Annotated in this window: 77 protein-coding genes, 3 tRNA genes, 1 other RNA gene, 2 pseudogenes and 1 riboswitch (1 of these 84 only partly in view); of the genes and pseudogenes, 63 read left to right on the forward strand and 20 right to left on the reverse strand. The window is 43.8% G+C overall.

Features of this window, described 5'->3' with window-relative positions; all coding sequences use genetic code 11:
* The 4 genes from U2P91_RS03880 to U2P91_RS03895 all read left to right on the forward strand — a co-directional run.
* Positions 1–1180 carry the 3' portion of a saccharopine dehydrogenase family protein gene (locus U2P91_RS03880; protein ID WP_322519065.1) on the forward strand. Its footprint begins 20 nt before the window's first position, so 1180 of the gene's 1200 nt are visible here — the last part of the coding sequence; its start codon lies beyond the left edge, outside the window; its stop codon occupies positions 1178–1180.
* Positions 1181–1196: 16 nt separating this feature from the next.
* Positions 1197–2333: a carboxynorspermidine decarboxylase gene (nspC, locus tag U2P91_RS03885; protein ID WP_322519066.1), complete on the forward strand. Its 1137-nt coding sequence runs from the start codon at positions 1197–1199 to the stop codon at positions 2331–2333.
* Between the two features lie 113 nt (positions 2334–2446).
* On the forward strand, positions 2447–3022 hold the full coding sequence (locus tag U2P91_RS03890; protein ID WP_322519067.1) for a class I SAM-dependent methyltransferase: 576 nt from the start codon (positions 2447–2449) through the stop codon (positions 3020–3022).
* Between the two features lie 19 nt (positions 3023–3041).
* Entirely contained in the window at positions 3042–3431 is a 390-nt protein-coding gene (locus tag U2P91_RS03895; protein WP_322519068.1) for a PaaI family thioesterase, read from the forward strand.
* 62 nt (positions 3432–3493) lie between these two features.
* Here U2P91_RS03895 and U2P91_RS03900 read toward each other — a convergent pair whose 3' ends face one another.
* Positions 3494–3997 (reverse strand): hypothetical protein, encoded by a 504-nt coding sequence (locus U2P91_RS03900; RefSeq protein ID WP_322519069.1) that lies wholly within the window; start codon positions 3995–3997, stop codon positions 3494–3496.
* On the reverse strand, positions 3982–5055 hold the full coding sequence (locus U2P91_RS03905; protein ID WP_322519070.1) for an NAD-binding protein: 1074 nt from the start codon (positions 5053–5055) through the stop codon (positions 3982–3984). The genes U2P91_RS03900 and U2P91_RS03905 overlap by 16 nt, the downstream gene beginning before the upstream one ends.
* Positions 5056–5262: 207 nt before the next feature.
* On the opposite strand from U2P91_RS03905, the gene U2P91_RS03910 reads away from it, so the two are divergent.
* Positions 5263–5973: a flavodoxin family protein gene (locus tag U2P91_RS03910; protein ID WP_322519071.1), complete on the forward strand. Its 711-nt coding sequence runs from the start codon at positions 5263–5265 to the stop codon at positions 5971–5973.
* 2 nt (positions 5974–5975) lie between these two features.
* On the opposite strand, the gene U2P91_RS03915 is transcribed toward U2P91_RS03910, so the two are convergent.
* A complete protein-coding gene (locus U2P91_RS03915) occupies positions 5976–7337 on the reverse strand; it encodes a DUF6179 domain-containing protein (RefSeq protein ID WP_322519072.1) in 1362 nt (453 codons plus the stop codon).
* On the reverse strand, positions 7330–7827 hold the full coding sequence (locus U2P91_RS03920) for a DUF6323 family protein (protein ID WP_111888836.1): 498 nt from the start codon (positions 7825–7827) through the stop codon (positions 7330–7332). The genes U2P91_RS03915 and U2P91_RS03920 overlap by 8 nt, the downstream gene beginning before the upstream one ends.
* 365 nt (positions 7828–8192) lie before the next feature.
* On the opposite strand from U2P91_RS03920, the gene U2P91_RS03925 reads away from it, so the two are divergent.
* The 7 genes and pseudogenes from U2P91_RS03925 to U2P91_RS03955 all read left to right on the forward strand — a co-directional run bounded on the left by U2P91_RS03925 (position 8193) and on the right by U2P91_RS03955 (position 14649).
* Complete coding sequence (locus U2P91_RS03925; protein WP_322519073.1) at positions 8193–8591, forward strand: hypothetical protein; 399 nt, start codon at positions 8193–8195, stop codon at positions 8589–8591.
* Between the two features lie 85 nt (positions 8592–8676).
* Positions 8677–9672, forward strand: a pseudogene (gene kdpB, locus U2P91_RS03930) (potassium-transporting ATPase subunit KdpB); the annotation flags it as partial.
* A 10-nt stretch (positions 9673–9682) separates the two neighbouring features.
* Entirely contained in the window at positions 9683–10258 is a 576-nt protein-coding gene (kdpC, locus tag U2P91_RS03935; protein ID WP_416173378.1) for a potassium-transporting ATPase subunit KdpC, read from the forward strand.
* Positions 10259–10353: 95 nt separating this feature from the next.
* Positions 10354–11130 (forward strand): hypothetical protein, encoded by a 777-nt coding sequence (locus U2P91_RS03940; protein ID WP_322519074.1) that lies wholly within the window; start codon positions 10354–10356, stop codon positions 11128–11130.
* Complete coding sequence (locus U2P91_RS03945) at positions 11054–12340, forward strand: DUF4118 domain-containing protein (RefSeq protein ID WP_322519075.1); 1287 nt, start codon at positions 11054–11056, stop codon at positions 12338–12340. The genes U2P91_RS03940 and U2P91_RS03945 overlap by 77 nt, the downstream gene beginning before the upstream one ends.
* Positions 12334–12546, forward strand: a pseudogene (locus tag U2P91_RS03950) (winged helix-turn-helix domain-containing protein); the annotation flags it as partial. The gene U2P91_RS03945 and the pseudogene U2P91_RS03950, both read left to right, overlap by 7 nt.
* Positions 12547–12765: 219 nt before the next feature.
* Complete coding sequence (locus tag U2P91_RS03955) at positions 12766–14649, forward strand: diguanylate cyclase (RefSeq protein ID WP_322519076.1); 1884 nt, start codon at positions 12766–12768, stop codon at positions 14647–14649.
* Positions 14650–14684: 35 nt separating this feature from the next.
* On the opposite strand, the gene U2P91_RS03960 is transcribed toward U2P91_RS03955, so the two are convergent.
* Positions 14685–16181, reverse strand: coding sequence for an HD-GYP domain-containing protein (locus tag U2P91_RS03960; RefSeq protein ID WP_322519077.1), 1497 nt, complete (start codon positions 16179–16181; stop codon positions 14685–14687).
* Positions 16159–17328 carry an iron-containing alcohol dehydrogenase gene (locus U2P91_RS03965; RefSeq protein ID WP_322519078.1) on the reverse strand — a complete coding sequence of 390 codons (1170 nt, stop codon included), beginning with the start codon at positions 17326–17328 and terminating at the stop codon, positions 16159–16161. The genes U2P91_RS03960 and U2P91_RS03965 overlap by 23 nt, the downstream gene beginning before the upstream one ends.
* A gap of 227 nt (positions 17329–17555) precedes the next feature.
* On the opposite strand from U2P91_RS03965, the gene U2P91_RS03970 reads away from it, so the two are divergent.
* The 18 genes from U2P91_RS03970 (at position 17556) to U2P91_RS04055 (ending at position 40802) form a co-directional block, all read left to right on the forward strand.
* Positions 17556–19313: a GGDEF domain-containing protein gene (locus tag U2P91_RS03970; RefSeq protein ID WP_416173379.1), complete on the forward strand. Its 1758-nt coding sequence runs from the start codon at positions 17556–17558 to the stop codon at positions 19311–19313.
* A gap of 91 nt (positions 19314–19404) precedes the next feature.
* A complete protein-coding gene (locus tag U2P91_RS03975) occupies positions 19405–19704 on the forward strand; it encodes a cupin domain-containing protein (protein WP_322519080.1) in 300 nt (99 codons plus the stop codon).
* Positions 19705–19778: 74 nt separating this feature from the next.
* Positions 19779–20450: a CDGSH iron-sulfur domain-containing protein gene (locus tag U2P91_RS03980; protein ID WP_322519081.1), complete on the forward strand. Its 672-nt coding sequence runs from the start codon at positions 19779–19781 to the stop codon at positions 20448–20450.
* Between the two features lie 166 nt (positions 20451–20616).
* Positions 20617–23022: an HD domain-containing phosphohydrolase gene (locus tag U2P91_RS03985; RefSeq protein WP_322519082.1), complete on the forward strand. Its 2406-nt coding sequence runs from the start codon at positions 20617–20619 to the stop codon at positions 23020–23022.
* A 312-nt stretch (positions 23023–23334) separates the two neighbouring features.
* Positions 23335–24594 carry a UV DNA damage repair endonuclease UvsE gene (gene uvsE / locus U2P91_RS03990; RefSeq protein ID WP_322519083.1) on the forward strand — a complete coding sequence of 420 codons (1260 nt, stop codon included), beginning with the start codon at positions 23335–23337 and terminating at the stop codon, positions 24592–24594.
* Between the two features lie 67 nt (positions 24595–24661).
* Entirely contained in the window at positions 24662–25663 is a 1002-nt protein-coding gene (locus tag U2P91_RS03995; protein ID WP_322519084.1) for a sensor domain-containing diguanylate cyclase, read from the forward strand.
* A 42-nt stretch (positions 25664–25705) separates the two neighbouring features.
* Entirely contained in the window at positions 25706–27637 is a 1932-nt protein-coding gene (locus U2P91_RS04000) for an HD domain-containing protein (RefSeq protein ID WP_322519085.1), read from the forward strand.
* A gap of 50 nt (positions 27638–27687) precedes the next feature.
* Complete coding sequence (locus U2P91_RS04005) at positions 27688–28530, forward strand: CheR family methyltransferase (protein WP_322519086.1); 843 nt, start codon at positions 27688–27690, stop codon at positions 28528–28530.
* A gap of 15 nt (positions 28531–28545) precedes the next feature.
* Entirely contained in the window at positions 28546–31533 is a 2988-nt protein-coding gene (locus U2P91_RS04010; RefSeq protein WP_322519087.1) for a response regulator, read from the forward strand.
* Entirely contained in the window at positions 31523–33421 is a 1899-nt protein-coding gene (locus U2P91_RS04015; protein WP_322519088.1) for an HD domain-containing protein, read from the forward strand. Before U2P91_RS04010 ends, U2P91_RS04015 begins: the two co-directional genes overlap by 11 nt.
* Before the next feature lie 24 nt (positions 33422–33445).
* Positions 33446–34015, forward strand: coding sequence for a carbonic anhydrase (locus tag U2P91_RS04020; protein ID WP_322519089.1), 570 nt, complete (start codon positions 33446–33448; stop codon positions 34013–34015).
* Positions 34016–34081: 66 nt separating this feature from the next.
* Entirely contained in the window at positions 34082–35329 is a 1248-nt protein-coding gene (locus U2P91_RS04025; protein WP_322519090.1) for a serpin family protein, read from the forward strand.
* 235 nt (positions 35330–35564) lie between these two features.
* Entirely contained in the window at positions 35565–36395 is an 831-nt protein-coding gene (locus tag U2P91_RS04030; protein WP_111888857.1) for an undecaprenyl-diphosphate phosphatase, read from the forward strand.
* Between the two features lie 40 nt (positions 36396–36435).
* Positions 36436–37257, forward strand: a complete 822-nt coding sequence (locus U2P91_RS04035) for a nitroreductase family protein (RefSeq protein ID WP_322519091.1) — start codon at positions 36436–36438, stop codon at positions 37255–37257.
* 44 nt (positions 37258–37301) lie between these two features.
* Positions 37302–37922, forward strand: a complete 621-nt coding sequence (locus U2P91_RS04040; RefSeq protein ID WP_322519092.1) for an ABC transporter ATP-binding protein — start codon at positions 37302–37304, stop codon at positions 37920–37922.
* Positions 37922–38695, forward strand: a complete 774-nt coding sequence (locus tag U2P91_RS04045; RefSeq protein ID WP_111888860.1) for an ABC transporter permease — start codon at positions 37922–37924, stop codon at positions 38693–38695. The genes U2P91_RS04040 and U2P91_RS04045 overlap by 1 nt, the downstream gene beginning before the upstream one ends.
* A gap of 109 nt (positions 38696–38804) precedes the next feature.
* On the forward strand, positions 38805–40079 hold the full coding sequence (gene mtnK / locus U2P91_RS04050; RefSeq protein ID WP_322519093.1) for an S-methyl-5-thioribose kinase: 1275 nt from the start codon (positions 38805–38807) through the stop codon (positions 40077–40079).
* Positions 40080–40382: 303 nt separating this feature from the next.
* Positions 40383–40802: a hypothetical protein gene (locus U2P91_RS04055; protein WP_111888862.1), complete on the forward strand. Its 420-nt coding sequence runs from the start codon at positions 40383–40385 to the stop codon at positions 40800–40802.
* A gap of 37 nt (positions 40803–40839) precedes the next feature.
* Here U2P91_RS04055 and metA read toward each other — a convergent pair whose 3' ends face one another.
* Positions 40840–41760, reverse strand: coding sequence for a homoserine O-acetyltransferase MetA (gene metA, locus U2P91_RS04060; protein ID WP_322519094.1), 921 nt, complete (start codon positions 41758–41760; stop codon positions 40840–40842).
* Positions 41761–41786: 26 nt separating this feature from the next.
* On the reverse strand, positions 41787–43067 hold the full coding sequence (locus tag U2P91_RS04065) for an O-acetylhomoserine aminocarboxypropyltransferase/cysteine synthase (RefSeq protein ID WP_322519095.1): 1281 nt from the start codon (positions 43065–43067) through the stop codon (positions 41787–41789).
* Positions 43068–43657: 590 nt separating this feature from the next.
* Between U2P91_RS04065 and aroF the strand changes: the two genes are divergently transcribed.
* From aroF to ltrA, 5 genes are all read left to right on the forward strand, one after another.
* Positions 43658–44668 carry a 3-deoxy-7-phosphoheptulonate synthase gene (gene aroF, locus U2P91_RS04070; protein ID WP_322519096.1) on the forward strand — a complete coding sequence of 337 codons (1011 nt, stop codon included), beginning with the start codon at positions 43658–43660 and terminating at the stop codon, positions 44666–44668.
* Positions 44668–45561 carry a prephenate dehydrogenase gene (locus U2P91_RS04075; RefSeq protein WP_322519097.1) on the forward strand — a complete coding sequence of 298 codons (894 nt, stop codon included), beginning with the start codon at positions 44668–44670 and terminating at the stop codon, positions 45559–45561. Before aroF ends, U2P91_RS04075 begins: the two co-directional genes overlap by 1 nt.
* Positions 45562–45736: 175 nt before the next feature.
* Positions 45737–46348: an FUSC family protein gene (locus U2P91_RS04080; protein ID WP_322519098.1), complete on the forward strand. Its 612-nt coding sequence runs from the start codon at positions 45737–45739 to the stop codon at positions 46346–46348.
* A 504-nt stretch (positions 46349–46852) separates the two neighbouring features.
* Positions 46853–46984, forward strand: coding sequence for a hypothetical protein (locus U2P91_RS04085; protein WP_322519001.1), 132 nt, complete (start codon positions 46853–46855; stop codon positions 46982–46984).
* A 187-nt stretch (positions 46985–47171) separates the two neighbouring features.
* Positions 47172–48437 (forward strand): group II intron reverse transcriptase/maturase, encoded by a 1266-nt coding sequence (gene ltrA / locus U2P91_RS04090; RefSeq protein ID WP_322519002.1) that lies wholly within the window; start codon positions 47172–47174, stop codon positions 48435–48437.
* A gap of 116 nt (positions 48438–48553) precedes the next feature.
* Here the strand turns inward: ltrA and U2P91_RS04095 are convergent, their stop codons facing one another.
* Positions 48554–49285, reverse strand: coding sequence for an alpha-ribazole-5-phosphate synthase (locus U2P91_RS04095; RefSeq protein WP_111888868.1), 732 nt, complete (start codon positions 49283–49285; stop codon positions 48554–48556).
* A gap of 97 nt (positions 49286–49382) precedes the next feature.
* Entirely contained in the window at positions 49383–49916 is a 534-nt protein-coding gene (locus U2P91_RS04100; RefSeq protein WP_111888869.1) for an ECF transporter S component, read from the reverse strand.
* Between the two features lie 119 nt (positions 49917–50035).
* Positions 50036–50204: riboswitch (cobalamin riboswitch) on the reverse strand.
* A gap of 248 nt (positions 50205–50452) precedes the next feature.
* Here U2P91_RS04100 and U2P91_RS04105 point away from each other — a divergent pair.
* The 14 genes from U2P91_RS04105 to U2P91_RS04170 all read left to right on the forward strand — a co-directional run bounded on the left by U2P91_RS04105 (position 50453) and on the right by U2P91_RS04170 (position 62881).
* The gene (locus U2P91_RS04105) at positions 50453–51040 is read left to right on the forward strand and encodes an anthranilate synthase component II (RefSeq protein WP_162624528.1); all 588 of its coding nucleotides are present in this window, start codon (positions 50453–50455) and stop codon (positions 51038–51040) included.
* Positions 51034–52404, forward strand: a complete 1371-nt coding sequence (gene pabB / locus U2P91_RS04110; RefSeq protein ID WP_322519099.1) for an aminodeoxychorismate synthase component I — start codon at positions 51034–51036, stop codon at positions 52402–52404. The genes U2P91_RS04105 and pabB overlap by 7 nt, the downstream gene beginning before the upstream one ends.
* 23 nt (positions 52405–52427) lie before the next feature.
* Positions 52428–53240, forward strand: coding sequence for an aminotransferase class IV (locus U2P91_RS04115; protein WP_322519100.1), 813 nt, complete (start codon positions 52428–52430; stop codon positions 53238–53240).
* A 176-nt stretch (positions 53241–53416) separates the two neighbouring features.
* Positions 53417–53995: an HDIG domain-containing metalloprotein gene (locus U2P91_RS04120; protein WP_322519101.1), complete on the forward strand. Its 579-nt coding sequence runs from the start codon at positions 53417–53419 to the stop codon at positions 53993–53995.
* On the forward strand, positions 53958–55319 hold the full coding sequence (locus U2P91_RS04125; protein ID WP_322519102.1) for a CCA tRNA nucleotidyltransferase: 1362 nt from the start codon (positions 53958–53960) through the stop codon (positions 55317–55319). The genes U2P91_RS04120 and U2P91_RS04125 overlap by 38 nt, the downstream gene beginning before the upstream one ends.
* Positions 55313–56095 carry a TatD family hydrolase gene (locus U2P91_RS04130; protein WP_322519103.1) on the forward strand — a complete coding sequence of 261 codons (783 nt, stop codon included), beginning with the start codon at positions 55313–55315 and terminating at the stop codon, positions 56093–56095. Before U2P91_RS04125 ends, U2P91_RS04130 begins: the two co-directional genes overlap by 7 nt.
* Before the next feature lie 93 nt (positions 56096–56188).
* Positions 56189–56263 (forward strand) — tRNA-Gln (locus U2P91_RS04135).
* A 105-nt stretch (positions 56264–56368) separates the two neighbouring features.
* Positions 56369–56578 (forward strand): (Fe-S)-binding protein, encoded by a 210-nt coding sequence (locus tag U2P91_RS04140; protein ID WP_322519104.1) that lies wholly within the window; start codon positions 56369–56371, stop codon positions 56576–56578.
* Between the two features lie 175 nt (positions 56579–56753).
* A complete protein-coding gene (locus tag U2P91_RS04145) occupies positions 56754–57440 on the forward strand; it encodes a 4'-phosphopantetheinyl transferase family protein (protein ID WP_322519105.1) in 687 nt (228 codons plus the stop codon).
* Complete coding sequence (locus U2P91_RS04150) at positions 57425–58045, forward strand: chromate transporter (RefSeq protein ID WP_322519106.1); 621 nt, start codon at positions 57425–57427, stop codon at positions 58043–58045. Before U2P91_RS04145 ends, U2P91_RS04150 begins: the two co-directional genes overlap by 16 nt.
* Entirely contained in the window at positions 58045–58626 is a 582-nt protein-coding gene (locus U2P91_RS04155) for a chromate transporter (RefSeq protein WP_322519107.1), read from the forward strand. Before U2P91_RS04150 ends, U2P91_RS04155 begins: the two co-directional genes overlap by 1 nt.
* 203 nt (positions 58627–58829) lie before the next feature.
* Positions 58830–59738, forward strand: a complete 909-nt coding sequence (locus tag U2P91_RS04160; protein WP_322519108.1) for an FMN-binding protein — start codon at positions 58830–58832, stop codon at positions 59736–59738.
* Positions 59739–59989: 251 nt separating this feature from the next.
* Positions 59990–62215, forward strand: a complete 2226-nt coding sequence (locus U2P91_RS04165) for a glucose PTS transporter subunit IIA (protein WP_322519109.1) — start codon at positions 59990–59992, stop codon at positions 62213–62215.
* A 162-nt stretch (positions 62216–62377) separates the two neighbouring features.
* Entirely contained in the window at positions 62378–62881 is a 504-nt protein-coding gene (locus U2P91_RS04170; RefSeq protein WP_111888881.1) for a GNAT family N-acetyltransferase, read from the forward strand.
* 56 nt (positions 62882–62937) lie between these two features.
* Here the strand turns inward: U2P91_RS04170 and U2P91_RS04175 are convergent, their stop codons facing one another.
* The 7 genes from U2P91_RS04175 to U2P91_RS04205 all read right to left on the reverse strand — a co-directional run bounded on the left by U2P91_RS04175 (position 62938) and on the right by U2P91_RS04205 (position 70300).
* A complete protein-coding gene (locus U2P91_RS04175; protein ID WP_322519110.1) occupies positions 62938–63177 on the reverse strand; it encodes a 4Fe-4S binding protein in 240 nt (79 codons plus the stop codon).
* The gene (locus tag U2P91_RS04180; protein ID WP_322519111.1) at positions 63143–65143 is read right to left on the reverse strand and encodes an aldehyde ferredoxin oxidoreductase family protein; all 2001 of its coding nucleotides are present in this window, start codon (positions 65141–65143) and stop codon (positions 63143–63145) included. The genes U2P91_RS04175 and U2P91_RS04180 overlap by 35 nt, the downstream gene beginning before the upstream one ends.
* 12 nt (positions 65144–65155) lie before the next feature.
* Complete coding sequence (locus tag U2P91_RS04185; protein ID WP_322519112.1) at positions 65156–65389, reverse strand: MoaD/ThiS family protein; 234 nt, start codon at positions 65387–65389, stop codon at positions 65156–65158.
* Positions 65390–66625 carry an iron-containing alcohol dehydrogenase gene (locus tag U2P91_RS04190; RefSeq protein WP_322519113.1) on the reverse strand — a complete coding sequence of 412 codons (1236 nt, stop codon included), beginning with the start codon at positions 66623–66625 and terminating at the stop codon, positions 65390–65392.
* A gap of 70 nt (positions 66626–66695) precedes the next feature.
* Entirely contained in the window at positions 66696–67463 is a 768-nt protein-coding gene (locus U2P91_RS04195; RefSeq protein ID WP_322519114.1) for a tetratricopeptide repeat protein, read from the reverse strand.
* Positions 67464–67770: 307 nt separating this feature from the next.
* Positions 67771–68622 (reverse strand): 2-oxoacid:ferredoxin oxidoreductase subunit beta, encoded by an 852-nt coding sequence (locus U2P91_RS04200; RefSeq protein WP_322519115.1) that lies wholly within the window; start codon positions 68620–68622, stop codon positions 67771–67773.
* A gap of 1 nt (position 68623) precedes the next feature.
* Complete coding sequence (locus tag U2P91_RS04205; protein WP_322519116.1) at positions 68624–70300, reverse strand: 2-oxoacid:acceptor oxidoreductase subunit alpha; 1677 nt, start codon at positions 70298–70300, stop codon at positions 68624–68626.
* 142 nt (positions 70301–70442) lie between these two features.
* Between U2P91_RS04205 and ffs the strand changes: the two genes are divergently transcribed.
* Positions 70443–70708, forward strand: an RNA gene (gene ffs / locus U2P91_RS04210) — signal recognition particle sRNA large type.
* 223 nt (positions 70709–70931) lie between these two features.
* A complete protein-coding gene (locus tag U2P91_RS04215) occupies positions 70932–72071 on the forward strand; it encodes a 1-propanol dehydrogenase PduQ (RefSeq protein ID WP_322519117.1) in 1140 nt (379 codons plus the stop codon).
* Between the two features lie 136 nt (positions 72072–72207).
* Here U2P91_RS04215 and U2P91_RS04220 read toward each other — a convergent pair whose 3' ends face one another.
* Entirely contained in the window at positions 72208–72522 is a 315-nt protein-coding gene (locus tag U2P91_RS04220) for a DUF6951 family protein (protein ID WP_111888890.1), read from the reverse strand.
* A 93-nt stretch (positions 72523–72615) separates the two neighbouring features.
* Here U2P91_RS04220 and U2P91_RS04225 point away from each other — a divergent pair, with 93 nt between their 5' ends.
* The 7 genes from U2P91_RS04225 to amrA all read left to right on the forward strand — a co-directional run bounded on the left by U2P91_RS04225 (position 72616) and on the right by amrA (position 83968).
* Positions 72616–74769: an ATP-dependent helicase gene (locus U2P91_RS04225; protein WP_322519118.1), complete on the forward strand. Its 2154-nt coding sequence runs from the start codon at positions 72616–72618 to the stop codon at positions 74767–74769.
* A gap of 168 nt (positions 74770–74937) precedes the next feature.
* Positions 74938–75873: a LysR family transcriptional regulator gene (locus U2P91_RS04230; RefSeq protein ID WP_111888892.1), complete on the forward strand. Its 936-nt coding sequence runs from the start codon at positions 74938–74940 to the stop codon at positions 75871–75873.
* Positions 75874–76360: 487 nt separating this feature from the next.
* On the forward strand, positions 76361–79012 hold the full coding sequence (gene adhE / locus U2P91_RS04235; protein ID WP_322519119.1) for a bifunctional acetaldehyde-CoA/alcohol dehydrogenase: 2652 nt from the start codon (positions 76361–76363) through the stop codon (positions 79010–79012).
* Between the two features lie 426 nt (positions 79013–79438).
* The gene (locus tag U2P91_RS04240) at positions 79439–80707 is read left to right on the forward strand and encodes a phenylacetate--CoA ligase family protein (protein ID WP_416173380.1); all 1269 of its coding nucleotides are present in this window, start codon (positions 79439–79441) and stop codon (positions 80705–80707) included.
* A 133-nt stretch (positions 80708–80840) separates the two neighbouring features.
* Entirely contained in the window at positions 80841–81035 is a 195-nt protein-coding gene (locus tag U2P91_RS04245; protein ID WP_111888895.1) for a DUF6440 family protein, read from the forward strand.
* Positions 81036–81187: 152 nt separating this feature from the next.
* Positions 81188–82474 (forward strand): phosphopyruvate hydratase, encoded by a 1287-nt coding sequence (eno, locus tag U2P91_RS04250; protein ID WP_322519121.1) that lies wholly within the window; start codon positions 81188–81190, stop codon positions 82472–82474.
* A 60-nt stretch (positions 82475–82534) separates the two neighbouring features.
* Positions 82535–83968 carry an AmmeMemoRadiSam system protein A gene (gene amrA, locus U2P91_RS04255; protein WP_111888897.1) on the forward strand — a complete coding sequence of 478 codons (1434 nt, stop codon included), beginning with the start codon at positions 82535–82537 and terminating at the stop codon, positions 83966–83968.
* A gap of 27 nt (positions 83969–83995) precedes the next feature.
* On the opposite strand, the gene mutY is transcribed toward amrA, so the two are convergent.
* Complete coding sequence (gene mutY / locus U2P91_RS04260; protein WP_322519122.1) at positions 83996–85105, reverse strand: A/G-specific adenine glycosylase; 1110 nt, start codon at positions 85103–85105, stop codon at positions 83996–83998.
* 300 nt (positions 85106–85405) lie between these two features.
* On the opposite strand from mutY, the gene U2P91_RS04265 reads away from it, so the two are divergent.
* The 5 genes from U2P91_RS04265 to U2P91_RS04285 all read left to right on the forward strand — a co-directional run bounded on the left by U2P91_RS04265 (position 85406) and on the right by U2P91_RS04285 (position 89637).
* Entirely contained in the window at positions 85406–86482 is a 1077-nt protein-coding gene (locus U2P91_RS04265; RefSeq protein WP_322519123.1) for a G5 domain-containing protein, read from the forward strand.
* Positions 86483–86749: 267 nt separating this feature from the next.
* Positions 86750–87811 (forward strand): branched-chain amino acid aminotransferase, encoded by a 1062-nt coding sequence (locus tag U2P91_RS04270; RefSeq protein ID WP_111888900.1) that lies wholly within the window; start codon positions 86750–86752, stop codon positions 87809–87811.
* A gap of 73 nt (positions 87812–87884) precedes the next feature.
* Positions 87885–87973 (forward strand) — tRNA-Ser (locus U2P91_RS04275).
* 45 nt (positions 87974–88018) lie between these two features.
* Positions 88019–88110, forward strand: a tRNA-Ser gene (locus U2P91_RS04280).
* A 240-nt stretch (positions 88111–88350) separates the two neighbouring features.
* Entirely contained in the window at positions 88351–89637 is a 1287-nt protein-coding gene (locus U2P91_RS04285) for an ATP-binding protein (protein WP_322519124.1), read from the forward strand.
* A gap of 337 nt (positions 89638–89974) precedes the next feature.
* Here U2P91_RS04285 and U2P91_RS04290 read toward each other — a convergent pair.
* Positions 89975–91051, reverse strand: a 1077-nt coding sequence (locus U2P91_RS04290; protein ID WP_322519125.1) for a hypothetical protein, incomplete at its 5' end; no start/stop codon positions are given.

A 91051-nucleotide genomic window follows, 5' to 3' on the forward strand; every position in this document is an offset into this window, starting at 1 on the left:
CGGTTGCGGCGGTGTTGCCAGTGTGGCCATTCATAAATGCTGTCAAAACAGCGAGGTGTTTTCAGAAATCTGTATTGCCAGCCGGACCAAAAGCAAGTGCGATGCACTAAAAGCAAAACTTGATGGCGGAGCGACAAAAATCACCACTGCCCAGGTCAATGCTGATCACGTTGATGAGCTGATTGCGCTGATTGAAGAGGTAAAGCCCGACGTAGTATTAAATTTGGCTCTGCCTTATCAGGATTTGACTATTATGGATGCCTGTCTGGCCACCAAAACCCATTACGTCGATACGGCCAATTACGAGCCCGAAGATACCGCCAAATTTGAATATAAATGGCAGTGGGAATACCGGGAACGCTTTGAAAAAGCCGGGATTACGGCACTGCTGGGTAGCGGTTTTGACCCGGGCGTGACCGGTGTTTTCTCGGCCTATGCGATGAAACATCAATTTGATGAGATTAATTACATCGATATTCTCGATGCCAACGCCGGTGATCATGGCTACCCCTTTGCGACCAACTTCAATCCGGAAATTAATATTCGGGAAGTCACTGCCAACGGCAGCTATTGGGAAGAGGGACAGTGGATTGAAACCGAGCCGATGGAAATCAAGCGGGTTTATAATTTTCCCGAAATTGGACCTAAAGACATGTATCTGCTCCACCACGAGGAATTGGAATCACTGGGACAAAATATCAAGGGGATCAAACGGATTCGCTTCTTTATGACCTTTGGACAAAGCTATCTAACCCATCTCAAATGCCTGGAAAACGTCGGCATGACCGCCATAGAGCCGATTGAATTTGATGGCAAGATGATTGTACCGCTGCAGTTTTTAGCCGCCGTATTACCAGATCCTTCGACCCTGGGCCCGCGAACCAAAGGAAAAACCAATATCGGTTGCATCTTCCAGGGCAAAAAAGAGGGTAAGAATAAAACCTACTACCTTTACAATGTCTGTGATCACGAAGAATGCTACAAAGAGGTTGGTTCTCAGGCGATCTCTTATACGACCGGAGTACCAGCGATGATCGGTGCGATGTTGGTGATGACCGGCCAGTGGCAAAAACCCGGTGTTTACAATATTGAAGAGTTCGATCCCGATCCATTTATGGAAGCGTTAAACAAATGGGGATTGCCCTGGCAGGAAAGTTTTGCACCAGAGCTGGTTGATTAAGGATGGTCAAACACGGATGGAATTAAAGGACGCCTTCAAGGAGCTGCCCACCCCCTGCTATCTTGTCGATGAAAGCCTGCTGATTAAAAACTTAAAAATTCTCGACCAGGTTCAAAAAGCCACGGGTTGTAAGATTTTACTGGCTCAAAAAGCTTTTTCGATGTTTTCGCTTTACCCCCTGATCGGTCGCTACCTGGCCGGCACCACGGCCAGCGGACTCTTTGAAGCCCGCCTGGGTCATGAGGAAATGGGTGGTGAAACCCATGTCTTTGCCACCGCCTACCGGGAAGATGAGTTTGAGCAAATCACTAAACTCTGTGACCATATCGTTTTTAATTCCTTTAACCAGTGGCAAAAATACAAGGATGCTGCACTCGAAGCCGGCCGGGAATGCGGGATTCGGATCAATCCGGAATGCTCCACTCAGGATCACGCCATTTATGATCCCTGTTCACCGGGATCAAGGATGGGGGTAACCCGGGCCCAGTTTGTGCCGGAGCTGCTAGAAGGGATCAGTGGTCTGCATTTTCATACCTTGTGCGAACAGAATGCCGATGCCTTGGAACAAACCCTGAAAGCGGTTGAAGAACAGTTTGGCGAATTTCTCCCGCAGTTGAAATGGCTCAACTGCGGGGGTGGGCATCACATCACCCGGGATGACTATGATGTTGATAAACTGATTGCTACCATCAAGCGGATTCAGGAAACCTACGGGCTAAAGGTCTATCTGGAACCGGGCGAAGCAGTGGCTCTTAACACCGGGTTTCTGGTGACGACGGTGTTGGATTTAGTTGATAACGGGGTTCACAACGTTATCCTCGATACCTCCGCCGCCTGTCATATGCCGGATGTGCTGGAAATGCCCTACCGGCCAACTATTATTGGGGCCGCCTTGCCGGGTCAAAAACCCTTTACCTATCGACTGGGCGGACCGACCTGCCTGGCCGGGGATATTATCGGTGACTACGCCTTTGATCAGCCACTTAAAATTGGGGATCGACTGGTATTCTGTGACATGGCGATTTATTCGATGGTTAAAAATAACACCTTTAACGGTATGAATCTCCCCGCTATTGCCATATTTACCCAGGAAAAAACCATCCAGATGGTGAAACAGTTTGGATATATGGATTTTAAAAACCGATTGTCTTGAAAGACAGTCGGTTTTTTTAAGGAATTTAGCTATTATCCGGATGAGTCTTTATGGTATAATAGCTCAAATAAGAATTATTCTAGGATGATTAGATAGCGAACAGGAGAAACATGATGATACATAAATTTGACCAAAAAAATAAACAAAAGCTAGATAATGAGTGGCGTCGGGAAAACCTGCCACCGGTTGAAACATTGAAAAATTTAGGCCTTAAAGAAACCGATAGTTTTGCCGATATCGGCTGTGGAATTGGATATTTCACCATTCCGGCAGCAAAGATGATCGGCAACAACAATGCCTATGCACTGGATACCTCACCAGAAATGCTGGAGGAGCTTGAACTTCGCAGCAAAGCAGCGGGTATCAAAAATATTGAGATCGTAAAAACCCAGGATCTGGATCTGATGATTCCCGATGCGTCGGTCAGCTTTGGATTGATGGTCAATGTGATTCATGAAATAGTTGATAAAAACCAATTTCTGGAAGAAAGCAGCCGGATTATCAGACCCGGAGGAAAGCTGGCCATTGTTGATTGGGAAAAAGCAGAAACAAAAACGGGTCCTCCTATTGATCATCGGATTGGCAGTGATGAGGTGAAAACCATGCTAGCAGAGATTGGCTTTGAATGTCAGGAGATGATCAATATTGCCGAAACCTTCTATGGCCTGGTTTTTGTGAAAAATAATTAGAATAAACATGGGAGATCTGATGGAGAAAGAAATGATTGAGATTATAAAAAACGATCAGTTTGCCAAACTTGTTGGATTGGAACTGGTAAAGGTTGAACTGGGATATGCCGAAGTAAGAATGATGATCACAGAAAAGCATTTAAATGGGGTTGGCATCGTCCAGGGAGGCGCTCTCTTCACCCTGGCGGATTTTGCCTTTGCGGCGGCGGCAAACGCCGACGGTAAAGTGACCATCGGTATCAATGCCAATATCACCTATTCCAAACCAGCCAAGGGAAAAACGCTACTGGCCAAAGCCATGGAAACCTCTTCCAGCCGAAGCCTTTGCAACTATACTGTAGATATTTTTGATGAAGACAATGCAGTGTTGGTTGCAAAATTTAATGCGACCGGGTTTATTAAGAACTAAAGTGTTAGGATAAAGATTTAAAAAATAGAGCTTAAAAAGTATCGTAATTAAAAAGTGATGGGTTAGCCATCACTTTTTTTTATGACCTGATAATAGATCAGGCCAAAAATCGAAGCCAGAAATACCAGCACAAGCCCGATGACGATTTTTGGAAATGGTACGGTTTCAGTGGTGGCATAACCGGCTGTCACTATCGCAATGGAAGCACTATGAATATCGACATCGCCGCCATGTTCAACACAGGCCCGGTTAAACACGCCGGTAACCTGGAGCTGGTCGCCGATATGCTTATAATCCCCGAAAAATCTAATGCGTTGGGCATCGTTAAGAGGCATCCAGATGCCCATGGCATTACTGCCGTCATTGATATTGACCCAGGCATAATCACCCCTTTCCATCGCTTCGCCAATGGCTTCACCGATGACGGTGACGGTTTTACCGTCCATTGCTTCAGCATTTTCCACCAGTTGATTCAGCTCGATCACATCGGCGGCCAAGACCCCACCACTGAGACAGAAAAGCAGACCAACCGTAAGAATCGTCGTTTTTATTAGTTTGTCCAACATTTTTTTATGCCTCCAATGATGAAGCCGATGAGGGCGAAAACAGAAAGAAATTCCAGTCGGCCCAGATACATGGCAATAATATCGTAAATTTTCATAACTGCCGGCATGTCGGCGGTGGTGACACCAATGGATAAGCCTACATTTCCGGTAATGGAGGCGGATTCAAAGGCGGCACTGGCCAACGGATAGCCGCAAAAAGTTCCGATTAAGGTTCCCAGGGCAAAGGTGATCAGATAACAAATGACAATCAAGGCAGAGGCCTTCACCAGGCTATCCGCCAGAATTTGGTCCTTAATATGGTGGAAGCGAAAGACCTTGACATTGCGCTCGGAAGACAGTAAGCGCTTCACATCAGCAAGGATACTTTTAAAGAGGATGCCAATCCGTAATCCCTTAAAGCCGCCGGCGGTGGAACAGGCCGAGCCACCAATCAGCATTGCAATGATGAGAATCAGGATACCGAAGTCACCCCACTCCAGTGCGAATTGTCGGGCATAAACTGAACCAAACCCGGTGGTTGTATGGGCGGATAAAACATTGTAAACAACGCGCCGAAACATAACAACGGCATCGGCGTAAACACCAGTCCGGGACAGCCACAAGACAGCCATCGTACTGGCCAGAAACGTGGTGATAAAAAAGCTCTGAGTTTCGACATTTTTTTCTGAAATCTTCCGCTTTAGGATCTCCACCCCTAACTGGGTGGGACAAATGGTCTCAATGTCCAGCATGTCATAAATATATTTGCGACTGGGGTCCCCGACTCGGGCGATGATACGGGGCACGTTATAGATTTTTTTGGCAATCAGAGACACGGTAATGTTGAGATTGTCATCAGAAGTTACCGCCAAAATATAATCAGCTTGTTTAATTCCGGCCTTCAGTAAACGGTCGTTGTCATATTCAACACCTTTGAACCGGGAACCGTTAAAACCACTACCAAGGACACTTAATTTTTCGCCGTCATGGTCGATGACGGAAATGTCATGCCCGCCAATTGATAATTCTTTGGCCAAGGTACTGCCCAGCCTGCCGCAGCCAACAATAATGATATACATAATTTTCTCCTAAGATGAAACTGAGATGAAGGATAAATGGAGTAGTTATACGATTCTTTATCCTACAAAAAAATTAACACAGATTCTATAAAGTTTGTATAAAGATATTGATGTCTTATATAAATTTAATATTAAAGGGTAGACGTTGAAAAAAAAACGGTCATTCGTTATAATGAGGCAGAGGCGTTCGTTTGAGAGAGGAAAAAAATGAAGATAACAGTAATCAATGGAACCATGCGCCATGGTAGCACCTGGCATTGTAAGGATTTGCTACTTGAAAAGATTTCGCAATTAGAAGAAACCCAGGTCAGGGAGTTTTATCTGCCCAAAGACATGTCGGATTTTTGTATTGGTTGTTTTTCCTGCTTCTTAAAAGGGGAAGACAGCTGTCCTCATGCAGACCAGATCCGGCCCATTGTTGCGGCTTTGGAAGAGGCGGATCTGGTGATCTTAACCTCGTCGGTTTATGCACTGGATGTTACCGGTTCGTTAAAAGCCTTGCTGGATCACCTGTGTTTTATGTGGATCAGCCATCGCCCCAATCCGAAAATGTTTAATACAGTGGGGATCAGTTTTGCCACAACTGCCGGAGCAGGCCTTGCTCACACCACTAAAACGATGCAGAATAGTCTTAAATTCTGGGGGGTAAAAAAACGGTTTGTCAGCAAGCAGGGCGTCGCGGCGATGAAGCGGAACGATATATCCGAGAAAAAGCAGCATCAAATTGAAAGAGAGATGGTGCAATTGGCAAAAAAAACCACCACAGCGGTGGCTAATATTGAGCACAGTAGCGCCCCCTTATTTAGAAAAATTATGTTTAAGGTGATGAGGACAATGATGAAAAAGAAGGATTGGAACCCCACCGATCGCAATCATTGGGAAGCCAATGGCTGGTTAAGCGGGACCAAGCCCTTTTAAAATCAGACGACCTCGATGGTTGTTGTCATGCCAAGAATCTTGGCCAGCCGGTCCTGGGGCAGCGTGCGCAGATAAGCATCCAGATTTTTTTGCAGCCGGATTTCAGAAGGCGAATAATCAATGGCGTCAATGGTTGGGTGGAGGGGATGACGTTTGGTTAGTGCCGCCAGTTCAATGTCCTCCAGTAGATCAAAGACCATAGCCGCTTCAATGGGATCAAGTTCCCCGGCGATAAGCAGATCTTCCATATCAGCCAGGGTTTTAATATGCTCTTTAATAATAGCCAGCTTGTCATCAAAGAAGCGGCAGGATAAAAACTCCGTAACCAGTTCCCGATAGGTCGCATCATCCATTTTAATGCCCATATTGTAGTGAACAAGGGGTTTAATGGTGGGATTATAGCGGGGCACAAAAGTCTTGTTAAGCGAGTGAGTGGTGAGTCCCTTGTAAACAGAGGTGGTGATTTTGGGAATACTGGCGCTCAGGTATTTTTTAAGCGATCGATTGGTGATAAAAAGAGCCGTCATCACTTCCTGGGCAGCGGCTTTTAATTGCGCTTGTATTTGTGTCAGGCTCAGATTTTTTAGTTTATTCTCCAGAATGTTAAGATCAGTTGGGCTAAAATCCAATGGCAGTAGGGGAGCGTTTAGTAATTGACGACCTAAAGCATTTAAAAAAACCTGTTCACAGATATTATCAAGGAGATTTTGGTAGCCAATATCATAACCACTCATGACTTCGTGGATGATATTGGCATCAAAGTACGAACAAAACAAGTTTTCATAATACAGGCTCTCTAAATACTTGATGACAAACTCAACCCCGGCCAGATCCGTAACCGGATGGATCAGTTGATAGTCGATGTTGCTGGGGATTTCATGGGCATGAAAATTAATTTCATAGGTTTCGAAAAAGGGCGAAAAACCCTGGTCGATGGTGATCGTGTAGGCATGGTTCGGGGTTTTAAGCTTGGATTTGCAAACCCGATTATAAAAATAACGGGCCACGTTTACTTTTCGTTTTAGTACCAGTAAGCCATATTCGTAGAGCTTTTCAATGGGTTCATTTTCAATATCGACGAGAGCGGCGTCCACATCGGGTAATGATTTAAGGTAGATGCCGATGGTAAACAGATTAGAAGCCATGATTCCCTGGGCGATTTCAACCCGGACCGAGCTGCTTTCTCCCTTGGTGAAGCGCTCGGTACAGTCGGCCAGAAGTTTAAGACATTCCATTTGAACGCGCTCAGATTCTTTAGGGCTGAGGACACCCTTTAAATAGGCCTCCTGAAGCAGCGACTGAAAATAAAATTCGCCACTCAGCTTATCGGCATTAACTTTGGTCTGTTTTTTTAGATTATTCATCATCATCCTCGCTTTCCAATATTTTTTCAGTTTCATAAAGATCGTTGTAATCGGGGTCGAGTCCCAGGCGGATATTTTTAGCCATTCGCTCCAGTTCCCGAAATTTAAGCTGATCCAGTGATCCCTGACAAACCCCGTTAAAATACTTTTTCATATAACCGATAAGATCATCATCGTTCATTAAATCCAGGGTTTCATTCTTAAAATAATAAAATATCTCAACGAGGTCATTTAAAAACTCGGCATAGCGGTACTGGGAGAGATAGGGGGAATCGGCAAAGGTCAGAATAACTTTTTCGATGATTCCGCCGCCAAATTCAACCCGGCCAAAATTTTTAAGAGAATCGGATCGGGTTTCGACCAGTTCCAGCGCCTGTTCTTCGGATAACACCAGCGCATAGTCGGCAGTAATCTTATTGCATAACAGTATTTCCGAAACAGCCTGTTTTTCGATCAGAAAATTATCAAACAGCATCAGCTCAAACGACATATGGTTACCTCCCGGGCATAAAACAAAAGATTACCTATTGACAAAACTGCCAAGATATGGTATTATTTATTTGTAAAATGATAAAATGGATTATTTGCGTGTATGTTACTAATAATATCACGAAAAACTGAATAAATCAATGATCTTTAATACAAAACAGGTGTTGTTTAAGAAACAGCACCTGTTTTTTTGTCGTTCATCGCCTAAAAATAATCTCAGATGGCTGTTTCTTGCTGCCCTGATGGAACGGCGCCAATGTTCTTAATGTAATCTTTATCTTCTGATAGTAATTCGATATGCCAAATTAATTGCAAAATAAATATAATTAAATCACAAAGAATGTAAAAACTCAGGAGGAAAAGAAAATGGATAAAAAGATGGATCGAAAAAAAGCCTTTGAAGAATATATGGCTTCTGCAAAAAGGGATTTAAAAACCGGAGATTATTTTTTGGCCGAAGAAAAAATAAAAAAAGCGATGAATGAAAATCCCCACTCCCCAGCGGTACATAACCTATACGGAATTCTGGAAGAATTGTTGAAGGAAGAAAATTTAGCGCATAAGCATTATCGGGCCGCCATTGCTCTGGACCCCGCCTATAAACCGGCGATGCGGAATTTAGAAAGAATTTCTACCTTTGAAGAGCGGACCAGAAAAGGTCATATTGATTTTGGAGATGAACCAGAACAGCCCGAGGAAGACCTGTATATCATCGAATACGACCGAAACCATGTGGGTCATTTGCATAAAAAAAATAGGAAGTGAAAGAGATGAACGTCGTTTTAGTCCTTTCAGGGCTCATCGCACTGCTACTGCTTTTTTATTTGGTTTTTGTTTTATTTAAAGGTGAAGCATTGTGGTTTTGGCCAAGAAGCGGTTTGATCTGCGGGGGCGGGACATCAACGCCCTGGGCGCCAGCTTTGTGGCATTTACGGCCAAAACCAGAATGAGCGGCATCGATTTTCAGGGATATGAGATTCGCAAAGGGGCGGCTGAAGCCGTAAAAGCCTATGTTTTGGCTAACGGCGGTAGTTATCCGGAGGAATGCAGGTTGGTTGTCAACAAAGTGGCAAACGATGGGGGAACCCCGCTGGTGGTGGCCCAAAAAAATCAGGTATTGGGTGTGATCTACCTTAAGGATGTTGTCAAGAATGGGGTTAAAGAACGCTTTGAAGATTTGCGTAAAATGGGGATCAAAACCATCATGATTACCGGTGACAATCCCATGACGGCGGCGATTGCGGCCGAGGCGGGGGTGGACGATTTTCTGGCCGAAGCAACTCCGGAAGCTAAGTTGACACTGATCCGGGATTATCAGGCGAAGGGCCATCTGGTCGCGATGACCGGGGACGGAACCAATGATGCCCCGGCACTGGCTCAGGCCGATGTTGCGGTGGCCATGAATACCGGAACTCAGGCCGCTAAAGAAGCCGGAAATATGGTGGACCTGGATTCCAGCCCCACCAAACTGATTGATATAGTCCGAATCGGAAAACAGCTTTTGATGACCAGAGGCGCACTGACAACCTTCAGTGTCGCCAATGACGTGGCCAAATATTTTGCCATCATTCCGGTTTTGTTTTTCAGCATCTATCCGCAATTGGTGGGACTCAATATAATGGGACTGACCAGTGCTAAAAGTGCCATCCTGTCGGCGATAATCTATAATGCCCTGATTATTATTGCTTTGATTCCGCTGGCTTTAAAGGGGGTCAAGTATCGGGAAGTGTCGGCAGGAAAACTGTTGCAAAGAAATCTGCTGATTTATGGTTTAGACGGTTTACTGGCTCCGTTTGTGGCCATAAAATTACTGGACATGCTGTTAACTGTCCTGGGCTTGGTGTGAGGTGAAGACGATGAAAAAAAGCAGCAAAGAATCCATAGTGTCAAAATTACGGCCAGTATTGGTCAGCTTTTTGGTGTTGACTCTGATTTGTGGGGTGATTTATCCGGTTATTGTAACAAGTATTGCACAAATTGCATTTCCAAATCAGGCAAATGGTAGTATCATTACAGTAACACAAGAAAACGGTACATCAATTGATGTGGGTTCTGCCCTGATCGGCCAGGTCTTCACAGAACCCCAATATCTGATCGGCAGGCCCCAGGGAACATCTCAGTTATCGCCAGTTAGTGAAGAGCAAAGGGCGCTGATCGAGGAGCGGGTGGTCTGGTGGCAGGCCCTTGATCCCCAAAATACCGGAGCGATTCCCAGTGATCTGGTGACCGCATCGGGAAGCGGGGTCGATCCCAATATCTCGCCGGAAGCGGCAGAATATCAGGTAAAACGAATTGCCCAGGCACGGAATATGTCAGAAAAAGCGGTCCGGGAAGTAATCACCCGCTATACAACGGGAAAACTGCTGGGCCTCTGGGGAGAGCCAGGCGTCAACGTATTAAAGGTGAATCTGGCCCTGGATGGACGCATTTAGTAATGATATAGATAATTGAGAACGTGCCGTGAGCTTTGTGATCAATTTCGCAATTGTCTAAATAAAATAACGAGATGAAGGTGGGGGATTAAGCGGTGGATTTTAGTGATACCCGTCCGAATCCGGATGACATTTTAGAAGATCTGTTTATCAAAGAACAAAATAAAAAGGGGCGGCTGGAAATTTTTTTCGGATATGCGGCCGGGGTCGGAAAAACCTATGCGATGCTTGATGATGCCCAGGAGCAGATGCGATGCGGGGTTGATGTACTGGTCGGGTATGTGGAAGAACATACCCGACCGGAAACCATCCAGATTATGAGTGGATTGCCGACCCTGGCACCTAAAATAGTCGAATACCGAAAGATTAAGCTGAAGGAATTTGATTTGGATGCCGCCCTCAAGCGCAGGCCTGAATTAATTCTGGTGGATGAGTTGGCGCATACTAATGCTCCGGGAATGCGCAACAAAAAAAGATATCAGGATGTTGAAGAACTTCTCAATGCGGGGATCGATGTTTTTACCACGGTCAATGTACAGCATTTGGAGAGCCTGAACGATGTGGTCCAGAAGATCACCCAGATTGATGTGAAAGAAACCATTCCGGATGATATCTTCAATCAGGCTGATAAGATTCGCCTGATTGATATTGAACCCGATGAATTACTAAGGCGTTTTGAAAGCGGCAAAGTTTACCGGCCGGAACGCACCCAAAAAGCCTTGGAAAACTTTTTTACCCGGGAAAATCTCCGCTTGCTGCGGGAAATCGCGATGCGGCAAGCTGCCAATCGGATCAGTGCTGATTATTTCCAGAGTAACCGTCGGCTATCTTTACGGGATTCTGGGCTCCTGCCTGACGGTGCTGGTTTTTAATTTCTTTTTTACCATTCCTTATTATACTTTGCATGCCATCCAGGCGGGGTATCCCATTACCTTTGTGATTATGTTGTTGGTCGCACTGATTACCAGTGCCCTGACGGTCCGGATAAAAACCCAGGTCCGCCTGGCGGTAGAACGGGAACACCGCACGGAGGTACTCTATGAGATCAATAAAAAGTTACTAGCATCGCGAGATTTAGAAGAAACCATCGAGCTGATCAATACCTACATGGTTAAGATATTTGGTCGGTCAGCGATCTTTTACCGTCAGGACCCGGGAGATCATCACTCTGAGAACTTTCTCCAGTCACCATTGGATGGCGATGCTTCTTTTCTGATGTCAGAAAGTGAACGGGCGGTAGCACATTGGGTCTTTATGAATAAAAAATGTGCCGGAGCCGGAACGGATACCCTGATGGGGGCAAGGGCCTTCTATATGCCCATTGTCGCTCAAACAAAGGTATTGGGGGTTATCGGTTTGTCTTGTGTTAATGACATTCTTAACCAAAACAATCGGTTGTTTTTAAGAATGATTGCTTCACAAGTTGAGATGGCTCTGGAACGGCATTACCTTTCTGGTGAACAGCGACGGATGCTGATTGAATCTGAAAAGGAAAAAATGCGAAGCAATCTGCTCCGGGGGATCTCTCATGATCTGCGAACACCACTCACCGGAATATTAGGGGCGAGTTCGGCGATTCTGGAAAACAGCAGTACCATGGATCAGGAAACCCATGATACACTAATCGCCAACATCCGGGAGGATTCCCAGTGGCTGATTCGGATGGTAGAAAATCTGCTATCGGTTACAAGAATTAACGCGGGACCAATGAATGTGACCAAAACCCCAGAGGCGGTCGAAGAAATTGTAGCCGAGGCGATCAGTCGGATTCGCAAACGCTTTATCAATCGAAAAATTATTGTGAGAGTGCTGGAACAGCTGTTGATTGTCCCCATGGATGGCACTTTGATTGAGCAGGTGATGATCAACCTGCTTGAAAATGCGATAAAGTTTTCACCGGAGGACTCGGTCATTGCGGTTGAGGTGAAAAAAGTCGCGAACGAAGCGGTGTTTGAAGTAAGAGACCAGGGTAAAGGCATTAGTAACCAGGAATTGCCCTATCTTTTTGAGACCGCTGTACCCGATGGTAAGCGGAGTGCGGATTCGTCCCGCGGCATGGGGATTGGGCTGTCCATATTATGATGCTGTTATCAAAAAATGTCGGGAAAGTTCTGACCCATGATTATATTATCCGGGAGGTTTGGGGACCCTATACCAACGAGATTCAGGCTCTGCGGTTGAATATGGCCAACATTCGCAGAAAAATTGAAGAAAACCCGGCCGAACCCCAATATATTGTCACCCAGGTTGGCGTCGGCTATCGGATGGTAGAAGAGCTGGAAGGCTAAGAAAAATTGATAAATAAAATCTGCCAATTGAATTGCTTAAAAAGTTTTCAATTGGTTTTTTTATTTTCCAGGAATAAATAAACAGATCAACATTCGCATTTCTTGATTTTTATTAAATAGATTGACGATCAAGGCCTAAAAATGGCATACTAGAACTAATTGAAATCTGAAAATAAAATTGAGGTATTGTCTAATAAAGATGATTGAAGAAGGAAAACTATGGAAATAACAGCACTGAATATTGCAATTGCCCTGCTTATTCTTTTTTTGTTTGGTTTGGGGCTGTACTTGATTCTCAAAAAAGGCCGAAAAAGAAAAAAAGAGCGGGAAATTCGCCGTTTTAATGAGCTGGTTCAAACTTTCATCGAGTCTGAGGAGATACCGGTATCCCTGAAAGATGATGCGCTTAATTATATCTTTGTCAATTTGGCGATGGAAGACTTTTATGGGATCAGTTCAGAAGCAATCATCGGATTAGATGATTTTGAAATTCTGGACGATAAGATGGCCATGAAAGAAAGAAAAACCGATAAAAAAGTATTGGCGACAAAAACCTTTGTGACCGATGAAATGCTGTGGCGTGGTAAGATTTTTAAAACCACTAAATTTCCGGTTGATCTGCTTAATGGAAAGTTTGGTGTCGGAGCCTATATCCGCAGCGCATCAGAAAAGAACCGCGAGAAATATTTAAAAACCCTGATGTCAATCAGTGATGGGGTCATGATTGTGGATCCCATGGGTAAGATTGAGATGCTCAACAGCACCGCCGCAGAAATGACTGGCTGGACGGCCAGAGAAGCGATGGGAAAACACTATTCCCAGGTTTTTGTTCTGGAGGATGAAAAGAAGAGCGGTGTCGTTCCGGATCCGATTGAGGAAGCTTTTAGAGACAATACCATGAAAGAATTTGACAGCCAGGTGGTACTTGTTTCCAGAGATGGAAAGAAATATCACCTGGAAGATAGTATAGCCCCGATCAGTGATGATGAGGGGCAGATTGATGGGGCAATTGTTATTTTCAGAGACGTCACCGAAATAAAAGGAAAAAGGGACGCCATGGAGTATAACAGTTTCCATGATGCCCTAACCGGTTTGTATAACCGGCGGTTTTTTGAAGAAGAACTGATCCGTCTGGATACCGAAAGAAATCTACCATTATCCGTGATTATTGGTGATGTCGACAGTTTAAAACTGACAAACGATATTTTTGGTCATGAAGCCGGCGATGAACTGATTAAAAGGGTTTCTGAAATATTTAAAAAGGTTTGTCGGGCGGATGATATTATTGCCCGCTGGGGAGGAGATGAATTCGCCATCTTACTGCCACAAACCGAAAAGAAAGACGCTCAAAAACTCTCGGATCGGATTAGAGATAATTTCAGCAAGGAAAAAATTAAATCGATTCAGGGAAATGTATCCCTGGGCGTGGCAACCAAGTATCAACCGGAAGAGAATATTGAAGTCATTATTGCCAGTGCGGAAGACAATATGTATATGAAAAAAACCCTGAATCGGGGGAAAAAGAAGGAAGATGCCTTTAATCTTATTCTGGATAAGTTATATGGTGAATTGCCGGTTGAAGCTGAGCATGCCAGAAAGACCAGCGAAGTGTGTAAAAAAATTGCCCGCAAAATGAAGCTGCCTGAAGCTGAAATCAATAAGGTATCCAAGGCCGCTTACCTCCATGATATTGGTAAAGTGGCACTCGATAAAGAAGTGGCCAGCAAAAATGAATATGTGATTGACGAAACCTTTAAAGAAATGAAAATGCACCCGGTGGTAGGTTATCGGATTTTGAACGCCTTTGATCATACGATGGATCTGGCTAATGTTGTGTTGGGACATCATGAACGTTGGGATGGAACCGGGTATCCCCAGGGACTCAAGGGCAAAGAGATACCCAAACTCTCCCGGATTATTGCCGTCGGCGAACGTTTTGATGATATGACAACAGATACCGACTATCGGAGTGCGATAGGGAGCAATGAAGCCTTAGAAGAAATGAAACGCAATGTCGGCACCCATTACGATCCTGAAGTGGTCGAAGCCCTGGAAAAAGTGATAATTGAAGAAGCGGTTGCTACCGCCAGACTAAGCCGATAATATGGATAAAAAATAAAGGCCGCAGTAATTATTTGTTACTGCGGCCTTAAATGTTGTTCGATGACTTTGCAGAAAATTTTAACCATACCGGGATCAAACTGAGAGCCAGCGCAGGAAATGATTTCATTGATGGCTGTTTCGGGGGAGAGTGCTGCCCGGTAGGGACGGTCATTGGTCATGGCGTCATAAGAATCCACAATCGCTAATACCCTGCACTCAATGGGGATATCCTCACCGACGAGGCCTAAGGGATAGCCGCTACCATCCCATTTTTCCTGATGTTTTAAAATCAGGTGGGAAATTTCCTTCAATTCGGATGATTCGTTGGCAATCCGTTCACCGATGGCACAATGGGTTTTCATCACCTTCCATTCATCCGGGGTTAAAGCACCGGGCTTTTTTAGAATGCTATCGGGAATTCCGACCTTGCCGATGTCATGAAATTTAGTCAGTAACTGAATTCGGTCCATCACATTCTGCGGTAATCGCAGGGCCTGACCGATCAGGGTGGCCAGGGTATCCATTCGACTGGTATGACCTTCGGTGATATAATCTTTGGCTTCCAGGGCTTTCATCAGGGTTTTTACCAGATTGTTCCGGGTGCTGGATTCTTTTAGCAGTTTGTTTTGATACATATTATTGTCGGCTTCCTGAAAGAGAAAATTAGTATTGACCAGGCCGGAAGCGTGATGGGAATAGCCGTAGGAAAGGGAGATTTTAAAGGTTGCATCCGGCAACTCATTTAAACATTTTAAATGGCCATTCATCTTTTCAAGTGCCGCTTCGAGGGTCTCTGGTAGTTGATTTTTTACAATCACGGCAAATTCGTCGCCGCCCACCCGGGAAACAATTCCCATCGATTGAAAACATCGGCTGATGACCTGGCTGGCCGAGACAATGACCTGATCCCCCATTAAATGCCCGAGGGTATCATTGACAAACTTAAGTCCATCAATATCCAATAGTAAGATGGTTAATTTTTCGATGTTACGGTTGTTAATCTGGGCCAACTCGGTTTCGAAAAAGCGGCGGTTGGTAATGTGGGTCAGGGTGTCTTTCTCCGCCAGATCCCGGAGCTTTTTTTCCATATTCACCCGTTCGGTCATATCCCGAATCATGATCAGGACCTCATCAAAGGTTGAAATTTGAACCCGAACTTCAAAATAGTGAAGAGCGTTTTGAAAGGGCATGGAAAAATAATAATCAGACAAAACCCGGGTACACGAAACGACTTCGATAACTTGTTTGAGATCAGTCATTAGAATCTGGTTTCCCATGATCTCCACTAGCGCGTAGGAGCCAGTGTGCGAAGAAGGATTCAGCGGCGTAATCTGCCCCTGGTCATTGCTAATGAGTAAAATATCAGGAATTGTGGCAATTAATGCCTGTGTTCGGCTGTGAATCCGCTCCAGATCGACCAGTTTTGTTTGCAGCTGGGCGTAGTAGTTTTTCTTAAAGGAGTTCTCGCCCAGACCGATAATTGATTCTCGGGTAAGCTCTTTTTTATTCTTAGGTTTGTAAGACTCGTCCATAAATAATTCTCACCTCTTCTTTTGTCAAAATCCTGGGATTGGTTACCATACAGGGATCGTTTAAGGCATTTTCCACTAAATAGGCCACGGTGCTTTCTTTTAAATTTTCCACCTTAATATGGGTTGGAATAGTTAAGTTTTCCCGCATTGAAACGATCCGGTTAATAATCATCTCAAGCAGTAGCGTATCACTGACATTATCCACGGACAAGCCTAATTGTCTGGCAATGTCCCGATAGCGGTCGGGAACCGTTTCAAAATTAATACGGATGATATGCTCAAGCAAAATGCTGTTACACTCACCATGAGGTAAATCCAGAAGACCGCCCATCGAGTGGGACATCGCGTGGACGGCGCCGAGGCTGGCGTTGGAAAAAGCCAAACCAGCCTGGAGGGAACCAAGCATTAGCTCATACATGGTCTCGATGCTTCGCTGCGGCATTACTGATTTTTCAATGACCTGATTAATCAGACGGATGGATTCCAGCGCATGAACGTCGGTAAGGGCCGAATGGGTACTCGATACATAAGCTTCAATGGCGTGTGTCAGAGCGTCCATGGCAGTGCAGGCGGTTAAATAGCGGTCCATCGACATCAGCGGAATGGGGTCAATCAGGGCCAGATCGGGCACCACTTTTTTGCTGATAATGGCCCGTTTAATATGGGCGGCGCTATCCTTGATAATGGCAAACTGGGAAACATCTGCGGAAGAACCGGCAGTGGTGGGAATACCGATCAGCGGTGGCCCCGGCATCCTCACTTCGTCAACCCCTTCGTAGTCCAGAATATTGCCGCCATTTGAGGCCACAATGCTGATGCATTTAGCACAGTCGATCGCGCTGCCGCCGCCGATGGCGATAATCAAGTCACAGCCCAGTGATAAAAAAAGATCAGCGCCGCGCATCGCTTCATGATCTTTAGGATTGGGGGTTATGTCATCAAAAAAGAAGAGTTTTTTTACATGAGGACGGATCAGATCAATGGTGTCACGGAACCATTCAAAGTTCTGAAGCGCCTTATCGGTGACAATCATCGGTTTTTTAGCATTAAAATGAGAGATATAACGCCCAATCAACAATCGGGCGTCGACACCGATGATTATTTCCGGGATTACAAATTTCCTTAGTTCCAATAGGGCTTTAGGCATAATAATAACCTCTCATTCTGATGGAGTTGCAGTTACTTTAGTATAACAGCTGAGGTTCTATCTGTAAACATTTCTTAGTGGTGTTAACACGAGCAGCCAAAGGTGGGGGTATCTATACTTAAATACCCGAGTCCGGTAAAAATTAACGAAAAATTAACACGTTGCTAATATTAATAGCTGCCTCCCATGGATATAATTTGTGACATCAACTATGGGGAGGAATGTGTTTGGATATCAATCAGAATAAAGAAGAAGAGCGGTTGAGAGGGGAGCTCTTAGAAATACTCTACCAGAAAAAAATCACAACCGTTTTTCAACCCATCGTATCGTTGCTTGACGGAACCGTCCATGGCTATGAAGCCCTTAGCCGGGGACCAACCGATTCGCTGCTTCACACCCCGGACGTACTGTTTAAATGCGCCCAGAAGTTTAATAAACTTTGGGAGCTGGAATTTCTCTGTCGTTCAAAAGCCTTTGAGGCGGCCTTTAAAATAGAAAGTGAATTCAAACTTTTTTTAAATGTCAACCCCAATATCATGCAGGATGTCCAATTCAGAAAAGGGTTTACCAAGGAATATCTGGATAAATTTGCCATCGACCCCAAACGGATTATCTTTGAAATTACCGAGAGCGAAGCCATTAATCATCTTGCTGACTTTATTAAAACGATTGACAACTATAAGGAACAGGACTACCGGATTGCCATTGATGATGCCGGTGCTGGTTATTCGGGCCTTAACCTGATCTCGGATATTCATCCTAATTATATTAAGCTGGATATGAAACTGATCCGGGATATCGACAAAGACACAACCAAGCAATCTCTGGTAAGGTGCCTGAATGAGTTTTCAGAATATACAGAAACGGCACTGATTGCCGAGGGGATTGAGACAAAGGAAGAATTGCTGAAACTGATCGAAATTGGGGTTCAGTATGGCCAGGGGTACTTTATTCAAAGACCAAATGGAATTCTAAATTCAATCTCTAAGGATGTGGTTGAAATCGTGAGAGAAGAGAATGCCAATAAAAGAAAACTGCTCGACAATCGGGTACTTAATGACCGCATTGAGTCGATCTGTAAACTGGAGCAAACTATATCACCGGATATTCTCGTTTCACAGGTTCACGAAATGTTTAAGGAAAACGAAACCCTCTCCGGGTTTTGCGTGGTCAAAGATCTGCTTCCGATTGGGGTGATTACCCGAAACGCATTGTATAAGCGAATTAGTGGACAATACGGGTATATTCTTTATGCCAATAAACCGGTTAGCACGATCATGGATACGGATTTTATGCATGTGGATTACCTGGAGACCATTGACATCGTCGGAAAGGAGGCGATGCAGCGGGATTTTAATAAGATCTATGACTTTATTGTGGTGACCCGGAAAGATCAGTTTCAGGGAACAGTAACAGTCAAAGATTTGATGGAAAAACTCATCGAAATTGAGTTTGTTTATGCCAAGCATCTAAACCCCTTATCTGAACTTCCCGGCAATTTGATGATTGAACAGCAGCTGGAAAAGGCCCTTAAAGAAAAAGATAAAAGAACCATTCTCTATTTTGATCTGGATAATTTTAAAGCCTATAATGATCTTTATGGGTTTGAAAATGGGGACCGGGTATTAAAGGAGTTTGCCGAGATCTTAAAAACCCGGATTCCACCGGAACACTTCATTGGTCACATTGGTGGGGATGATTTTATTGCCATTGTGCCCAAAAAGAAAACCGAACAATTGTGCATCAGTGTCATTCACACGTTTAATGAAGCGGTGGTAAAATACTATAACAAAGAAGATATTGAGAAAGGTTATATCACCTCCAAGGACCGCAAAGATGTCGAGGAAAATTTTCCCTTTCTCTCGGTTTCCATTGCGGGGGTAGCCTGCGATCACAGTAAAACGGTTTTTGAACTGGCCGAAACAGCCGCCAAAATAAAAAAGAAATGCAAGAAAAAACAGGGCAGCAATTACCTGCTGAGTTAATTAAAAAAACGGATGCGCATGGCGCGTCTTTTTTTTGATGGAACTGTTTTTCGCGACAATTTTATGATATGATTTATAAGCGAGGTTTAAAATGAATATTTATAAACTCCCCGGGTTACCCAGTGACGATGAAGAGGTCGCCATTCTGGCGCAGAATGATCGGGTTCGGATTGAACGGATTATCAGTACTGGTCAGCAATCAAACTGGTACGATCAGGAAGAAACCGAATACGTGATTCTGCTTGAAGGCAGGGCCCAACTGTCATTTGGAGAAAATCAAACCATTACGCTTGAAAAAGGGGACACCCTGTTAATTCCACCGCACCAAAAGCATCGGGTTGTCTATACCTCAACCGATCCGCCCTGTATTTGGCTGTGTGTGTTTTATTAAGATTCGTAGTAATGGCAAAAACCATCAGCATTTAAAATAAATTTAATACCATCGGTTAAGCACGGAGAATAATAATGGAAAATAAAAGCATTAAAATTATAAAAAATGGCCCTTACGTAGTCACCGGGAGCATCAAACTGACGGAGAAGGTAATTACTTCCCAGGGAAAGGGGTATGTTTATACAGCAGGACGAAATCTTCCCCAGGCCCAAACCTATACCCTGTGTCGGTGCGGAAAGTCAAAAAATCCGCCTTTTTGTGATGGTGAACATTCAAAATGCGCGTTTCATGGCGAGGAGACGGCGTCGAAAGCTGCTTTTTTAGATCGGGCCGAGTTTCTTATCGGAGCAGATCTGGATATGAGAGATGACCACCGTTGCGCCTTTGCAAGATTCTGTCATCGAAATGATGGAACGGCCTGGGAACTGATCAAACAGTCGGATGATCCCAGACTCAAGGAGGAAGCCATTAAGGCTGCCAGTGAATGCCCGGCAGGTCGCCTGGTTGCATTCGAAAAAAATGGCACGGCCATCGAACCCGAATATGAACCGGAGATTGTGATTCTTCAGGATCCTGAGCGGGGGGTGAGTTGTGGTATCTTTGTCAAAGGAAGGATTCCTCTTCTATCAGCGGATGGCCACCCGTATGAAAGACAAAATCGGTTTGTTTTATGTCGCTGCGGCGAATCGGTTAACAAGCCTTTTTGTGATGCCACCCATGTACACATCAAATATCAGGATGGATAATCATTCCGGGATGGAGACATTAAAAAAGACATCATACCAGACAAAGGTTTCTTTAACCTTTGTCTGGTATGATGTCTTTTTAGCCAAAAATAATTAATTTGTCCTGGGATGGGTTGATCTGTGAGTGTGAAGAATTGACCCGTTGCGCTCTGGAATGAGGAAGTGTATGAATCTTCAAAACGTTTTGCTAAATACCATCGTCTTTTCGTTGCCAATTATTGCTGTCATTTATATTTTTGTGGGAATCAAACTCTTAAAACAAAAAGTGGATGGACAGTTTAATTATTTTTCCGCCCTGATGTTTGCTGCAGCAATTTATGCATTGGGCTATTTTCTTTCACTTAATTCTCAAACAATCGAAATGATGATTTTTGCCAGAAATTTTGCCAACCTGGGTGTGATTTTTATTCCAACATTTGGGATATTATTTGTTGCTCAATTTGTGAAAAAGAAAATACCGGGGAAGATTAAGTTTTTATTAGCTGCTGTATCTTGCTTTCTGTGGACCATTTATATCACCAATCCCCTTCATCAGTTGGCTTTTAACTGGGTGGAACTGATAAAGGTCAATGGTTTTTCGGTCGCCAGTACCTCAAAAAACATCGGTTATTATCTGATTTTGGGTTATTATACTATTTTTATCGTCTTTACAATGATGGCATTGATGATGGCAATCAAAAAATCAACCTCCCGAAACCTGATAAAAAGCTATCGCTTTGTCCTTTTGACCACTCAGATCTCCTGGCTTGCAGTGCTGGTGATTCTGATTGGCCTTGATAAATACGTTGACCCCACCCCCGTGGTGATTCTGGTGATTCTAGCCATGATCGGGGTGGATGAGGTTAAAAACGATCTGTTTGAGTTAGAAATAAATCGTTGGAAACAAACGTTTTGGAATCTTGGGGAGGTCGCATTTCTGATAAATTCCGACCGTGAGATTATTTGTATGAACTCCGTTGCTAGCCTTTTTTATGAGAAAAAAAAGGAAAATATCGCAGAAATCTTAGCGATTCTTGATCAGGGCGATCACAAACGAAAACCGGTAAAAATAAAAATCGGCAAGGATGACCGATGGCTCTATGTCAATAAGAACAATTTTGATACCAAGCGAAAACTGGTAAGCTATATGCTGGTCGATTTTACCGAACGGCACCAGACTGAACTTGCTTTAAAAGAAAGTGAAGAACGTCACCGCTTATTAATTACCCAAATGTCTCAGGGGTTGGCAGTGCATGAGGTGCTCTTTGATAAGTCCGGAAGTCCGGTTGATTTTTTATACCTTGATGCCAATGATAGTTATGAAAAGCTGGTAGGCTTGAAGCGCCAGGAAATCATCGGAAAAACAGCGCTGGAGATAAAACCGGAGATGGATAAAAAATGGATAAAAAAATTCGGTCAGGTGGCGATGACCGGCCAACCAATTACATTTGAACATTATGATAAATATGTGGATAAATATTTTGAAATGGTTGCCTATTCGCCCCGGTTTAAACAGTTTGCCGTGATTATCTCGGATGTTACCGATCGAATACAGGCGGAGAAAGAAATTCGTTACCTCAGTTATCATGATTATCTGACCAGCCTCTATAACCGGCGGTTTTATGAAGAAGAACTAAAACGGTTGGACATGCCAGAAAATTTACCAATCACCCTGATCATGGCAGATGTCAATGGACTAAAGCTGATTAATGATTCGTTTGGCCATGTCATGGGAGATGAGCTCTTAAAAAAGTCGGCCCGGTTGATAAAAGAAGCGATTCCTGAAAACAATATTGTCGCCAGGTTAGGAGGAGATGAATTTATCGTGATTCTGCCGCGGACCGATATTTTTCAGGCCGTTGATATCATCAATGATCTGAAAGCTAAAACCGCCAATCAAAAAATCGGTGCGTTTGAGATTTCCATTTCGTTTGGGTATGAAATCAAGGAAATGGAAGACCAGGATATCCAGGATATTTTTAAACGGGCAGAAGATGATATGTATCGGCATAAGCTTTATGAAAGTGCCAGCATCAAGAATAAAACCATTGAGCTGATTATGAATACCCTCTATGAAAAGAGCAGCCGCGAAATGCTTCATTCGAGGCGAGTAAGCGAACTCTGCAGATCGATTGCTGTTGAGATGAACCTCAGCAAGGATGCAGTCAATCTGATTGGCACAGCCGGTTTGATGCATGATATTGGAAAAATGGGAATTGATGAGAGGATATTGAATAAGCTTGGTCATCTGGACTTTGAGGAGTGGCAGGAAATGCAACGTCATCCGGAAATTGGCTATCGGATTCTGAGTTCTTCCAATGAATTTTCAGAAATGTCCAAGTATGTGTACCAACATCATGAACGCTGGGATGGGAAGGGTTATCCTAAAAAATTAAAGCGAGAGGAAATATCGATTCAGGCACGGATTATTGGGGTGGCAGACGCCTACGATGCAATGACTGGTGATCGAACGTATCGCAAAGGGCTAACCCTAACAGAAGCGGTCAGTGAGTTAAAAAGAAATGCCGGCACGCAGTTTGATCCGGCAGTGACACGCATCTTTGTGGAAAAAGTTCTGGGTGAGAACTTTTAAATAGACTGGTTTTAAGAAGTGTGAGTTAAGACAACTAAATTAATCCCGTCGATAATGGTAAGATAAGCTGAAGGAGTCTGGAATCAGGCTCTTTTTTGTGTAAAATTAACGCCGATATCATTGATTTTACACCCAATTCGCTTCATATTAAGATTCATTTCTGATATAATGAAAAAATCATTTACAATAGTATTATCAAACCGATTTTGCCTGCGCAACAGCAGGGCATGTTGGATCAGTTTTATGCTGCGGCTAAAAACTTTGGTGATCAGGTCATCTGTGAATAAATGGTCGATAGGAAAGAAGGTTGTTATGAGGATAGGATACGCATGTTTAACGGTGGGAGTACCCAATACTGAACTTAAAACGTGCTTGCTTAAAAATGTTACCGATGAAAAATTGACGGAGTTGATCAAGCATAATTTAAATGCACTGGAAAATATGATTGACTACAATATTAATAACCGGGTTGAATTATTTAGAATCAGTTCATCCCTGATCCCCTTTGGATCAAATCCGGTTAACCGGATCATCTGGTGGGAAGTATTTGAAAAGCAGTTAAAAAAGATCGCAAAGAAAATAGCCAAAAGCGGGATGCGGGTTTCCATGCATCCGGGACAATACACCGTTTTAAATTCACCCGATGAAAAGATCGTGTCTAACGCCATTGCCGACCTTAATTATCACGCCCGGATTATGGACAGCCTTGGGCTGGGGCCGGAGAATAAAATTATCCTCCACGTAGGTGGGGTTTATAATGATAAGAAACAGGCGATCAAACGATTTCTAAAAAATTATGATGGCTTGGATGAAACTGTCAAGAAACGACTGGTCATTGAAAATGATGATAAATCCTACACCATCAGTGATGTTGTAATCATTGGGAAAGCACTGGATATTCCGGTTGTCTTTGATAACCTCCATCATAAGGTGAATCCCTGTGATACAAATCAGCCGGACACGTATTGGATCGATATTTGTAAAACCACCTGGAAAAGTCAGGATGGCAATCAGAAGATTCATTATTCCCAACAAAATCCCGAAAAAAAAACCGGTTCCCACTCTAAAACAATAGCGATAACAGCGTTTATGGCGTTCTATGAAGCGATAAAGGACAGAGATCTGGACATCATGCTGGAAGTCAAAGATAAAAATCTGTCGGCCATAAAATGTATCAATTGCACAATCGGGGAAAAAGAAATAAATCAATTAGAACATGAGTGGAGCAAGTATAAATATGCCGTGCTGGAACGGTCCCCGCTTGACTATCTGGAGATTAGAAAACTACTTAATAACAAAGAGCGTTACCCCTGCATCGAGTTTTATAATCTTATTGAAACCTCTTTCCAGAAAGAAACGACGATTGGAAACTCCATTAACGTGGCCCAGCACATTTGGGGATATTTCAGAACCCTGGCATTGCCCAGTGAAAAGAAGTATTTTTTAAAATTGTTGGATCAATATGAGAAAGGGGAGGCTTCGATTAAAAAGGTAAAGAAAAATTTGTGGAAAATGACTGTTAAGTACGACCAGACCTACCTGTTGGACTCCTACTATTATGTAATTATTTGAAAAAATAAAGTGGATTGTTTTTAAGTAAGGCTTAAATAATAAATGAGAAAGTGGTGTAGGAAAGATTATGCTAACTGTCGAAATCAAAGAATTGGTTGTGTATCTAAGGAATATTGTATCGGAAGAAAAACCGGATGATGGTTTTTTAGAAAAATACGGAGATGATCCGGACTTTATTGAACTTGATAACGCAGCGCGGGAGATTCGAAACAACTGCAAAAAACACTTTGAAATGATCTTTGACTTGTTTCCTGACCCGACCATTATTACGACCATGGATGAGGGCAAGCTATTGACCTATAATCAGGCCTTTTTAAAGTTGATCAAGACCCGGGGAAAGACAATTTTTGATGAGTCGGTAAATATTTCTGATTTGTATTTCGAATTGGATAAGAGAGAGCAATTAGTTGCAGAATTAAAACGAACGGGTATCAGCGAAAATATGGAGATCATGGTTAAGGATGTAAATGATGAAATGTTTGTCGGCCTGGTTTCGGCTCAGGCGATTAACATCGAGGGGACACCTCATATTCTGAGTGTAATTCGGGATATTACCGAAATTAAACGTTTAGAAGCTGAAATTAAACAGTTATCAATCAAGGATAAATTGACTCAGGTGTTTAATCGTCCTAAACTTGATGCGTTTCTCCAATGCGAACTGGAACGTTCTGAACGGACCAGGGCCCCTTTTTCAATCGTCCTGGTGGATGTGGATTCGCTCAGACAGATTAATGATACCTATGGAAATCCGGTCGGAGATAAAGTACTGGTGGCAATTGCCGATATCCTGAAACAAAATATCCGGGTGACAGATGTTGTTGGCAGATGGAGTGGTGAAGAATTTCTGATTATTCTACCCGATACCGATAAAAAAGGGGCCGTAACCCTGGCGGAAAAGATTCGCACCATTGTTGAAAACACCAATTTTGAGACCGTTTTAAAGCTAACGTCGAGTTTTGGGGTATCAACCTATCGTCAGGACTTGTTGCCGGCAACCCTGATTTCCAGAGCCCATGTGGCCCGGAGTCGGGCCAAAGAAAAAGGCAAAAACCGAGTGGAGTGGCAATAATTAAAGCGTCGAAATTAAAAATTGAATTTCTTGAGGTGACAGGTGGATACGAGGCAATTAAAGATTTTAGTGATTGATGACAACCGGGATAATGTGATTGTCTTAAAAGCTCTGATACAGGATGCATTTCCGGAAGTCCGGGTTTTAGCGGCTTTTGGTGGCAAGGCGGGATTTGATATGGCGGCATCGGAAGATCCGGATGTTATTTTCATGGATATTATTATGCCGGAAATGGATGGCTTTGACGTCTGTCGACAATTAAAAGCCAGACCCGATCTGGCAGATATCCCGGTGGTTTTTGTGACGGCTTCCCGGGGCGATAAGGAACATCGAATTCTGGCGCTGGAATGCGGAGGGGAAGGGTTTTTATCCAAACCCTTTGATGAGCAGGAACTGATTTCTCAAATTAGGGCAATGGAAAAGATCAGACGGGCCAATCTTCGTAAACGTAACGAAAAAAAGCGGCTTGATAACCGGGTCAGAAAACAAAATGCGGCATTAAAGGCGGCCCATGCCCGAACGCTGAAACTCCTTAAATCGCTGGAAAAGGAAAATGAAGCCAGGAAAAAAAGCGAAAAAGCTCTGGTTGAAGCTCAAAAGTTGGCGCGTTTAGGGAGTTATGAGTATCACTTGAAAAGCGGGGAAATCGGTTATTCGGAGGAAGTTTTAAATATCTTCGGAATCCACTCAGAGGAGCAAATCAGGACAAAAGAACAGTTAATCAGGCTGGTTCATCCAGACGACATTCCTTCTGTACTGGAAAGTATTAAAAAGGTGATGTTAGAAAAATCCGCTGCCGATTTTGTCTTTCGGATCATCAGGCAAGATGGAGAGGAAAGTGTTGCAAATCTAAGGATGATCCCCCAATTTGATGAAAATAAAAATCATGTTGGCGTTTTTGGAACCATCCAGGACATTACCCGGATCAGAAAAACCGAGGAGGAGATCCGCTATCTGAGCTATCATGATTATCTGACCGGTCTGTTTAACCGACGCTTTTATGAAGAGGTGCTGGTCAAACTGGATATTGATGAAAACTATCCATTGACTCTGGTGATGGCCGATGTCAATGGCTTGAAAATGATCAATGATTCTTTTGGTCACGCGGTAGGCGATGAACTTCTGCAGAAGGCGTCCAATGTGATTAAAAGTGGTTGTCGTGACAAGGACGTAATTGCCAGATTGGGTGGCGATGAATTTGTTATTATTTTGACTAAAACTGACGCTGAAACAGCGGCTCTGGTGATTAAACGTTTGGAAACATTGGCGTCCAGAGAAAAAATAGGTGGCTTGAAACTTTCGATTGCTTTTGGTAGCAAAACAAAAACCAGAAAAGAAGAAAATATCCAGCAAGTGCTTAAAAATGCCGAGGATGATATGTATCGGCATAAACTTTACGAAAGTGCCAGCATGCGCAGCAAAACGATTGAACTGATTATGAACACCCTATATGAAAAAAGCAACCGGGAAATGATGCATTCTAACCGGGTGGGCCTCATTTGTGAAAAAATTGGCATGCGGATGAAACTGGATCAGGATGAAATTAATCAGATCCGAACAGCGGGACTGATTCATGATATTGGCAAAATGGGGATTGACGAAAAGATATTGAATAAGCCGGGAGCCCTTAACGCTGAAGAATGGAAAGAAATAAAACGGCACCCGGAAATTGGATACCGAATTCTCAGTTCAGTCAATGAATTTTCGGAAATGGCAAATTGTATTTTGGAACATCATGAGCGATGGGATGGAAATGGCTATCCCAAAGGTTTAAAGGGTGAAGAAATTTCGTTACAGGGAAGAATTGTGGCGGTAGCAGATTCCTTCGACGCCATGACCAGTGATCGAACCTATCGAAAAGGGCTGATTCATGAAGCCGCAATTGCAGAAATCAAACGCTGTGCCGGAACTCATTTTGATCCGCTGGTGGCAAAAATACTGGTTGAAGTGGTGCGTTTAGAGAAGTTCCGTTAGAGTCGTCGGCAAATCGTGGCAATAATCAGGATGAATAAGGGAGATAGGAAATGGAAACGCACACTGACGACTCTGTTTTTGAGATGATTCGGATTATGAAAGCAACGTATGCAAAAGATCTGAGCATCTATGAGGAGGCCTTTCTGGTAAAAACCTTAAAGCGGCGAATGGCGGGCATCAATGTTAACCAATCGGACTACCCTTTGTACCTACAGGAAAACGGTGATGAAGCGGAACGCTTAATGGCATCGTTTCAGATCACCTATAGTCAATTTTTCAGAAATTCTTTGACCTTTGCGGTGTTGGAGCAGCTGGTTTTACCCCAACTACTAAGCCGGAAACCTGAAAATGGCGAACTAAGGGTGTGGTCGGCCGGTTGTTCTACTGGTCAGGAAGCCTACTCCATCGCAATCCTACTGGAAGAGTTGATTCGTACCGCAAAAAAACCGATGCGGTTCCGAATTTTTGCTACCGATCTTTCCAGAGAAGCGATAAGCATTGCCAAAGCCGGGATTTATAATGAGGATGAAGTGTCAAATATTCGGATGAAACACTTAAAAAGTTATTTTATGAAAAGGGGCGAAGCCTATGGCGTTATACCCGGATTAAAAGATAAGATTGACTTTTCAGAGTACGATTTGCTGGATTCCCATTCCAGTAATCCACCGGATAGCATTTTTGGTGATTTTGATATTATTTTCTGCTGTAATCTTCTTTTTTATTATAAAACGGCGGTGAGACGATCGATTGTCGGGAAATTAAAGCGTTCTTTAGCCGAAGGAGGCTTTCTCATCACTGGTGAAGCAGAGTCGATTTTTATGGGAAAGGACGAGGACTTAAAGATGTTGTCTTCAAGTGTTCCTGTTTTTTGGAAATTACGGCATTTCAAATAGGTTCAGGGAGAGAAGATGAACATAAGAAATTTAAAGGTAAAAACACAGCTCATTATTGGTTTTTCAATCATTCTTTTTTTTGTTATATTATTGGGAATTTTAGGTTATGTTCAGACTAATGCCATTGTTAATCAGGCCGAGACCATGTATAATCATCCCTTTCATGTGACCAAAGCAATTGACCGACTAAACGCAGATATTCTAAACATGCGGGTGGGTGTCAGAGACTTAATTCTTGTTGATACTCAGGAAGATCGAGAAAGTACCATCGTATTGATGGAACAGCACGATGCCGATATCCAGTTACAGTTTGACGTGTTGCGCGAACTTTATTTAGGACCGCAGGAGGATGTCGATGAGGCATATAAGGCCTATATTAATTGGGAAACCGCCCGGGTGGAGATTGTCGAACAAGCGCTAGCGGGGGATTTAGAAACGGCAAAAAAGAAGTTGCTACCGGGGGAAAAGGTTGGCAATTATCGGGCAACACTCATTGAGAAAATGAAAGTTGTCGAGAATTTTGCAAATAACAAGGCGGATACCTTATATCAGGGTGCCATTGACTTATCAGATCGGATCATCATGCAATTAGTTTTGGTTGTCCTTATCATTGTTGTCTTTTCGGTGCTGGTTAGTTTTGTCATTCTTAGGATCATTCAGGAACCATTAAATGAGTTGACCCGGGTGACGGATGAATTTCATAATGGCAATCATAATGCTCGAAGCTGTTACGATCATCACAACGAATTTGGCATGTTATCGGAATCATTTAACACCCTTGCAGATGATATTCAAAAAAATATGGAGCTCAATGAAAAAGCAGCAAACTTTATTGAGGTTATGCTAGGTGAAGATGATGCCAGAAAATTCTTCAGAAAGACATTAAATATCCTTTCCCGATACACGGGTTCTCAGGTTGCAGCGGTTTATCTGCTAAATAGCGATAACCACCAGTTTGAATATTTTGAATCGATTGGCTTGGACCAAAAGGGCAGAGAAAAATTTAGTGGGGATACTCTGGAAGGTGAATTTGGTGCGTCGCTTGCCAGTGGCCATTACACCCATATTAAAGATATCCCGGAAGATTCACGCTTTGCTTTTTACACCGTCAGTGGAAAGTTTATTCCCCGGGAAATCATTACGATTCCGATTGTTTTTGGCAAGGAAGTTATTGCGGTGGTATCCCTGGCGGCGATTGGCAAATACAATCAAAAAGCGATTGGTTTTATTGAAAAAACCATCAGTACCATGAGTGCCCGGATTGAAGGAATTCTGGCTTACCGAACCATTAAAGAATTTTCACACAAGCTGGAGCAGCAAAACCGGGAACTGGATGCCCAGAAGAACGAAATGGAAGAGCAGTCGGTGGAACTGATCCATCAGAATATTGAACTGGAAATGCAGAAAAAAGAGCTCAATGAAGCCAATCAGCTTAAGACTAACTTTTTATCCAATATGAGCCACGAATTGCGGACACCCCTTAATTCAGTGATTGCCCTTTCGGGGATTTTAAATCGTCGCCTTAAAAATGAAATACCAGAAGAAGAGTACAGTTACCTGGAGGTCATTGAACGAAATGGTAAAAACCTCCTGGCTTTGATTAATGACATCTTGGATATTTCCCGGATCGAAGCCGGTCGGGAAGAAATTGAGATTACGACCTTTAATATAAATCAATTGATTAATGAGGTGGTGGAAATGCTGGTGCCCCAGGCCAGTGAGAAAAATGTGACGTGTCGAAGTGGTGTAAGCGACACTGCCGTTTATATCAATAGCGATCGCGATAAATGTCGTCATATTCTGGAAAATCTGGCCAGCAATGCGGTTAAGTTCACAGAAAAAGGTGAGGTATTGTTGGCCATGGGCCAGAACGGGGAGCACTTAGAAATTCGCGTCAGAGATACCGGTATCGGGATCGACGAAAATTATCTGCCCTTTATTTTTGATGAATTCAGACAGGCCGATGGCAGCACCTCGCGTAAATTTGGAGGAACTGGACTGGGACTGGCGATTGCTAAAAAATATGCTAACTTACTAGGTGGAACAATCAGCGTAAAAAGTGTCGAGAACCAGGGGTCGGAATTTATCCTTTCACTGCCTGTTCATTATTCGCCGGAAAACAAAGTAATTGAAGAAGAATTTAAAAAAGATCGAGCCAGGCTGCCACGAGAAATAGCGGTGCCGCAATTGTCAAGTAAAGTGTCAGCGAATTCAATGGCTAAAACCTTGCTGATTGTTGAAGACAGTGAACCGGCAGTTATTCAGATTAGAGATTTACTAGAAGATAGCGGGTATACCATTCAAGTGGCCAGCGATGCAAAAGAAGCTCTGAAAATTATGGAAGCGATTATTCCTGATGCCATCGTTCTGGATTTAATGATGCCTGAAATTGATGGGTTTGATTTGCTAAACACCATAAGAGCGTCGGAACCGACCGCCTATATTCCGGTATTGATACTCACGGCCAAGCATATCACCAAAGACGAGCTTAAATTTCTGACAAAAAATAATATTCACCAGTTAATTCAAAAAGGTGATGTCAACCGAGAAGAACTAAAAAAAGCTATCGCTTCGATGCTTTATCCGGAAACTGACGAAAAAAAGGTAAAGCAATTTGTGACGCGAACAAATAAGTTAAAACCATTGGTACTGGCGGTGGAAGATAATCCCGATAATATGATCACGGTAAAGGCGTTGCTAAGCGATCATTTCAGGGTGTTGGAGGCGACAGACGGTCCAACAAGCATCGCGTTGGCAAAACAATATCGGCCCGACTTGATTCTGATGGATATTGCCCTTCCGGGAATTGATGGTATCCAGGCATTTAAGACCATTCGATCGTCGCCGGGGCTGGAACATACGCCGGTTATTGCACTGACTGCCAGTGCCATGACTCAGGAAAGAGAAGGGATTTTAGCCCAGGGGTTTGATGCCTTTATTCCTAAACCGATCATTGAACGGGAGTTCTTAAAAGTCATTCAGGAGGTGCTTTATGGCAGATAAACGATCAAAATTTTTAGCAGTCGATGATAATCAGGACAATTTGATTACCCTGCGAGCACTGATTCGAGAAGCTTTTCCAGAGGCCCAGGTACTAACAGCCACTTCCGGTATGGAGGGGATTATGATTGCGGCACAAGAAGATCCGGATGTAATCTTACTGGATGTTGTCATGCCGGGGATGGATGGATTTGAGGTTTGTCAAAAACTAAAGGCTGAAAAAAGCACCAAGGAAATCCCGGTTGTTTTTGTAACGGCGGTAAAAGGCGATCGGGAGCATCGGATTCTGGCCCTTGAATCCGGGGCAGAAGCATTTTTAGCAAAACCGATTGATGAATCGGAACTTACAGCCCAAATCAGAGCGATGGTAAAAATTAAAACGGCCAATCGCCATAAGCAGGATGAACAAGGTCGGTTGGCACGGATGGTAGCGGAAAAAACCGCTGAATTAGAAAAAGCGCATTCTCAAACCATTGAACTGTTAGAAAGTCTCAAGCTCAGCGAAGAGAAAAATCGCCGGCTGATCACCCAAATGGAACAAGGCCTGATCGTCCATGAAGTTTTGCTTGACGAGGACGGGGAACCTGAGGATTGTAGGATTTTGTATGTGAATGAAAGCTTTGAGCGATTGACCAGTTTAAAGAGCCAGGACATTCTCGGGAAAACCCTGACTGAGATCATCCCGGAGTCAAAAGCGTTTATGGTTAGCAAATGTGCACAAGTGATAAAAACCGGCGCATCGGTCTGTTTTGAAAAGTATTTTCATCAGTTTAATAAGTATTTTGAAATGGTAGCCTATTGTCCCGAACCGCAACAGGTGGCCGTCATTATTTCTGATATTAGCAAACGGAAACAGACCGAAGAGCGAATCCGTTATTTAAGTGATCACGACTATCTCACCGGAGTCTTCAACCGCCGCTATTACGAAGAAGCATTAGTGACCATTGATACCGAAGATAACCTGCCGTTGAGTCTGGTTATTTCCGATGTGAACGGACTAAAGCTGGTGAACGAGTCCTTTGGACATGCGCTGGGTGATGAGCTCCTTAAAAAAGTTGCGGAGGTAATTTTAAATGAATGTCGGGATCAGGATGTGGTCGCCCGGCTCAGTGGGGATGAATTCATTATTCTGCTGCCAAAAACAGATCAGATCCAGACAGCCAGGATTGTCAAACGGATGCGAACCGCAGCCCGGCAGGAGTCGATTGGGGCCATAAAATTTTCCATTTCATTTGGATATGAAACGAAAACCGAAGCGAATAAAAATATCCAGGATGTGTTAAAAAATGCCGAAGACAATATGTATCGACATAAGCTATATGAAAGTGCCAGTATAAAGAATAAGACCATCGATTTAATTATGAATACCCTTTATGAAAAAAGCAGTCGGGAGATGTTGCACTCCAAAAGAGTGAGCGAAATCTGCGAAAAAATTGCTTTGAAAATGAATTTTGACCCGGATGATGTCAGCCAGGTAAAGACCGCCGGTTTAATCCACGATATCGGTAAAATGGGGATTGACGAGAAAATACTCAATAAGCCGGGGGGATTAGATCCAGATGAGTGGAAAAAAATTCAACGCCATCCGGAGATCGGCTATCGGATTTTAAGTTCCTCCAGTGAATTTTCAGAATTGGCAAGATATGTCCTGGAGCATCAGGAGCGGTGGGATGGAAAAGGCTACCCGAAACGGTTGGCAGGCGAGGAAATTTCTGTTCAGGCAAGAATCATTGGTGTAGCGGATGCCTTCGATGCGATGACCTGTGACCGGGCCTATCGAAAGGGACTCAGCGTGGAAGAAGCGGTGGCAGAAATAAGAAAATGCGCCGGGACTCAATTTGATCCGCAAGTGGCCAGTGTATTTATTGAAAAGGTGCTAACACAAAGCTAAGAATTTAAGAAAGAAGGTAAAACCTTGAAAAACAAGCAAGAAAATAAAATTGAAGCAGCAATACAGGCATTGATTAGTGGTAATAAGAAGTTTTTAGATGCAAAAGAAAGTGGTTATAGTCATCAGACGATTAAGACCGCACCGGCTAAAAATGGTCAGAACCCCTATGCTGTGGTTGTCACCTGTTCAGATTCCCGAGTTCCTCCTGAGCACATTTTTGCGGCCGGGATTGGCGAGCTCTTTGTCATTCGAACGGCGGGAAATGTGATCGGTGATTTTGAATTAGGGAGTATTGAATACGCCGTGGGACACTTGGGAACACCGGTGGTTTTAGTGTTGGGTCATAACCACTGCGGGGCCGTGGCAGCAGCGATGGAGGGGCATGGCACTGGGAACATTAAAAAAGTATTAGATGAAATAATGCCTGTCATTTCAGGCGAAAAAGATGTTGATAAGTGCGAGAATTTAAATATTGAACATAGTTTTTACCGGATCAGTGAAAGCGAAATGGTAAGGGATCTTATCCGTAAAGGAGAAGTAAAGCTTATTTCAGGAAAATATGATATCGAAACCGGCGGTGTTGAATTTTTTTAACTGACCGGCGATAAATAATAAGTGTTGCGATCGGACAAAATGGCATGAAGATGAAAGGGGATTAAAATGAAACGAAGACTGGCTGTTCTGGTGGGTGTTTTTGGTATGGCGGCGATATTATTCTTGGGTTCGGGTTGTAAAAAAGCAGTGATATCAAAGCCGGATACGGATGTGCTTAATTCTTTTGATACCTCAATGGTTGAAAAAACCAATGACTTTGGTTTTGCGCTTTATAAAAATCTAACTTCCAAAAATGAAAACAGCATGATTTCACCAGTGAGCATCTCCCTGGCATTGAATATGGCCTATAACGGTGCCGCCGGAGCAACCCGGGATGCCATGGCAGAGGTGCTAAATATTCAGGGAATTGATATTGAAAAGCTAAATAGCAACAATCGGGCCCTGATTTATTTTTTAACGGAGGCAGACCCCGAAGTGACCTTAAACGTTGCCAATTCCATCTGGATGACTGAGGATTTTGACTTTTCAGAAGTATTTTTGAAGACGGTCGGAAATGATTATCAGGCAGAGGCAAAAAAGCTGGATTTCTCAGATCCCAAGTCTGCCGATATAATTAATACATGGGTAAAAAGCCAAACCAAGGGGACCATCAATCAGATTGTCAGCCCGCCGATTGCCCCTGAAACCATCATGTTTTTGATAAATGCCGTTTATTTTAAGGGGGCCTGGACCAGCCCCTTTGAGAAGGAGTTGACAACGGATCAATCATTTAAACAGGCTGATGGACAGACTGTAACGGTGCCGACAATGTATCAGAGCGGTTCCTTTGACTATTTAAAAACATCTGATTTTCAGGCTTTACGGCTTCCCTATGGTGAAGAGCAGCAGATGGCGATGTTACTTTTTTTACCCAATGAAGAGTCGAGCCTCAGTGAATTTAAAAAGCAACTGAGTCAGGATAACTGGGCCCGTTGGAGCGGTCTTTTTGAAGAAAAAGAGGGTAGCCTGATGCTTCCGAAGTTCACTATGGAATATGAACAATCATTGAACCAGTCATTATCAGATCTGGGCATGGGAATCGCTTTTGAACCGGGGAAAGCAGATTTTTCGGGGATGGCGATAGAAGGCGCGGGGACCGACATTTTTATCAGTGACGTTAAGCATAAAACTTTTATTCAGGTCGATGAAACGGGTACTGAGGCGGCGGCCGTGACCTCGGTGGAAGTTGGCGTCACCAGTATGCCAACATATGACTTTGAACTTAACTTTGACCGACCCTTTTTCTATGCGATAACGGATAGTGAAACCGGCGCCATTGTCTTTATGGGATCGGTGTTTGATCCAAGCAACTAATTAAATGTCCGGGGCTGTTCGGACTGACAGCACCGGATGTTTTTTCTTTGACTTTTTTAAGATTGCGCTCTATTTATAAGGAATTGATAGGGAAATCCCATAAAAACATTGCCAATTTGCGGATAAAAAAGTAAACTTAGTGATGTGAGTTGATTAATTGTTTCACTGAAATGTAATCGCAATGATGCGTTCCCGAGACAAACGACTTAAAACGACAGACAAAAGAGAGGGAAAAATGGGATTTTTGGAAATTTTAAAAGCAATCTTTCTGGGGATTGTCGAAGGTATCACCGAGTGGCTACCGATTAGCAGTACCGGACATATGATATTGGTGGATGATTTTATAAAGCTAAATATGTCAGAGCCATTTATCGAAATGTTTTTGTATGTGATTCAATTAGGTGCAATTTTAGCGGTGGTTTATATCTATTGGCATAAGCTGGTGCCGATAACGTTTAAAAATAAAAAGATAATAATTAGAAAAAACACTGTTATTCTGTGGTCGAAAATTGCAGTGGCATGTATTCCTGGAGTTTTGGCCTACTTACTGCTGGATCGCCTGTTTGATACCTACTTTATGAATTCCATTACCGTTTCGGCGATGTTGGTTCTATACGGGGTTTTATTTATTGTCATTGAAAACTATCATAAAAAACGCAAGCCGGAAGTGGTCAAATTATCTGAGCTTAGTTATAAACAGGCCTTACAGATTGGCGCTTTTCAGGCCTTATCGATTGTACCGGGGACATCCCGTTCCGGAGTAACGATTCTTGGCGGGATAATTTTGGGAACATCCCGAACGGTGGCGGCAGAATTTACTTTTTTTATGGCCGTTCCGGTAATGTTTGGGATCAGCTTTTTAAAGCTGATTAAGTTCGGTTTTGCTTTTACCCTCTGGGAAGTGGTGATCCTATTAATCGGGATGATCGCTGCCTTTATCACTTCCGTCGTGGCAATTAAGTTCTTAATGACCTATATCAAAAAGCATGACTTCAAAATATTTGGCTGGTACCGTATTGTCTTGGGCGTGATCGTCTTACTGTATTTCTTTATCACCGGTAAGTAGGCTGATTTGAAATTTCACTTGATATTGAAAGGAAGATAGAATGATAAAAATCGATCAGGAAAAATGTGTTGGTTGTGGTGCATGTGTTGAGGATTGTTTCCCCAATGATATTGTTTTAAAAGAGGATAAGGCTGCGCCACTGAATCGAACATGCATAAAGTGCGGACACTGCATTGCCATCTGCCCGGTTGATGCGGTGAGTATCAGCGATTATGATATGGCAGAGGTTAAAGATTATCAGACCGACAGCTTTGATATCACACCGGATAACCTGCTGAATTATATTAAGTTCAGACGTTCGGTCCGTCAGTTTACAGATCAACCCATTGAGAAGGAAAAAATTGAGCAGATTATTGAAGCAGGACATTTTACCCCAACGGGTAGCAATAGTCAGAATGTTTCATATATTGTGGTTCAGGATGAGATACGGAAGCTGACCGGACTGGGACTTGAAGGGCTGAATAAACTGGGAAAAAATATTTTAGAGGATAAACAAAACAAAAATACATTATTTAAATATTATGCAAAACGCTGGATGAAAATGTATGAAGATTATTTGGCTGATCCCGAATTACCCACAAGCCTTTTTTTTAAAGCCAAGGGCTTGATTTTAGTGGTCTCTGAAACGCCTATAAATGCAGGATTAGCGGCCAACTCGATGGAATTGATGACTCATGCCCAGGGATTGGGAATGTTTTACAGTGGTTTCTTTGTGAGGGCAGCTTATGGCAATCCCAAAATCAAAGCCTTTTTGGGTATTGATGAAAGCAAAGAGGTGATTGCCTGTCTGGTTATGGGATATCCCGATGTTAAATACCAGAGAACAGTGCCCCGAAAAAAAGCGGAAGTGTCCTGGCGATAAGGCGATCAGCCTGATAGTAACACAGTTTAAACACGAGGTGAAAGATGGCTTATCTGGAATTCCGAAATATTCAGTTAAAATTCGATGAGCGGATGATTTTTTCCGGTTTTAATCTGGCCATCGAGCGCCATGAAAAAGTTCTTTTTTGTGCTCCCTCGGGCCGGGGGAAGACCAGTCTGGTAAAAATGCTGCTGGGATTTGTGGCACCTGATCGCGGCGAAATTTTAGTTGATGAGACCAAACTGACAGGTATAACGGTGAATCAGATTCGTAGCAAAATTTCCTACGTCAGTCAGGATGCCGATATTCCCAAGGGAATTGTCAGAGATGTGTTTGAAGAGGTATTTAAATTTGAGGCAAACCGTCATCTAAGTTATAATGTTGAGCGATTGCAAAATTACTGGCTTGATGCGATGTCCCTGCCTAAAGATACCCTCGAAAAAAATGTCGATACCCTTTCTGGCGGCGAACGGCAGCGGTTGGCTTTAATTTTAGGCATTCTTCTGGATCGGGATATCTGGATTTTGGATGAAATCACCACCGGCTTAGATCTGGAACTCAAGACAAAAATGGTGGACTTGGTACTCGGTTATGACAAAACCATTTTAGTGGTTTCCCACGATGATATTTATAAGAATCAGGGACTAAGGGAGGTAAGTTGGTAATGGGCGTTCAGGAAATCCCTTTTTACACCCCTCTATATCTGCTGATCTTTGTTTTACCGATGGCCATTATCAATTACAAACTGGGGATCGGGCTGAATAAACGGATTATATATTCCCTGTTTCGAATGACGATCCAACTGGTTCTGGTAGGTTTTTTTCTGCAGTACATCTTCTTATTTAACAACCTTTGGGTTAATTCGGCCTACGTTTTGTTTATGATCGGGGCGGCGGGCTTGTCCACCGTTAAAACCTGCGGATTGACCATCAAAAATCAGTTATTGCCGATTGTAATTGGGTTTGGCATTCCCAATCTGGTGATGATTCTCTTTATTAATCAATTTGTTATCGGTCTTTCAAATATTTTCGATGCCCAATATTATATTCCTCTGATGGGGATGCTCTTGGGCAATAGTTTAAGCGGAAACATCATTGGCATCAATACCTTTTACACCGGGTTAAGACAAAATGAACGGCAGTACCACTATCGGCTGGCTTTGTCCGCCAATCAGTGGGAATCCACCCTGCCCTGGTATAAAGAAGCCATCGTCGCCTGTATGAATCCGATTATTGCTTCCACCGAAACCATTGGTCTGGTCTCCTTGCCGGGTATGATGACCGGTCAGATTCTCGGCGGTTCGATGCCGATGACCGCCATCGTCTATCAGATTGTGATTATGGGTGCGATTCTGATCTCCCGATATTTCGGGATTCACTTCTCAATTTTACTAACCCGGAAGAAAGCCTTTGACGATTATGATCGCTTAAGCCTTTAGGTGAGCACAAAATATTCCCGTTAGTGAAATAATTAGTTCATTTATTTCTATCGCTCGTCGTGATAAAATAGTAAAATATTGAATCCGTTTAAAAATTGTGAGGTAGTAGATGTCCGATAAAGATTTAACACCCTGTACAGTCATTGAATATATAAAAGCATACACGGGTATTTTTCCGGCTGGTGCCAGACTTGAGGTTTATGAGGTTGGCGGCGGCGAGGACGACGGCGATGGCTTTGTCAACCATATTTATCGGGTCTGGGATGAAACTGGAAAGTCCGTCATTCTCAAACAGGCAAAACCCTACCTGAAGGCGTTCGGCGAAGGGGTTCCCCTGACCGCCAAACGCAACCAGCTTGAATCCGAAATCATCAAACTAAGAGCGGCCATTACCCCCGAGTATCTGCCCCAAATGTATCACCTCGATCCCGAGAATAATCTCTTTGTTTATGAGGATTGCGGACGGCTTAAGATTATGCGCTTTGAATTGATCAAGGGAAAGTCTTTCCCTAAATTTCCAGAACAGATGGGCGAATTCCTGGCTAAATCAAATTTTTATACTTCTGAGATTTACTTGGATCAAATTGATCATAAGGTTTTGGAATGCAAATTTATGAATCCCGAGATGCGGGTTATTATGGAAACCATTCTGTTTTTGCGGGAATCTTTTATTGAGGAAGGTGTAGTGGATCTGCCACCGGGAGATCCTAGCCATCTGGCCATGAGTGATTTACTCTGGGAAAAACGGGAGTTGCGGATTGAACTGCTTAAACTCCGGGGTATTTTTATGAAGAAAAGCGAATGTCTGGTTCATGGCGATCTGCACACCTCCAACATTATGATTGGTGACAACGAGATGAAAATCATCGATATGGAATACCCTTTTATGGGCCCATCCTCATCTGATACCGGCTATCTTCTGGGAAATCTGGTTTATGAATATATTGCCTGGTTCCACCATGAAGAAGGAACTAAAGCGTCCCGGAAAGCCTATCGTCAGGAAATGCTGGGGTATATAAAAGGCTTGATCACAGCATATCAGCGGGTTTATTGTGCATGCTGGGATCAGGATGCCAAGCCCATGTATCGGGAATATACCGAATATCGGGATGATTTGCTACGAACCTATATCAAAGAGGTTTGTGGTTTTACCGGTTGTCAGATTGTTAGTCGAGTGGGCGGAATTGTGCCCCTGCCGGATTTTGATGTGCTTAAAAATCCAGTTAGTCGGAACTGTGCCAGACGTCTGGCCCTGCTGATTGCTGATGCGCTGATTATGAAACGGGAAGAGATGGAATCGGCGGATGATATTATTTCGTTAATAGAAACCATAACCTATCGATATTTTGACGTGATGAAGGCGTTAAAAGATCGGGATAAATAAAACCGCAAAAACTCAAGTGATTTTCCACTTGAGTTTTTTGTTTGCAAAAGCTGACCACGGCATGTTTATTTTTTAAATAATGTGGTAAAATAATTACAAAAATAGGTTGGAATGTCTCTTTGAAAAAAAAGGAGGTTAAGCGAAATACGGGGATTTTATAAAGAGTGGCTAAGCCGCTGGAAAACTAAAATGAAATCGGTTGCAAACGCGACTGTCAGGTCATCGGGCAGAGACGGGGAATTTTGTGCTTAGCAGGATGTTTTAGCTGTTCGTGTAAAAATAATCATACAGGAGGAAAAAGTCATGAAAAAGAATAAATTAGCACCATCTCTATTGGCAATAACGATTATCTTGGTTTCAGTGCTTTTTATGGGGGCGAGTTGTAGTGCAACAACTGCCAAGGTTAGCAATGCTGTGATGACCACAAGCGTGGACGACAACTCCATGCCCACGGATACAGTCACTGAGTTTCCGGTCAATACCGATGTGTACGTGGCGGCAGAACTGCACAACGCACCGGATGATACCAATATCACTTTTATCTGGTTTTTTGAAGGGCAGGAAGTCGATTCCGTTACCATCAATAACGGCGACGTCAGCGATGCACCACTATGGGGGATTCTTCCGGCAGAACTGGTAACAAAACCAGGGTATTATGGGGTGGAGATTTATATTGATGACCGGGAAGATCCGGACACGAAAACAGAATTCACGGTTAAATAAAAAAAAGCGCAGGCCATCCTGCGCTTTTAAAATACCCTTAAAATGCGGCATCAGATAATTCAAACGGTGTTTCCTGATAAACGTAGTAATTCAGCCAGTTACTGAATAACAGGTTGGCATGGCCCCGCCAGCGCACGACCGGGGGTTTTGTGGGGTCATCATTGGGGTAATAGTTGATGGGGACATTAATCGGTTTACCCTGGGAAACATCCCGGTCATATTCACCCTTTAAGGTTTCCGGGTCATATTCACTATGTCCGGTAACAAAAATCTGGCGGCCGTTTTGAGCTGTGGCAATATAAACCCCGGCATCAATGGACGATGCCATGACCTCCAGATCTGGGTGGGCATCAATGAGTTCCCGGTGAATCCCAGTATGTCGGGAGTGGGGAACATAGAAGCTGTCATCAAAACCCCGGAAGAGTTTAACATAGCGGTGTTCCAGATGGTGTTCAAAAACGCCAAAGGCTTTTTGCGGTAATAAGTACTTTTGAATGCCATAGTGATAATAAAGTCCGGCCTGAGCGCCCCAGCAGATATGCAGGGTGGAAAAAACACTGGTTTTACTCCATTCCATAATTTCGGTGAGCTCATCCCAATAATCCACGGCTTCAAACGCCAGGGTTTCAATGGGGGCTCCAGTGATAATCAGTCCATCAAAACGCTGTTCCCGGATCTCCTCAAAGTAACAATAGAAAGAGCCTAAATGTTCGGAAGAGGTATTTTTGCTCGCATAGGTTTTGGTTTGCAGCAGGGTTACCTCGATTTGCAGCGGGGTGTTTCCCAATAACCGCAGGAGCTGGGTTTCGGTGGTGATTTTGGTGGGCATTAAATTAAGGATTACGATTTTAAGTGGGCGGATATCCTGATGACTGGCCCGGTCGGAATCCATCACAAAGATGTTTTCATCGGTTAAAATTTGACTGGCGGGCAGGTCGGTGGGTATTTTGATGGGCATATTTTTACCTCCGGGTAATAAAATTATCAGACTTTAGCCAAAGCCTGATCCAAATCAGCTAAAATATCGTCGCTATGTTCCGGCCCGATGGACAAACGGATCATGTCTTCGGTAACACCGGCAGCAATGAGATCGTCGCCGGAAAGCTGTTGATGGGTGGTGGTAGCCGGATGGATAACCAGGGACTTGGCATCGGCCACGTTGGCCAGATGTGTAAACAGGCTCAGGCTGTCAATGAATTTCCGGGCAGCTTCAATGCCGCCTTTGATCCCAAAGGTAAAAATAGAGCCGGGACCTTTTTTAAAGTACTCTTCGGAAAGATTCTTGTAGGGGTTATCAGGCAGTGAGGGGTAGTTAACCCAGGTAACTTTCGGATGGTCACTTAAAAACGCCACTACTTTTTGGGTGTTTTCCAGATGCCGATCCAGTCGCAGTGATAGGGTTTCCAGACCCTGTAAAAGCAGGAAGGCATTAAACGGACTGATGCAGGCGCCAGTATCCCGGAGTAGCTGAACCCGGGCTTTGACAATAAAGGCGGCAGCGCCGATGTCAGTCGCGTAGGTAATGCCGTGGTAGCTGGAGTCCGGGGTGGTAAATACCGGGAAGCGGCCGCTACCGGCCCAGTCAAAGGTGCCACCATCAACGATCAGGCCACCGATAGTAGTACCGTGACCGCCGATAAATTTGGTGGCCGAATAAACCACAATGTCCGCACCAAAATCCAGGGGTTTAAATAAATAAGGCGTGGCAAAGGTATTATCAACGATCAGCGGCAGACCATTATCATGGGCGATTTTGGCAACCGCCTTGACATCACAAATATTAATAGCCGGATTACCTAAGGACTCGATATAAATAGCCTTGGTATTTTCGTTAATGGCAGTTCGAAAACGCTCAGGATCATCCGGGTTAACAAAAGTGGTGTTAATGCCAAGCCGGGGCAGGGTGGCACTTAACAGATTGTAGGTGCCCCCGTAAAGGGTCGACGCGGCAACCAGTTCATCACCGGTACCGGCGATGTTTAGAATTGTTGCGGTAATGGCGGCCGATCCGGAAGCAAAAGCCAGAGCACCAACACCGCCTTCCAAAAGAGCCATTCGTTCTTCCAAAACATTAGTGGTGGGGTTCATGATCCGGGTATAAATATTACCGGGTTCTTCTAATCCAAAAAGGCGCTGGGCGTGTTCGCTATTATCAAAAACATATGAGGTCGTCTGATAAATGGGAACAGCCACCGCGTGAGTGGTAGGATCTGGGTTTTGCCCCCCATGTAGTTGAAGGGTTTCAAATTTTCGGGTATCTTTCATTGCTTTCTCCTTTGGATTTTTGGGATTCTATTGCAGTGAATTTTATTACATATCATTCCAGTAGGAATTATAAGCAATATAACACGAATCGTGAACCTTGTCAATACGTGAAATCAAAGAACAAAAAATTAACAGAAAATCAGAACTATTTATTTGACATTAGTAAAATTTAAGTCTATAATAAATCAAAATACACGTTGCAGTTTTTATGTTTAGTAGAAATTTGTTTTCTTATGTGTCCTGAGAGGAATATCATGGAAGAGTTAAGAAGAAACTTAAATGAATATTATTACGTTAACACCCAAAGTTATTGGTTCTTTAGCTTTGGTTATTTTGCGTACAATAAATTAAGTTCCTTTGAGAATCCATGAGAAATTTTTAGCGATACAGGTGTATTGAATAAAAGTTGATTTTTAGGAGACTTCTTAGGAAGTCTCCTTTTTTTTTCGCAAGACAAAAGCCAAGCGTCATGCTAGCAAATTGGTGGCTGTCTACGAATCACGGAAAATCAAGCGACCGATTTTCGGTGGTCTTCGGTGCACAGAAGATAAAAAGTGAGTGGTCAGTGAATAACAATAATGGAGGAAAAAATGATAGTAGTCGTTAAACCCAACACAAATGAAGAAGATATCAAGAGGTTAATCAAAATGATTGAAACACAGGGACTGAACATCCATTATTCAAAAGGTGTGGATCACACGATTCTGGGAATAGTAGGGGATACAACCTTGGCAGATGTGGAAAAAATCCGTTCGAATCGTATTGTTGAGAATGTCCTCAGAGTTCAGGAACCGTACAAAAAAGCCAATCGCTTATTCCATCCCGATGACACCATTATTAATGTTAAGGGCAGAAAAGTTGGCGAAGGCACTATTAGCATCATGGCTGGTCCGTGTTCAGTCGAAAGTGAGGAACAGGTTGTGGCGATTGCCAAAAGTGTAAAGGAATCTGGAGCCACCTTTCTGCGCGGTGGTGCTTTTAAACCACGATCTTCGCCTTACGCATTCCAGGGTTTAGGTTATGAAGGGCTGGAGTTATTAAAAATAGCCAGAAAAGAAACTGGACTTCCAATTGTCAGCGAACTGATGTCACTTGAACATCTGCCAGCTTTTGAAGATGTCGACATTATCCAGGTCGGGGCAAGAAACATGCAGAATTTTGATTTGCTCCGGGAATTGGGGAAAATTGACAAGCCTATTTTACTAAAACGGGGGATGTCATCAACCATGCAGGAATTTTTGATGTCGGCCGAATACATCATGAAAGAAGGAAACGATAAGGTGATCTTGTGCGAACGGGGGATTAGAACCTTTGAAACGGCCACCCGAAACACCTTGGATATTAGTTGTGTCCCGGTACTTAAACAAAAAAGCCACCTGCCCATTATTATTGATCCCAGCCATGCCACCGGGCTATCCTGGACCGTTGAAGCATTGACTAAGGCGGCCATTGCCGTTGGTGCCGATGGTGTGATGATTGAGGTCCACAATAATCCCGAAGAGGCCCTTTGCGATGGGGAACAATCCATTACCCCGGAACAATTCCATAAAATCATGATTACAGTTAAAAAATACGCCGAATTTGAGAATAAGGTGATCTAATGAAAAACCGAGAAGATTCCATCGTTGGCTTTATCGGCCTGGGTCTGATGGGCGGTGCACTGGCCATGGGACTCAGGAAACAAGGCCCCAAAGAAATTTGGGCTTATGATTTAAACCCGGCAGTGATTAAAACCGCCCGGACCCGGGGCGTGATCGATGAAGGCGTCTGGGATTCGGCGGGGCTTCAAAAAATGTTGCCCCGGTGTGATCTGGTCTTTATCTGTCTGACACCAATGGATACGCTGGCTTTTTTAGCGCTCTATATGGAAGATTTTAAACCGGGGGCGATTGTTACCGACATTATTGGAGTAAAAGAAGTGGTCTTTAAAAACCTGGGCAATCTGTTACGCAAAGACATTGACTATATTCCGGGACACCCCATGGCGGGAAGTGAAAAAGAGGGATTCGGCGGGGCTGATGATCGCATTTTTAAGAATCGTAATTATATTCTCACCCCCTTACCGACCAATCAACCAGAGAACATTGAGTTGATCAGGGATATCGTAACCGATTTGGGATTTAACCACATTGTTGAGACCACCACCGAAATACACGATCAAAAAATAGCCTTTACTTCCCAGCTTTGTCATGTGATTGCAGCGGCCCTGGTTGATTGCGAGGATGATCTCTCCATCACTGATTTTGAGGGCGGAAGCTTTGGTGATCTGACCCGGATTGCCATGATTAATGCCCCCATGTGGACGGAGCTGTTTATGTGCAACCGCAAAAACTTATTGGACCAGATTAAGAAATTTGAAACCAGTCTGGAAGCAATGAAAGAAATGATAAAGCAAGATGAAAAGGAAGAATTGATCGCACGGCTTAAATCAGTTCGCAAGAAACGCGTTGCCATGGGGGAAATCCGGGCGGCTAAAAACTTAAAAAATCTGTGAGTTTGCTTAAGAGATGCGGCGTGAAAACAGTTACATCAGCCTGAAAATGATTACGCTATTGACTTAATCTCATATGAGAGTATACTCTAGTTAAAGAAACATGTTATAACAAAACTTTTGCTGGGAACAAAATGTTGATAGTAAAAGTCAAAAAAATAATTGGAGTTAAAAAATCATGAAATTATGTAATCTGCCAGCCATTGGTATGAGAAACATAAAAACGGTGTTAGCAGTCTTTATCTGTGTGGTAGTATTTGCAATTATGGGACCGGAGTTCAATCCGCTCGTTGCTGCAATTGCGGCTGTGATTACGATGGGACCGAGCATTGAAAATTCGATTGAAACGGGCTGGAATCGGATATTGGGAACCCTCTTTGGAGGTGTAGCGGGAATGTTGGGTATTTTTATTGCTCGTTTAATCCCATATCAATACGCCTATGTTTTCATCATTCCGTTAGGAATTATGGGACTGATTTATCTGTGTAATACAATTAACAAGTCGGGTGCTATCGTTATTACCTGTGTGGTTTTTCTCATTTTAATGACCACCTATCCTCAGGATACGGGTACCTATATGCTGGCCCTTTTAAGACTTCTGGAAACGGTATTTGGTATCGTTGTGGCGTTTTTAATCAACCGCTTTATTAAATTGCCGGAATGTGATAAAAACCCGGATGAAAGCCAAACAGAGACGGAAAAAGAGTTGATCACGGTCGAAGAAAAACCGGACAGCGGTTATAAAAAATTTAAAGTGTCAAACCTGTTGTATATGATATTCAAACCCTAGATTTTACGTTTATTCTGGATTTTTGTGACGTCTAGATTAACTAAAATATAATTACCCCTCCCCTTAAAAAAGAGACCACCCTTAATACCAGGTGGTCTTTTTTTGTTTGCGAGGCATGTTGCCGAGCTAATGGTCTGAAAGAAGACCTGTCACCTGGCTAATTGGGAAGACAAGCTGTAAGCAAGGGCGTTTCCGGCGACGGAAGGGTCTGAAGGAAGCTGATGGCGGTTGTTGGAACGGAACGCAAGTGAACCAGTGTTGGTATATATGATGGATAACCTTTCAAAAAGTGGGAACGTCCGAAAATTAGCTGAGTCATATATATTTGGATGGTCGTTTTAACAGCAAGCGGAGTAACTTAACCTCGGAAGTACTGTATCTGAAGCTGTAGGTTTGTTCACAAGGGAAACCAAGGGACAAAAGGAAGGTGCAGTATGCAGATGAAGCCATAGTAGTGATGAACATCACGCCAATGAAAGCCAGTAATGGACTGGAGGAGAAAACGTGAAGGATGCTGTTTTTATAACGGTGACGGATCGGGGTCAAAAGTCCCGATCTGATGCGAAGGGCGGAAGAAATCTCAAAGATTACTTTGAAACATGGGAAGTAAGAGCGAAGGTGTTAAACGAAGGCTGAAAGGCCGGAAGGTCCGAAAGAATTGGCATAAAATACCATGCGAGTCCTTTTGACGACACAGATTTGAAGTAATTCGTGGAATAAAGATAAGATTGCCAGAGTGCTAGAAACGTCAAAGGAAACGAATGAAGAACAGATAGCTTAAACGGAGAGTGCCGGAAAAGTAAAGCAGGAATGGAGGTGGAACATGAAGAAATGGTACAGCCTGATCGATAAGATCTATCGAAAAGAAAATTTGGAGCTGGCCTTCAGAAAGGTCAAACGGAACCATGGAGCTCCCGGAATTGATGGAGAAACGGTTTTGGACTTTAATGAAGCACTGGAAACGAATATTGAGTTTCTTCATGAGAAGCTGAAAACCAACACCTATGAACCAGACCCGGTCAGACGGGTAGAAATTGAAAAGCCGGATGGCGGCATACGATTGTTGGGGGTACCGACCGTCAAAGACAGGGTCGTCCAACAAGCCATTGTGAATATCATTGAACCAATCTATGAACCAACCTTCCATCCATCCAGTTATGGATACCGCCCCAACCATTCCCCACAGCAAGCTGTTGCCAAGGCCGAACGCTTTATGAATCGGTACGAACTGACAGAAGTTGTGGATATGGATCTGAGCAAATGCTTTGACACCCTTGATCATGAGATTTTAATGCGGGCGGTGGCCGAACGCATCAGTGACGGAAAAGTTTTAGGGTTGCTCAGGAAGTTTCTGAAATCCGGGGTGATGCAGAGCGACCGATTCATCGAAACAGAAATCGGCAGTTGCCAGGGAGGCGTCATTTCACCGTTGCTCAGCAACATCTACCTCAATCAGTTTGACCAGAAAATGAAGGGCAAAGGCCTGCGGATCGTTCGATACGCAGATGATATCCTCATCTTTGCAAAAGACAAACAGACAGCCGGCAATTACAAAGCCTACGCAACTAAAGTTCTGGAAGAAGAATTGAAACTGAAGGTAAATGAGACGAAAACCAGGCTGACCAGTGTGAGAGAAGGCGTGACATTCCTGGGGTTCGTGATTTATGCGAAATATCTGGTGATCAATCCCAAACGGATCAAACGTTTTAAGGGCAAAATCAGAAACATAACCAGAAGAAATGCCGGAAGGCCACTTGAAAAAGTGATTAAAGAGCTTAATCCAGTGCTCCGGGGATGGTTGAATTATTATCGGATCGCCAACATAAAATCATTGATTACAGAGATGATGTCATGGATTCGGCGCAGGTTGCGAATGATAAAGATGAAGCAATGGAAAACATATAAAGCCATGCATAAGGAAATGAGAAAACAGGGGATCAAAGGTAGTGGTGAAAAGATGGCGGTGACGAAATGGAAGAATTCAAATGTCCATATCATCCACATGCTACTCCCGAATCAGTACTTTGAAGACTTGGGACTCATCGATTTAGGTCAATATAAAGTTGGATTACTGTCGAATTATTATTAATTCGATGAGAGATTTCAGGAGCCGTGTACGGCAAACGTAAGCACGGTTCTGTGAGAGCAAAGAAATCCGGACTAATTATCCGGATTTCTAGCTACTCGATATTTGCAAATATTTTGTTATCTGAAATAACCAATAATGGTCAGCTTATCCTTAAAGATGGCAGCCAGTCCGGATAGGGCTGAGGGCTTGATGCTGGCAATTACGGTGGTTGCCGGGCCGGAAGAATCCACTACATTCAGATCATTAGGTAATTGTTCAAATTGGAGCTGGTAAATATTGGCAAGCGTGTTGGCTTCGTATAAAATCCCTTTGGAACCGCAGGGAACGATCTCATTTACGGCAGGGTTCTTAACTAAGGTCTTGAGATCCTGATAATTGGCGATTTCCGGATCGCCATCGAGAATAAGGGCACTGACATATTTGGGTTTACCGATGCAGATCACCACATCTGCAGATACTGAGGGAGTGATTCGCAACCGATTGGCCATTCCGAGTACAAAAATGCCAAAACCGGTCATGCTGGTTTTGAAATTTTCTTCGGTCGAACCATTAATGGGCAGATCTCCGATACCGGCTCGTTCCAATTCTTCCCGAATACCTTTAATCAGAGCTTCGCCGGTGGGGTGCATTTCTCCGACGATGGTGTTGGAAAGACCGATGATCTGGGCGCCACAGGCCAGCAGTTCAAAAAGACATACCCGGGCAGCAAAAACAGAAATGTACTTGGTGGCAACACACAGTTCATCCCCGGGCTTTTCCCCGACGCCACCGCTACTGTCGCAGGCAGTGACCAGGAGGGAATCAGGAAGCTCAATGACGGATAGGTCACGATATTGATAAGTTTTCATACGGTCCTCCATTCGGGGGTTTTTATAATAACGTAAGTGCCATGTATTTTGTGAGTTACTTCGTCATTTAAGAATCAGGTTCTAGCGGAGCTTAAGTTTATGCCTGAGCCGAAGTTGCCGAAGATACCTGATTTTTAACCGATAGGGGTAATGCTTTAAAGACAAGGGCCGCAATCAGGGCATTGATTCCACCCACCAGAGCCAGGGGAAACATCATTGCAATTACTCCGGGCCAGGTTAACATGGGGATTAAAAGCGGCGAACAGAGTAAAAGTAGGATCGGGCCGTTGCAGATAGCGGCAACGATAACGTTGACGATCAGGGCGACGATTTCATTTGCGGCCTTTTTAACAAAAACATAAGTATACCAGGTGGCCACCATGATCAGCCCCATCCCCAGACCAATAGCAAGGTGAACGGGTAGGGTCATTGGGAATCCTGAGGTAAGCGCGGTTAAAAGATGACCGATAATAGCAATAATTGCGCCAGCCAGAGGTCCCATCAACAGGGTGCCCAAAAAGGCCGGCAGTGAATCGAAGGCAATCGTGCCAAAAACTTTTAACTGGGCTCCTACAAAAGAGAGGGCAATTAAAAGCGCCATAAAAACGAGTTGTCGCGTGTTGATTTTCATGTGATACTCCTTAATTTTATTATAAAGCATTTCTATGGCGATGAAAAGAAAATTTGGATAGGTCGATTTAATTAAATAAAAAAGTTCACATCTAATTTAGATGTGAACTTTACCGTCGTCCAAATGGAATCATTTCTGGCAGGTCTCCTGAGTCAGCTTCATCGCAGTTTGTCCCTTCCCGTGAGGTGGTCATGACTTGTGCTCGACTTTACAGTGGTGGGTCCCTACAGGATTTTAACCTGTTTCCCTATTCTCCTTTTTCAAGGCACCAAAAAAGCTTTATTTACTTGAGCAAATAATAGCACATCAGAGATCAATTTGTCAAATTGAAATTGTAAATAATTAAGGGAAAGAAAAAGTAAAGTAATCGTTAAAAGATGATCGCGTCGAGGGTAAATTCTAGCTTAAATCAACCGCGAAAAAAAAGCGGCGATAAAAAAATCGCGGCCAAATATTGCTGCTATAATTCATTGTATTGAATCCTTGGAGTATGGTACAATGCTTTACAAAATGACTAATACTAAGAGGTATAAAAATTGATTCTAATGATCGACAACTATGATTCTTTCACCTATAATTTGGTTCAGTATCTGGAAAAACTGAATGCAACGGTGATTGTAAAGAGAAATGATAAGATTACCCTGGACGAGATTGCCGCGATGGCACCGTCGATGATTGTCTTATCACCGGGGCCATGCACCCCCAACGAATCCGGGATCTGTCTGGATGTGGTGCACCGTTTTAAGGGTGAAATTCCGATCCTGGGTATTTGTCTGGGCCACCAGATCATCGGTCAGGCCTTTGGCTGTAAGATTAAAAAAGCTCTGGAACCGGTTCATGGCAAAGTCCATGCCATCTCCCATGACAATGCCGGCGTGTTTGATGGTCTTAATAATCCCCTGAAGGTGACGCGCTACCATTCTTTGGTGGTTGAAAATCAGGAAATACCGGATTTTTTTGAGATCACCGCCCGAACTGATCAAAATGAGATCATGGGTATGCGACATAAAGACTACCACATCGAAGGGGTTCAGTTTCATCCTGAAGCGATTCTTACCGAAATGGGGATGGAATTATTGGATAACTTTTATCAATCGACAAAAGAAAATGGTGTGCGATGTTAATACAAGAAATAAAAACCGACTTAAGCAGTTTTGAGTGCTATCTTTTGTTTAAAGATGAGCCCTATAGTTTCTTTTTAGACAGCGGCAGAGACCCGGACAGTCTGGGACGCTATTCATTTATCGGTGGGAACCCGTTTCTGGTCTTTAAAAGCAAAGCGGACGCCATTACCGTTAAAACCAAAACAGCGACGAAAACGCTTACGGGAGATCCTTTTGATGAACTGCAAAAGCTTTTAAAACAGTATAAAATGGATTATCCATCCCCGTTTCCTTTTTTAGGTGGGGCAGTGGGTTATTTTGGCTATGATCTCTGTCATCATCTGGAAGCATTTCCCCGCAGTGCCGTGGATGATGTGGGTATCCCCGATTGTTATATGGGTTTTTATGATGGGATAGTGATTATTGATCATAAAGAAGGTAAGACCTATGTGGCCGCCCTGGGAATCGAAGAAAATGAAGCGGATATCATCAGCCGGTTAGCCGCAAAATTTGTCGGCGATCCCAAAATTGCCATTCGTACAGACTTTAAAATTAATAAGAATGTTGAATTTCGGGGTAATTTCACCAAGCCGGAGTATATGAAGGCACTGGATGCAGTTCACGAATACATTTTAGCGGGAGATATTTACCAGACCAATCTGACTCAGCGCTTTAACGCTGATTTACAGCTTAGCCCACTGGAATTATACAGCGAACTCAGAAAAATTAACCCGGCTCCCTTTGCCAGTTACATTGATTTTGGAGAAGGACAGATTGTTTCCAGTTCCCCGGAGCGTTTTATTCTGGTTCAGGGTCGAAACATTGAAACCCGACCGATTAAAGGGACGATGCCCCGGGGCAAAACCGCTGCGGAAGATGCCGCTAATCGGGAGACTCTGGTTAACAGCGAAAAGGATAAAGCCGAACTGCTAATGATTGTCGATCTGGAGCGCAATGATCTGGGGAAAATTGCTAAAACCGGCACCGTTAAGGTTCCGGAATTGTTTAAGTTAGAAACTTATCAGACCGTTTTTCATCTGGTCTCAACCGTTACGGCCGAATTAAAGGATGACCTCGATGCCATCGATTGTGTCAAAGCCACTTTCCCCGGCGGTTCGATTACCGGGGCACCGAAGATCCGGGCGATGGAGATTATTGATGAACTGGAGCCCACCCAGCGAAACATTTATACCGGTTCGATCGGCTATATTGGTTTCAACGGGGATCTCGATCTTAATATTGTCATTCGGACGATTGTCTGCAAGGATGGGAAAGGTTATTTTCAGGTCGGCGGTGGAATCGTCTGGGATTCCGACAACCAGTCCGAATATCAAGAAACCTTCGACAAGGGCAGAGCTCTGATGGATGCACTGAAACGCTATTAATTAAACAGTTTAGGAGGAACCCAATGGACTACGCCAGTTATAACGGAGAAATTTCAAAAGAACCCCAGATTTCTCTGGATCAGGGCTTTCTTTATGGCTATGGGGTGTTTGAAACCATCAATGTAGCCCATGGAAAACCGGTTTTTTTCGCGGATCATATGGAGCGCTTTAAACAAAGTGCCCTGGTGATGGGCCTTAACTTGACCAGTCATCCCGATCAGATTAAGGCGGACTGTCTGAAGATCATAAAAAAAAATGAGATGAATCGGGGTGGGCTGCGGGTCACCCTCAGTAAGGGCTTAAAAGCAGACAACCTGCTAATCACCGCCCGGGAGAATCATTATGACCGCCAGATGTTTGCCCGGGGAGTAAAAATCTGTACCAATGATGCGGTACGCAATGAAACAGCCCGGCTGGTCACGATCAAGTCCAACAACTATCTGGAAAATCTGCTGATTTTAAATGAGGCCAAGGCCCGCGGTTTTTCCGAATCGATTTTTTATAACACCCGCGGTTATCTGGCCGAAGGCTGTATGACCAATCTCTTTTTGATTAAAAATAAAACCGTCTGTACCCCGGCAAGGGATTGCGGGCTGCTGGCCGGAATTATCAGAAACCGCGTAATCCAGTTGCTAAAAGCCAACCTCATCCCGATAGAAGAGGGTAATTATACCCGCGAGCAGTTGATCGATGCCGACGAGGTGTTTATCACCAACTCACTGATGGAAATCATGCCGGTGAATCAGGTCGATGAAGTGAACTATCGGATTGGGCCCGAAACCCTGAGCTATCGGATCGATGCACTATTTCAGCAAACCTGGGGATCAGGGTTTTAATAAGACGAGTTATTAAGAAACGAAAAGTTAAACACTCAGCCCTGCAACGGAAGTAAAAAAATCCGTGGCAGGGCTTTTTGTGAACGACAAAATCTTAATAATTTGAAACTGGCTTTGTCAGTAAATAGTAAACTGTGTTAAAATAAACGTAATTAAAAGAAGAACGAGGAGATAAAATGAACACACAATTAGATCGAGAAAAAGCATTGGCGTTATTGAAGGAATATAATGAAAGTGAATCTCTGGTTAATCACGGTTTGGCGGTGTCTGGAGTGATGGAGCATTTTGCCAAACTGGAAGGGGAAGATCCCGACTATTGGGGAATTGTCGGGCTGCTTCACGATCTGGATTATGAAAAATATCCGGATCAGCATTGTGTCAAGGTGGTCGAAATTCTGGAAGCCAACGATTATGAGAAAGCTTTTATCAACAGCGTGGTCAGCCATGGGTTTGGGATCTGTGCGGATGTGGAGCCGACTCATCAGATGGAAAAAATTCTCTATGCCACCGATGAACTGGCCGGACTGATCACCGCCTGTGCTTATATGCGGCCCTCCAAAAGTGTCAACGATCTGGAACTAAAATCAGTCAAAAAGAAATTCAAAACAGCCAGTTTTGCCGCCGGGGTCAATCGGGAGGTCGTCGCTAAAGGTGCGGAGATGGCCGGCTATTCGCTGGATGACTTGATGCAGGAAACGATTTTGGGAATGCGGGCCGTTGCCGACGACATCGGCCTGGGAAGTAATGAAGCTTAGTCTTCCGGTTCCGGTAGAAAAGGTCTTTAAAGGGCTGGAAAGCTGTGGATTCTGTGGATATCTGGTGGGCGGCTGTGTCCGGGATTATCTGCTTGATACCCCACCGACGGACTTTGATATGACCACTGACGCCACCCCGGATGAAATTATCTCTTGCTTTACCGGCCATCGGGTTTTAAAAACAGGCATTCGCCATGGTACTGTGACGATCATCCTTGATGGGATGGCCATCGAAATAACCACCCATCGGACCGAAGGCGATTATTCCGACAGCCGTCATCCGGATGCGGTGAAGTTCACCAAAAACCTGGCAGATGACCTGGCCAGGCGGGATTTTACCATCAATGCGATGGCCTATCATCCCCAAAAAGGTCTGATTGATCGCTATGGCGGAGCAGCGGACATCAAAAATAAAATCATCCGCGGAGTTGGTGATCCTCACAAAAGAATGGCCGAGGACGCCTTGCGCATGCTTCGAGGCCTGCGTTTTGCCGCGGTTTTGGGCTTTGACCTGGATGAGGAGACCCGTACCGCCATCCGGCAGAATTGTGGACAACTTGCCAATATTTCAGCAGAGCGGATTGCCGCTGAGCTGAATAAACTGATCTGTGGCAAAAACGCCAAAACGATCATCCTGGAAGAAACGACGGTGTTGGGGGTGGTGATCCCCGAGCTGCTGCCAGCTAAAAATTTTGATCAACAGAATCCGCACCACTGCTATGATGTGCTGACCCATACGGCGGTGGCAATGGAAACGCTGGCGCCGGTACCGCGGCTGCGGTGGGCGATGTTGTTTCACGACCTGGGGAAACCGCAGACCTTTACCCTGGACGCTGCCGGAGTGGGCCATTTTAAAGGCCACAGTAAGTGCTCTGAAGCGATCGCCCGGGAGCGCTTAACAGCCTTGCGGATGAGTAATGTAACCATTGATCAGGTCTGTGCGTTAGTGAAATACCACGGCACCATCATTGAAGAAGATAAAAAAAGTGTCAAGCGTTGGCTAAACCGTCTCTCAGAGCCATTGCTTCGGGATCTGATTGCGATTAAGCGGGGGGATAACCTGGCTAAGGCGTCAAAGCACCATGACCGGTTGGAGTCACTACAAAGACTGGAAGCGCTGCTTGATCAGGTGATTGCCGAAAAGGCCTGTTTTTCGCTAAAAGATCTGGCTGTCAACGGTCATGATCTAATGGGCCTGGGAATCAAAAACGGTGAGGAAATCGGCCGGATTCTCAACCTGCTGCTGGCTGGCGTCATCGATGAAGTCTATGAAAACGAAAAAGATAGTTTAATAAAAAAAGCAAAGGAGATGCGAACATGTTAATTGACAGCCATGCCCATATCGACGACCAAAAATTTAATGAGGACCGGGAAGCGGTACTAAAAAACGCCCAGGACGCCGGGGTTGAGCTTATTGTCAATCCCGGGGCCGACGAGGCTTCAAGTTTCCGGGCCGTAGCAATGAGTGAAAAATACCCGATGGTTTATGCTACGGTGGGGATTCACCCTCATGATGCCAAGGATTACATTACCTCAAAACACGATGCGCTGCTAAAAGAATGGGCAAAAAAGGAAAAGGTCGTGGCGATCGGTGAAATCGGTCTGGATTACCACTATGACTATTCCCCCCGGGATATCCAGCAGGAGGTGTTTATCCGCCAGTTGGTGATTGCCAAAGAAGTGAAGCTGCCAATTGTGATCCATAACCGGGAATCGATGGAAGACATGGTCAGGATTTTAAAGGAGTACTTTGCGCCAGCGTATGGCGGGATTATGCATAGCTATAGCGGTTCGGTGGAAATGGCTAAAATCTTTCTCGACATGGGTTTTTATTTGTCGATCTCCGGGCCGCTAACCTTTAGCAATGCCCGAAAACTGCCGGAAGTGGTTGCGATGATGCCCTTAGAGCGATTACTCATTGAAACGGATAGTCCGTATCTGACGCCCACACCTCATCGCGGCAAACGAAACGAGCCGGCCTATGTGCATTTCGTGGCCGCCGAAATTGCCCGGATCCGGGGGATCACAGTAGAAGAGGTGGGAGAGATCACCACCCAGAATGCAAAAAGAGTGTTTGGTATTGGTGAGAATATAAAGTAAAAATAAAATGCAAATCCTTTATTCATTTTCCTTGACAATCGTAATGAATTCAGATAAAATGTTTAGCGTACCTTCGGGACAGAAAATGAATAAAGGGGTATAGCCAAGCGGTAAGGCAATGGACTCTGACTCCATCATTCGCAGGTTCAAATCCTGCTACCTCTGCCAAAAGAAATTTAGCCTGCTCTTTAAGATCACTTAAAAAGCAGGTTTTGTTATATCTGTTAATATTGAGATGTCAATTAGCAACAAGTGAAAAAACAGGAGAAAACCATGAGAGATCAAAAAATTAGCGTTTTTGATATTTACGAATATTTGCCCCATACCAATTGTAAAAACTGCGGTGAAAATAACTGCATGGCCTTTGCCGAAAAATTATTGCAAGGGAAAAAAACCTTGGGTGGGTGCTCAGCAATCCGAGAAGTGATCTATGAAAAAAACCGCAGCGAGATTCAGGCATTAATGGATACGAATAGGGACTAAAGAGCAGATAGACAATGACCCATTGTTTGCCTGCTCTTATCTTTTTTAGTATAATGTAAAAAGGGTGTTTTAAAAAACACGTAAACGAAGTAAACTGATTAAAAGACGCCTGTTGTACGCCATAAATTGGCAAAGTATGAATCAGGTCAGCAATGGAGTCAGCAATGGAGAAAAAATGGAATCGACTATAACCCGAATTTTTATCGCGGATGTTCACATCTTGAATGATCCCCGTCGATTAGCAGTAGTGATCAAAGCGGTTTCAAAGCAGCGGCGAGAAAAGGCCGAACGGCTTAAAACACCAGATGCCAAAGCGCTTGCGGTGGGAGCTGAAATGCTGCTAAAAAAAGCGGTGGAGCAGGTCTATGGCATTTACGAACCGCTTGAGATAAAAGTCGGAGCAGATGGCAAACCACTGCTCACGGATTATCCGGAGATCTTTTTTAACCTGTCCCATTCCGGCCATTATGTGGTCTGCGGTCTGGGAGCCCGGCCAGTGGGGGTGGATATTCAAAAAATAGGGCGCCCGAATTTAAAACTGGCGCGACGTTTTTTTGCCCCATCAGAGGCGGACTGGCTCTTTTCGTTACCGGAAAAAAAACAGACACGGGCTTTTTATGATCTTTGGGCCCTTAAAGAAGCCTATATGAAGTACACTGGAAAGGGATTTAAACTGCCGATGCATGCGTTTCAGATTGACTGCCAGAAGGAAGAGTCAATCAATTCTGAGATGGCCATTCTTACAGACGAAAAAAGAATGCCGGTGGTGATTAAAAATTATCCTATTTTGGAAAACTATGTTTTATGGGCTGTTAGTGAACCCAGCGATTTTCAGGAAAAAATAGAATGGATCAGCTTATAGGGAGAGATGCTTTGAAAGAAAAGAATGATTACCAGGAAAAACTTTTAACCGTATTTATGACCTTTCTAAAAATCGGGTTATTTACTTTTGGGGGTGGCTATGCCATGATCCCGCTGATAGAATATGAAACCGTGGAACGGCATCACTGGATTGAAAGCGAGGATATCCTGGATATTTTTGCCATTGCTGAGGCAACCCCAGGGGTCATTGCCGTCAATACGGCGACCTTTGTGGGCTATAAGGTAGCAGGCTTTTGGGGTTCGCTGCTGGCCACCCTGGGGGTGGTGATTCCTTCACTGACGATTATCAGTCTCATTGCCCTGTTTTTCCAGGAGTTTCAAAGCCTGGAATGGGTCGGTTATGCCTTTCAGGGAATTCGGGCCGGGGTTATTGTTTTAATCCTGGGAGCTGTGGTTAAAATGGGTAAAAAGGGAGAATACACACCACTAACGGTGCTGATATTAATGCTGGCTTTTGGGCTGGCTTCATTTACCAACATCAATGTCATTTATCTATTGCTGGGCGGTGCTGTGACGGGGCTGGCTTATCAGATTTGGCTGAATAAAAAAAATTCAAACGGGGAAAATAGCGGGGAGGATAAATAATGTATCTGGATCTATTTATCACTTTTTTCAAAATCGGTTTATTCACCATTGGCGGCGGTTACGCCATGATACCGCTGATTCAGCAGGAAGTGGTGGCCCACGGGTGGTTGACCCTGTTGGAACTGACGGATTTTATTGCCGTGGCAGAGTCCACCCCCGGGCCCTTTGCGGTGAATATCGCGACCTTTGTGGGCATGGAAATGGGCGGGCTTCCGGGAGCTCTGATCACAACCACCGCTGTGGTTCTACCTTCGTTTATCATCATCCTTTTTATCGCTAAGGCATTTACTAATTTTCAGCAGAATAAATGGGTTCAGGGTGCTCTTTATGGGATGCGGCCAGTCGTGATTGGTTTGATTGCCGCGGCAGTTTGGCTGCTCATGTCCACCGGATTCATTGGTAAGGGGTCTGAGATCCACTCAATAGGTGATTTTTTTTCCGCCCTCCAATATCTGGAAATTATTATTTTTGTGATTGGCAGCTTTGTTTATTTCCGCTTTAAACTACATCCGATAAAACTAATACTGATCTCAGCCGGTCTGGGGATGGTGTTTTTCGGGGTATTGCCGATGTTTTATTAAGGAGTGGGATCTATTGTTTTTCAGTAGGTCTTATTTTTTTTTGAAAAAAAATTAATAAATTGATTTCTTTTTAGGAATCAGCTAAAGTAAAAATTAAACAGGTTACTTCGTCACATGATCATCACAAAAATGCGTTAAACTAATTTAAATGACACAAAGTTGTCATAATCATCAGTTATGATAAGGAAAAAGGAGGGATTGCGATGACTATTATCATTAACGTGTTAACTGCCTGGTTAAGTGTCATTTTTGCATTTTTACTTACGATCATCTATTTACTACGAATAATCAATAAGGGTAAAAGAAAAAATAAATTTATCGCCAGAATTAACCGAAATCTGAGAAATTCACATAAAACAATGGGAATCGCTTTTGTGATCTCGGCCTGTATTCATGGGTTCTTTTCCTCAGGAACCATTTTATCATTTAATTTTGGAACCCTGTGCATGCTGATGGGGGTGCTTTTGGGGTTAACCTATATGCTGAGAAAACTATTACCGGGAAAGTGTACCTGGATCAAACCCCATCGCTGGCTAACTGCGGTGTTGATTGTGTTCCTGGGTATCCACCTATGGGAAGTGGGCGGAATCATGGGTCCGGAGTTCTTTTTTAAATGTTCATTGAGGGAAGTGGAGACTTCGGTGGCAAAATTGTATGGAACCGAAACGGTATCGGCAACAGCCGCGAAGGATCAAACCGATCCCGTAACGGCGGAAAATGCCAGCACCGCCCCACCTGAAAGCTCATCAACGATGACGACGGATACAGCAGTAACCGATACGGTGCTAACCAAGGCCAATCTGTTTTTAGGCAGTGTTGATTTGAAGGATGGTACTTATACTGGCGTGGCAGAAGGTTACGGACCGGAGCTGACGGTGTGTGTGACAGTCGCTGAAAATGTGATTACTGATGTTTTAGTGGTCTCCCACAATGAAAATAATGTAAAGTATTATGGCAAGGCCATTGATGCAGTACCGGCAGCGATTGTTGCTGCGCAGACTCCGCTAGTTGATACGATTTCAGGAGCAACCTATACCTCAAACGGCATTATGCAGGCTGTTATCAATGCCTTGGAACCGGCGGTGATTTCCGGAACATTACCCAGTCTGTAAAATTCTGGTAACGATGCGGTATGATGGCCTTGACAAAAGGTGAAATCAGGATACCATTTTTAAATAGTTGAAAATATTTAAAAATGATGTGACTGAAACGATTAGACACCCAACCCTTTAAATTTGCCTGTGAGTTAAGTCTAAAGGGTCGGGTGTCTTTTTTGTAAAAAAACTTCTTAGATATTTTCAAAGAAATGGGGTAATACTATTATGAAGAATAAATAATTAAATAGAGAAAGAGGCGATTATTGATGAAAGATAAGATTTTTGGTGTTTTACAGCGGGTGGGACGTTCTTTTATGTTACCCATTGCTTTGCTGCCGGTGGCTGGACTTCTTTTAGGGATCGGTGGATCATTTACTAATGAGACCATGCTTGAATCCTACAATCTAATAGGGGTGATGGGCCCGGGAACCATTGTAAATGACATCTTAAGTATCATGCTTGCTGCCGGTAATATTATCTTTGCGAATCTGCCCATTATCTTTGCCATGGGTGTAGCCATTGGGATGGCTAAACAGGAAAAAGCGGTGGCAGCACTGGCTGGCGTAATTGGATTTTTCGTTATGCATGCGGTAATCGCTGCGCTTATTAAGATTACCGGAACCTATACACCGGAAACCTTGCTGATTGCCAATAATCTGGGGCAAATCGCTGCTGAGAGCAGCGGCAGTGCGTTTGTCCCGATTATAGCGAACAAGATGTTGCCAAGCGGTTCAATTTCCGATATTGTGGGAATAACATCTTTGCAAATGGGTGTATTTGGTGGGATTTTAGTGGGGCTGGTCACTTCGGCTCTACATAACCGGTTTTATAAGGTTGAGTTTCCGCCAGTGGTATCATTTTTCGGAGGGACACGTTTTGTACCCATTATTACGGCCATTGTCTTTTTATTTATTGGTGGGATCATGTTCTTTTTCTGGCCGTTTATTCAAAATGGCATTTATGCCATCGGTGGTTTGGTCATTGCATCCGGGTATTTCGGCACCTTCATCTATGGCTTTATCGAACGGGCATTAATTCCCTTTGGTCTGCATCATGTTTTTTATCTTCCTTTCTGGCAAACCGGATTGGGGGGATCAATGGTTGTGGATGGCGTTTTGGTCGAGGGAGCCCAAAACATTTTCTTTGCCCAATTGGCCAGTCCTGATGTCACCCACTTTTCAGTGGAAGCCACACGCTTCATGTCGGGGAAATTCCCGTTTATGATTTTTGGCTTACCTGGGGCTGCATTGGCCATGTATAAATGCGCCAAAACCAACAAACAAAAAGCGGTCGGTGGACTATTGATATCGGCGGCACTAACGGCGATGATCACGGGGATTACCGAACCGATTGAATTTACATTTTTATTTGTTGCACCATTTTTATATGTCATCCATAGTGTCTTTGCCGGCCTGTCCTATATGTTTATGCATATTTTGAATGTTGGGGTTGGGATGACCTTCTCAGGCGGGATTATCGATCTCGCTCTATTTGGTATTCTCCAGGGAAATGCCAAGACCAACTGGCTGTACATTGTTTTGGTGGGGGTTGGTTACGTTATTCTCTATTACTTTTTATTTAAGATTTTAATCAATAAATTTAATCTAAAAACGCCCGGTCGAGAAGAAGAAGACGAAGAAACGAAGCTCTATACCCGGGCAGATTATGAAAAAGGTAAAAATAAGGGTAACGATCAGAACGTGGAATCCAGTGATCCCGGATCGGCAATGATTGTCAACGGGTTAGGTGGGAAGTCAAACATCAGTGATCTGGATTCATGCGCAACCCGGCTTCGGGTGACGGTATTGGATGGGAAAAAGGTTGATGAAAGAATCCTGAAGCTTTCTGGAGCGCTGGGCGTTATCCAGCAAGGAAATGGAATTCAGGTTATTTATGGACCCAAGGTCACGGTGATTAAATCCAAGTTGGATGAGTATCTTGAGCGTTCAGAAAGTGATCAGGAAACGATGATCCCAGTGGTTGAAAAATTACCGGCCAAAGAAGAACTAACTGAAACGAAAGACAATAAAGCTAAACCCCTGGAAATTTTTGCAGCACCTGTTGATGGTGATTTGCAGAGTATTACCGAAGCACCGGATGAGGCCTTCAGCAACAAAATGGTGGGGGATGGGATTGTGATATTCCCCACGGGTGACACCATCAACGCCCCTTGCGATGCCGAGGTTACCATGGTGTTCCCAACCAACCATGCTATTGGGCTGACCAGTCTAAATGGTACCGAAATCCTTATTCATGTGGGGATTGATACGGTAAAACTGGACGGAAAGGGGTTTGAAGTTTTGGTGAAAACAGGCGATCAGGTTAAAAAAGGCGATCTCTTGATGAAGGTGGACATGAACTATCTTGCTGATCATGCTCCTTCAACCGCCATACCGATTGTTGTGACTAATTTAACTGAAGATCAAAAGATAAAAGTGATTAAGAGTGGTGCCATTAAAAGCAGTGAGGATGCCTTTGCCATTGAATCCTGAAACAGTTAAATCAACGGCTGCCAGCGAATATACGCGAAATAGTGGGCAGTCTATTACGAAATAAAGTCTGTCAATCTGTATGTTGCAGTCAGACCAAAGAACGGCATCCGCCAGGGATCTGGCCTGACATAACATAACTTATTCTACACAGGAGGAAGAAAGATGAAATTTGAATTAAGAGATTGGAAACTGGATGATGCAGAAAACTTAGTGCGCTATGCCAATAACCCCAAAGTTGCCTGCTTTTTAAGGAATGCTTTCCCATCACCCTACACATTGGACGATGCCCATATGTTCATTGACCAGTGTATGCACCGTGATCAGACAAAACAGTCGATCAAAGCCATTGTCATAGACAATGAGCCCATCGGTTCGGTGGGATTGATGCTTCAGGACGATGTCAGCTGTAAGACGGCCGAGATGGGGTACTGGCTGGGTGAACCATTCTGGGGAAAGGGGATTATGACAAAGGCAATAATCCAAACCTGCGAAAATGGATTCGCTAATTTTGATATTTTTAGAATTTATAGCAGACCCTTTGTGGATAATATTGGTTCCCGGAAGGCCCTTGAAAAGGCCGGCTTTAAGTTAGAAGGAATTTGCAAGAAGGCCATCTTCAAAAACGGAAAAATAACCGACTACTGTATGTATGCCTTGATTAAATGAAATAAAATGTAAAAAAAGATGCTGGATGATGTAAAATCAATCAGCATCTTTTTTAGTTACGTCATCCGGATCGCTTCTACCGGGCAGGCTTTGGCGCAGCGGGTGCAGCCGGTGCAGCGATAGTATTCATCGAGCACCGGGTAGGCTTTCTGGTAGCTGTCGATATCGGTTTTACGCAGGGCGATGCAGCTTAAGGGGCAATCACCGGAGCAGATACCGCAGGCCATACAACGCTCATAATCGAAGACGGGTTTTTTCTTATCAGCCATGGGTGAAGTCCTCCATTTCCAGATCACAGAAGCCCAGATCCTCTAGGGCAGTTTTGGTGGGGATACCGGTTTTTTTGTCCCAGCCCATAAATTGATAGTGAACACCCATCATCTCATCGATATCAAAATGTTTCCCTTTCAGGGGGCCAGCGGCTAAGGGCGGGTTGCCGCTGAGCCGTTCATTCATTTTAAAATCTCGGGGATTGATCCCTTCCCGGACATTAAAGGCCTGACGCAGGGTTTGCATCCGTAGACCGATGGTCATGTATTCGTTGGGGGTTTTCTGCCAGCCGGTGGCAGCGTTGAGGTAGTCAAAAATCTTAAAGTGATTCAGTCCGCTGACCAGGGCAAAAAAACAGCCGCCGGAGCCATCAAGAATCTGTTTGATACAGGCATTGAGCATTGATTTCAGGCCAACTTGAGTGGTCGCTTCATATTCATCGTTTTTATCTTCGCCTAGTTTTACTTTGGGGGCCCAGGTCACATCCTCCCAAATTCGCATGTAGGTGTAATAACTGCCGGCGCCAATGGTGTGGCGGCCGGGAGTTGGGTCGCAGCTATAGTGGATGCCGAGGATCGGATCCATCCGGGGGTCATGCATGCCCGGTTCCTGTCCACCGGCGTGGATCGCCAGGGGTGCGGATTCAATACCCAGGATTTCGCTGGCTTTTTTAACACCGTGTTGGAGAATGGCGCCAAAGCCAACTCCGGCAATCATTTGTTCAACCAGGGTGATGATAGCTGGGGCATTGCCCCAGGTGAGATCCAGTCCACCAGTAACTTCCTGACTTAACCAGCCTCTTTCGTAACATTCCATGGCAAAGGCGATGGTATTTCCCGCTGAAATACTGTCCATTCCGCCCCGGTTGAGGAGTTCGTTGATCATAAAAAGGGAATCCCGGTCCTGATTCAAAAGCAGTGAACCAAAGGCCGCCACAGTTTCGTACTCCGGTTTATGGGTATGGAGAAAACGGCCTTTTGAGATCCCACTGATATCACAGACCCCACCGCAACCAATCACGCAGGAATAACAGTGATACTTCTTTATTTCATGCTTTTGGATGTGGTCAGGATTCAGATGACGATACTTACGATAGGGAAAATCGGCCACCGAACCCTTCCAGTTTTTGACCGGGGTATCGCCCATGGTCATCCCCATGGTGTTGGTAAAGCCAGTGCCCCATTTTTTGATGATGGCCGTGGATAACATGCCATCGATGGGGATGGCCTTATCGGTAGCGACCATCGATTTTCCCATGATCGGCAAAATCGCCCCGGTGGCTATTGCGGGAAGATTGGAAGCCTTGACTTTTTTGGCATAATCCTGACTGATGGCTTTGATAGCCTCAGAGTCTTGGGAACGAATCATTTTTGAACCGGCCAAAACCACAGCTTTTAGTTTTTTTGATCCCATCACGGTGCCGACTCCAGATCGTGCGGCCATCCGGCCGCCGTCGTTGGAAATTCCAGCGATTAGCGACTGGTGCTCACCCGCCGGCCCGATGGTTGCGATCGCCAGCTTTTTGTTAGCAGTGATTTTCTGATTAATAGCGGCTTCGGTTGCCACCGTGTCCAGACCCCAGAGATCAGCGGCATCCAGGAGCTGTGGGCCGGTATTATCGATAAAGAGCATTTTGGGTGTTTGAGCCTGACCCTTAAAAAAGATGCCGTCATAACCGCTTTGCTTGATCGCCGGAGAAAAGGTACCGCCGCAATTGGCGTCACCGAAACCACCGGTGAGGGGTGATTTGCAGACGGCCAGCCAGCGTCCGGTCATAAAACTGCCGGTGCCGGTGAGGAGGCCGCTGATAAAACCGAGGATATTATCAGGCCCCAGGGGATCGGCTCCTTGGGGAAGATATTTGTATAGGATGTAGGCACCCAGGCCGACACCGGAAAGAAAATGTTCGTAAATCATATCAGGGATTTTAATTTCGTCAAAGGTGGCATCCGAAAGATCCACCATCAATATTTTTCCACAATAGCCTTTCAAAAAAATTACCTCTCATCCTCCAGCAAGGGGGAGCATAAAACTAATAATATCTCCGTCTTTTAACTGGGTACTTAATTTCACCCGCTGGTAGTTTACATGACAGATCAAAAGCGGCTGTAACACCAGAGGGATTTTTAGCCGCCGGTAAACAGTGGACAGCCGAGCTCCGGGGGATAGCACCATCATGCCATCCTCGTCCAGATCGGTCAGGTTGGCAAACGGTGGAGGATAGACCTGCACCCTCACTTAAGCCTCGGGAGTTGTTTTGGGACAAAGCATAGTCAGGATTTCACAGCATTCACGATAATCCATAATCCGGGGAACCGGGTAGGTCGGATTTCCTTCTTTAAGAATTCGTTTAGCCAGTTCCGGAATGTCATGTTGTTTCAGGGCATAAATAGTGGTGGGAATACCCATATTGGCGTTCATCGATTTGATTTTTTCAATAAAGAGAGTCGCCAGGGTTTTGTCGTCATTCATGGCTTCACCCAGACCAGCATAAAAAGCCAGCTCGGCCAGTTTTTTCTCAGCCGCCTTTTTAGAAAATTCAAGGATATAAGGCAGGATAATGGCATTGGCCAAACCGTGGGGAACGCCGTAATAGCCGCCCATGGCATGGGCGATGGCATGGACATAACCGACATAGGCGCGGGTGAAAGCCAGTCCGCCATCAAAGGAAGCCTGCGCCATTTTTAACCGGAGGTCAAGGTTCCGGCCATTGTGATAGGTGTCTTCCAGATTGTTAATAATAATATCAGTGGCATTCAGGGCTTTTTCTTTGACAAAAGCAGTGTCGTATTTCCCGATATAGGCTTCTACCGCATGGGTGAGGGCATCCATTCCGGTTGTGGCGGTCAGAGAAGGTGGCAGTCCCACCGTGAGCTCGGGATCAAATACAGTGGCCAGGGGCACCAGCTTAGGATCATTGATGGCAAATTTTTCGTGGTTTTTAACATCGGTGATCACGGCGCAGATGGTTGCCTCAGAACCGGTTCCAGAGGTAGTGGGGACGGCAAAAAACGGCGGTAATCGGTGAGTCAGTTTAAAAAGTCCGCGCATTTTTGGGATACTTTTGCGGTTGGTGACCTTGGCTGCTATGATTTTGGCGCAGTCAATCGGGGAGCCCCCGCCGAAGGCCACCACCCCCTGGCAATTGCTGCTGTAATACAGGGCCAGACCATCCTCGACATTTTCAAAGGTGGGGTTGGGTTGAACCTTGTCAAAAACAATGGCGTCGATGCCGTTGGTTTCCAGGGCACATAAAAAAGAATCCAGTAAACCCATTGAATAAAGGGGTTTGTCGGTGACCACCAGAACTTTGGTCACCTCGGAAATCGTGATAATTTCCGGAAAACGGCGGACCATCCCGGGGCCTTGAAGAACTGGGGGAATGGGCAGGGGCAGCATCTGGACAACCTGCTTCATTACCATCTGGGAACTGCGATAAGGAACGGTTTTAAAAATTTTAACGACTCTTTGCATCAGGTTACCTCCATTTTGTTACAGTAGCATTGGATTAGATTGTTTATCGGATCAGGGTTACTTAGCATGATTAAGGGGTATTCAGCGGATTGTGATTCCCCAGATCAGCGTGACGATATGAATCTTCTGCATCCAGTTCATGGCGCAAAAGCTCCAGATCCTCATGAACCCGGATCAGGGTAAGGCCAGCATAGGCATCTCCGTTTCGGATTAACTGATAGCAGCCCAGTTCTGCTTTGTGAAGCCAGGAAAGGGCCTGCAATAAGTTTTTGGGAACGCCCTGGCCAAAAAGCAAACAGTGGCCGATACGATAAGCAATGTTTGGATACTCCGAACTGCTTTCATCAGTGGCCTGTTCAGCTTCGTTGAACCAAAAAAAGGCAATCGCTGGGTCTTTGGCCACAAAATGGCCATTGTAGTACATATCGCCAAGCTTATACATGCCATTATGATGGCCCATTTGGGCTGCCCTGGCAAAATTAGAATAGGCTATTTCATAGTCGATGGGGATATCCCGGCCATAATAATGGCAGTAACCCAGATAATTGATAGCCAGCAGATTGTTTTGCGCTGCGGCCTTTTCAAACCAGTATTTAGCCAGTTTGAAATCCTGGGGCAGACGAACCCCCTCATAGTACAGACAGCCCAGAGTTGCCATGGCGTGGTCATTGCCCTGTTCGGCCAGTCGGTAATAATAGTCCTTAACCAGCTGAAATAATTCAGGGGAGAGATCCTGTTTGTTAGTTTTAAAATAATAGTAATCAGCCAATTCCAGCATGGCGTTTTGATCACCGTTTTTGGCGAGAAAGCGCAATAAGTCAAGTTTATTATCGTTCATGAATCATCCTTTTGCTTAAATGTTTTATTCATTATATCACAACTGAATATCACAACTGAAAACAAAGAAATTAAAAGGCTGAATTTTAAGTTTTTATAAAGATTAAGGTAAAAACTCTAATAGAAAATTTTTGACGTTTTCGGTCAAAGGCCCCGGGATTGGTCGATTTAAACCTAAATACCCGGGGACTAAAAGTCGGCAATAAAGCCGGATCAAGTCAGAAGTATATTGAGAAAGCGGGTAGCAAAACCGCGCCATCACCATACTGATAAAACAATTCTGAATCCATGTTTCTTTTTAGTGTCGATTAGATATAGCTATTGATTAAAGTCTGGACTTCGCCTAAGTTAACCTGCTTATTAACAATGGGAACGGCATCGAAGAGTTCCGGCCGCTTAGCGGCGTAGGACGGCGCTTGCTCTTGGTAGAGGATACCAATGGGGATGGTATCGCCAAATTCCATGGCTTTTTCGATGGCGGCCAGTTTATTGGTTGCATCATATGTATCGTCCAGCGGTTTAACCCGCTGTTTATAGTAAGCAAAGGTGTTTTTCTTGTTAAAGCTGACGCAGGGCTGGAGGATATCCACCAGGGCGTAGCCGGGATGTCTGATGGCTGCTTCCATGATCTGAGCTAAATGTTTCTTGTCGCCGGAAAAAGAACGTGCCACAAAGGTAGCGCCAGCGGCAATGGCGATCAACAGGGGATTAAAGGTAGCGCCCAGATTGCAGGCGCTGGTTTTATGGGCGAGGTCACAGGGATCCGAGGTGGGTGAGGGTTGGCCCTTAGTCAGACCATAGATCTGGTTGTCGTGAACAAAATGGGTGATGTCGACATTACGGCGAATATTGTGGAGAAAGTGATTCCCCCCCTCTCCATAGGAATCACCATCACCGGTATTGACAATTACAGTCAGGTCATCGTTGACAATTTTAATGGCAACCGCAGCTGGCAGGGCACGGCCATGGAGACCACTGAAGCCGTTGGCGGTGATGTATTGGTTTGTTTTGGCGGCCTGGCCAATGCCGCCCACCAGGACAACTTGATGCGGTGGCGTTTCCATCTGGTTTAAAACCCCGGTGAGGGTTTCAATAATAGCGAAATTGCCGCAGCCTGGGCACCAGGCCGTTTCATAGGTGGTGAATGCTTGTTTGTTCATATTAGAAACCTCCCTTAAGATTTTTAATGCCGGTTAAAATATCGTCCACCGATAATTGACGGCCATCATATTTGAGAATGCTATGTTCGCAGCTGATTAAGGTTTCCTCGCGGATTAGCGCAGCCAGCTGGCCGGTGGCATTTTGTTCGACGTTGATTATCTCGATCACTTGATCGGAAAAATGGCGAAGCCGTTCGGTTGGCAGCGGGTAGATATCCCCGAAAAGGAGAGCCCCGTAATTTTTTTGTTCTTGATTGAGAATGTCAACCGCTTCTTTGATCGCACCACTGGTGGAGCCGAAGCCAACCAGTAGCGATTGACATTGATGCGCTCCCCAGAACTCCGGTTCGATCAGCTCTTTTTTTAACCCTTCGAGTTTGTTCATTCGCTTTTCTACCATTTGATTGCGGATACTGGCGGATTCGGTAATCTGACCCCACTCATCATGTTCATCGCTGTCAACCCGCACCAGAGCTTCGGGTTTTCCGGGAAAGGCCAATGGTGAAATGCCGTTTTCAGTAAGGGCATAGCGTTGGTAGGGCTGATCTGGCGTTGCGGTTGGTGGTTTTGTTTCGTTGAAACGGACAACTTCACTGGCATCGAAAATGGGGACGGTGGTGGTTGCATCAGCCAGGTATTGGTCACTTAAAAGGATCACCGGGATTTGGTATTTTTTTGCCAGTGCCAGACTCCGAGCCGTCTGATAGAAGCAATCAGCGTGATCACGCAGAGCAATGACCATCCGGGGGAATTCTCCCTGTGACGCTGAGATGACAAATTTCAGATCGCTTTGTTCGGTTCGGGTGGGAAAGCCGGTGGCTGGTCCGGGGCGCTGGACATCCACAGCCACCAGGGGAATTTCGGCAATGCCAGTAAAACCCAAGGCTTCTACCATCAGTGAAAAACCCCCGCCAGAGGTGCCAGTCATGGCAGTAGCACCAGCATAGGAAGCGCCAATGGCCATGTTGATGGCGGCTATTTCGTCCTCGGCCTGTTCCACGGCAATGACCATTTTAGTGCTCTCGGCATTAAAAAAGTCCAGCAAGGTAGTTGATGGGGACATGGGATAGGCGGAATAAAATTTTATTCCACCAGCAACGGCTCCTAATCCAATGGCGGTATTTCCTGAGAGGAGCAGATGTTTAGATGTTTCTGACGTTGGAAAGCCGAAATTCGAGTCCACTAAATCATAGCCACTTTGGATCGCCTTTATGTTAATCTCAACAAGGTCGGCCCGGAGGTTTGACTTCATAATTTCGGTGCTGTGATCAAGGGGAATATTAAAGAGTTTAAGCAGAGCACCGATGGCCACACTGCTAATCACTTTGGCATTGCCAAGTTTGCTGGCGATTTCTTTAAGTGGTAATTTAATAGCCCGGAAATCGTCAATGGGCAAAGACTCGTCACATAAAACAAAACCATCATAGGTAAGTTGGGGCTGGTGTTCCTGAAAGGTTTTTTCGTCAATGGCAAAAATTCCATCCAAGGCATCCCGGTGGGCGTAAAGGGGTTGGTTGCCAAATCGTATTTGAGTAAAATTGTGGCCACCCCTTACTCGGGACATAAAATCACGGATTGTAAAAACATGACAACCCGATTGTTTCAGCATTTTTTCGAGAAGACCAGACATTGTTTCAATGCCATCTCCGGCGGCTCCGCCTAAAAGTATATTATACAAACTGAACCCTCCAATTTAAATTAAGATAGCCAATGATAAACTTGACTTAATGATTACTTACCCAATTATTACTCTTTTTCACCTTTCTTAAAGAATTTATTTTTTCTTGTCAATTAGAAATTAATAGGCTATAATAACTAGGTCGTGCTAGACGGAGAGTTAGCGGTGCTTTGTAACCTGCAATCCGCTGTAGCAGGGTTGAATTCCCCATCGAGGCGCCAAAGTTTGAGGTCAGCCAGAGGAAAGTAGCGTTGAGAGTTGGACCCTTCGCAATAGAAACTTATGAACCCCGTCAGGTCAGGAATGAAGCAGCGGTAAGTAAGACCTTCTATGTGCCGGAGGATCATCTGATTTGAGCTAACTACCTGTGTAACGCTTGGAAGTTGGTAGTCGAAGTGGGGTGCACGACAAAAAAGTCTATTGAATGCCAGACAAAGTTTGGTATCCAATAGACTTTTTGCATTGCGGCAAAATTAGGATACTTAATGGTCATCATGGAATAAAAATTAGGGATAATCTATATTTAAACAAGGATTCTTGCTATAATGAAAAAAGTTCAAACATTATTTGAATCGGATACTACTTTTGTAGAAAAAGGTATCGCTAAAATTAAGAATGTGAGGAAAAACCCATGCGATTTTTTCAAGTAAAGCCAGCAATTTATTATGGGGAAGGTTCCCTGAAACAAATTGAGAAACATAATTTTAAAAATGTCTGTATTGCCACTGACCAGGGAATGGTTAAGTTTGGTTTGTTAAAAAAATTAACCGATGAACTGGATGCAAAAGGCGTTACTTACCATATTTTTGCTGATATTGAGTCTGATCCCTCCACTGAAATTGTGGAAAAAGGGCTGATGCACATTATTATGAACAAACCGGATGCCCTGATTGCTATTGGTGGCGGTTCGGTTATTGATGCGGCCAAAGCCATAATTTTTTATTGCGTTAATTTCAAACGGATCTTTTTTGAGGACCGATATGTTCATAAACCGACCTTTATTGCCATTCCGACAACGGCTGGAACCGGATCGGAAGTAACGGAATACGCCGTTATCACCGATAAACAAAAAAATACCAAAATTCCTTTAACGGATATCCTGATGATGCCGGATGAAGCGATCCTTGATCCGATCCTCATTGAAAGTGTGCCGGCTGGGGCTACGGCGGCCACGGGAATGGATGTTATGACTCATGCCATTGAATCCTTTATTTCCACAAATAACAATCCCTTTGCCCGCTGTTATGCCAATAAGGCCGTGGAACTGGTCTTTAGAAGCCTTTACCCCAGTTATGTCAACGGCTCGGATTTAGAAGCCAAAGGCAGCATGCAGATTGCCTCCTGTATGGCCGGGATCGCCTTTAACAGTGCCGGTCTGGGCATCACCCACAGTATTGCTCATGCCTTCGGAGCGATGTTCCATCTACCCCACGGACTGGCCAATGCCATTGTTTTACCTTATGTGATCAAATTTAACGGTCAGGATGACAAGGTCCAGCATCAATATGCCCGGCTGTTAAGCGGCTCCGGTATCTTAAATGTCTCTGGTAATGCGACCGAAACCCTGTATAATAGTGTGGTTGCTCTGAGCGCTTCACTTAATATTCCGGTTTCGCTGAAGGCGTCAGGCGTATCTGAAGCAGATTATTTGGGTGCCCGGGAAGAAATGCTAGATAAGGCAATGGCCGATATCTGTACTACCACTAACCCGGTGGCAATGACCCGTGAGAAACTAAAAGGTGTAATGGACCAGACCTACTACGGCGTCTAAGACAAACGAAAAAAAGACTCCCTTTTGTTGATAAAGGGGGTCTTTTTTTGGTAGTAAATCGTGCTTAAAAACCGCATTGCAACAGCTAAGCCCAGCCGCGCAATCAAATGGGGTGATGGCCAAATAAAAAACGGATTTATTTTGTCAATGACACCGTAACATCTTTGGGCAGTGCCAAACCGGCAGCGACTTCGACCACTTTTACGATACCCATGGGAATTGGACAGGAGCTATGTTTGCAATCAATGCGGCAGGCCTCATAAATGGGGCCTTCGCCAACCTTGTCCATGATACAAGCCATGCTGTCGACCTCTTTTAACTGATTATTTAAATCACTAAAAGCCGGGCAGTCGGTTTGAATATCAAGAAGAACATTGAATCCATCAGATTTTTCAGCTGAGACCTCGGTTTTAAAACCACAAATTCCACTCATTATAATTGCTTTTGCCATGACGATCTCCTTTTTGCCGTAGCGATGACGGCGTAATTTTTTATAGTATAGCATAGACTGGATAAAAAAGAAGATTTCGGCTATAATTAATGCATGAAAAATTTTGAAACCTTTAAAGAATCCTATCAAATAAAACTAAATCCGCAGCAGCAAAAAGCGGTTATTCGCACCCGGGGCCAGAGTCTGCTGCTGGCCGTGCCGGGAAGTGGAAAAACCACTGTAATTATCTGTCGGATTGCTTATATGCTGAGGGTATTACAAATTGATCCAGGGCAGATCCTGACTCTGACCTTCAGCCGGATGGGTGCCCGCGATCTTAAAGCGCGATACATCAAACTATTTGGGGAGACTCAGGCCGAAGCCCTCCATTTTAGCACGATCCATAGTTTCGCCCTGGGAGTAATCCGCCACTATGAACGGCATTATCGCCGCCGGGCTCATACGGTGCTGGGTAATACGATCCCGGTGATCCGGGAACTGTATTTGCATTTGTTTAAAGAACATCCCGGGGAAATTGAATTGGGAGAAATCTGCCAGCGGATTGGTTTTTGCAAAAACATGATGCTGACTACCGATGAAATCAATATGCTGCCAACCCTGGAGGTGGATTTCCTGAAAATCTATGAAGCTTATGAAAGTTATAAGCTCAAAGAACAGTTGATGGATTTTGATGATATCTTAAAATATGCTTGGGGACTCCTTAAAAAATATCCGGAAATGCTGGCCTTTTTTCAGGAAAAGTATCCCTATATTCATTTGGATGAAGCTCAGGATACCTCAAAAATTCAGTTTAAGATTATTGAGATGTTAACCGGGGAAAGAGGCAACCTGTTTATGGTGGGTGATGAGGATCAGAGTATTTACGGTTTTCGGGGCGCCTTTCCGGAATCCCTGCTGGCCTTTAAAGAGACCTGGCCTCAGGGGGAGGTGCTCTTGATGGAAACCAATTACCGTAGTACCCGACAAATTGTCGAGAAAGCCAACGCCTTTATCAAGTTAAATCATGAACGGTATCAAAAAGAAATGTCCGTTCCTGATAACAGTGAGTTTACCGGCGTGCCGATTGCCCGGGAATGGGTAAAATCCAGCGAAGCCCAGTACAGCTTGATTATCGAGGCGATCAAACGGGAAGGTAAGGAAATTGCCGTGCTCTACCGTAATAATGAATCGGCCATTCCCCTGGTTGATCTTCTCGATGGGGCGGGAATTGCTTATCATATTAAAGAGCATAGTCCCCAGTTTTTTAATCATTTTTTGATTAAGGACATCCGCCTTTTTTATGAATTTGCCTGTAATCCCGGGGATATAAATTTATTTACCCAGGTTTACTATAAGATGGATGCCGCTATATCCCGTGAAACCATCAGCCAGATCGGCACTTTGATGAAGCGCGGAGAAAAGGCATTAGATGCTTTGATGCGGATAAGCGGTGATCGGGCCTGGCAGGTTAAGCGGCTTAAAGATCTCAAAGCCGGGTTTAAAAAGCTGAGAACAATGCCACCACAAAAAGGTATCATGATGATTCTTGATGAGCTGGGGTATCGGTCTTATCTTAATTTTCGGATCAGTTCCGGGCAATCTGAAGAAAACATCGAACAGAAGCTGTCGGTGCTGAAGATTCTCGGCGGTCGGGTGCCTAATTTTGTGGAATTTTTTGATAAGTTGGAAAGTCTGGCTGAAAAGCTTCAGGAACCCCAGATAAAAAAAGCGAAAATACCCCGGGTAACCCTGTCCACCCTTCATTCCAGCAAAGGCCTGGAATTTGAGAAGGTTTTTATCATTGACGCCACCGAAGGGCAGATTCCTAATGTATCCAACGCGCCGGAGGATCAAAAGGCTTATGCTGAAGAAGTTCGGCTTTTTTACGTGGGCGCCACCCGGGCCAAACGGGAGCTGATTTTTCTCTGTATTAAACACCGGGAGAAGGATATCAAACCATCCCCGTTTATAACGTATCTCATTGATGGGGTGCCAAGAAAAAAATCCCGACCTGAAGAGACACTGGCCAAACCCCGAGAAGGATTTGGGATTCAGACAGGAAAATATCGGAATTACCATACCGGAAGGGCAAGGGAATTAACAATTGATCTCAGCAACTATAATAAGGGGACGGTAGTAATTCATCAGCGTTTTGGACCGGGTACCATCCTGACCCGAAACGGCACCATTGCCAGTGTTCATTTTGAAACAGCGGGAGATAAGAAAATGAATCTGGCGGTCTGTTTGGAAAATGGTGTGATTAAATAATGGCTTAGTAATCTGCACTTGATAAGATCAATTTAAACGGTAATTTAAGTTGAGGTTTAGTTTATCTAAAATGCTTAATTTATTTTTTTATATCTTTTTTTAGGTAATTGTGTTAAATTTGGTAACGAATACGTTTAGTAACTTACTGGATGGAAAGGTAAAGGGTAGATGAATTTAACGAATTTGCAATATATCATCGAAATTGATAAGTTTGGTTCCATCTCTTTGGCGGCTAAAAAGCTCTTTGTAGCACAATCGAATTTAAGCCGGGCCGTAAAAGAGATGGAAAAAGAATTTGATATCACCATTTTTCAGAGAACCTCCAAAGGGGTGGTCACAACCCGGGAAGGGCAACGGTTTTTAAACCATGCAAAAGAAATTCAGGATCAGGTCAATAGTCTAAAAACTGAGTATTCGGATCTGACTGACAAAGGGGTTAATATAAAAATATCGGTTCCCCGGGCTGATTATATTGCAGAAGTGTTTACCGAATACATCTCTTCACTAAGTGAAGAGAACGTGCTGCGGATTCACTATTATGAAACAAACACGATGAAAACAATCCGAAATATCTTGGATTATCAATATGATATCGGTATTATCCGCTTTAATTCGCTGCATGAAGGTTATTATCTGTCATTGCTGAAACTCAAAAAACTGCAGCATCGCATGATTTTAGAATTTGACTATCTGCTTTTGACCTCTAAAAAGAGTGTTATCGCCGATAAACATATCCGCTCATATGATGATTTGAAAGACTGTATTGAAGTTATCCATGGTGATGATCGCTTGCCATCTGGCGACTATGTTGATTTGACAGAGGACGATCGGGAAGAGCGCTCCCAGGATAAGGTTATTTACCTGTATGAGCGGGGGAGTCAGTTTGAACTGCTTAGTACCATTCCCAATACATTTATGTGGGTTTCCCCGATGCCCCAGGAAGTTTTGGATAAATATGGACTGGTTCAAATGCGGTGCGGTGCCTTTGCAAAGTATATGAAAGATATGATGATTTTTAAAGAGGATCATGTTCAGAAAAAATGTGAAAAAGAATTTCTGGACTTGCTAAGAGAAAAAACAAGAGACTATGGATGTTATTTTTAAAGATGCCAGGATAAAAAAAGCCACTGATGTGAATCGGTGGCTTTTTTTAAATGCAATGGTGAAGTTGGAAAAAGTTGGAAATGAACGTAATAAATTGCGGTTTCAAGCGATATATGACGCATTATATCAAATTTGATATGCTATATCAACTAAATGCATATGCGATGAGGACACGGTTTTCGTTGTAAAAGTAAAAAGATGGTGTTAGTATTAGCCCCAAGCGAAGAGAGAAATTTGCTAAAAACAGTAAAAATATAAAAAACTGCACGTGTAATCGGTTGTAAGGCAAAAAAGAAGGCGGTGATTGTAAAAAAGCATGGATATTCTGGAGTGGCCATCCAAAATATGCATAGCAAACAAAGAGAGCTTGCAAAAAATTGTCAGCACATCAAGGTGACAGAAAATTTCAGATAAAGTGATGCTCGAAAAAGGATTATGGAAATTATTAGTGAAAATAAAACTTAATTGTGATAAATAAGGGGAAAAAATGTTAGAAAAGAAAAAAGCAAAGACAGTGATCCAAAGACCAGATGTTGTCAACAACGTTGAGAGTCTTAACCATCGATTAGAAGAAGTGAAAGCTGCCCAACGATTATTTGCTACCTATACTCAGGAACAGGTGGATGCCATTTTTCTGGCGGCTGCCACAGCAGCAACTAAAAACCGGATCTATTTGGCTAAAATGGCATTTGAAGAAACAAAGATGGGTCTTGTCGAAGATAAGGTAATCAAAAATCACTTTGCTTCTGAGTATATCTATAATGCTTATAAAGATACTCAAACCTGTGGTGTGTTGGAAGAATCGCAGGCCTTTGGAATTAAAACAATCATTGCACCACTGGGTGTTGTTGCAGCGGTTATACCGACAACCAATCCGACATCAACGGCGATTTTTAAATCACTCATTGCCCTAAAGACGCGCAACGGGATTATTTTTTCGCCCCATCCAGGAGCCCGGAATTGTACCATCGAAGCAGCCAGAATTGTTTTAGAGGCAGCCGTGGCTGCAGGAGCGCCAGAAGGTATTATCGCTTGGATCGATGAGCCATCGGTTGAATTATCGATGGAAATTATGAAAGCGGCTGACGTGGTACTCGCTACCGGTGGACCGGGAATGGTAAAATCAGCTTATTCATCAGGGAAACCGGCTATTGGCGTTGGGAATGGCAATACACCAGCTATTATTGACAGTACAGCCGATGTGCTGATGGCCGTGAACTCAATTATTCTTTCCAAAACTTTTGATAATGGGACCATCTGTGCGTCAGAGCAATCGGTAGTCATTGATGCAAAAATCTATGAAAAATGTATTGTGGAGTTTAGAAAACGCGGGTGCTATCTTTTAGATGAAAACGAAAAAGATATGGTCAGAAAGATCATCCTTAATGCCGCGGGAAATATTAACGCTCAGATTGTTGGCCGCTCAGCCTATCAAATTGCTAAATTGGCAGGTTTTGAGTGTCCCGAGGATGCCAAAGTGCTCTTAGGTGAAGTGACCGAATTAGATGTGACCAAGGAACCTTTTGCTCACGAAAAATTATCACCAATTCTGGCGGTGTATAAGAGTGTTGATTTTGAAGATAGTGTCAATATCGCTGATAGACTTGTTGTTGATGGTGGGATTGGACATACATCGGTTTTATATGTTGACACAGTTAAGGCACCAGATAAGTTAAAAACGTTTGAAGAACGAATGAAAACAAGTCGGATCCTCGTGAATACACCCTCATCACATGGTGGGATTGGCGATCTCTACAACTTTAAACTACTGCCTTCCTTAACTCTGGGCTGTGGTAGCTGGGCCGGAAATTCTGTTTCTGGTAATGTTGGCGTCAAAGAATTGATGAATGTAAAAACAGTGGCTGAAAGGCGGGAAAATATGCTTTGGTTTAGAACCCCGGAAAAGGTTTATTTCAAAAAGGGATGCACAAGTGTAGCTCTGCAGGAATTACAATGTGTCTACAAACGAAAAAAAGCGTTTATTGTGACAGATGCATTTTTGTATAAAAGTGGCTTTACAAAAGATATCACCAGTCAATTGGAAGAAATGGGGATTTCACATTATACTTATTTTGATGTGACACCCGATCCGACCCTGGAATGTGCCAAAGCGGGCGCAGCGGCGATGGCCGCGTTTGAACCGGATGTGATTATTGCGATTGGTGGCGGTTCAGCCATGGATGCAGCGAAGATTATGTGGATTATGTATGAACATCCAGAGGCCGATTTTGCCGATCTGGCCATGCGTTTTATGGATATCAGAAAACGCGTCTATGGTTTTCCGGAAATGGGCAAAAAAGCCATCATGGTCTGTATTGCAACAACCGCCGGGACGGGATCGGAAGTAACCCCTTTTGCCATCATCACCGATGAGAAAACGCAGACAAAATATTCCATCGCTGATTATTCCTTATTGCCGACCATGGCGATTAGCGATGCGGATATGATGATGGATCAACCGAAAGGGCTGACGGCGACATCGGGAATTGACGTGTTGACCCATGCATTGGAATCCTATGTTTCAATGTTGGCAACGGACTATACCGAAGCATTGTCGTTAAGAGCGGCTAAGCTGGTATTTGACTATCTGCCCAGAGCCTATCAGTATGGTCGGGATGATGTTGAAGCCCGCGAAAAAATGGCCAACGCGTCAACAATTGCCGGGCTTGCTTTTGCCAATGCCTTCTTAGGGGTTTGTCACTCCATGGCGCATAAACTGGGTGCCCATCACCATGTCGCTCATGGCTTCGCCAATGCCTTGCTAATTACCGAAGTGATGAAATATAATGCCTCTGAGGCACCTAAAAAAATGGGCGCTTTTTCCCAATATCAGTATCCGAAAACGATGAAAAAATATGCAGAAATGGCATCATATCTCGGTCTTCCCGGTAAAAACGATCAGGAGAAGTTTGAAAGTCTAATTGCCAAAGTGGAAGAACTGAAAGCGTGCATTGGCGTTCCCAAATCGATTAAAGAATTTGGCGTCGATGAACAGGAATTCTTAAGTAACCTGGATTTAAAATGTGAAGAAGCATTTGATGATCAATGTACTGGTGCCAACGCTAGATATCCACTCATGAGCGAAATCAGGGAAATGTACCTGAATTCGTATTATGGCAAAGAATCCAAATGGTATTGATGACAGCGTCAATCTGTTAAGATAAAGTCAATATAAGTTTAGTCAAACCCCTATTGATACCCTCCAGGTTTTCCAAATGATCCTGGGGGGTTTTTATGATCGAATACCTCTTGCAGTCTTGACAAAGATATCAATAAAGGCTATACTCAGAAAAAACCTGTGATGGTGGAGTAAAGTCAGCGGCGCATTTAAAGCGAGTTAGGGGTGGTGGAAGCCTGATAAAAAGCGGACTGGCATAATGGGCACTTGAGGGTGTGAGGAAAGGGCAGCGCCTGAGTATTTCACAACGTTTCATCAGCGTTATCAGATGGCAGATGTGATGGCATTTGTTTAGTTAAGTGCGCAAACCGAAAGCGGTTTTGCGAATAAAGGTGGTACCGTGGGCTATTTTGACTCATCCTTTTATTGTAGCAATGCAATAAAAGGATGGGTCTTTTTTTGTTTATAAGAAAGAGGGAGAAGCCATTGGAAACATTAAAAAATCTACAGGGATTTGTTAAGCGGCTGGAAGAAAAGAGTCCGTTTTATCAGCAGCGTTTTAAAAAAGCGGGGATTGTGGCGGCAGACATAAAAACCATGGCGGATTTTGAGAAGCTGCCCTTTACCGATAAAGGCGATTTGCGTAATGCTTATCCCCTGGGATTACAGGCGGTGCCGGACCGTGAAGTGGTACGGATTCATTCTTCGTCGGGAACCACTGGTCAGCCAGTGATCATTCCCTATACGGCTGGGGATGTGGCCGACTGGGCAGAAATGTTTGCCCGCTGTTATCGGTATGCCGGGATGACTGACGAGGATCGAATTCAAATTACCCCGGGTTACGGTCTCTGGACCGCCGGGATCGGATTTCAGGCCGGAGCGGAAAAAATGGGAGCCATGGCCATTCCGATGGGTCCGGGAAATACCCAGAAACAATTGCAGATGATGGTCGATTTAAAAACCACGGTGCTGGCGTCTACCTCATCTTATGCTCTGTTGCTGGCCGAAGAGGTCGCCAATCAGAAGCTGGGCGATCAAATCCATTTAAAACGGGGCGTTATCGGTTCGGAACGCTGGGGCGACAAGATGCGCAGCCGGATTGCAAAAGAGTTGGGAATTGAACTTTTTGATATTTATGGACTTACCGAAATCTATGGTCCCGGGATTTCGATTGACTGCAGCCAACATGATGGGCTTCACTATTGGTCGGATTATCTGTATTTTGAAATTCTCGATCAGGACACCCTTAAACCGGCACCAATGGGAGCATATGGAGAATTGGTAATTACCACTTTCCGGAAGGAAGGGGCACCACTGCTGCGCTACCGAACTCATGATATCACCCGGTTTGTTCCCGGCCCTTGTGCCTGTGGATCCGTGCATCCCCGACATGATCGGATCATCGGCCGAACCGATGATATGGTGAAGGTCAAGGGCGTGAATATTTACCCGGGTCAAATTGATGAGGTGCTAAAAAATGTGGAAGGGGTCAGTAGTGAATATCTGACGACGGTCGATCATCAGGATGGAAAAGACTGTATTTCTTTGGCTTTTGAAATTCTAAACGGGGTGGACACGTATGATGTTGAAGCTGAAGTGAAAAGGCAATTTAAATCCCGGGTAGGTTTAAGTATTATTCCGATAGCAGGTCCGATTGGATCATTGCCCCGATCCGAAAAGAAAAGTGTCCGGATCATTGATCGCCGCTTCAGTTAAAGGGTATCGTCACAAAAATATTAGGCTTTGAAAAAATTCAGCGTTTAAAAAATTACAGGGAAAAATTGATTTTTTATTCTGAATTGGTTATAATGAAGTCGGCTACCTTGATTTAAGAGGAGAAAAGGATAAAATGAAGACAAAAAAGCAAAAGAAGAATCGGTTTCAAATTGTAATTAGTGAACCCACTGGAGAGCACTCTGGGTGTAAGGTCATTGAAGATACTGAAACAGGAATCAACTACTTATACCATTTTGATGAATTTGGTGGCGGACTCACGGTGCTCATTGATGAGGAAGGTGAACCGTTGATTGCTCCTGAAAAATAAACGTGAACCACGCCCTGGAAGAGATTTTCTTTTTCAGGGTTTTTTCGTGAGTCTTAGTTTATTTAATTAAATAAGGTGTATAAATAAAAAAGAGGTGTTATGAACGTTGCGTTTGGTTTCGTAAACACCTTTAATAAAAAACGGAGGAAAATATGAATACTTATATTGAAGATATTTTTGCCAGAGAAATACTGGATTCCCGGGGGAACCCTACCATTGAAGTGGACGTTATTCTGGAAGATGGTACCATGGGCCGCAGCATCGTCCCTTCCGGGGCTTCAACCGGGGCTTTTGAAGCGGTTGAACTCAGAGACAAGGATAACAGCCGCTATCAGGGCAAAGGGGTATTAAAAGCGGTCGATAGTGTAGCCTATGCCCAGGAGTTTTTAGTGGGTTTGGATGCGTCAGATCAGATTGCCATTGATGGGGTGCTGATCTCTTTGGATGGCACCGAAAACAAAAGTAAGCTCGGTGCCAATGCGATTTTAGGAATATCCATGGCTGCGGCCCATGCGGCGGCAAAGTCATTGGGACTGCCCTTTTATAAATACCTGGGCGGGGTCAATGCCAAGCTTTTGCCAACCCCAATGATGAATATTTTAAACGGCGGGGAACATGCCGATAACAACGTGGATATTCAGGAATTTTTGATTATGCCTGTGGGTGCTAAGAATTTTCGAGAAGCTGTGCGGATGGGCTCAGAAATTTTCCACCAACTTAAAAAAGTATTGGGAGAAAAAGGAATGGCCACCTCGGTGGGGGATGAAGGTGGCTTTGCCCCGAATCTTAAATCCAACGAGGAAGCTTTGCAACTGATTGTTACCGCCATTGAAGGCGCCGGTTATACTCCTGGTGAAGATGTAAAGCTGGCCATGGACGTGGCGGCTTCAGAAATATATAATAAAGAAACGAAGAAGTATTTTTTAGCCGGCGAAGGGGTGGAGAAAACCGCCGCGGAAATGATTGATTTTTATGAAATGCTGATTGGTAAATACCCCATTATTTCCATTGAGGATGGCCTGGATGAAGAAGATTGGGAAGGCTGGGCAGTCATGACAAAACGGTTGGGGAAAAAAGTTCAACTGGTGGGTGATGACATCTTTGTCACCAACACCGAGCGGCTGAAACGGGGCATTGATTCTTGCGTTGCGAATTCGATTCTGGTTAAAGTGAACCAAATCGGTACCCTGACTGAAACCCTGGACACCATTGAGATGGCCAAGCGGGCCGGCTATACCGTCGTAGTTTCCCATCGCTCTGGCGAAACAGAAGATGTCACCATTGCCGATCTGGTGGTGGCAGTTAATGCCGGCCAGATCAAAACCGGAGCACCATCCCGAACCGATCGGGTGGCCAAATATAATCAACTGATGCGAATTGAAGAACAGTTAGGACTACTGGGCACCTATGCCGGGAAAGACGCGTTTTACAATCTTTAATTTTGTAGTCTTTAATTAGAAGAAAAAATATCCAAGAAAAAAGAAATAAGGAAGTGAACTATGTACTTAAAAGGAGTAGGAATTGCCTGTCATCCACCGGTGTTAATACCAGAGGTCGGAGAAGGGAGAGAAAATGAAGCACAAAAAACCATTCGGGGCTTACGAGATCTGGCCCTGAAAGTTGCCGAAGTCAAACCGGAAGTCATTGTCTGCATTACCCCTCACGGCAATGTCTTTCGGGATGGGGTAGCTGTGGTTTATGAAAACCAGATGAAGGGTGATTTGAGAAATTTCGGGCATCCTGAGATCAACCTGGAAAAAGACTGCGATATGGGACTCCTGGATGAACTGAATATGAGTTTTGGGAAAAACAATTGCCATACCATTTTTTTGAATGAAGCAATTGCCGCAGAATATAAAATCGATTTAAATCTCGATCACGGGGTGTTGGTACCGCTTTACTTTATTGAAAAATACTATCGGACCTACAAAATTGTCCATATCACCATTGGGGAACTGAGTCTGATCGAACTCTATAAAATGGGTAAGGTAATTAAGGAAGCAATTGAAGCCCGGGGAAAAGAAACCATGATTCTGGCTTCTGCCGATTTATCCCATTGCCTGAAGGATGAAGGGCCCTATGCCTTTAATCCGATGGGACCACTTTTTGATGAAAATATCGTGAGTGGCATTAAAACTAAGAATTACTACTCCATTTTAACGGCTCCCCACCAAGTCTACGAACCAGCGGGTCAATGTGGCCTGAGACCAATTGTTATGGGATTGGGCACCATTGACGGTTGGGATACTGAAGCGACGGTGTTTTCTTACGAAGGCCCCTTTGGAGTGGGTTACATGTCCGCCTTTATTGATTTGACCGAGGAAAAAATTCCCAGTCTGCTGGAACGCTATGAAGAAGATAAGGTGCTTTCCTATAAAGAGAGGCGTTCAAACGAAAGCCCTTTTGTAGCTTTGGCTCGGGCCGCCATCAATACCTGGGTGCAACGGGGTCGAAAATTGAATTTTGAGCATTACAAAAACCAGGTGGAAATCGAGGCAGATGTTCTTGGCGAACTGGAAAATAATTTAGCTGGGGTTTTTGTTTCCCTGCATAAGCATGGGGAATTGCGAGGTTGCATTGGCACCACTGGCCCGGTGACGGAAAACATCGCCCAGGAGATTATTCGAAATGCGATTGAGGCGTCCACTTATGATCCCCGGTTTATGCCAGTGGAAGAGCAGGAACTGATGGACCTGGAAATCAAAGTCGATGTGCTGGGTATCCCCGAACCGGTAACCGGCGTCGCTGAGCTGGATGCAAAAAAGTACGGTGTTATTGTTGAAAAAGATTTACACCGCGGACTGCTGCTTCCCGATCTGGAGGGGGTTAATACTCCGGAAGAGCAACTTGCCATTGCCAAAAGAAAAGCCGGCATTCCCGAAGGCGATACCGATGTGATGGTGCAGCGCTTTCAGGTGATCCGGCATCAATGATGCAGTGAAAATTGGTTAATGTTAAAATTAGGTTAATAGAGCTAAAAGTTTTGAAAAGGCAATTGGCAGGGCCAGGTCATCAACCTGGGACAGGGCTTTGAAGGTAACCTGAGGATTTGATCGAGATTCCCTTTGCGCTGAGATATAATAAGGGTTTAGTGTTGATTCACAAACCCTGTTGTCCAGATCAAAAATAAAAACTGACATGTCCCAGATAATGTGGGAGAAAACGTGGCGGCTGGTCCCAATAAAAATCGGTTTACAAAGCTCGGAGAAATTTTCTTCGAGCTTTTTTTTAATATCCTGACCGTTACCGGCGGCGGTTTCAGCAATGGGAAAGGACCACATCCCAGATAACAGTCCGGCATCAGGCCGGCGGACAAAAAATAGCAGACCGTTTATTTTGACGATGCCAACCTCCATTTTTTTAGTGCGTTGCTTCTGTTTTTTTGTTTTGATCGGGATTAACCCAGTGGTACCGGCAGCATTGCTTTGACAACCGCTACGGATCGGGCAGCTCAGGCATTTAGGGTTTTTGGGGGTGCAAATCATGGCACCCAACTCCATCAGGCCTTCATTAAAAGCACCAACCTCATCCGGTAGTATGCTTTCTATCCAGCGGGTTATCCGTTTCTTCGTTGTGGTTTCGCCGATGTCGTCACAGCTATTACAATAACGGCTGATTACCCGGAGTACATTACCGTCTACCGCGCTGACCTTCTGATTAAAGGCGATGCTGGCGATGGCACCACCGGTATAAGGGCCGATCCCCGGGAGCTTGATCAGTTCAGAAAAGGTTGCGGGCATCATTCCATCATAATCAGTGACAATTATTCTGGCCGCTTGATGGAGGTTTCGAGCCCGGGAGTAATAACCTAATCCTTCCCAGGCTTTAATGACCTCATCGATTGAGGCCAGGGCCAACGAAAAAACGGTCGGGAAATTATCAATAAATCGGTTATAATAGGGTATTAATGTATCAATCTGGGTTTGTTGAGCCATAATTTCTGAGATCCAGATAAAATAGGGGTCCCGGGTACGGCGAAAAGGTAGATCCCGTTTGGATTCTTCAAACCATTTGAGCAGATCGGTCTGTAATATTTCAATGAGTAGCTGACTTTTTTTTGTATCAAGCATAAGGTCTCCGTTCGTTTAAAATTCGTTCATTTCAAAGCACAAGATGTAGTATAGAACAGTTTCCTAAAAACTAGCTTATCCGGTTAGAATCAACAAAAAAAGCAGTCAACAAGAATTTACCATAGCCCCCATTATGGCGTCAGAATGGGCGAAAAGACGGTTTGTAATTGGGACAAGGTCACCATTTGCACCCGCAAAAGCCATAAAAACCTTGACATAAAATGGGGAGGATGGTAAACTAACTGTAACGAATGTGTAACTTTTATTTATGCAATTTAGACAAAATGAAAGGTATTATTTATGAATAGAGAGAGAGAAACAGCTGGTTTTCTAAAGAGATATCCCGGCGTCAAGATCGGAATTATTGCATTAATTCTGCTTCTCGTTGTGGGTGTTTCCAGTGCTTTTACCGTCGAAAAAGAAGTTCAGGTCAACTTCGAAGGTAAGGTATACACTGCTAATGGAAAACTGCTCGAATCCCTGGAGGAAGTCCTGATTGCGAATGATCTTCCCGTCAGTGACGAATACAAATATAGTACATCCTTAAATACTTTATTTAAAGATGTCATCAATGTAGAAATTGAAAAGAAGATTTCTGGAAAGATTCTAGTTGATGGTAAAACTATTACTTACTTGTCAGGTGGGGCAACCATTGGCGATGTGCTGGATGAAAATGGTGTTAAGCCGGATGAAGATGATAAGGTCGAGCCGGGACTCAATACCCCATTAACCGCAAAAACCGCAACCATCAAAGTAACCCGGATATCCTATGTGGAATCAACCGGTATTAAAGATGTACCAATGAAGGCCACAATTGCCGAGAATCCGGAACTGCCAGCCGGAACCCGAGTGGTTGTTCAGGTAGGCCAGAATGGAAAAGCCAACATGAAAGAACGGATCCGTTATGAAAATAGCATCGAAGTCAGCCGTGAAGTCATAACCAGTGAAGTGATCATGCCAGCGATAGAAGAGATCATTGAAGTGGGACCGTCTACCACCATTACTATGCCAGAAGCCGTTGAGGTTTCGTCTGTGTCTGGGAATGTTAAGGTGGAAAAAAGCGCGACTGGTGACGGCAGTACCGCCATCAATCAAGAAAGTGGTTTTAAAGGCAGCATGGTGGTCAGCGCCACCGCTTACACAGCTACCGGAAACAATACCGCGTCGGGAACTGTGCCACAGTCTGGCAGAACCATTGCGACATGGGGTGGTATTCCCTTCGGAACCAAAGTTTATATCCCAGCGCTTGGCGGGGTTTATACCGTGGAAGATCGCGGCGGAGCCGTTGGATATGGCATTATCGATATTTATATGGATAGTGAAGCAGAATGCTTAAGCTGGGGAAGACAAAATATTGAAATATACTTTGTAGATTAAAGTCAGGCAGGACGATGGAAATACCATCGTCTTTTTATTTGCTTATTTTTACAGGGTATTGAAGAATTGGCAGGTGATATTATAATAGTTGGTTGCTCATTTTGTTCTCTGAAAAAAGATGACGTTTACAGAATAATCTGGGCAAATAATGTATTCAGAAAATACATTATTCCTAAAAAATACACTTGTACTTTGTATACAAGACTTGTTATACTACATTTACGGAACGAAATTAGGCTTGTTTTACGACGGAGCTCGGAGGAAGACATGGAAATTAAAATTGTTAAAACACTAAATCCCAAGGAAAAACCGGAAGAAGATTCGCTGATCTTCGGTGTGGAATTCACAGACTATATGTTTGAAATGGATTATACCGAAGGTATTGGCTGGCATGATGCCGTTATTAAGCCCTACGGCCCCATAGAGATCATGCCTTCGGCAATGGTTCTCCACTATGCCCAGGAAGTTTTTGAAGGCTTAAAAGCCTATAAAACTCCGGCAGGTGAGGTTCAACTGTTTCGACCTGATGAAAATTTTAAACGGATGAACCGATCGAATGCCCGAATGTGTATTCCTCAACTTGATGAAGATTTTTTACTAGAAGCACTGAAGGCGCTGGTCAAGATGGATGAAACCTGGATTCCTAAGTCTCCGGGGACATCCCTTTATATTCGGCCCTTTGTTTTTGCAACGGATCCCTTTATTGGGGTTCGGGTTTCAAAACGCTATAAGTTTATGATTATTATGTCACCAGTAGGCTCTTATTACAAAGGTGGAATGGTACCCAGCCGTATTTACGTTGAATCAGAATATGCCCGGACAGTCCGGGGAGGAACTGGAGAAGCCAAGTGCGGCGGCAATTATGCCAGTGGTCTGGCAGCACAGCAGAAGGTTCATGAGATGGGCTTTGAACAGATCTTATGGCTAGACGGTGAAAAACGACAGTATATCGAAGAAGTGGGAACCAGTAATGTGTTCTTTTTGATTGATGGCGTGTTTGTAACGCCGTCACTGGAAGGAACTATCTTAAACGGAATTACCCGGAAAAGCGTTATTGACTTATTGAAATACTGGGGAGAAACCGTTGAAGAGCGTCGCATCACAATACACGAGCTTTCAGAAGCTTATGAGCAGGGGCGAATAAAAGAGGCTTTTGCAACCGGCACAGCCGCCGTTATTTCGCCTATTGGCACCTTGGGGTGGAAAGATAGGGAAATGATATTTAATGACGGTAAAATAGGTAAATACTCTCAAAAAATATATGATTCACTCTATGGGGTCCAGACCGGCAACTTGGAAGATCCCCTTAACTGGATTGTGAAAATATAAAAAGAAAAAACTTTTTAAAACTACTTGACAATATACTCTTTCACTGGTAATATTAATCTTGCATTTTGAATTACGAGAGGTACCGAAGTGGTCATAACGGGGCGGTCTTGAAAACCGTTAGGGTGCAAGCCCACGTGGGTTCGAATCCCACCCTCTCGGCCATCAAATGCCAGAGAATTGAATAAACAAACATGCATTATTACCTTTGGAGAAGTACTCAAGTGGCTATAAGAGGTGCCCCTGCTAAGGGTATAGGCCGTTAACGCGGTGCGTGGGTTCAAATCCCACCTTCTCCGCCACCAAGAACGACGCATCAAATATGATGTTAGATAGAACCTGTTACGTAAGTAGCAGGTTTTTTGTCGTTAAAAGTGACCAATTTAATTAGACTATCATAGAAAAATGTTTCTATAGCCCTATGATAGGTAGTTACCTAAAAACACAGATAAGTCAAATAAAATGTATGAACAATACATTTTATTTGACTTATCTATGCTAATCATGGTAAATTAAAAGAAAAAACACAATGGAGAACGATAATGAAGCGAAAATTTGAAGATGTTTTAATCTCCTGGAAAAATAAAAATTCTCGTAAGCCGGCACTAATCTATGGCGCTCGCCAAATTGGGAAAACCACTAGTATCAAATATTTTGGCGAAAAACATTTTCAGAACACGATTTATATCAATTTTGAATTGAACAGGGAATTAGCTGAAGATTTCCAGAGAAATATTTCTCCGGGCTTTTTAATTCATCGCTTTGAGGTTTATTTTGGTGAGAAAATTAATAAGGAGACAACCTTAATTGTCTTTGACGAAATTCAGACCTGTGAGCGTGCGTTGACAAGCTTGAAATATTTTTGTGAAGATGCCCCAGAATATTACGTCATCGGTGCGGGCAGTTTACTTGGTGTGGCAATAAAACGTGAAGATTTCAGTTTCCCGGTGGGGAAAGTTAATCAAATTCATATGTATCCGATGGATTTTGAAGAATTCCTGTGGGCGAAGAATCAGGAAATGCTGGCAGATGAAATAAGGGTGTATTATGAAAAACGTGAGCCGCTGGATCCGGCTTTGCACAAAAAGGCAATGGGCCTTTATCGTGAATATTTAATTGTCGGTGGCATGCCTGAAGCAGTAAAAGAATATTCGGAAAACAACAGCTTGCTTGAGGTAGCAGAAATCCAGGGAGCGATCATCAATGCCTACGTTGCGGATATGGCCAAGTATGCAACATATAGCGACACAACGAAAATCATGGCCTGTTTTGATAGTCTGCCGGCGCAGTTGGCCAAAGATAATAAAAAGTTTCAATATAAAGTTGTGGTCAGGGGGGGCCGGGCATCATTATTTGGGGCATCAATTGATTGGCTTTTGGCAGCGGGAATCGTCTTAAAATGCGAGCGGGTCGAACAAGGTCAACATCCATTGGCTATTTTTAAAGATATGGCTTCATTTAAACTATATATGGGTGATGTTGGACTGTTGTCGCACCGGGCTGGCGTCAATGAATATGACATTATTAAAGGTAATGATCATGTCTTTATCGGCGCACTGACTGAAAACTATGTTGCCGCTGCTTTAATACAAAAGGGTTATCCTTTATATTACTGGACTTCGGGAACATCCGAGGTTGATTTTGTAATTGAGAAACACAGTGATGTTTTGCCGATTGAGGTTAAAGCAAGGGAAAATGTCAAATCAAGAAGTTTATCAGTTTATCTCAAGCACTATCATCCGGATTATTCGATTCGTATCTCAGGCAAAAATTTTGGATTTGAAAATGATATCTTGTCGATTCCATTATATGCGGTATTTTGTTTATAGGCTTAGAGTGCAACGTAAGACATTTTAAGAAATTATTTGCATAAAGCAAATAATTTTGTAAAAATAGAAAGAACATTGTCGTAGAGTAAATTATAATAACAAAATTTATGGGAGGGGATACTGATAGATACGCACCTTCTACGCCACCACGAACTACGTATCAATGGATGTTAGATAGAACCTGTTAAAAATGAAATAGACCCTGTATCAAGGGCATTTTAAAAACCTAGGCGGCTAGAAGCTGATTTCTGTATTGTACAGAAGTCAGCTTTTTAATACCCCCTTAATCTTATTTTTATAAGCTTTTAAAATGCAAAACGGTATTTTAAATTGAAAACTATTCATTATGGTAAAGCGTCACTCTAAATCCTTGTTTATCATTTGCTTCAGATATATTCAAATATGAGTTTGCGGCTGCTTTTGAAATATTATCATAATTTCCGCCATAAACTACAGCCTTTTTTCCATTCACAAATTCGTTTAGATTCCCAGCAAGATCGTAAATATTATTTGTCACATGTCTACTGGCAATTCCCGTAGCTAAAATCAAGTTCTTATCCTCTTTTTCACCCGCTTCTTTAAAACTATAGGTTTTTCCGTAATCTGACGAATATAAACCTGAAAAAGAAAAATATGAATTTGAATAATTTCCAAAACCATTACTGTCTTTATCAACGTCATATCCTGAATTTCTAAGCCATTGCATCGTAATATTCCAGAAAGCTTCGGAAACAATTTCACTATGTGTATCTTCATGATCATACATTAGCATTGCATTTTTCTGGGCATTATCAAATGAAATATAATTCCATGGTCGACTACCTTGTTGAGAAACCGGAATACCTGATACATCGTTTGTAGACTTATTTATATTTTCTAATTGTTCGTTTTTTTCTTTTGGAACACCACACTCATAACGTGCGATATAGAATCCTCCGTTTTCATCAATTTGATTCCGATCTTTATCCGTAAGATCAATTTTTGCTTTTCCCAAGTTTTCTAAATTATTATAGGTAACTTCATTTTGATTAACAGGTACCCATACAAATTGATTTCCATTTAAAATATCTTCAATAACTAATCCTTTATTCCAATTTACATAGCCTTGATCGTTTTTAGACCAGTTACTTTCTCCAATATCGACAGATTTAAAGCCGTTTGGGATATAAGGATTCTTAAATAATTTTTCTTTTTCGTTAGCTGATATCGGATCGTTTATTTGACTTACTTGGTTAATTATATTATCCTGCTTGATGATAGAAAAATAATAGAAAACAATAGAAAAAATAATGATTGTAACACTAAAAAATATTATAACTGTATGCTTTTTCATCACATGTTTATTGTAAAATAAAAATGTAGAAAGTTGCAAAGCAAAAATCCATAGTATTGCAAGTTGGAAAATGCACAATAT

Source organism: Acetobacterium sp. K1/6 (assembly GCF_034438075.1).
GTDB classification, from domain to species: domain Bacteria; phylum Bacillota; class Clostridia; order Eubacteriales; family Eubacteriaceae; genus Acetobacterium; species Acetobacterium carbinolicum.

Excerpts from the sequence above, each read along its gene's own strand:
- U2P91_RS03955 (WP_322519076.1), top strand. The coding sequence starts at position 12,766 with ATGGAAATAACAGCACTGAATATTGCAATTGCCCTGCTTATTCTTTTT.
- uvsE (WP_322519083.1), top strand. The coding sequence starts at position 23,335 with ATGAGGATAGGATACGCATGTTTAACGGTGGGAGTACCCAATACTGAA.
- U2P91_RS04220 (WP_111888890.1), bottom strand. The coding sequence starts at position 72,522 with ATGGCAAAAGCAATTATAATGAGTGGAATTTGTGGTTTTAAAACCGAG.
- U2P91_RS04165 (WP_322519109.1), top strand. The coding sequence starts at position 59,990 with ATGAAAGATAAGATTTTTGGTGTTTTACAGCGGGTGGGACGTTCTTTT.
- U2P91_RS04055 (WP_111888862.1), top strand. The coding sequence starts at position 40,383 with ATGAAAAAGAATAAATTAGCACCATCTCTATTGGCAATAACGATTATC.
- U2P91_RS04030 (WP_111888857.1), top strand. The coding sequence starts at position 35,565 with ATGGGATTTTTGGAAATTTTAAAAGCAATCTTTCTGGGGATTGTCGAA.
- U2P91_RS03975 (WP_322519080.1), top strand. The coding sequence starts at position 19,405 with ATGAATATTTATAAACTCCCCGGGTTACCCAGTGACGATGAAGAGGTC.
- kdpC (WP_416173378.1), top strand. The coding sequence starts at position 9,683 with ATGAAAAAAAGCAGCAAAGAATCCATAGTGTCAAAATTACGGCCAGTA.
- U2P91_RS04265 (WP_322519123.1), top strand. The coding sequence starts at position 85,406 with ATGAATAGAGAGAGAGAAACAGCTGGTTTTCTAAAGAGATATCCCGGC.
- U2P91_RS04035 (WP_322519091.1), top strand. The coding sequence starts at position 36,436 with ATGATAAAAATCGATCAGGAAAAATGTGTTGGTTGTGGTGCATGTGTT.
- U2P91_RS03895 (WP_322519068.1), top strand. The coding sequence starts at position 3,042 with ATGGAGAAAGAAATGATTGAGATTATAAAAAACGATCAGTTTGCCAAA.
- U2P91_RS04240 (WP_416173380.1), top strand. The coding sequence starts at position 79,439 with ATGGGTCTTTTTTTGTTTATAAGAAAGAGGGAGAAGCCATTGGAAACA.
- U2P91_RS04245 (WP_111888895.1), top strand. The coding sequence starts at position 80,841 with ATGAAGACAAAAAAGCAAAAGAAGAATCGGTTTCAAATTGTAATTAGT.
- U2P91_RS03925 (WP_322519073.1), top strand. The coding sequence starts at position 8,193 with ATGGATAAAAAGATGGATCGAAAAAAAGCCTTTGAAGAATATATGGCT.
- U2P91_RS03900 (WP_322519069.1), bottom strand. The coding sequence starts at position 3,997 with ATGTTGGACAAACTAATAAAAACGACGATTCTTACGGTTGGTCTGCTT.
- U2P91_RS03890 (WP_322519067.1), top strand. The coding sequence starts at position 2,447 with ATGATACATAAATTTGACCAAAAAAATAAACAAAAGCTAGATAATGAG.
- U2P91_RS03915 (WP_322519072.1), bottom strand. The coding sequence starts at position 7,337 with ATGAATAATCTAAAAAAACAGACCAAAGTTAATGCCGATAAGCTGAGT.
- U2P91_RS04015 (WP_322519088.1), top strand. The coding sequence starts at position 31,523 with ATGGCAGATAAACGATCAAAATTTTTAGCAGTCGATGATAATCAGGAC.
- U2P91_RS04010 (WP_322519087.1), top strand. The coding sequence starts at position 28,546 with ATGAACATAAGAAATTTAAAGGTAAAAACACAGCTCATTATTGGTTTT.
- U2P91_RS04100 (WP_111888869.1), bottom strand. The coding sequence starts at position 49,916 with ATGAAAATCAACACGCGACAACTCGTTTTTATGGCGCTTTTAATTGCC.
- aroF (WP_322519096.1), top strand. The coding sequence starts at position 43,658 with ATGATAGTAGTCGTTAAACCCAACACAAATGAAGAAGATATCAAGAGG.
- U2P91_RS04075 (WP_322519097.1), top strand. The coding sequence starts at position 44,668 with ATGAAAAACCGAGAAGATTCCATCGTTGGCTTTATCGGCCTGGGTCTG.
- U2P91_RS04225 (WP_322519118.1), top strand. The coding sequence starts at position 72,616 with ATGAAAAATTTTGAAACCTTTAAAGAATCCTATCAAATAAAACTAAAT.
- U2P91_RS04285 (WP_322519124.1), top strand. The coding sequence starts at position 88,351 with ATGAAGCGAAAATTTGAAGATGTTTTAATCTCCTGGAAAAATAAAAAT.
- amrA (WP_111888897.1), top strand. The coding sequence starts at position 82,535 with ATGTACTTAAAAGGAGTAGGAATTGCCTGTCATCCACCGGTGTTAATA.
- eno (WP_322519121.1), top strand. The coding sequence starts at position 81,188 with ATGAATACTTATATTGAAGATATTTTTGCCAGAGAAATACTGGATTCC.
- U2P91_RS04095 (WP_111888868.1), bottom strand. The coding sequence starts at position 49,285 with ATGAAAACTTATCAATATCGTGACCTATCCGTCATTGAGCTTCCTGAT.
- adhE (WP_322519119.1), top strand. The coding sequence starts at position 76,361 with ATGTTAGAAAAGAAAAAAGCAAAGACAGTGATCCAAAGACCAGATGTT.
- mtnK (WP_322519093.1), top strand. The coding sequence starts at position 38,805 with ATGTCCGATAAAGATTTAACACCCTGTACAGTCATTGAATATATAAAA.
- U2P91_RS04005 (WP_322519086.1), top strand. The coding sequence starts at position 27,688 with ATGGAAACGCACACTGACGACTCTGTTTTTGAGATGATTCGGATTATG.
- U2P91_RS04230 (WP_111888892.1), top strand. The coding sequence starts at position 74,938 with ATGAATTTAACGAATTTGCAATATATCATCGAAATTGATAAGTTTGGT.
- U2P91_RS04120 (WP_322519101.1), top strand. The coding sequence starts at position 53,417 with ATGAACACACAATTAGATCGAGAAAAAGCATTGGCGTTATTGAAGGAA.
- U2P91_RS04025 (WP_322519090.1), top strand. The coding sequence starts at position 34,082 with ATGAAACGAAGACTGGCTGTTCTGGTGGGTGTTTTTGGTATGGCGGCG.
- U2P91_RS03985 (WP_322519082.1), top strand. The coding sequence starts at position 20,617 with ATGAATCTTCAAAACGTTTTGCTAAATACCATCGTCTTTTCGTTGCCA.
- U2P91_RS03980 (WP_322519081.1), top strand. The coding sequence starts at position 19,779 with ATGGAAAATAAAAGCATTAAAATTATAAAAAATGGCCCTTACGTAGTC.
- U2P91_RS04140 (WP_322519104.1), top strand. The coding sequence starts at position 56,369 with ATGAGAGATCAAAAAATTAGCGTTTTTGATATTTACGAATATTTGCCC.
- U2P91_RS04270 (WP_111888900.1), top strand. The coding sequence starts at position 86,750 with ATGGAAATTAAAATTGTTAAAACACTAAATCCCAAGGAAAAACCGGAA.
- mutY (WP_322519122.1), bottom strand. The coding sequence starts at position 85,105 with ATGCTTGATACAAAAAAAAGTCAGCTACTCATTGAAATATTACAGACC.
- U2P91_RS04200 (WP_322519115.1), bottom strand. The coding sequence starts at position 68,622 with ATGAACAAACAAGCATTCACCACCTATGAAACGGCCTGGTGCCCAGGC.
- ltrA (WP_322519002.1), top strand. The coding sequence starts at position 47,172 with ATGAAGAAATGGTACAGCCTGATCGATAAGATCTATCGAAAAGAAAAT.
- U2P91_RS04130 (WP_322519103.1), top strand. The coding sequence starts at position 55,313 with ATGTTAATTGACAGCCATGCCCATATCGACGACCAAAAATTTAATGAG.
- U2P91_RS04215 (WP_322519117.1), top strand. The coding sequence starts at position 70,932 with ATGCGATTTTTTCAAGTAAAGCCAGCAATTTATTATGGGGAAGGTTCC.
- pabB (WP_322519099.1), top strand. The coding sequence starts at position 51,034 with ATGTTAATACAAGAAATAAAAACCGACTTAAGCAGTTTTGAGTGCTAT.
- U2P91_RS04115 (WP_322519100.1), top strand. The coding sequence starts at position 52,428 with ATGGACTACGCCAGTTATAACGGAGAAATTTCAAAAGAACCCCAGATT.
- U2P91_RS04080 (WP_322519098.1), top strand. The coding sequence starts at position 45,737 with ATGAAATTATGTAATCTGCCAGCCATTGGTATGAGAAACATAAAAACG.
- U2P91_RS04170 (WP_111888881.1), top strand. The coding sequence starts at position 62,378 with ATGAAATTTGAATTAAGAGATTGGAAACTGGATGATGCAGAAAACTTA.
- U2P91_RS03965 (WP_322519078.1), bottom strand. The coding sequence starts at position 17,328 with ATGCCTAAAGCCCTATTGGAACTAAGGAAATTTGTAATCCCGGAAATA.
- U2P91_RS04065 (WP_322519095.1), bottom strand. The coding sequence starts at position 43,067 with ATGAAAGATACCCGAAAATTTGAAACCCTTCAACTACATGGGGGGCAA.
- U2P91_RS03995 (WP_322519084.1), top strand. The coding sequence starts at position 24,662 with ATGCTAACTGTCGAAATCAAAGAATTGGTTGTGTATCTAAGGAATATT.
- U2P91_RS04195 (WP_322519114.1), bottom strand. The coding sequence starts at position 67,463 with ATGAACGATAATAAACTTGACTTATTGCGCTTTCTCGCCAAAAACGGT.
- U2P91_RS04160 (WP_322519108.1), top strand. The coding sequence starts at position 58,830 with ATGACTATTATCATTAACGTGTTAACTGCCTGGTTAAGTGTCATTTTT.
- U2P91_RS03905 (WP_322519070.1), bottom strand. The coding sequence starts at position 5,055 with ATGTATATCATTATTGTTGGCTGCGGCAGGCTGGGCAGTACCTTGGCC.
- U2P91_RS04045 (WP_111888860.1), top strand. The coding sequence starts at position 37,922 with ATGGGCGTTCAGGAAATCCCTTTTTACACCCCTCTATATCTGCTGATC.
- U2P91_RS04150 (WP_322519106.1), top strand. The coding sequence starts at position 57,425 with ATGGATCAGCTTATAGGGAGAGATGCTTTGAAAGAAAAGAATGATTAC.
- U2P91_RS03920 (WP_111888836.1), bottom strand. The coding sequence starts at position 7,827 with ATGTCGTTTGAGCTGATGCTGTTTGATAATTTTCTGATCGAAAAACAG.
- metA (WP_322519094.1), bottom strand. The coding sequence starts at position 41,760 with ATGCCCATCAAAATACCCACCGACCTGCCCGCCAGTCAAATTTTAACC.
- U2P91_RS04190 (WP_322519113.1), bottom strand. The coding sequence starts at position 66,625 with ATGCAAAGAGTCGTTAAAATTTTTAAAACCGTTCCTTATCGCAGTTCC.
- U2P91_RS03910 (WP_322519071.1), top strand. The coding sequence starts at position 5,263 with ATGAAGATAACAGTAATCAATGGAACCATGCGCCATGGTAGCACCTGG.
- U2P91_RS04145 (WP_322519105.1), top strand. The coding sequence starts at position 56,754 with ATGGAATCGACTATAACCCGAATTTTTATCGCGGATGTTCACATCTTG.
- U2P91_RS04155 (WP_322519107.1), top strand. The coding sequence starts at position 58,045 with ATGTATCTGGATCTATTTATCACTTTTTTCAAAATCGGTTTATTCACC.
- U2P91_RS03960 (WP_322519077.1), bottom strand. The coding sequence starts at position 16,181 with ATGGACGAGTCTTACAAACCTAAGAATAAAAAAGAGCTTACCCGAGAA.
- nspC (WP_322519066.1), top strand. The coding sequence starts at position 1,197 with ATGGAATTAAAGGACGCCTTCAAGGAGCTGCCCACCCCCTGCTATCTT.
- U2P91_RS04040 (WP_322519092.1), top strand. The coding sequence starts at position 37,302 with ATGGCTTATCTGGAATTCCGAAATATTCAGTTAAAATTCGATGAGCGG.